This window comes from Mycobacterium sp. pW045 (assembly GCF_041287085.1).
Taxonomy (GTDB): domain Bacteria; phylum Actinomycetota; class Actinomycetes; order Mycobacteriales; family Mycobacteriaceae; genus Mycobacterium; species Mycobacterium algericum_A.
This window is the reverse complement of record NZ_JBGGKU010000010.1, coordinates 111,166-207,037: the sequence shown is the minus strand read 5'-3', so window position 1 is coordinate 207,037 and position 95,872 is coordinate 111,166. Positions and strand designations below refer to the sequence as shown.

Genomic DNA, 95,872 nt, shown 5'->3' with positions numbered 1-95,872 from the left:
GCCACGGCGACGCGAGCAATCCCGACGGCGGCCGCGGCGGCGACGGCGGCCTCATCGGCGCCGGCGGCCAGGGCGGCGCCGGCGGGACGGGCTCCAGCCAGGGACTCCACGGGGCCGCCGGGGCGGCACCGACCGGGCGCGCCGGAGACGGCGGCGCGGGCGGCGACGGCTACGACGCGGCATCCGACCCGAACGCTCTGCCCGGCACCGACGGCGGCAAGGGCGGCGACGGCGGCACCGGCAGCCTGCACGGCGACGGCGGGGCCGGCGGCAACGGCGGTAACGGCGCCACCGGCGCACACGGTGTCGCCGCTACCAACGGCGGCAATGCCGGTGACGGTGGCAACGGCGGCGCCGGCGGCAACGGCGGCAACTCGCTGGGCGACGGCAACGGCGGGGCGGGCGGGGCCGGCGGTTCGGCCGGCGACGGCGGCCGCGGGCTCGACCAATCGCAGCTTCCCCCCAGCGCCACGCTGCCCGGCAGCGGCGGCAACGGCGGGGCCGGTGGGGCAGGCGGGGCGGGCGGCAGCAGCGTCAGCGCCCATGGCCCCGGCACGGGCAACGGCGGTGCCGGCGGCGCGGGCGGGGCCGGCGGCAACGGTGGCGGCAACGGCATCGCCACCCTGGACGTCGCCAACAACGTCCAGTACGGCAGCGGCGGCGACGGCGGGGCCGGCGGCGTGGGCGGCAATGGCGGGCTCGGCGACAACGGCGCCTCCGGCGGCGGCAACGGATTCGACGGCGGCCACGGCGGGGCCGGCGGCTCCGGTGGTGCGGGCGGCTCGTCCTACCAGGGCAACGCCGCTCTGGGCGAGCACGGCCGGTTCGGCACCAACGGCGACGGCGGTGCCGGGGGCAGCGGCGGGACCGGCGGCGGCGGTGGCACCGGCGGCAGCGGGGTGGCCAGTTCGGGTGGCACCGGCGGCAACGGCGGCAACGGTGGGGCGGCCGGCGACGGCGGCGCCCCCGGATCGGGCTCCTTCGCCCAGCCCGGAATCAACCGGGCACCGGTCGGGATCGGCGGTGCCGGCGGGGACGGCGGAGCGGCAGGAGCCGGCGGGACCGGCGGTGTCGGCGATGCCGGGTTCAACGGCGGCAACGGTGGCAACGGCGGCGTAGGCGGTGCCGGGGCGCACGGCGGCGACGCCGCCGGCAGCTTCTACTCACAGGGTTCCAGCGGTGGAGACGGCGGCGACGGCGGAGCGGGCGGCAATGCCGGTTCCGGCGGGGCCGGCGGTTCGGGTGCCCACGCGGGCACCGGCGGCAACGCCGGCGCGGGCGGCAGCGGCGGCGACGGCGGTCACGGCGGCGACACCACGCTGGCCTCCACCAACGTGCACGGCGGGGCGGCCGGTGACGGCGGCGCCGGGGGCGCTGGGGGCAGTGTGGCCGCCGGCGGGGCCGGCGCCGCGGGAGGCGACGGCGGCGACGGCGGCACCGGTGGGGACGGCGGACCGGTCGGCAGCAACGGGGCCAATGGGGCCGGCGGCAGCGGCGGCGCCGGCTCGGGGACCGCCGCCGACGGGAGCGACGGCGGGCCCGACGGCCCGGTCAACGCGACCATCCCGCTGTATCTGCAAAGCGGTGGGATCAGCCCGATCGTCTACATCTCGATCAACGGCGGCCCGCCGGTGCCGGTCCAGCTCGACACCGGTTCCACCGGGTTGACGATCCTGGGCAACAGTCAGGGCCTGGGCGACTCGGTCTTCTCCGGCAGCGCAAGCTACGCCGGCCTGGGCGGCCAGTCCTACAACTACACCACCTACGACACCACGGTCGGGTTCTGCGACAAGGCGGGCACCTGTTTCGAGGAACTGGTCACCGATCCCACCGCGGTCAATATCGTCGACCCGTCGTCGACGGCGCTGATGACGCAGTACTTCAACCAGTACAACATCGTCGGGGTGCTGGGTATCGGGCCGAACAACGGTTTCTCCGGGACCTCGACGATCATCTCGGCGCTGCCGGGTGCCCTGAACCAGGGTGTGCTCATCGACGCCACCCGCGGCGAGGTGGTGTTCGGCCCCAACCAGCTGGACCCGGAGCTGTCGGTGCCCGGTTCACCGTTCGTCGACACCATGGTGTCGATCAACGGCGGTGTGCCGCAGCCGGTTTCCACGTCGATCGACTCCGGTGGCATGTTCGGCAGTGTCCCGCAGTGGCTGGTTCCCAGTGCCGGCATCGGCTCGCGCCTGCCGGCTGGCACCGAGATCTCGGTGTTCACCGCCGACGGCCAGACCCTGCTGTACTCCTACACGACCACCTCGTCCAACAGCCCATGGGTGTGGTCGAACACCTCGATGAACAGCGGCTACTTCCCGTTCTCGGAGAACCCGATCTACATCGACTACCGGCCCAGCGGTTTCGGGTCGACGATCTTCAGCGGTTAATGCGGCGGTCCCAGCTTCGCCTCTCCTCCGTCGAGCCTCGCTGAACCGCCGGTTAGAACAGCTCCTTGGCGAGCAGCTCGCAGGTCAGCTCGCGCCCGGGCGAGGTGGCCGGATCGGTGCCGCGGCGCGCCGACGCCACCGGGTTGATCATCACCTCGTCGACGTCGAAGTGCGCGGCCAGCGCCCTGAGCTGGTCGGCGGCCTCGGCCGGTGCGCCGACGACCGCGCGCCGCAGCCCGCCGTCGACGATGCGCTGCTCGGCATCGGAGACCACCGCGGCCTGCGCGTCCTCGACCAGGTCGACCGCACCCAGCGGCCGGCCGGTCCGCAACCGGGCCATCATCTGAAGGTTCGGCAGCATCAACGCCGTTGCCTCCTCCCGGGTTTCGGCAACCGAGGCGTTCACGGTCAGGAAGGTCGTCGGCTCGGAGCACACCTCGCTGGCGGTGAAGTGCTCCCGGTAGTAGGCCAGCGCCTCCTCGGTGCCGTGACCGGAGAAGTGGTGGGCGAACACGTACGGCAGGCCCTTGGCCGCGGCCAGCCGCGCCGAGTACATGCTCGATCCCAACAGCCACAGCTGCGGCTCGGTCACCGCGGCCGGGGTGGCCTTGAGCAGATAATCGCCGTCGCGCAGTTGCACCTGCACGCCGCGACTGCTCATCATCGCCCGCACCTGATCGAGATAGTCGGGGAAGTTCGCGATTTCGCGTTCATCGTTAGCACCGCGCAGCATGAACGAGGTGACCGGATCCGAACCCGGCGCCCGCCCGATGCCCAGGTCGACCCGCCCCGGCGCGGCGGCCTCGAGTAGCGCGAACTGCTCGGCGACGGCCAGCGGGGCATGGTTGGGCAGCATCACCCCGCCCGAGCCCAGCCGCACCCGCGCGGTCTGCGCGGCCAGGTAGGCCAGCAACACCGGCGGGCTGGTGGCACCGACCGAGGGCATGTTGTGGTGCTCGGCCACCCAATACCGGGTGAAACCGAGCCGGTCGGCGGCCTGCGCCAGCCGCACCGTGGCGGCCAGCGCGTCGGCGGTGGACTGGTCGGTGCGGACGGGGACGAGGTCAAGAACAGATAGGCGCATGTTGATAGTGAACGCGGCGGCTCAACCGGATAGTCCCGCCAGCTCAGCCGCCCGCCCGAAGATGTCGTCGAGCATCGCCGGGGTGAGCCTGCCGGTGAACATGTTCTGCTGGCTGGGGTGATAGCAGCCCAGCAACCGCAGCGTCGGGCTGAGTTCGGCGAGCGCGCCGTGGCCGAATTTCGGTTTAGGTTTGGGCGGCTGATCGGTGGCCACCCGCAGCGCTATCTGCCAGGCGAAGCCGCCGAGCGCGACCATCACCCGCACATGCGGGGCGATCAGCCGCCATTCGGTGTCGATCCACGGCGCACAGGTGTTGCGCTCGGTGGTCGTCGGCGCGTTGTCCGGCGGGGCGCAGCGCACCGGGGCGATGATCCGGATCTTGTTGGCCTGCAAGCCGTCGGCGGCATCGACGCTGGTCGGTTGGTTGACCAGCCCGGCGCGGTGCAATGCGGCGTAGAGCTGGTCGCCGGAGCGGTCGCCGGTGAACATCCGCCCGGTGCGGTTCGCGCCGTTGGCGGCCGGCGCCAGACCGACGATGACGAGCTGCGGTGTCGATGATCCCCAGCCGGGCACCGGGCGCCCCCAATAGGGTTGGTCGGCAAACGATTTCCGCTTGGCGACAGCCACCTCCTCGCGCCAGCTCACCAGCCGCGGGCAGGCCCGGCACACGCTGATCAGCGCATCCAGTTCGGCGATCGTCTCGGTTTGGCCGGCCAGCCGGGCCACCCGGGCGGCATCGGCGGCCTGCGGCGTCTCCGGGGTGGCCGGGTCACCGGGCCAGCCGGTACCCGGATGCACCGGGGAGTCGAAGAGCTGACCGGTGCGCGGGTGGGCGAGCATGACACCATCCTGCCGCCGGCCGATCGCCGGCGAGAAGCGGGTCAGCTAGACAGCTGTTGGGCGGTCGCCCGCAGTTCGCGGCCGGTTCGCCAGGTCGCGCTGCGGCAACGCTCCGTAGGATGACCTGCGTGGATGCCCTGGCCCAGTTGATCGCCGACCTGCCCGACGCAATGGTGGTCACCGACCCCGCGATCACCGCCGGGTACCGCCAGGACAACGCGCTGGACCCGTTGGCCGGCTCGCCGCTGGCGGTGGTGCGCCCGCTACGCACCGAGGACGTGCAGACGGTTATGCGGTGGGCCACCGAGCACCGGGTGCCGGTGGTGACCCGGGGTGCGGGCACCGGTCTGTCCGGCGGCGCGACCGCGATCGACGGCGGGATCGTGCTGAGCACCGAGAAGATGCGCGACATCACCGTCGACCTCGTCACCCGCACCGCGGTCTGCCAGCCCGGCCTGTTCAACGCCGAGGTGAAGAAGGCCGTCGCCGAACACGGGCTGTGGTATCCCCCGGACCCGTCGTCGTTCGAGATCTGCAGCATCGGCGGCAACATCGCCACCAACGCCGGCGGGCTGTGCTGCGTCAAATACGGCGTCACCACCGACTACGTGCTGGGCCTGCAGGTGGTGCTGGCCGACGGCACCGCGGTGCGACTGGGCGGGCCGCGCCTGAAAGACGTCGCCGGGCTGTCACTGACCAAACTGTTCGTCGGCAGCGAGGGCACCCTCGGGGTGATCACCGAGGTGACCCTGCGGCTGCTGCCGGCCCAGCCGAAGTCCGCGGTGGTGGTGGCCACGTTCGAGTCGGTGGCCGCCGCCGCCGACGCGGTCCTCGACGTCTCCGGACGGCTGCGCCCGTCGATGCTGGAGTTCATGGACGCCGCGGCGATCAATGCCGTGGAGGACCAGCTGCGGATGGGGCTGGACCGCGACGCCGCCGCCATGCTGGTGGCCGGCTCCGACGAACGGGGCCACGCCGGCGCGGAGGACATCGAGCTGATGGCCCGGGTGTTCTCCGAACACGGCGCCAAGGAGGTGTTCTCCACCGACGATCCGGTCGAGGCCGAAGGCTTCATCGCGGCCCGGCGGTTCTGCATCCCGGCGGTGGAGGCCAAGGGGCCGCTGCTGCTCGAGGACGTCGGGGTGCCGCTGCCCCGGCTGGCCGAGCTGATCACCGGCATCGAACAGATCGCCGCCGACCGCCGGCTGATGATCTCGGTGATCGCGCACGCCGGCGACGGCAACACCCACCCGCTGATCGTCCACGATCCGAACGACCCCGACCACGTACAGCGCGCCGAGGCCGCCTACGGCGAGATCATGGATCTGGCGCTGTCATTGGGCGGCACCATCACCGGCGAACACGGCGTCGGGCGGCTGAAGCGGCCGTGGCTGGCCCGGCAACTGGGCCCGGACGCGATGGCACTCAATCAGCGGGTCAAGGCGGCACTGGATCCGTTGAACATCCTCAACCCCGGCTCCGGGATCTGATCACTTCCTGTTCAGCCGTGCCAACCACCGCGGCGAGCGTGCGCATTTCCGGGATTTCGCTCGGCGTGTCGACCGGGGACACGCACTTTCGCGGGAGAATTGATTGACATCCTGACTGCTGTGTCGTACCAATGAGACATGACGACAATGATGTCTCGTCCGAAGTTCGTGCCGTGCAATGCCGAGACGTGGCCGAATCCCTACCCGATGTACGCCGCGCTGCGCGAGCACGACCCGGTCCACCACGTGATCCCCGACGGCCACCCCGACCAGGACTACTACGTGCTGTCCCGGCACGCCGACGTCTGGGCGGCCGCCGCCGATCACGAGTCGTTCTCCTCGGCCAAGGGCCTGACGATCAACTACAACGACCTGGAGATGATCGGCCTGACGGACAACCCGCCGATGGTGATGCAGGATCCGCCGCGGCACACCGAGTTCCGCAAACTGGTGGCGCGCGCGTTCACTCCTGCCCACGTCAAGCGGCTGGAGTCGCAGGTCCGCGAGTTCGTCGTCGAGCGCCTCGAACGCCTTCGCGCCGCCGGCGGTACCCAAGACATCGTCGCCGAACTGTTCAAACCGCTGCCGTCGATGGTCGTCGCGCACTTCCTCGGCGTGCCGCAGGCCGACCGCGCCCAGTTCGATCGCTGGACCGATGCGATCGTCGCGGCCACCGTCAGCGAAGACGGGGTCGCCTCGGCCGGTGACGCCGTGATCGAGATGATGACCTACTTCAGCGGGCTGATCGAGCGGCGCCGCACCGAGCAGGAAGAGGACATCATCTCGCATCTGGTCGCCGCGGGCATGGGCGCTCCGGGCGACGACGCCGGGGTCTTCGCGATCCTGGCGTTCGCCTTCACCATGGTCACCGGCGGCAACGACACCACCACCGGAATGCTGGGCGGCTCAGCGCAATTGCTGCATCGCCATCCCGACCAGCGCCGGCTGCTGATCGACGACCCGTCGTTGATCAACGAGGCCGTCGAGGAACTGCTGCGGATGACCTCGCCGGTGCAGGGCCTGGCGCGTACCGCCACCCGCGACGTCGCGATCGGCGACACCACCATCCCGGCCGGGCGCCGGGCGCTGCTGCTGTACGGCTCGGCCAACCGCGACGAGCAACAGTTCGGGCCGACCGCCGGCGAACTCGACGTGCTGCGCAAGCCCCGCCAGATCCTCACCTTCGGCTACGGCGCCCACCACTGCATCGGCAACCAGGCCGCACGCATGCAGGCGCGGGTGGCGCTGGAGGAATTGCTAGCCCGCTGCCCGGAGTTCACCGTCGACGAATCCGGGATCCGTTGGGCTGGAGGCAGTTACGTGCGCCGACCGCTGACGGTGCCGTTCACCACGGGGGCGTGATGGCCGGACGGTCCTGGCTGTCGGATCAGCGCGGTGAACTGGCCGCCGAGAAGATTCTCGACGCGGCCGAGAGGCTGTTCGCCGAGCACGACCCCGGCTCGGTGGGCATGAACGAAATCGCCCGCGCCGCAGGGTGTTCCCGCGCCACACTGTACCGCTACTTCGAGAGCCGTGACGCGCTGCACACCGCCTACGTGCACCGCTGGGCCAACGCGCTCTACCACGAACTCACCGAACGCCTCGACGGCGTCGACGACCCGGCACAGCGGCTGGTCACCGGGATCACCGAGTCGCTGGCGCTGGTGCGCGGCAACCCGGCACTGGCGTCGTGGTTCGCCGAGACCGGGCCGCCGATCGGCACCGCCATGGCCGAACGATCCGACGTCATCACCGTGATGGTCACAACGTTCCTGTCGGGATTGGGCGGCAAGGACGCCGAGACCGAGCAGCGTGCCCGTTGGGTGGTGCGGGTGATGACGTCGCTGCTGAGCTTTCCGGGACGCGACGCCGAGGATGAGCGGGCGATGCTGGCGCAGTTCGTGGTCCCGGTCGTCGTTGCGCCGGACCGGCTCCGATCGGCGCGGGCTAGCTCAGGGAAATAGCAGCGTTGTCCGCCTTTGAGCGACAACCGCGGGGGCGTGCGCGCGCAGGTGCGATTTGTCGCTCAAAGGTGGGCAACTGCCTCCATGAGTCCGCTCCGGAGGTCCGCCGGGAACCCGGCTCAGGACTTCACCGGGTGAACCGGTGCAGCAGCCACGACACCGGGATGGTGACCATCATGGTGAGCACGAACAGGTTCAGCATCGAACCGGTGTAGACCGGGGCCCGCAGCACTTCCACCATCACCACCTCCATGAGCACCAGGTGGACCAGGAAGATCTCATACGAGATCTCCCCCAGCCACACCATCGGCCGGCTGGCCAGCAGCCGCGCGTACCAGCCTTCGTTGCCCAGCGCCAGCGGCGCCACCGCCAGGGTGGCGATCGCGGTGTAGAACACCGCCTTGACCAGCGCCTCCGACAGCCCGGCCGGTGAGGTGGTGGGCTCGCCGGCCAGCGGGGTGGACGCGATCAGATAGCAGATGAGCGCCAACGGGATCGCGACGAAGCCGTAGCAGCGCACCCCCATGGCCTGCAGTACCGCCAACGCCATGCCGCCCAGGAACCACAGCAGGTAGGTCGGCAGCCACAGCCGCGCGCCGTCGGGCAGGAAGTCGGTGGTGTGCACCAGCACCAGCCACGCCGGGCTGATCAACGCCAACGCCGTCAGCGCCGCCAGCAGTCGCACCGGCCGCCACTGTCGCCGGCACAGCCACACCAGCGTGAGGTAGGCCAGCCCGGGCAGCACCGCATAGAAGGCGACCTCCACCGCCAGGCTCCACATCTGGGTCAGGCCCTGGTGCAGATAGCCGAACATGTAGTTGTCGGTGTAGATCTGGGTCAGCGTCAGATTGCGCAGCAGGCCGATCCAGGTGTGGCCGGGGTTCGGGCCGGCGGTGCGGAAGTGATAGATCAGGTAGGCCAGTACCACGGTCACGACGTAGGCGGGCATGATGCGCCGCACCCGGCGCCAGGCGTAGCGCCGCACCGACGGATCGGGGCGATCGAATGCGGTGGCCCGCACCCAGGGCCGGAACAACAGGAAACCGGAGAGCACGAAGAAGATCGGCACACCGATCTCCATCCGGGAACCCAGCAGGCCCGCATAGCCGTGGGTGTATTTGCCGGTGGTGTAGGCCGCATGGGTGCCGACGACCAGGATGGCGGCCACCGCGCGCACACCGGTCAGCGAGGCGACCCGATCGACGTGGGCGACCTGTTCGAGCCCGCCTTGGGCCACCTCCTCTTTCGGCAGCGTCATCCCATCCGTTTCCGGTGCGTCCCCCCGTCGCCGTGGCGGGCGGGTTTGCCGGACGGCCGGTCCCGGCGCAAGTTGATCAACTGACCCTGGATGCGGGTCTGCTCCAGCGCCTTGAGCGTCTTGCCCGACAGCTTGGCGGGCAGTTCCACCAGCGAGTGGTCCACCCGGATGCTGATGTGGCCGAAGTCGCTGCGGTTGAGCCCGCCCTCGTTGGCCAGCGCCCCCACGATCGCGCCCGGATTGACCTTGTGGCGCTTGCCCACCGCGATCCGATAGGTGGCGAATCCCTCCTTGGGCGGACCCTTGCGGTCGCTCTTGCGGTCGGGTCGCTCGGACTTGTCGCGTGACCGGCGTTCTCGCGCAGGCGGTTCCGGCGCCATCAGGAACTCCTCCCCGTCGCGCGACTGCAACGCCAACGCGGCGGCGATGTCGGCCATCGGCACGTTGTGTTCCCGGCTGTACTCCTCGATCAGGCTGCGAAACAGGTCGGTGCCGTCCGCACCGAGGGTGGCGGTGATCGAGTCGGCGAACTTCGCCACCCGCTGGGCGTTGACGTCCTCGACGGTGGGCAGCGTCGCCTCGGTGAGCTTCTGGCGGGTCGCCCGCTCGATCGCCTTGAGCAGGTGACGTTCCCGCGGGCTGACGAACAGCAGCGCGGTCCCTGACCGACCGGCCCGCCCGGTGCGGCCGATGCGGTGCACGTAGGCCTCGGTGTCGTGCGGGATGTCGTAGTTCACCACGTGCGAGATGCGTTCGACGTCCAGGCCGCGGGCGGCGACATCGGTGGCCACCAGGATGTCGATATTGCCGCTCTTGAGCGACGCGATGGTCCGCTCGCGCTGCGCCTGAGCGATGTCACCGTTGATCGCCGCGGCGGCAAACCCGCGGGCGCGCAGCTTTTCGGCGACCTCCTCGGTGGCCTGCTTGGTGCGCACGAACACGATCATCGCCTCGAACGTCTCCACCTCGAGCACCCGCGTCAGCGCGTCCATCTTGCGCGGGCCGGCGACCTCGATGTAGCGCTGCGAGATGTTCTCCGCCGTGGTGGTTTTCGCCTCGACGGTGACCTCGACCGGGTCGTGCAGATAGCGCGTGGTGATCCGGCGGATCGCCGGGGGCATCGTCGCGGAGAACAGCGCCACCTGCTTGTACTCCGGAGTGTCGGCCAGGATGCGCTCGACGTCCTCGGCGAAACCCATCTGCAGCATCTCGTCGGCCTCGTCGAGCACCAGGTAATCCAGGTGCGACAGGTCCAGGCTGCCGCGCTCCAGGTGGTCGATGACCCGGCCCGGGGTGCCGACCACCACCTGGGCGCCGCGTCGCAGCCCGGACAGCTGCACGGTGTAGGACGCGCCGCCGTAGATCGGCAGCACGTTGACGCGCGGCAGGTGCGAGCCGTAGCGCCCGAACGCCTCGGCGACCTGCAGGGCCAGCTCCCGGGTGGGCGCCAGCACCAGCGCCTGGGTGGCCTTGCTGGCGGTGTCGATGCGCGACAGGATCGGGATGGCGAACGCCGCGGTCTTTCCGGTGCCGGTCTGCGCCAGCCCGACCACGTCGGAGCCCGCCAATAGCGCCGGGATGGTGGCGGCCTGAATCGCCGATGGCGTCTCGTAGCCGACGTCGACGACGGCCTGCAGCACCGAAGGGTGTATCTGCAGGTCGGCGAACGTCGTATCAGGTGCGTCTGCGGGCGGGGCCGGCGAGTCCGGGATCGGCTCGGCGGGGGCATCAGGCGAGGTCATGACGCTTAGCAGTCTACGGCCAACCGGGCCGGCCATTCGCCACCCTTGATCCGCAGCCGCCGACGCCGGTCGGCCGCGCCTCCCGGAGTTCTCGGCCGCGCACCGGTACGGTGCCCGATGTGTTTGCCGCAAGACCGTTAGGACTGTTCGCCGGCCTGGGCGCACTGTCCGCGGCGCTGCTGGCCGGCTGCGGTTCGGGCGATTCGACCGTCGCCAAGACCCCGCAGAACACCAGTCCCACCGCCACGGCTGCGCCGCCCGTCACCACGTCGACACCGGCCGGCAGCCCGGCGCCGGCCGACCCGTGCGCAGTCGACCTGGCCGCCCCGGCGATCGCCAAGGCCGTCTCGGAGCTGCCCAAGGACCCGCGCAGCGGCCAGCCCTGGAGCCCGGAACCGCTGGCCGGCAACTACAGCGAGTGCGCCGACCTGTCCGCGGTGATCGTGAAGGCCAACACCAACGCCGAGAAACCGAGCACGCGTGCCGTGCTGTTTCACCGCGGCGTGTTCCTTCCGCAATCGGTACCGGACACCTACGGGTTCAGCGGAATCGACCTCGCGCACTGCACCGCCGACACGGTGGCCCTGAAGAACGCCAGCGGCATCGCCGGGTTGACCGGCCTGGTGAAGTTCCACTGGAACGGCACCGGCGTCGAGATCATCGGCAACACCACCCGATAGGCGGCGGCGCGATCAATCGTCGCGGTGGGAGTACCTCACGAGTTCGTCGGTGTCGTCGGCGTCGTCCCGGTAGTGCCGGTTGCGACGCCTCGGGCGTCTGCCGGTGATCCCGAACTTGGCCAGCACATCCGGCACCGGCTCCCCGTTGCCGGCCCGACGGTAGCGCCGTCCGGTACCGACATGAAATCCGTTGTGCTGCAGCGGTGTTGCATCCTCATCCCGCGGCCGGACGGTTACCGGCGGAATTTCGACGGTCAGCGGCTCGGTGGCCGGGTCGTCATGCCGGACCGGCGGGCGGACGTCGCGCCGGACCGGCCGGGCCGACCGCACAGGCCGGACAGACCAGGCCACCTGGTGTGCGTCGTGCCGGCCGGGGCGGCGCGATGCCGGGCGGATATCCCGCTGACTCGGGACGACGACCGGGATCAGCTCGGTCGGCTCATCGTCGTCGCCGACTTCATCGGCTGCCGCGACGTCGTCGGCTTCGTCGCTGCGGGGGGTGCTGAACGCCGCGAAGTGACGCGGCAGGCTGACGCGCTCCAGGACGGGGACATCCGAATCCCGGCGGCGGTCAGCGGGTTCGTCGAGGTCTTCCACATCGCCAAAATCGTCGCAATCGAGGTCATCGTCGTCGAGATCCGCGACCGGGCGGGGCGTCCGGCGAGCCGGCGCGATGACGAAGCCCACCATGAACAGCGCCGCGACCACGCCGAACAGCACGACGAACGCCGGTAGCAGCGTCGACTCCGACATCGCCGCCGCGAACGGCTCGTGCAGGAAATCAGGCAGGTTCCGGTTACCGGACCCCGGGTGCAGACCACCCGGCATCGGCGGCAGATTGGTGGAGATCCGCGACGTCATGAACGCCGCCATGGCGGCGCTGCCCAGCACCGCCCCGACCTGCCGGGTTGCGTTGTAGACCCCGGAGCCGGCGCCGGCCAGGTGCGGCGGAAGGTTGCGGGTGGCCGTCGCAGCCAGCGGCGACCAGATGAACGCCATTCCGATACCGACGGCCGTGAACGGCAACAGCAGCCGCCAGACCGGGGTGACCGGCGTCATCTCGATCGACAGCCAGGTCAGCGCGATGGCCAGCGTCGAGAAGCCGAACCCGACCATCGTGCGGGGGTGGGCCCGGTCGACGATCGTGCCGACGACGGGGGCCAGTACCCCGCTGGCGATGGCCATCGGTGCGGTCAGCAGCGCCGCACGCGTCGGCGACATGCCGCACACCGCCTGCGCGTAGAACATCACCGGCAGCACCATCGCGGTCGCCGCGAAGCCGATGACGGCTACCCCGATGTTGGCCAGGCCGAAGTCGAGGTCACGAAAGATGTGCAACGGGATCAGCGGCTCGCCTCCGGTGACCACCTGCCAGTACACGAACAGCGCCAGGCAGCCGACGCCCCCCACGATCAGCGCCCAGATCCAGGGCGCCCAGCTCTGTGACTCGCCCTCCTGGAGCGCGAAGACGAGCAGGAACATGCCGATTCCCGACAGCGCCACCCCGATCAGGTCGAATCGATGTCGGTGCACCGGCAGGTCGGGGATGAGCACGTATGCCAGGACCAAGCCGAGCACACCGACCGGCACATTGACGAAGAAGATCCACTCCCAGCCCAGCCCGTCGACCAGCGCCCCGCCCGCCAGCGGCCCGATCAGCGTCGCCACCCCGGCCGTCGCTCCCCACACGCTCATCGCCATGCCGCGGCGGTCGGCGGGAAATGTCCGGGTGATCACCGTCAGGGTCTGCGGCGTCAACAGCGCGGCCCCGATCCCCTGCACCGCGCGCGCCGTGATCAACATGTCGATCCCGCCGGCCAGACCGCACCACAGTGAGGCGCCGGTGAACACCGCCAGCCCGGCCAGGTAGAGATTCTTCGGGCCGAACTGATCGCCGAGCCGACCGGTAACCAGCAGCGGCACCGCGTACCCCAGCAGGTAGGCGCTGGTAACCCAGATCACCGTGTCGTAGCCGACGTCGAGCGCCGCCATGATGCTGGGGTTGGCGACGGCCACGATCGTGGAATCCACCAGGATCACGAAGAACCCGAGCATCATCGCCCACAACGCGTTCCACGGATTGGCCGAATCCCCCCGACCGACCGGTCGCGGAATCGTGAAACGCACACCACCGGGGCGTCTCGATTGGTCGCCGGGGCGAGTCCGGCTGCTCGTAGCGCTCAAGCGCCGCCCCTCCCCTCGCTGCGCTCTGCGGTTCCGGGCTGGAGCCACCCCATGCGACGCTACGGACCGAAGTTGCCTTGAACAACTCGCAGCGCCGGTGCCCTGATTCGCTGGCGAACGGCTAGCGGCCCGTTGCAGCGGGTAAACCCCCACCGGAACGTTAGCCTGAACAACTACGGAGTCGGAATGGGAGGCAACCATGGGCATCTTTCGGCGACGGCGGTCGGCGCAGGAGCCGGCGCCGGCCCCCGGCGGTGAGAAGCCCGGCATGACGGCCCGGGTGTTGTCGCGGGTCATCGAGAGCAGCGAGAGGGTGCAGGGCCCGGCGGTGCGCGCCTACGTCGAGCGGCTGCGCCACCGTGATCCCGGTGTCGGTCCGGCGCAAGTGGTGAAGAAGCTGGAGCGGCGTTACCTGGCCGCGGCGACGGCCACCGGTGCCGCCGTGGGAGCCACGGCGGCGGTCCCGGCGATCGGCACCCTGCTCGCGCTGTCGGCGGTCGCCGTCGAGACCGCCGTCTTCCTGGAGGCCACCGCGTTCTTCGTGCTGTGCGTGGCGGAGGTGCACGGCATTCCCGTCGACAATCGGGAACGGCGGCGCGCCCTGGTGTTGGCGGTGCTGGTCGGCGACCAGGGCAAGGGCGCCATGGCCGACCTGCTCGGCTCGGGCCGCACCAACGGCGCCTGGCTCGCCCAGGGGACGGCGGCGCTGCCGCTGCCGGCGGTGTCGGAGCTCAACTCGCGGTTGCTGCGGTACTTCGTCAAGCGCTTCACCCTGCGGCGGGGCGCGCTGGCGTTCGGCAAGCTGCTGCCGGTCGGGCTGGGCGCGGTGATCGGGGCGATCGGCAACCGCTTCATCGGCAAGAAGATCGTCGGAAACGCCCGCCAGGCGTTCGGTCCGGCCGCCGACCGCTGGCCGGTCACGTTGCACCTGCTGCCGGCCCTGCCCGACGACGACGTAAGCCCTGCGCAACCGTCGGCGTGATCAATCGAACACCGGTGGCGGAATAACGTGAAGGGGCTAGCCTTTATGCAGGCAGGCGGGCACCGGTCGGGCGCCCGACCGGATGATCGGGAATACAGGAATAGAGGCGAGTAACTGTCGTGAGCGGTATGAGTTCACCCTTCGGTCAGAACGAATGGCTAGTCGAGGAGATGTACCGCAAATTCCGCGACGATCCCTCCTCGGTGGACCCGAGCTGGCACGAGTTCCTGGTCGACTACAAGCCCGGCGCTGACGGCTCGCCCATGCCCGCCGAACCGACCCCCGCTGCCCGGCCCGCCCAGTCCGCCCCGAAACCTGCGACCCCCGCCCCGGCCAAGCCCGCGCCGGCGGCCCCAGCCAAGCCCGCGCCGGCCGCCGAGGCGAAGCCCGCACCGGCAGCCAAACCCGCCCAGTCGAAGTCGCCCGCTCCGGCCGCCGACGCCGAGGTCCAGGTGTTGCGCGGGGCCGCCGCCGCGGTGGTCAAGAACATGGCCACCTCGCTGGCGGTGCCCACGGCCACCAGCGTGCGTGCCATTCCGGCCAAGCTGATGATCGACAACCGCATCGTCATCAACAACCAGCTCAAGCGCACCCGTGGCGGCAAGATCTCGTTCACCCACCTGCTGGGGTATGCGCTCGTGCAGGCGGTCAAGCAGTTCCCCAACATGAACCGGCACTTCGCCGAGATCGACGGCAAGCCCAACGCCGTCACTCCGGCACACACCAATCTGGGGCTCGCGATCGACCTGCACGGCAAGGACGGCAAGCGCTCCCTGGTGGTGGCCGGTATCAAGGAGGCGGAGTCGCTGCGTTTCGCGCAGTTCGTCGCCGCCTACGAAGACATCGTGCGCCGCGCCCGTGACGGCAAGCTGACCGCCGAGGACTTCGCCGGCGTGACGATCTCGCTGACCAACCCCGGAACCATCGGCACCGTGCACTCGGTGCCCCGGCTGATGGCCGGCCAAGGGGCGATCATCGGCGTCGGCGCCATGGAGTATCCCGCCGAATTCCAGGGGGCCAGCGAGCAGCGCATCGCCGAACTCGGGGTGGGCAAGCTGATCACGCTGACCTCGACCTATGACCACCGCATCATCCAGGGCGCGGAATCGGGTGACTTCCTGCGCACCGTGCACGAGTTGCTGCTCTCCGACGCGTTCTGGGACGAGATCTTCTTCGAGCTGTCCATCCCCTATGAGCCGGTGCGGTGGCGCACCGACAACCCGGACTCGGTGGTCGACAAGAACGCCCGCGTCGTCGAGTTGATCGCCGCCTACCGCAACCGCGGTCACCTGATGGCCGACGTCGACCCGCTGCGGCTGGACAACACCCGGTTCCGCAGCCACCCCGACCTTGACGTGCTGACCCACGGTCTGACGCTGTGGGATCTGGACCGGGAGTTCAAGGTCGAGGGCCTGCCCGGCGGCGACTTCCGCAAGCTGCGCGAGATCCTCTCGGTGCTGCGCGATGCCTACTGCCGCCACGTCGGCGTGGAGTACACCCACATCCTCGAGCCCGAACAGCAGCAGTGGCTGCAGGAGCGCGTCGAGGTCAAACACATCAAACCGACTGTGGCGCAGCAGAAGTACATCCTGAGCAAGCTGAATGCTGCCGAGGCGTTCGAGAGCTTCCTGCAGACCAAGTACGTCGGGCAGAAGCGGTTCAGCCTGGAGGGCGCCGAGTCGGTGATCCCGATGATGGACGCGGCGATCGACCAGTGCGCCGAGTACGGGCTCGACGAGGTGGTCATCGGTATGCCCCACCGCGGCCGGCTCAACGTGCTGGCCAACATCGTCGGCAAGCCTTATTCGCAGATCTTCACCGAGTTCGAAGGCAACCTCAACCCGGCCGAGGCGCACGGTTCCGGCGACGTCAAGTATCACCTGGGCTCCACCGGCGTATACCTGCAGATGTTCGGCGACAACGATATTCAGGTCTCGCTGACGGCTAACCCATCGCACCTGGAGGCCGTCGACCCGGTACTGGAAGGACTGGTACGGGCCCGTCAGGACCTGCTGGATCGCGGCTCCGCGGACAACGGTGAACGGCCGGCGTTCTCGGTGGTCCCGATGATGCTGCACGGCGACGCCGCATTCGCCGGCCAGGGTGTGGTGGCCGAGACGCTGAACATGGCGATGCTGCCGGGCTACCGGGTCGGCGGCACCATCCACATCATCGTCAACAACCAGATCGGGTTCACCACCGCACCGGACCACTCCCGCTCCAGCGAGTACTGCACCGATGTCGCCAAGATGATCGGGGCGCCGATCTTCCACGTCAACGGCGACGACCCGGAGGCATGCGACTGGGTGGCCCGGCTGGCGGTGGACTTCCGGCAGAAGTTCCACAAGGACGTCGTCATCGACATGCTGTGCTACCGCCGCCGCGGGCACAACGAGGGCGATGACCCTTCGATGACCAACCCCTACATGTACGACGTGATCGGCACCAAGCGCGGCGTGCGCAAGAGCTACACCGAAGACCTGATCGGCCGTGGCGACATCTCGATGAAGGAGGCCGAGGACGCACTGCGCGACTACCACGGCCAGCTGGAGCGGGTGTTCAACGAGATCCGTGAGCTGGAGAAGCACGCCGCGCAGCCCAGCGAGTCGGTCGAGTCCGAACAGCAGGTGCCGCGCGGGCTGAACACCGCGGTGGACAAGGCGATGCTGGCCCGCATCGGCGAGGCGTTCATGTCGATTCCCGAGGGCTTCACCGTGCACCCGCGGGTGTTGCCGGTGCTCGAGCGGCGCAAGGAGATGGCCTACGAGGGCAAGGTCGACTGGGCGTTCGCCGAACTGCTGGCGCTGGGTTCGCTGGTGGCCGAGGGCAAGCTGGTGCGGCTGTCGGGACAGGACACTCGCCGCGGCACCTTCTCGCAGCGGCACTCGGTGATCATCGACCACACCAACGGCGCGGAGTTCAGCCCGTTGCAGCTGCTGGCCACCACCCCCGACGGCACCCCGAGCGGCGGCAAGTTCCTGGTCTACGACTCGCCGCTGTCGGAGTTCGCCGCGGTCGGCTTCGAGTACGGCTACACCGTCGGCAACCCCGAGGCGATGGTGCTGTGGGAGGCGCAGTTCGGCGACTTCGTCAACGGCGCGCAGTCGATCATCGACGAGTTCATCAGCTCCGGCGAGGCCAAGTGGGGCCAGCTGTCCAACGTCGTGCTGCTGCTGCCGCACGGCCATGAGGGCCAGGGCCCCGACCACACCTCCGGGCGCATCGAGCGCTTCCTGCAGCTGTGGGCGGAGGGCTCGATGACCATCGCGATGCCCTCGACTCCGTCGAACTACTTCCATCTGCTGCGCCGGCATGCGCTCGACGGGATCCAGCGGCCGCTGATCGTGTTCACCCCGAAGTCGATGCTGCGCAACAAGGCGGTGGTCAGCGACATCAAGGACTTCACCGACGTCAAGTTCCGCTCGGTGCTCGAAGAGCCCACCTACGGCGACGGCGAGGGCGACCGCAACAAGGTCACCCGGGTGCTGCTGACCAGCGGCAAGCTGTACTACGAGTTGGCGGCCCGCAAGGCCAAGGACGGCCGCGAGGACATCGCGCTGGTGCGTGTCGAGCAGCTGGCCCCGCTGCCCAAGCGGCGCCTGGCCGCCACCTTGGACCGCTACCCCAACGCCGAGCAGTTCTTCTGGGTGCAGGAGGAGCCGGCCAACCAGGGGGCATGGCCCCGGTTCGGCCTGGAGCTGCCGGAGTTGCTGCCCGAGAAGCTCACCGGTATCAAACGGATCTCGCGGCGGGCGATGTCCGCGCCGTCGTCGGGTTCGTCGAAGGTGCACGCCGTCGAGCAGCAGGAGATCATCGACGAGGCGTTCGGCTGAGCGTTCGGTGACCCCCTTCCCCGCGAGCGTGCGGGTCTGTACGTCGAAACGCGGCGTGTCGCGTACAACTCGGCACGCTCGCCGGGGCGCTGAAGGCGGTACCGCCGGTACCGGATAGGCTCTGTTGGGCAACCGACCGCGGGGAGGACACATGCAGGGATTCGCCGGGAAAGTCGCCGTCGTCACCGGCGCCGGCTCGGGGATCGGCCGTGCGCTGGCCGTCGAGCTGGCCCGCGCCGGCGCGCAGCTGGCGATCAGCGATGTCGACACCGAAGGCCTGGCGCAAACCGAGCAACGGTTGGCCGCGCTGGGCGTGCGGGTCAAGGCCGACCGGCTCGACGTCACCGAGCGCGAGGTGTTCATCGGCTACGCCGAGGAGGTCAAAGACCACTTCGGCAAGGTCAACCAGATTTACAACAACGCCGGGATCGCGTTCAGCGGCGACGTCGAGGTCAGCGAGTTCAAGGACATCGAGCGGGTGATGGACGTCGACTTCTGGGGTGTGGTCAACGGCACCAAAGCCTTCCTGCCGCACCTGATCGCCTCCGGCGACGGCCATGTCATCAATATCTCCAGCCTGTTCGGGTTGCTGTCGATGCCCGGCCAGGCCGCCTATAACGCGGCCAAATTCGCTGTCCGCGGCTTCACCGAGGCGCTGCATCAGGAGATGGCCATCGCCAAGCACCCGGTCAAGGTCACCACGGTGCATCCCGGCGGCATCAAGACCGCGATCGCCCGCAACGCCACCACCGTCGAAGGAGTGGACCACGCGGCAATGGCCGACTTCTTCGACCGCCGGCTGGCCTCCACCAGTGCGGAAGAGGCCGCCCGGGTGATCCTCGACGGGGTGAGCAAGAACCGGGCCCGGGTGCTCATCGGCAACGACGCGCGGGCACTCGACCTGCTCGTGCGGCTCACCGGCTCGCGCTACCAGCGGCTGTTCTCGTTCGTCATTCCCCGTTTCGCGCCCCGGTAGGGTTCGCGGCCCGGTCGTTTTTCGCGGCGCTACCGCCCGAGCGGATGCTCCTCCAGGAAGGCATCCACGACCGACTGCGGGTCGGCGCCGTGGGCCACCCGCCAGCGCATATCGGTCAGGGCTTCGGTATCCAGCACACCGGCGACCTGATTGATCGCCAGCAGTTGGGATTCGGTCAGCTCGTTGCGCCGATACAGCGGAACCACATTCTCGGCGCGCACCAACGCCGGCCTGCCATCGGTGAGTAGCACGGTGCCCTCGTCGGGCGTCGACGGATTGGCCGTACTGGTCCATGCCGCGGTGATCTGACGGTCGCGCAGCGCAGCGAACAACGCTGAGCTATCGGGGAATTCGCGCAATCTGGGCAACCTGCACCGCCCCACCGCCGCCGGCGGCCGCACCCCGGCGACAGCGCCGACGACCAGCCCGGAGCAGTGCCGCACCAGCGCGGACAGCTCGGTTCCGCCCCACGCGGCGGCCGTGGCCTTCGTCACGGCCAACGCCGGTTTGTCAGCGGCGGTCATGGCGTAGTCACCGAGCGCAAGCCCCTCCGGCAGCGCACCGGCCAACGCCCAGTAGACCTGCCGGTCGGAGCGCGCCGTGGAGTCGGGGGCGAACACCGCCAGCAGGCGACCGGTGAAACCGGGAACCAGGGTCAACTGCCCGGCGTCGAGCGCCGCGACCGGATCGGCCACCGATTCGATGCGCACCGCGGCTCCGGCACCGCGCAGGGCGCTCGCGTACAGCTGCGCCAAAACCTGCGATTGCGGGTCCGGCGCGGTCCCCACGCCCAGCGGCGCCGGCCCCGGGCGATCAGCACAACCGGCGAGCAGCAGGGCGGTGATCAGTACCAGCGCCAACCGGCGCAGCTGATGTCTCGGCAGCCGCGGCACCGTGCGCTCAGGACGACGAACCGGCGGCCGCTGCGACCGCTGCCGCAACGGCCGGTTCGACACGCGGGTCCAGCGGGCTCGGCACGACCCGCTCCGGTGCCAGGTCGTCGGCGACCACGGAGTAAATCGCCTCCGCGGCAGCCAATTTCATCTCTTCGCTGATGCGTTCGGCACCGGCGTCCAGCGCCCCGCGGAATACGCCGGGGAAGGCCAGCACGTTGTTGATCTGGTTGGGGAAATCACTGCGGCCGGTCGCCACCACCGCCGCATACTTGGCGGCCAGGTCGGGGTGGATCTCCGGGTCGGGGTTGGACAGTGCGAACACCACCCCGCCCGGGTTCATCGACGCGATCAACTCCTCGGGGACCACCCCTCCGGAGGCACCCAGGAACACGTCGGCGCCGACCAGCGCCTCGGCAAGACCACCGGTGCGGCCGCCGGGGTTGGTGCGCTGCGCCAGCTCGGTCTTGACGTCGTTCATGTCGGTACGTTCCGGATGCAGCACGCCCTGCGAATCGAGCACGATCATCTCCGAAATACCCACCGACATCAGGATGTTGGCGCATGCCACGCCCGCGGCGCCGGCACCGGAGACCACCACCCGCAGCGACGAGATGTCGCGTCCGAGCACCTTGGCCGCACCCATCAGCGCCGCCAGTGCCACGATCGCGGTGCCGTGCTGATCGTCGTGCATTACCGGGCAGTCCAGCGCCTCGATCACCCGGCGCTCGATCTCGAAGCACCGCGGCGCGGAGATGTCCTCCAGGTTGACCGCCCCGAACGACGGACGCAGCCGCACCAGCGTGTCGACGATCTCGTCGGGATCCTTGGTGTCCAACACGATGGGAATGGAGTCCAGGCCGGCGAACGTCTTGAACAGCGCGGCCTTGCCCTCCATCACCGGCAGCGACGCCGATGGACCGAGATCACCCAGCCCGAGCACCGAAGTACCGTCGCTGACCACCGCCACCAGCCGGTGCGCCCAGGTGTAGCGGGCGGCCAGGGTGTGGTCCGCGGCGATCGCGCGGCTGACCTGCGCCACCCCGGGCGTGTAAGCGATCGACAGCGCGCGCTGGCTGTCCAGCGGGGCTTTCAAGTCGACCGAGATCTTTCCGCCCATGTGGGCTTCGAAGATCTCTTCGTCTCCAATGACAATCAGCGAGTTGTCCACCGTGTTCGCAAGGTTCTCAGGCATCGAGTCCAGGGTACTGCGCCGGCGAATCTCGACCGGCGACGGCCGGTGCCCGTGGGCGCCGGCCGTGCTCAGATCAGGCCCAGTCCCTTGACGGCCTCGCGCTCTTCGGCCAGCTCAGCGGTGGAGGCGTCGATCCGGCCGCGGGAGAAGTCGTCGATGTCCAGGCCACCCACGATGCTCCAGTCGCCGCCGGAGGTGGTGACCGGGAACGACGAGATCAGGCCCTCGGGCACCCCATAGGAGCCGTCGGAGACCACCGCCATCGACACCCAGTCCCCGTCGGGGCTGCCCAGCAGCCAGTCCCGGGCGGCATCGACGGTGGCCGATGCCGCCGAGGCGGCCGAGGAGGCGCCGCGGGCGTCGATGATCGCCGCGCCGCGCTTGGCGACGGTGGGGATGAAGTCGTTCTCGATCCAGGCCTGGTCGTTGACGACCTCGGCGGCGTTGCGGCCGCCGACCTCGGCGTGGAACAGGTCCGGGTACTGGCTGGCCGAGTGGTTGCCCCAGATCGTCATCTTCTTGACGTCGGTCACCTTGGCGCCGGTCTTGGCCGCCAGCTGCGAGATCGCCCGGTTGTGGTCCAGGCGGGTCAGCGCGGAGAACCGCTCCTTGGGGATGTCGGGGGCGTTGGTCATCGCGATCAGCGCGTTGGTGTTGGCCGGGTTGCCGGTGACACCCACCCGGATGTCGGAGGCCGCGACCGCGTTGAGCGCCTTGCCCTGCGCGGTGAAGATCGCACCGTTGGCCTCGAGCAGGTCGCTGCGCTCCATGCCCGGCCCGCGCGGGCGGGCGCCGACCAGCAGCGCCAGGTTGGCGCCGTCGAAGATCTTGTTGGCATCCGAGCCGATCTGCACGCCGGCCAGCAGCGGGAAGGCACAGTCGTCGAGCTCCATCACCACACCCTCGAGCGCCTTGAGCGCGGGCTCGATCTCCAGCAGCCGCAGTTCGATCGGCCGATCAGGGCCCAGCAACGAGCCACTGGCCAGGCGGAAAAGCAGGCTGTAGCCGATCTGGCCGGCGGCGCCGGTGACGGCAACCTTGAGTGGGGTTGTGCTCACGTCAAGTGCTCCTCGAACGGGTTCGGCATGGTCTGGATTGGTCCGCGTCGAAACTAGCGCACCGGCGCGGGCCCGAAAACTCCGGACCCCGCGGCGACCGCGCTGACCGGTCACTTTGGGTTCGGGCGCGTAACATTTGACCGGCTCATGCGCCGGGAGGGAGGGCTGCCATGACGGCGTTGCGAGGCCCGGTTCCGCGGGTGCTGGTCGACTGCGGCGTCTACGACGAAGGTGACCGGGTTTCCGGCGACTTCACGCCCGCCGGTGCGATGGCCAGGGTGCGCGAGATCGAGGCGAGCGGCCGGGACGGGTTCGTCTGGGTGGGCCTGCACGAACCCGACGAGTCCCAGATGCAGGCGGTGGCGGCCACGTTCGACCTGCACGAGCTGACCGTCGAGGACGCCGTGCACGCCCACCAGCGGCCGAAGCTGGAACGCTACGACGAGACGCTGTTCCTGGTGCTCAAGACCGTCAATTACGTCCCGCACGAATCGGTGGGGCTGCCGCGACAGATCGTCGAAACCGGCGAGATCATGATCTTCGTCGGCAAGAACTTCGTCGTCACCGTCCGGCACGGTGAACACAGCGGACTGTCCGAGGTCCGCAAGCGCATGGACGCCGACCCCGAGCATCTGCGGCTGGGCCCGTACGCGGTGATGCACGCCATCGCCGACTATGTGGTCGACCGCTACGTCGAGGTGACCAACCTGATGGAGACCGACATCGACACCATTGAAGAGGTGGCGTTCGCGCCGGGCACCCGCACCGACGTCGAGCCGATCTACCAGATCAAACGTGAAGTCGTCGAACTGCGGCGCGCGGTGGCACCGTTGTCGGTCCCGTTCCAGCGGATGCAGACCGACTACAAGGATCTGATCTCCAAAGAGGTGCGGCGCTACCTTCGTGACGTCGCCGACCACCAGACCCGCGCCGCCGAACAGATCGCCAGCTACGACGAGATGCTGAGTTCGCTGGTGCAGGCGGCGCTGGCGCGGGTGGGGATGCAGCAGAACACCGATATGCGCAAGATGTCGGCCTGGGCCGGCATCATCGCGGTGCCCACCATGATCGCCGGCATCTACGGGATGAACTTCGACCACATGCCCGCGCTGCACTGGACGTTCAGTTACCCGGCGGTGCTGCTGGGAATGGCCGGCATCAGCACAGTGCTCTATCGCGCGTTCCGCCGCAACGGCTGGCTCTGACCTCCCCGGCGAGCGTGCGTGTTTGCACGCCGACACGCCGCGAAATGCCGTACATCGGCGCACACTCAGCGGGTGCGTGGACCCGCTTATCCCGTACTCCGGTGCGGCCATGCAGCCCAAAAGGACAACGGTGAACGCGCACAACGGGTTCCGGAACGTCACCCCCGGCCGTCAAAGTCACGCCACCGCCTGTCACGAACGTGCGCAGTTGTACGGAAAAACCGGCGTGTCGCCGTACAAACACGCCCGCTCGCGGCAAAAAAAGGGGGACCCGGTACTAGCGGGGCTGGGAGGCGGGGCGGTCCGGGTCGAGCACATCCACCCCGTCGGCGCGCCAGGCCTCGCGCATCGCGTCGGCGCCCTTGAGCCGCACCCAGGCCGCCTCGGTCGCGGTGATCGGGATGGCCGACAAGAACCGCACCGGCTCGCGTGGTGCCGCCAACGCCAACTCGGCGATGTCGCTCTCGCCCAGCAGCATCGCGGTGAACGGCACGCCGCCGGACTGCCGGGTCCACAGCGGACCGCCCAGGTCCATCAGCGCGTCCGCCGCCAGCACCACGCCCTCCACGACCGGCGCGGCGGCCACCATCGCCAGGCTGCGCGCCAGCCCGGCATCAGAACCCGAGATCCGCAGCCGCAGCACGACCTCGGCGCGCGGACCGTGCACCGGGTCGGCCAACACCTGACCGGGGTCGCCCATCGGGTGCCGCGAACAGCCCACCGAGACGTAATGCACCATCCGGTCGGGCCCGGGCCCGAACCGCAGCACCTCGATGGGCTCGACGCCCAAAAACGTCACCCGCGCGGCGCCGGGTCCCGACGCGATGCCCGCGGCCGCGTAGTGCGCTTTCAGGTGCGCCCGCACCCGTTCCAGGTCGTCGCTCACCGTTCGGTCGGCGGGACGGTCAGGTTCAGCCCGGACTCGGCGTCGAACACCACCACTTTGGCCGCGTCCAGGGCCAACTCGACCGGCTGCCCGCCGGCGGCTTTCGACGCGGCGGGAACCCGCGCCACCAGACCGTTTTCGGTCGACGTGCCGGCGGCTTCGTTCGGGGTGAAGTACAGGTACTTGTCGGCGCCCAGCGATTCGACCAGATCGACGCGCGCGGAGAAGGTCACCGCCCGGGCACGCTCGGCGTCGTCGAGCAGTCCGGCGTCGCCGAGATGTTCGGGCCGCACGCCAATGACGACGTCGTGGTGGGATCCGGGATGTCGACCGATGGTGTCGCGGACCTCCGCGGCCAGCGGCACCTCACCGAACGCCAGTCGCGCACCGGTCGAGGTCAGCGCGCCGGGGAAGAAGTTCATCGCCGGCGAGCCGACGAAGCCCGCGACGAACAGGTTGGCGGGCCGCTCGTAGAGCTCATCGGGGGTGCCGATCTGTTGGGCGATCCCGCCGTGCATCACCACCACCCGGTCGCCGAGCGTCATCGCCTCGGTCTGATCGTGGGTGACGTAGACGGTGGTGGTGCCCAGCCGGCGCTGCAGCCGGGCGATCTCGCTGCGCATCTGCACCCGCAGCTTGGCGTCCAGGTTCGACAGCGGCTCGTCCATCAGAAACGCCTTGGGGTGCCGCACGATCGCCCGTCCCATCGCGACCCGCTGGCGCTGCCCACCGGACAGCTGCGACGGCTTGCGATCCAGCAACTCCGTCAGGTCAAGGATTTTCGCGACTTCGGCGACCTTCTCAGCGATCTGCGGCTTCTTCATCTTGGCCAGGGTCAGCGGAAAGGCGATGTTGCCCCGCACCGTCATGTGCGGGTAGAGGGCGTAGGACTGGAACACCATCGCGATGTCGCGGTCCTTGGGGGCGCGCTCATTGACCCGCTCACCACCGATGCGCAGTTCCCCCGACGAGATCTCCTCCAGGCCGGCGATCATGTTCAGCGTGGTGGATTTTCCGCAGCCGGACGGTCCCACCAGGATGATGAACTCGCCGTCGGCGATCCTCAGCGACAGGTCCTTCACCGCCACGGCGCCGTCGGGGTAGCTCTTGGTGATGTGGAGGAGTTCGATCTCTGCCATCGGCCTATCCCTTCACCGCGCCGGAGGTCAGTCCCGCCACGATCCGTCGTTGGAAGATTAGAACAAAGACGATGATCGGCACCGTGATCACCATCGCGCCGGCGGCGATGGAGCCGGTCGGTTCCTCGAATTGCGAACTGCCGGTGAAGTTCGCGATGGCCACCGGCGCGGTGATCGACGCCTTGGTCGCCGTCAGCGACAACGCCAGCAGCAGGTCATTCCAGGCGAAGATGAACACCAGGATCGCCGCGGTGACGATTCCCGGCGCCGCCAGCGGCGCAATCACCTTGCGGAACGCCTGACCCGGGGTGGCGCCGTCCATCTTGGCGGCCTTCTCCAGGTCCCACGGGATCTCGGAGAAGAACGCCGAGAGCGTGTAGATCGCCAGCGGCAGCGCGAAGGTGATGTAGGGGATGATCAGTCCCGGCCAGGTGTCGAACAGCCCGATAGCCCGTTCGATGTTGAAAATCGGTGTCACCAACGATATCTGGGGGAACATCGCGATGAGCAGCGCCGCCCCCACCAGCAGCCGCTTGCCGGAAAAGTCCAGCCGGGCCACCGCGTAGGCGGCCATCGCACCGATCACCACCGCGATCACGGTGGTGATCAGGCCGATGCCGACCGAGTTGATCAACGCCGACCCGAACACATCGCCGGCGAAGATGCCGCGGTAGTTGTCGAGGGTCACCGACGACGGGATCAGCTTGCCGTCCTTCACCGTTGACGTCGGCTTGAGCGACAGCGAGAAGATCCACAGCACCGGCACCAGCGCGTAGGCAACCACGGCCACGTCGATGATCAGCCAAGCCACGCGGCGTCGAACGTCGGTCATTTCTGTTCCGATCCCGGCGCCGCGGCACCGAACACCTTGACGAACAACACCGCGATCAGCGCCACGCAGACGAAGATCAGCACCGAGATCGCGGAGCCCAGGCCGACGTTGAAGCCCTTGAACAGGTTGTTGTAACCCAGGATCGACACCGAGCCGGTGTTGTTGGAGCCGTTGGTGAGCACGTAGATGTTGTCGAAGATCCGGAACGCGTCGAGCGTGCGGAACAACAACGCCACCAGGATGGCCGGTTTCATCATCGGCAGGATGACGCTGACCAGACGCCGCCAGGCCCCGGCGCCGTCGACCTGTGCCGCCTTGAGCAGATCGTCGGGCACCAGCGCCAGCCCGGCCAGCAGCAGCAGCGCCATGAACGGAGTCGTCTTCCACACCTCGGCGAGGATCACGATCCCCAGCGACGGCAGCTGCTGGGTCAGCGGCGCACTACCGGCGGGCAAGAGGTTCGCCAGATAACCGGTGCCCGGTGTCCAGGCGTAGTACCAGCTGTAGGCGGCGGCCACCGTGACAATGCCGTAGGGCACCAGTACCGCGGTGCGCACCATGCCTTTGGCGAACAGGCTGCGGTGCATCACCAGTGCCAGCGCAAGACCCAGGACGAATTCGATGGCCACCGAGACGACGGTGATGCCCAGCGTCACCGCGAACGCCGTCCACCAGTACGAGTCGGTCAGGGTGGTCTGGTAGTTGGCCAGGCCGACGAAGGCGGTGTCGTCGGGGGTGGCCAGGTTGTAGCGCAGCAGGCTCAGCCAGATCGCATACCCGATCGGATAGGCCGTCACGGCCAGCATCAGCACCACCGCCGGGGCGACGAGCAGCAACGCCAGCCGCCGCTGCGACCGCTCGTCGGCGCGGGACGTCATAGCGCACCGCTCACGGGATCAGCCCCTTGCCGTCGATGGCCTTGCGCACCTGCACGGTGAGCTCGTCGGCGGTGCGCTCCGGGTCGATGGCGGTGATCGGCGCCAGCGTCGCCGATATCCGGGTCGACACCGCCTGGTAGACCGGCGTGGCAGGGCGCACCGCCGCTTCGGTGAGCTGGTCGCGAATCAGGTTGTGGTGCGGGTATTTCTCCTGCAGCTGCGGATCGGAGTACAGCGAGGCGCGCACCGGGGGCAGCCCACCGTCAATCGCAAGGTACTTCTGGTTGGCGACGTCGCGCAGGCATCGCACCGCATCGAATGCCTCGGCGCGGTGCCGGGTGGTGCGGGCCACCGCCAGGTTCATCCCGCCGAGCGTGACCTTGGCCGGCCGCCCGGGCGACACCGCCGGATACGGTGCGAACCCGAGCACGTCGCGACTGGCCTCGTAGGCCAGCCGGTACTGGGCGTCGCTGGGGGCGAACATGCCGAGGTCGTTGATGCTGCCGGCCAGATCGGCACGCCGGTCCAGCGGCAGGAACCCGACGCCGCCCTTGACGGCGTTCTCCAGCATCGACGGCAGCACGAACGGCCAGTTGACCTCCAGTGCCGCCTTGCCCTGTTCGAACGCCAGCCGGGCGGTGCCCTCGTCACTCTGGGTGATCGACGGGTCAGCGCCCGGAGCGGTCGCCACCGCGCGCATGATGCGCAGCGCCGCCACGGTGGCGGCCCGATGCTCGGCGGTGTCGGTCAGGGTGACGGTCTTGCCGTCGTCGTCGAGCACCCGGCCGCCGGCGCTTGCCAGCAGCGTGTTGAACCACACCACCAGGCCCTCGTACTGCTTGGCCTGCACCGCGATCCAGCTCGGCTCGCCGGCGGCACGCAATCGGCCCGCCTCGGCAACCATCTCGTCCCAGGTCGACGGCGCGGCGTCCATCAGATCCGGCCGGTACCAAAGCAATTGGGTGTTGGTGATGATCGGGGCGGCATAGAGCCGCTGTTGCCAGCGGGCGGTCGCCAGCGGACCCGGCAGGGTGTCGGCGACGGCGTCGGCCTCGGCCTCACCGGCCGGGTCTTCCGACAGTGGCAACGCCCAGCCGGCCTCGGCGAACTCGGCGGTCCAGACCACATCCAGGCCCATGATGTCCAGCGTGCGGTCGTTGCCGGTGAGCCGGCGGGCCAGCTGCAGGCGCTGGTCGTCGGCGGCACGCGGCAGGCTGAACTGCTCGACGCGGTAGCGCCCACCGGACTGTTCGGTACAGCGCCGCGCCAGCACTTGGAACGTCGCGGTGTCGTTGGCCGGGGTGTACACGCTGACCACCAGGCCGTCGTCGTGCCCGGCCCAACCGCAGGCCGACCCGGAGGCGAGGGTCAGTGCCGCCAGCGCAGCCGCGCCCAGCCGCCGAACGCGACCGCGCCGACTCGCCACGCCACCCGCCTCCTGTTGCCGTTCCGTGCCAGAACGGTAAGGCCGGTCGGCCGCGCTGTGCAACAACGCCGAGTCAGAGCGTCAGCTTCGCCAACAGATCCCGGCCCTGCTCGGCGCTCTGCGGGTCGCAGAGCACGTCGTAGCGACCCGCGACCAGCTGCATGGTCGAGCTGAAATCCCTTGTGCCGCGGGCCATCGCGTAGGGCACTGACGACGTGATCAGACCGAAGAACACACCGGCGATCAGGCCGGTCACCAACGCCTGTGCCGGGTTGTCGCTGAAGATGCCCAGCACCAGGCCGATGAACAGACCCAGCCAGGCCCCGGTCAACACCCCGCCGCCGAGCACCTTGGGCCAGGTGAGCCGGCCGGTGACCCGTTCGACCTGCATCAGGTCGACGCCGACGATCGTCACCTGGTGCACCGGGAACTGTTGGTCGGACAGATAGTCCACCGCGCGCTGCGCCTCGGCGTAGGTGGGGTAAGCCCCGATCGGCCAACCTTTGGGCGGCGTGGGCAACCGGCCCACGTCTCGCCGACCCGCGGCCGCCGCACCGAGCGGATCGGGGGCCTGTCCGGGCTGAAAAGGGCTGGTCATGAGGTTTCTCTCTCCTTGTTCCGGGATAGTTCCGGGGTGGCGGACCGGCACTCCGCGCGGGTCTGGCACCCGACGCATCCGCTAGGTTGAACAGCATGACAGCTCCCGGCGGGGATTCTGGCGAGAATCCACGACCCAATGCCGACCAACCCTGGCCCGAGGCGGGTGCGCCCGGGCCCGAGCAGGGCGGCTGGGCCAACCCCTCGGGTTTCGATGGCTATCCTCCCCCACCGCCGGGTTACCCGCAGGGCCCTCCGCCCGGTTACCCGCCGAGCGGCTTTCCCCCACCCTCGGCCGCCGCCGGCTATCCGCCGCCGCCGACCGGCGGATTTCCGCCGCCGCCACCACCGGGCTACGGCTCGCCGCCCGGCTACGGCCCGCCGGCCGACTATCCGGGCGTCGGCACGCCGCCCGGTTACCCGCCGGGCTACGGCGCCCCGCCCGGCTATCCGCAGCAGGGCTACGGCACGCCGTATCCGGGCGGCTACTTCAATCCGGGCCAGCCGCAGAAGACGAACGTCTTGGCGGTCTGCTCCCTGGTGGTCGCGCTGCTGGGCCTGCTGTTCTGGCCGCTGGCCGTCGTCGGCGCCACGCTGGGCGTGATCGCCCTAGGCCAGATCAAGCGCACCGGTGAGGCCGGCCACGGCATGGCGGTGGCCGGCACCGCGGTCGGCGGCGCCGCGGTGGTCCTCTCGTTCGTCCTCGCGATGGTCGCCCTGCACTGAGCCCGCGCGGACGTAGGCGCCCAGTGGACATTTGACGACGCGACGTCGGCGTGTCGCGTCGTCAGATTGCCCCTCGCGGGCAGATCCGGGCAGATCTAGGCCGACGGCGGCTCGAACGGCGGTGCTTCACGGCGCATCCCGGCCGCCCGGCCCTTGCCGGCCACCACCAGCGCCATCTTGCGGCTGGCCTCGTCGAGCATCTCGTCGCCGAGCATCACCGCGCCGCGTGCCCCGCCGGCCTGCGAGGTGTGCCATGCATAGGCCTCCAGGATCAGCTCGGCATGGTCGTACTCGGCCTGCCGCGGGCTGAAGATCTCGTTGCCCGCCGCGATCTGGTCGGGGTGCAGCACCCATTTGCCGTCAAAACCCAGGGCGGCCGAGCGCCCGGCCACCCGGCGGAACGCCTCGACGTCGCGAACCTTCAGATAGGGCCCGTCGACGGCGGCGATCCCGTGGGCACGCGCGGCGACCAGGATCGTCATCAGCACGTGGTGATAGGCGTCGCCCTCGGTGTAGCCCTCGGGCTGCTCGCCGACCTCCAGCGTGCGGGTGTTGAGGCTGGCCATCAGGTCGGCCGGGCCGAGCACCAGCGCCTGCACCCGGGGCACGGCGGCGATGGCGTTGATATTGGTCAGCCCGCGGGCGTCCTCGATCTGGGCGTCGATGCCGATCTGCCCGGCCGGCAGCCCGTGAACGGTCTCCAACTGGGTCAACAACAGATCCAGGGCCTGTACATGCGAGGCGTCGGACACCTTCGGCAGCACGACGACGTCAAGGCGGGCCCCGGCGGCGCCGACGGCCGAGACCACCTCGATCAGGTCGGCGTGCGTCCACGGCGTCGTCCAGTCGTTGACTCGCACGCCCAGCAGCGGCGCACTCCAGTCCGATGCCGTCAGCGCCTCGGCCACCCGGGCCCGGGCCTGCTCCTTGGCGGCCGGGGCGACGGCATCCTCCAGATCCAGGAAGATCTGGTCGGCGGGCAGGCCCTTGGCCTTGTCGATCATTTTCTGGCTGCTGCCCGGCACCGACAGACAGGTACGGCGGGGGCGATATGCGTTGGTCACCTAACCACTCCTACCCTTTCAACCATGGCGTCGAGCAACAGGGTTTACGCAGCGCGCCTGGCGCGGATGCTGGTGCTGGGCCCGTTCGGCGAATCCGTGGGACGGGTCCGCGACGTCGTCATCAGCATCAGCATCGTGCGTCAACAGCCGCGAGTTCTGGGCCTCGTCGTCGAACTGCCCACCCGCAGACGCATTTTCGTACCCATTCTCCGAGTCGCGGCGATCGAGCCCAATGCCGTCACCCTCAACACCGGAACCGTATCGCTGCGCAAGTTCACCCAGCGACCCGGTGAAGTGCTGGTGCTCGGACAGGTGCTGGACACCAAAGTCCGGGTCAACGACCCCGAACTGCCGGAGCTGGCCGGCGTCGACGTGGCGATCACCGACCTGGCCATCGAGCAGAGCCGCACCCGCGACTGGCTGGTGACGCGGATCGCGGTGCGCCACTCCCGGCGGCTGGGCCGCCGCGCCGCGGTGCACATCGTGGACTGGCACAACGTGCAGGGACTGACCCCGTCCGCGCTGGCCATGCCCGGGCAGGGCGTGGCGCAGTTGCTGCAGCAATTCGAGGGCTGGCGACCGATCGAGGTGGCCGACGCCATCCGCGAGCTGCCGCCCAAGCGGCGCTTCGAGGTGATCAACGCGCTGGACAACGGCCGCCTGGCCGACATCCTGCAGGAACTGCCCGAGGAGCGGCAGGCCGCGGTGCTGGGCCAGCTGGGCACCGAGCGGGCGGCCGACGTCCTGGAGGAGATGGATCCCGACGACGCCGCCGACCTGCTGGGGGCGATGAACCCCAACGACGCGGAGCTGCTGCTGGCCCGGATGGACCCCGACGACTCCGATCCGGTCCGGCGCCTGCTGGAGCACTCTCCCGACACCGCCGGCGGGTTGATGACCTCCAATCCGGTGGTGCTGACCGCCGACACCTCGGTCGCCGAGGCGCTGGCCCGGGTGCGCGACCCCGACCTGACCCCGGCATTGTCGTCGCTGGTGTTCGTGACACGCCCCCCGACCGCCACCCCGACCGGCCACTACCTGGGTTGCGTGCCGCTGCAACGGCTGCTGCGGGTGCCGCCGGCCGACCTCATCGGCGGGATCGTCGATTCCGACCTGCCGGCGCTGAACGCCGAGGTCTCGCTGGCCGAGCTGACCCGCTATTTCGCCGCCTACAACCTGGTCTGCGGGCCGGTGCTCGACGAGCAGAATCACCTGCTGGGGGCGGTGACCGTCGACGACGTGCTGGATCACCTGCTACCGCGTGATTGGCGCGAAACGCCCGAGCCGGACCTGGGGCCCAAATTCGCCGGGAGGCCATCGTGACCGACCGCTCGCCACTGCAGCGGCTCTCCACCCCGCGCACCTCGCGGTTGCCCAGCCTGCGGATGGACCCCGATGCGCTGGGCCGGTTCACCGAGTCGGTGGCACGCTTCTTCGGCACCGGGCGCTACCTGGCCATCCAGACCATGTTGGTGGTCGGCTGGATTCTGCTGAACGTCTACGCGGTCAGCCTGAAGTGGGACCCCTACCCGTTCATCCTGCTCAACCTGGCGTTTTCCACCCAGGCCGCCTACGCCGCGCCGTTGATCCTGCTGGCCCAGAACCGGCAGGAGAACCGCGACCGGGTCAGCCTGGATGAAGACCGCCGGCGCGCCGCGCAGACCAAGGCCGACACCGAGTACCTGGCCCGGGAACTGGCGTCGTTGCGGTTGGCGGTCGGTGAGGTCCCCACCCGCGATTACCTGCACCATGAGCTCGAGCGGATCCGCGAACTGCTCGACGAATTGCGCCCCAAGCCCGACCCCGCCGACGGAGATTCCGCGACCGGCCGCCCGGTTTGACCTCGTGGCGGACCGGCATAACCGACACCAGCGGGACCAGTGTTGGGTATGGTGACCTAGTTCACGAAGCCAAGACGGTTTCATTAAGGCTTGATAACGGCGGACAAGGGGCGGTCGAGTGCCTACAGGGGGCGGCGCAGCCGAGCACCCGTCGCGCGCGGCCAGATGGCGGCGGGCGGCGCGCGCCGCGTTGCGCCCGGCATTCGGCCTGACGTTCATCACCCCGCTGGTGTTCGCCGGTGCCGTGGGGGCGACTCCACGCTCCCCGTCGACGTCGCTGCCGCTGCGCAGTGCCGCGGTAACACCGCTGGCAGCGGCCATCGACACCGCCTCGGGCCGCTCGTCGGGTCCGGCCGTCGTCGCGGTGCCGCGCCCGCAACCGAACCTGCACGTCGCCGCGGGCGCCCCGTCGGCGCCGCCGGCGGCGGTCGTCTACGCGCCGGGCACGTTGGGGATTCCCAAAACAGCGCTGGCGGCCTACCGCAATGCCGAGCACCAGATGGCCGTCGCCGCCCCGGGCTGCGGGGTCAGCTGGAATCTGCTGGCCGGGATCGGCCGCATCGAGTCCCAACACGCCAACGGCGGCGCCACCGATGCGCGCGGCACCGCGCTGCAGCCGATCTATGGGCCGTCACTGGACGGGACGCTGCCCGGAAACGAAGTCATCGTGGCCAGCAGTGGCCCCGGACGGGTGGTCTACGCCCGTGCCATGGGGCCGATGCAGTTCCTGCCCGGGACCTGGGCGCGCTACGCCGCCGACGGCGACGGCGACGGCAAGGCCGACCCGCAGAACGTCTACGACGCGACGCTGGCGGCCGCACGCTACCTGTGCAGCGGCGGGCTCAACTTGCGCGAACACTCCCAGGTGCTGACCGCGATCCTGCGCTACAACAACTCGATGGCCTACGCGGAGAACGTGATGGGCTGGGCGGCGGCCTATGCCACCGGGGTGGCGCCGGTTGATCTGCCTCCGATCATCGGACCTGCGCCGCCGATCGCCGACCTGCACCTGGAGCACCTGGAGCACCCCGAGGGGCTGGGGCCGGAGTCGCTGAGCATGCACGGCTTGTCGCCGGTCCACGAGACCGCCGGATCGTCGCTGATCAACCTCGGGCAGTCGTCGGGCGCCGACGGCCCGATGGCGAACCTGCCCTGGCTCGCGCCCTGGATGAACGCCGCCGAGCAACAGCAGCAGCAGTTGCCACGCCCGTCGGCGGCCTGCCGGATGATCTGCCTGGAGCCGCAGGCTGCTGCACCGGGCGCGTCCGTCCCCCCGGCGCCTGGCGGGCCGCCGGAGGCAATCGCTCCCCCGGCGCCGTTCGGTGCCCCGGCGCCGTTCGGCCCGCCGGATGCGCCGGCACCGGCCTCCGCGCCGATGCCGGCTTACGCTGTCGCGCCGGCTCCCCCGGCAGACCCGGCGGCACTGCCGCCCCAGGCCGCCCCGCCCCCGCCACCGCCGAGCCCGGCGGCGCCGGATGGTCCGCAGCCCGGCGCGCCCGCCTGAGCGACATACCCGCCTGACCGACATCACAGTTCAGGGGCGCGAGCCGCTGGCCTAGACTCGGTGGCGATGTCCAAGACACCAGACGACACCGCAGCCCTGCATGAGGCGATCTACGCCGCTTTGGGCACCGTGTTGGACCCCGACATTCAGCGTCCGATCACCGAGCTCGGCATGGTCAAGAGCATCGAGATCGCCGACGACCACAGCGTGCACGTCACGATCTACCTGACCATCGCCGGCTGTCCGATGAAAGCCGAGATCACCAACATGGTGACCCGCGCGGTCAACGATGTGCCCGGCACCGGCCCGGTCAAGGTGAGCCTGGACGTGTTCAGCGACGAGCAGCGCGCCGAGTTGCGCAAACAGTTGCGCGGCGACGCCAAGGAACCCGTCATCCCGTTCGCCCAACCGGGTTCGCTGACCAAGGTCTATGCGATCGCCTCGGGCAAGGGCGGCGTCGGAAAATCCAGTGTCACAGTCAATCTCGCGGTCGCGCTGGCCGAGCGCGGCCTGTCGGTGGGGGTGCTCGACGCCGACATCTACGGCCATTCGGTGCCGCGGATGATGGGCGTCACGGCGCTGCCCACGCAGGTCGACTCGATGATCATGCCGCCGATCGGCTACGGCGTGAAGGTGATCTCGATCGCGATGTTCACCAAGGGCAACACCCCGGTGGTGTGGCGCGGCCCGATGCTGCACCGCGCGCTGCAGCAGTTCCTCGCCGACGTCTACTGGGGCGACCTGGACGTACTGCTGCTGGACCTGCCGCCGGGCACCGGTGACATCGCGATCTCGGTGGCCCAATTGGTTCCGCCGGCCGAGATCCTGGTGGTGACCACGCCGCAGCAGGCTGCCGCCGAGGTGGCCGAGCGGGCCGGGGCGATCGCGCTGCAGACCCGCCAGCAGGTGGTCGGCGTGGTGGAGAACATGGCCGGGCTGGCCATGCCCGACGGTTCGACCATGCACCTGTTCGGCGAGGGCGGCGGCGAGCAGGTCGCCGAGCGACTGACCCGGGCGATGGGCCGCGACGTTCCGCTGCTGGGCCAGGTGCCGATCGACAGCGAGATGGTGACCGGCGGCGACTCGGGATCACCGGTGGTGCTCTCCCCGGACTCGGTGGCCGGCAAGGAGTTGCGCCGCATCGCCGAGCAGTTGGCCACCCGCGGCCGCGGCCTGGTGGGGATGTCGCTGGGCCTCAACACCGGCAGCACCCAGCGGTGATCGCAAGCGCGGCGAAGCCGCGCGCAGCGGGTCACCGCCATCAGCCCAGCGGTGATCGCGCTAGGTCGCGTCGGAGTCGAACGGGGCCGGCCCGGCAGGCTTGGGCGTCACGGCCGGTGCCGGCGCCACGGTGCGCGGATCTTCGGCCAGTGAACTGACCGCGGTGAACAGCGAGTCGTCCCCGTCGAGCAGATGCTTTGTCAGGGCGGCCCGCGGCGTCATCCCGCGCAGCTTCTGCAATTCGCTCAGCGGCTCGCGCAGCTCTTCGAACTCGGGCCCCATCTCGTCGCGCAGCTGATCGGTGGCGTTGGTGACGTACTCGCGGGCCTGACGCAGCGCGCCGGCGGTCCAGCGGATGGCCCCGGGCAGCCGCTCCGGGCCCAGGATCACCAATCCGAGCACCACGAGAACCAGCATCTCGCCCCAGCCGACATTCGCGAACATCGAGGCGAACTGCTAACCGTCGGGGGTGGGGGTCACCATCAGCGTCACATGGCGACCGTCGCGGACCACCTCGACGGGCGCTTCCTTCCCGATGGTCAGATTGCGCACCGCCACCACGAATTCGTCGGCGTTGGCCACGGTACGGTCGCCGATCTTGACCACCACGTCGTTCTCCAGGATGCCGCCCTTCTCCGCGGGGCCGCCGACCTTGACGTTGGCGATCTGCGCGCCCGACGCGATGGCGTTGCTGACCGACCTCGCACTCACCCCCAGCGTGGGGTGCACGATCTTGCCATCCCTGATCAGTGCTTCTGCCACGATCTTCATCTCGTTGACCGGGATCGCGAATCCCAACCCGCTAGCGCTGTCGGACAACGACTTTCCGGCGGTGTTGATCCCGACCAGCTGCGCGTCCATGTCGATCAGCGCGCCGCCGGAGTTGCCGTGGTTGATCGAGGCGTCGGTCTGGACAGCGTCGATGACCGTGTCGGTGTCGGAGTCCTCACCGGACAGCGGCACCGGCCGGTGCACGGCGCTGATGATGCCGTGGGTCACGGTGCTGCGCAGGCCCAGCGGGGCGCCCGCGGCGATCACCTCGTCGCCGACCCGGATCTTGTCGGAGTCACCGAGGCGGGCCACGGACAAGTTGTCGACGTTGTCGACCTTGAGCACGGCCAGGTCGGTCTTCGGGTCGCGGCCGACCAGGTTGGCCAGCACCTCTTTGCCGTCGTTGAACACCACGGTGGTCTTGAACTTGCTGGGGTTGTTGGCGGCTTCGGAGATCACGTGGTTGTTGGTGACGATGTAGCCCTTGCCGTCGATGACGACGCCGGAGCCCTGCATGCCCTGGTCGTCGCTGACGGACTCGATGGTCACCACAGAATTGGCGATGGCCTCGGCCACCTTGGCGAACCGCCCGGCCGGCTCCTCGGCGTTGCCCTTGGTCGATAGCGTCACCTTGGAAGAGGTGAAGGCCTCGACGACCTGCGCGGTGGTCCGTCCGACCCAGCCGCCGACCATGCCGATCGCCAGCGCGATCGCGGCCAGCGTGGCCAGCGCGCGGTAGGAGACCCGGTCGCCGAACAGCACATCACGCACGCCGAGCCGACCGCCCACCTCGCCGCGCGCCAGTGGCGGCGGCGGGACCACGGCGGGCGCTCCCAGTGCGGCACCCGCGGCCGGGTCGCGCCACGGGTCGTCGGTGTCTTCGAGCTCATCGGGCTTGCCGTTGCGCTGCAGCGCGCCGGCATCGGCGGGATGACGCTGCAACGAGGGACCGGAGCCGAAGGGACGGCCGAACGCCTCCCGGAGCACCGGGTCCGGCGGCAGGTCACGCGGGGTGAATTCGCCCTGTTCACGGTACTTCTTGGGCCGCACCTCGGCCGGGATGAACGACCCGGGCACCCCGTCGGGACGGCCGAAGGCCTTCTGGGAGGCACTGTCCACGGGGGGCCGGTAGACGGGCCGCGGCGCCAGGCGGTTGCCGCCGGCGTTCTCGTTGTTGGAACTCACCTAATTCCTCTTCCGGTCCCGCGTCGGCTTCCAGGCGCCGCAGGCGAAGCGCTTACACGCGCTGACGCCGCGTCGCATCCACCTTACCGACGTTTACGGCGGTCTTGCGGCTTGCCGTCGGTGAAGCGAGCGGGCAGCTGCGTCGTCGGCTCATCGGGGGGATAGTCGGCGGGGCAGTCCGGGATCTGGGACAGCAGGCCCAGCAGAGCTGAGGGGATCCGGATCGGGTGCGAATCGCGCAGCGCCGAGCGGGCGCGGCCCTGGTACTCCACTTCGGCGGCGCAGTCCGGGCATAGCGACAGGTGGTGGGCGGCGCGCAGGTGGGCGTTCATCCGCAGCTCGCCGTCGACGTAGGCGGCGATCGCCTCACTGCAGAGGTGCTCGGTGGAGCCGAACTGGCGCGGGGCGCCGACCGGCGCGTCACTCTGCGAGGCGAACTGCGACGGAAGCCAGGAGAATGCGCGACGGAAGACACCTCCCCGGTCCGTCACCACCGGACTCCTTCCGTCACACGCCCGTACGCCAGGGCGTCCGCAGCGAAGTGCGCTTGATTAAGGATCGCCCTTATAAGAATGTAGCGCGAGTTGACGCGCCAACGCGGCAACCGGGGGCCGGCGGCCAGGCTCAGCCGGCCGCAACACCGCCGAACGCGGCACCCTCGCGCTGGCCGGAGCGGTTGGCGAGGTAGTCGCGCAGCGCCTGGCGGCCGCGGTGGATGCGGCTGCGCACGGTGCCCAACTTCACCCCGAGGGTGGCCCCGACCTCCTCGTAGGACAGCCCTTCGATATCGCACAGCACGACGGCCGCCCGAAACTCCGGCGCCAGCGAGTCCAGCGCCGCCTGCAGGTCGGGGTCCAGCCGCGCGTCGTGGTAGATCTGCTCGGGGTCCGGCTCGTCGGCCGGGACCCGGTCGTAGTCCTCCGGCAGGGCTTCCATCCGGACGCGGCCGCGCCTGCGCACCATGTCCAGGAACAGGTTGGTGGTGATGCGGTGCAGCCAGCCCTCGAACGTGCCGGGCTGGTAGTTGTGCACCGAGCGGAACACCCGGATGAACGTCTCCTGGGTCAGGTCCTCGGCGTCCTGCTGGCTGCCGGACAGCCGGTAGGCCAGCCGATACACCCGGTCGGCGTGCTGGCGCACCAACTCATCCCAGGACGGCATGGCCGCCACATCGCCGGTGGCGTCGAACACCGCGGTCCCCTGCGGCTCCTCAGACGGTTCGACCCACTCGGTGTCGGAGTAGCGGTCCGAGTGGGTGGTCGGGTGCGACATGGCGACCGGGGGCAGCAGGGTGGTTATGGTGACATCCTCCGTATCAGATCCGCCGTCGGGCGACGGCAATGCGGTATCGCGATCAACGTGCGACAGGCCCCCGGTATTCCGGGTGCCTCGAGGTCGGCTGCTACCTCGTTCCATGCCGCTACCGTTGCCTATCGCGGTATGTCGGCTCTGTGCCGGCCCTGAACGTCGACTGTGAACTTGTGTTCGAATGGCCCGCACGGTGCGGGTACCACGCCAGGTAACGGTTCGGACACGGGCGGCATCCCGGGCGTGTCGGGCGGGCGAGCCTGTGCACCGCCGATCGCCGGTGTGACTTACGCTGCGCACATGGCCAGCACCGACGACACTTCCGGGCCGCAGTCGCCGCCACCCAGCCGGGCCGAGGCCCTCCTGGCGCACGCCGAGGGCTCGATGTCCGAGGACGCGGTGCTGACGGCCGCCCGGGACCGGGCCGGCGAGATCGGCGTCGGGTCGATCAGCGCCGCGGTGGGCGCATTGCTGAGCCTGCTGGCCAAGCTCAGCGGCGGCAAGGCCGTCGTCGAGGTCGGGACCGGGGCCGGCGTCAGCGGGCTGTGGCTGTTGTCGGGCATGGGCGAGGACGGTGTCCTGACGACGATCGACATCGAGCCCGAGCACCAGCGCACCGCCAAACAGGCATTCGGCGATGCCGGCATCGGGCCGGGCCGGACCCGGTTCATCAGCGGCCGCGCCCAGGAGGTACTGACCCGGCTCGCCGACGAGTCCTACGACCTGGTTTTCGTCGACGCCGACCCGATCGACCAGCCCGACTATGTGCTGGAGGCGGTGCGGTTGCTGCGGCCGGGCGGGGTGGTGGTGATGCATCGGGCCGCGCTGGGCGGCCGGGCCGGAGACCCGGCGGCCAATGACGCCGAGGTGGTGGCGGTGCGCGAAGCGGCCCGGCTGATCGCCGAGGACGAGCGGCTGACCCCGGCGCTGATTCCGCTAGGCGACGGACTGCTGGCCGCCGTCCGCGACTAGTTCCCCGCTTTTTCCCGCCGAGCAGACACGTAAGCCCCCAATTTGCACCCGAAATGGGTGTTTTCGCGTCTGCTCGCGCCCAGGTCTTGACCGAGGACTGAATGCGCGTTTAGCGTATTGAACATGCGTTCAGCGGACCTGACGGCCAGTGCGAAAATCCGCGACGCGGCGATCGAGCAGTTCGGCCGCCACGGCTTCGGGGTGAGCGTCCGGGCGATCGCCGAGGCCGCCGGGGTGAGCGCCGCCCTGGTCATCCACCACTTCGGCTCCAAGGAGGGGCTGCGCCGGGCCTGCGACGAGTTCGTCGCCGAAGAGATCCGCAGCGGGAAATCCGAGGCGATGCAGTCCGCCGACCCGGCGACCTGGTTCGCCGCGATGGCCGAAATCGAGTCCTACGCATCGCTGATGGCCTACCTGGTGCGCACCATGCAGTCCGGCGGCGAACTGGCGACCACGCTGTGGCGGCGGATGGTCGACAACGCCGAGGGGTACCTGGACGAGGGCGTGCGGGCCGGCACCATCAAACCCAGCCGCGACCCCAAGGCCAGGGCCCGCTACCTGGCGATCACCGGCGGGGGCGCCTTCCTGCTGTACCTGCAGATGCACGAGAACCCGACAGATCTGCGCGCGGTGTTGCGCGACTACTCCCGCGACATGGTGCTGCCGTCGTTGGAAATCTACACCGAAGGCCTCCTGACCGACCGCACCATGTACGACGCCTTCTTGGAGAGGGAAGCCGATGCGACCTGACAACCGTTGGCCGGCAATCGAAGTCCGGGGACTGCAGAAGAGATTCGGACAGCTCACCGCACTCGACGGGCTGGACCTGACGGTGCACAGCGGCGAGGTGCACGGCTTCCTCGGCCCCAACGGCGCCGGCAAGTCCACCACCATCCGCATCCTGCTGGGACTGGTGAGAGCCGACGGCGGAACCGTGCGCCTGCTCGGCGGCGACCCGTGGGTCGACGCGGTCGACCTGCACCGCGAGATCGCTTACGTGCCGGGAGATGTCACGTTGTGGCCATCGCTGTCCGGCGGCGAGATCATCGACCTGCTCGCCCGGATGCGCGGCGGAATAGACGAACGCCGCCGCGACGAGTTGATCGAGCGCTTCGACCTGGACCCGACCAAGAAGGCCCGCACCTACTCGAAAGGCAACCGCCAGAAGGTCTCGCTGATCTCCGCCTTCTCCTCGCGCGCCCGGCTGTTGCTGCTCGACGAGCCCAGCAGCGGCCTAGACCCCTTGATGGAGAACGTATTCCAGCAGTGTGTGGCCGAGGCGAGCCGTCGGGGGGCCACCGTGTTGCTGTCGAGCCACATTCTGGCCGAGACCGAGGCGCTGTGCCAGCGGGTCACGATCATCCGGGCCGGACGCGTCATCGAGAGCGGCTCACTGGATTCGCTGCGCCACCTGCACCGCACCTCAATCCAGGCCGACCTGATGCGCGATCCGGGCGATCTCACCCGCATCCCGGGCGTCGCCGACGTGCGCTACCACGGCACCGTGCTGCACGCGCAGGTCGACAGCGCCAGTCTCGCTGAACTGATCGCTGTGCTCGGCGCCGCCGGGGTGCGCAGCCTCACCAGCCGTCCGCCCACGCTGGAAGAACTCTTCCTGCGGCATTACGACACGGCGCGGGCATGACCACCGCCGCTGCGCCCCAGGCGTCGCCGGCATCCGGGCAATTCCGGCTCGGGCGGGACTCCGCCGGCACACTGGGCATGCTTCGGCTTTATCTGCGCCGCGACCGCATCGTCGCGCCGCTGTGGGTGCTGCTGTTGTCGCTGCCGCTGGCCGGCGTCTACATCGCCAGTGTGGCGGCCGTCTATCCCACCGCGGCCGATCGCGCCGGTCTGGCGGCGACCATCATGGCCAGTCCGGCGCAGCGCGCGGTGTACGGCCCCGTCTACAACGACACCCTCGGTGCGGTGGGCATCTGGAAAGCCGGGATCTTCCACCTGCTCATCGCGATCGCGGTCATCCTGACCGTCATCCGGCACACCCGCGCCGACGAGGAGGCCGGCCGCACGGAGTTGATCGACTCGACCGCGGTGGGCCGATACGCGGGACTGACCGGCGCGCTGTTGCTGGCGTTCGGGGCGTCGGTGCTCACCGGCGCCATCGGGGCGGTGGGCTTGCTCACCACCGACGTGCCGGCGGCGGGATCGTGGGCGTTCGGGGCGGCGCTGGCCTGCTCGGGGCTCGTGTTCGCCGCCGTCGCGGCGGTTGCCGCACAGTTGTCCCCCGGCGCCCGGTTCGCCCGCGGTGTCGCGTTCGGCGTGCTGGCCGCGGCATTCACCTTGCGCGCGATCGGCGACGCCGGATCCGGCAGCCTGTCGTGGCTCTCTCCGCTCGGATGGTCGTTGCAGGTACGTCCCTACGCCGGTGAGCGGTGGTGGGTGCTGCTGCTGCATCTGGCCACCACGGCGGCGCTGACCTGGTCGGCCTACCGCCTCGCGGCCCGCCGGGATGTCGGCGCCGGACTGCTGGCCGATCGGCCGGGCCCGCGCCGGGCCGCGCCGATGCTGGCCGGGGCGTTCGGGTTGGCGTGGCGGCTCGATCGCGGCGCGCTGCTGTTGTGGACGACCGCCCTGCTGCTCTACGGCCTGCTGGTCGGCAGCGTCACCCACGGGATCGGCGACGAGGTCGGCAGTGACGGCGCCCGCGACATCGTCATTCGGCTCGGTGGCACCGAAGCGCTCGAGCAGGCCTTCGTCGCGGTGGCGTTCACCATGCTGGGCATGGTCGCCGCGGCCTTCGCGGTGTCGCTGGTGCTGCGGCTGTATCAGGAGGAGTCCACCGCGCGCGCCGAGACCCTGCTGGCCGGATCGGTGTCCCGGAACCGTTGGCTGGCAAGCCATCTGGAGATCGCGCTGGCCGGGTCGGCGATCGCGATGCTGGCCGCCGGAGTGGTGGCCGGGATCGTCTACGGGACGGCCGCCGGCGACGTCACCGGACAACTGGCCACGGCGGTGGGCAGCGCCGCCGTGCAACTGCCGGCGGTCTGGCTGCCCGCGGCGGTGGCGGTGGCGCTGTTCGGTGTCGCGCCCAGGTTCGCTCCCGCCGCCTGGGCGGTACTGACCGGGTTCGTCGCGGTGTATCTGCTCGGCGGCATCGCCGGATTGCCGCAGTGGGTCCTCGACCTCGAGCCGTTCGGCCATGTCCCGCTGGTCAGTAGCGGGTTCAGCGCCGTGCCGTTGACGGTGCTGCTGGTGATCGACGGCGCACTGGTCACCCTGGGCGCCTTGGCGTTCCGGCGCAGAGACCTCACCATCTGAGGAGGAAATCGTGAAAACTTTTGGCAAGGGACTGCTTTCGGCGTCGTTGGGCCTGCTGGCCTTCGGGCTGTTGTTATTCGTTCCGGCCGGGACGCTGCACTACTGGCAGGCGTGGGTGTTCCTCGCGGTGTTCGCGGTGTCCACCTGGATTCCCAGTATCTATCTGCTGCGGACCAATCCCGCTGCGCTGCAACGACGGATGCGGGCCGGCCCACTGGCCGAGAGCCGACCGCTGCAACGACTGGTGATCACCGCCGTGTTCATCTGCTCCGCGGCCACGTTGGTGCTCAGCGCCCTCGATCACCGCTTCGGATGGTCGGTGGTGCCGACACCGGTGTGCCTGCTCGGTGATGCGCTGGTGGCCATCGGGCTCGGCGTCGCCATGGTGGTGGTCATCCAGAACGGTTATGCGGCGGCCAACGTCACCGTGGAAGCGGGCCAGACGCTGGTCTCCACCGGGCTGTACGGGTGGGTGCGGCACCCGATGTACACCGGCAACGTCCTGCTGATGATCGGGACGCCGTTGGCGCTCGACTCCTACTGGGGGCTGGCCTTTCTGCTGCCCGGATTGGCCCTGCTGGTGCTGCGGATCCGCGACGAGGAACGCCTGCTCACCGCTGAGTTGAGCGGCTACCGCGAGTACACCGAAAAGGTTAACTACCGGCTATTTCCGTACCTCTGGTAGCCAACATTCCACTTTTTAACCCCTTTGGCTTACAGTTCCCTAAGCACAGGCTGTTAAACACGGCCGGTCAACGTGATTTAGGGAGGCTGGTCGAGCCATGCGCACACCCCGGCGAGGCAATGGCGGTATTCGGAGGCGCTCCGTCGGTCGGATGGCCGGCGCGCTGGGCGTCGCGGCGCTGCTCGGGCTCACCCCGGCGACGCCCGCCTCGCCCGCACGGGCTGACTGGGACTGGGGCATCGACCTGATCGCGCCGATGGCAGCCGTCGACACCACCGATCCCGGCCTCGACCTGGGCAGCCTGATGCAACTGGCGCAGACCTGGGTGGACCAACTCGACCCGGCGACCAACGCGTTCTTCTCCACCACGATCGACGCGGTACTGGCACTACCGGGCCCCGGGCAGGCCTTCGATGCGGCCGCGTGGCTGGACCAGTTCTTCTACGCCCCGCTGCACGCCGGGCTGCAGGAGTGGATCACCAGCCCGTTCGGGGCGTTCAGCCTCGACCTGATCAACGCGCCGTTCGTCACACTGTTCGGCCGCGACCTGATCGGCGACGGTATCGACGGCTTCGACGGCGTCAACGACAGCCTGTTCGGTCAGTGGGGCGGGTTCGGCGACGCCGGCGACGGCGGGTTCCTGTTCGGCAACGGCGGAGCCGGTATCGACGGTGTGGGCGGCGCCGGCGGTGACGCCGGGTTCTTCGGTCACGGTGGGGCCGGGGGCCTGGGCGCCACCGGTGCCGCCGGCGGCGACGGTGGCGCCGGCGGGTGGTTCATGGGCATCGGCGGCACCGGAGGGGCCGGCGGCGACGGTGATCTGGGCAGTGACGGCGGCACCGGCGGCACCGGCGGCATCGGCGGCTGGTGGCTGGGCAGCGGCGGCTCCGGTGGCACGGGCGGCGACGGTGGCGCCGGCTGGGCGGACGTCGAGGCGGGCAACGGCGGGGCCGGTGGCGACGGCGGCGCGGGCGGGCTGCTGTTGGGCCGCGGCGGCGACGGCGGCCTGGGCGGCCAGGGCGGCGCCGGTGGTCTCGGCGGACCGGGTGGCTGGCTGGGCGCGTCGGGCATCAGTGCGTCGCCCTACGTCGAGCGCACTCAATGGGTGGAATACGACGGCGGCACCAGCCTGCGGGTCTATCCCACCGATACCGGACGAACCGAGGCCGGCGAGACCGGGACGCTACGCCAAGGCGAGCAGGCCTGGTCGGAGGTGGTGAACCGAAACCCGGACGCCAACACCTCCGGCATGCGCGAACAGTTCTTGTGCCACTGGCAGTTCGCCGAGTTCATCCTCCCCGGCAAGACCAGTTGGAACCTGGAGCCGTGGCGCCCGGTCGTCAGCACGCTGAGCATGTTGGCCAACGGCTGCAACCCAGGCGGCGCCGAGGAACCGTTCTAGGCCCTAGGACAGCGCCCCCCGCCGGCGATCGCTGCTAGATCCAGACGCCCTTGCCGACCGCGACCACGCCGCCGGCGCTGATCGAGAACCGCTCGCGGTCCTTCTCCAGGTCGACACCGATCATCTCACCGGGACCGACCACCACGTTCTTGTCCAGGATCGCGTGCCGTACCACCGCGCCGCGCCCGACCCGCGCCCCGGGCATGATGACGCTGTCCTCCACGATCGCGCCGTCGTCGATCAAGACGTTCGACGACAGCACCGAATTGCGCACCGAGCCGGCCGAGATGACGCTTCCCGCGCCCACCACCGATTCCTGCGCCGTGCCGCCGTTGACGAACTTCGCCGGCGCCAGGTTCTCCGTCGCGCCGCGGATCGGCCAACGGTTGTTGTACAGGTTGAAGATCGGGTGCGCGGACACCAGGTCCATGTGGGCGTCGTAGAACGCGTCCAGGGTTCCCACGTCCCGCCAGTAGCCGCGGTCACGTTCGGTGGCTCCGGGCACCTCGTTGACGGAGAAGTCGTAGACGGCGGCCATCCCGTCGGCGACCAGGCGCGGGATGATGTCGCCGCCCATGTCGTGGTCGGAGTGGTCATCGTCGGCGTCGGCGCGGATCGCGTCGATCAGCACCTTGGTGGTGAAGATGTAGTTGCCCATCGAGGCGTACGTGCTGTCCGGATCGTCGGGCGTGCCGGGCGGATTCGCCGGTTTCTCCACAAAGCTGCGGATCCGCCCGGACTCGTCGGCGTCGATGCAGCCGAACGATGACGCCTCCGCGCGTGGCACCCGGACCCCGGCGACAGTGGCGCCGGCCCCACTGTCGATGTGGAAGCGCACCATCTGTTCGGGGTCCATCCGGTACACGTGGTCCGCCCCGAAAACCACGATGTATTCCGGGTCTTCGTCAAAGATCAGGTTCAGCGACTGATAGATGGCATCGGCGGACCCGGTGTACCAGCGCGGCCCGAGCCGCTGCTGGGCCGGCACCGGGGTGATGTACTCCCCCGCCAGGCCGCTCAGCCGCCAGTTCTGCGAGATATGCCGGTCCAGCGAGTGCGACTTGTACTGCGTCAGAACACAGATCCGCAGGTAACGCGCGTTGACCAGATTCGACAACACGAAGTCGATGAGCCGGTAGGCGCCCCCGAACGGAACCGCCGGCTTGGCCCGGTCCGCGGTCAGCGGGTGCAGCCGCTTGCCTTCCCCCCCGGCCAGGACGATGCCGAGCACGTGCGGCGCTTCCCTCATGCCACCAAACCTATCGGCCGCTTCGGCACCCTGCCAGCTAGACAGCACGATTGGCGGAGCTTCTCACAGGTTGCCGGTCGTTCGCCGCGCGCCCGGCCGCCCGCGCCCGCTACCGTGCGGGGTATGCGGGTGGCGATGCTGACCCGGGAGTATCCCCCGGATATCTACGGTGGCGCGGGCGTGCATGTCACGAACCTGGTCGAAGCGCTGCGGCGGTTGTGCCACGTCGACGTGCACTGCATGGGTGCGCCCCGGCCGGGCGCGACGGCGCATCAGCCGGATCCGGCACTGCGGGATGCGAATCCGACGCTGGGCACGCTCTCGGCAGACCTGACGATGGCCGCCGCCGTCGGCACGGCCGACATCGCTCACTCACACACCTGGTACACCGCTCTGGCCGGCCGACTGGCAGCGCTGCTCTACGACATCCCCCATGTGCTCACCGCGCATTCGCTGGAGCCGCTGCGCCCCTGGAAGGCCGAGCAACTGGGCGGCGGCTACCGGGTGTCGTCCTGGGTGGAGCAGCTGGCGACGACCGCGGCCGACGCCGTGATCGCGGTCAGCTCGGCCATGCGCGACGACCTGCTGCGGGTCTACCCGGAGTTGCGGCCCGACCGCGTCCACGTCATCTACAGCGGCATCGACACCGAGGTGTGGTGTCCGCAGCCGGCCACCACGGAGTCGTCGATGCTGGCCGAACTCGGCGTGGAGCGCGACCGGCCCATGGTGGCGTTCGTCGGACGGATCACCCGGCAGAAGGGGGTCGCTCATCTGGTGGCCGCCGCGCATCGCTTCCATCCGGAGGCGCAGTTGGTGTTGTGCGCCGGCGCGCCCGACACCCCGGAGATCGCCGCCGAGGTGAGCGCCGCCGTGGCGGATCTGTCCGCCACTCGCAGCGGGGTGTTCTGGATCCAGGAGACCCTGCCAGCACGGCAGATCCGCGAGTTACTCTCGGCAGCGACGGTGTTCGTCTGCCCTTCGGTCTACGAACCGCTGGGCATCGTCAACCTCGAGGCGATGGCCTGCGGCACGGCCGTGGTGGCCTCCGACGTCGGCGGCATACCCGAGGTGGTCACTGATGGCGTCACCGGCTCGCTGGTGCACTACGACCCCGCCGACCCGGACGGCTATTGCACCGGCCTGGCCGCGACGGTCAACGCGCTGATCGGCGACCCGGTAACCGCCCGGCGTTACGGCGAGGCCGGCAGGCTCCGCTGCGAGGAGGTTTTCTCGTGGCCGCGCGTCGCCGAGCAGACCCATGCCGTGTATCGGCAACTGGGCGCCGGCTGACAGTCCGCCGGCAGCTCGGACAGCCCGTCAGCTCGTGACGGCTTTGAGTTCGTCGCCCAGTGCAGCGGCCTCGTCCGGAGTCAGTTCGACGACTAGTCGTCCACCACCCTCAAGCGGTACCCGCATCACGATGCCGCGCCCCTCTTTGGTCGCTTCCAGTGGACCGTCACCGGTCCGGGGCTTCATCGCCGCCATCGAGTGCTCCCTCCAGGTACCAGCCCACCGGCCGTGCCCTTGATCTGCGCCGGCTGTGCACCGCGATCGCAGCATCCGGCATCGAACTGCAGTTTCACTACGCCATTCTTCCCTATCAGCGACGCCGCGTGCACAAGACCCGATTCCGGAGTGCATTTTAATGGATCTAGGCGGTCACCGTCGGCACCCAACAGGACTGAAGGTGATCGTCGACCATGCCCGTGGCCTGCATCAATGCATAGGCGGTCGTCGGGCCCACGAATCGGAACCCGCGCCGCTTCAATTCGCGCGCCATCGCCGTGGATTCCGGCGTGACGGCCGGAATTTCCGACAGATCGGCGGGCCGGGGGCGCGCCGGCGGGGCGAATGACCACAACAGCTCCGCCAAATCGGTGGATCCCAGGGCGATGGTGGCCCGCGCGTTGGCGATCGTCGCCTCGATCTTGGCCCGGTTGCGCACGATGCCGGCATCGGCCATCAGCCGGGCTACGTCGGCGTCGGTGTAGCGCGCGACGGTCTCGACATCGAAGTCGGCGAACGCGCGCCGGAAGTTCTCCCGCTTGCGCAGGATCACCAGCCACGACAGGCCGCTCTGGAAGGCCTCCAGGCTGATCCGCTCGAACAGTGCGGTCGCCTCACGCACCGGACGGCCCCACTCCCGGTCGTGGTAATCGCGGTACAGCGCCGATCCATCGGACCAGGCGCACCGCACCAGGCCGTCGTCGGGCGCGCCGGTCAATTCTGCTCCGACGGATCCGCGGCCAGCGCCTGCGCCGCGGCCAGCTGCCCACGCAGCTGGTCGAGTTCTGCGCCGAGGCGCTCCAGCACCCAGTCGACCTCACCGGTGTGGTAGCCGCGCAGCACCTGGGAGAACTTCACCGCCTCGACGTCGGCGCCGGTGACCCCGGAGGCCGGCAGCATGGTCGCCGTGGTCGCCCGGGGCAGCGGCGGCAGCTGCTCCCCCCGCCCGAACAGCACGCTGGCCACCCCGAACAGCAGCAACGCGATCAGGACGAGCACCACGAGATACAGCAACACCAGTGTCACGGGATCGATAGTGCCTCATTCGACCGCACGGGTGTGCTCAGCGCTGACGCAACGTGTTCATCGGCGGCCGGTCCACCAGTGACAGCGGCGTGGTGCGCGGCAGGTAGTCGGTGCCGTCGGCACCGGCGGCGAAGAACTGGGTGAGCCCGACGCCGGAGTCGGGGACCCCGCACCGCGACAACAGGGTGGCGACGACTTGGCGGCTCATCACGGCCAACTCGGCCAGCGGGCGGTTGCGGTGGGCCCGCACTCCCAGGTTGACCTGGGCGATCGCGTCCAGGCCCAACCGGTCATAGGTGTCGATCAACAGGCCGATCTCCACGCCGTAGCCGGGCGCGAACGGCACCGACGCCAGCAGCTCGCGACTGCCGGCGTACTCACCGCCCAGCGGCTGCAACACAGCGCCCAGGTCGGGCCGCAGCGCGGTCAGCAGCGGGCGGGCGACCAACTCGGTGACCCGGCCGCCACCGGTGGCGTCCTCGGTGCCGTTGACCTTCAGCGGCCGCCGGTAGAAGCCCTTGACCAGATGGACGTTGTCGCCGGTGAGCAGCGGCCCGACCAGGTTCGGGACGAACATCGGGTCGGGGTCGATGAGGTCGGAGTCCACGAAAACCACGATGTCGCCGCTGGTCGCGGCCAGCGAACGCCACAGCGCTTCGCCTTTGCCGGGCTGCGGGGGCACCTCGGGGACGGCCTGTTCGCGGCTGACGACGCGAGCGCCCGCGGCGATAGACCGGATCTCGGTGTCGTCGGTGGAGCCGGAATCCAGCACGATCAGTTCGTCGACCAGGTTGTCGAGCAGCGGGGTGATGCTGTCGATGACCGATTCGATGGTCGCCTGCTCGTTCAACGCGGGCAGCACCACCGAGACGGTGCGCCCCGTCTCGGCCTTGGCCGCCACCAACTCGGCGACCGTCCAGTCCGGACGGTTCCAGGTGCGCCCGGCCAGCCGGGTGTCACCCAGCCCCGCGACCAGGTCGGTCATGCTAAACCCCTTACTGTGCGGGTCGGGGCCCGCACGCCCTGGATGGATGCCACCATCTCCAGGACGCGCCGGGTCGGCCCGACCTCGTGCACCCGGAACATCCGGGCGCCGGCGGCCGCCGCAAGCGCGGTGGCCGCCAGCGTTCCCTCCAGTCGTTCGGTCAGACCCACACCGAGAGTCTCCCCGATGAAGTCCTTGTTGGAGAGCGCCATCAGCACCGGCCATCCGGTAGCGACCAGCCTCTCCGTGTGTCGCAACAACGCTAGCCCGTGGAAGGTGTTCTTGCCGAAATCATGGGTGGGGTCGATCAGCACCCGGTCGCGCGGCACCCCGGCCGCCACCGCCCGCTGCGCGGCCGCGGTGACCTCGTCGATCACCGCATCCACCACCCCGTCCACAGTGGTGCCGTAGCTCACCCGGAACGGGCGGGTCCGCGGCGCCGCGCCACCGGTGTGCGAGCAGACCAGGCCGACACCGAACTCCGCGGCGACCGCCGGCACCTGCGGGTCAACTCCCCCCCAGGTGTCGTTGATCAGGTCGGCGCCCGCCACGCAGGCGCGTTTTGCCACCTCCGAGCGCCAGGTGTCGACACTGATCAGCTGGTCGGGGTAGGCGCCGCGCAGCCACTCGATGAAGGGAACCACCCGGGCGGTCTCGGCATCGGCGTCGACGGTCCGCCCCGGCCCGGCCTTGACCCCGCCGATGTCGATGACGTCCGCCCCGTCGGCCACCGCCTGGTGCACCGCCGACTTGGCCGCGTCGTCGTCGAAGGTGGCGCCGGCGTCGTAGAAAGAGTCCGGGGTGCGGTTGATGATCGCCATGATCAGCGCGCGATCGGCCGCCACCGGACGACCGCAGAGGGTGGACTGCACGGTTCTATGGTGCCCGGTCGGTGCCGCGACGCGGTGGTCAGCCCTGACCGGCCGAGACCGGCCTCAGCCCCGCGGCCGCTTCCCGGCGGCCACTTCCCCGGGATAGTCCTCGTAGTAGGGCACATAACCCTCGTCGCGACCAGCCAGCACGTACAGCGGGTCGTCGATGCGGGCGTCACCGGCGCCGTAGCCCTGCTCACGTAACTCCACCTTGCGGCTCTTGAACGTGGTGGTGTGCGCCATCGTTTCCACCAGCCGCACGAACAGCGGAACCGCATACGACGGCAGCCGGTCGTAGACGGTGCGGGCCAACCGGGCCCCGTCGAACGACGCACCGTCACGCAGTTTGATCGCGGCCATCCCGGCACGCCCACCGGTGTCGGGCACCTCGACGCCGTAGACGGCGCATTCCTCGACCGATTCGTCGGCGGACAACGCGGCCTCGACCTGGGTGGTGGCGACGTTCTCGCCCTTCCACCGGAAGGTGTCGCCGAGCCGGTCGACGAACGCGGCGTGGCCCATACCCTGCGGCCGCATCAGGTCGCCGGTGTTGAACCAGCAGTCCCCTTCCCGGAAGGCGTTGCGCACCAGCTTCTTCTCGTTGGCCTCCGGATCGGTGTAGCCGTCGAACGGCGAAAGCCTGTTCACCGGGCTCAGCAGCAGCCCGGGTTGCCCCGACGGCACCCGGCGTACCCAGCCGTCCTCGCCGCGCAGCGGTTGCCCGGTGTCGTGGTCGTACTCCACGTAGGCCAGCGGCAGCGGGTACAACCCGGTGCTGCGCGGCACGTTGAGCACGTTGAGGAACGCACTGTTGCTCTCGCTGGCGGCGTAGAACTCGCAGACCCGCTTGATGCCGAACCGGTCGGTGAACTCGTCCCAGATCTCCGGCCGCAGCCCGTTGCCGGCGATCACCCGCACCTTGTGCGCCCGGTCGGTCGGCTTGGGCGGCTGGTTGAGCAGGTACCGGCAGACTTCGCCGATGTAGACGAACGCGGTGGCGTCCGCGGCGATCACCTCGTCCCAGAAGCGTGAGGCGGAGAACGATTTGCCCAGCGCCAGTGTCGCGCCGGAGTTGAGCACCGAGGACACCGCGACCGTCAGCGCATTGTTGTGGTAGAGCGGCAGGCAGCAGTAGAGCGTGTCGCTGCTGCGCAACCGCAGCCCGATTCCGCCGAAGGTGGCCAGCGCCCGCAGCCACCGGTAGTGCGTCATCACACTGGCCTTGGGATAGCCGGTGGTGCCGGAGGTGAAGATGTAGAACGCGGTGTCCTTGGCCAGCACCGCCTCGACCGATACCGGGTTGTCGGCGGGCGCGGTGGCCGCCAGCCGCTCGAACTCCTCGATCGTGACCGGCTCGGCGGTCGCGCCGCTGTCGTGCACGGCGCTGACCAGATCCGACTCGGCGATCAGCAGTTTGGCTTCCAGCAGGCCGAGGCTGTGGACCAGCACGTCGCCACGCTGGTGGTAGTTGACCATCCCGGCGATCGCACCGCATTTGACGACGGCCAGCATCATCAGCACCGCGTTGGGTGAGTTGCGCAGCATCACTCCGACGACGTCGCCGTGGCCGACGCCGCGAGCGGCCAATACCGCCGCAAAGCGGTTGACGGTCGCGTTGGCCTCGCGGTAGGTCAGCTGCTGCTCACCGAACCGGATGAAGACGCGGTCGGCGTGTTTGGCGGCGCGGTCCTGAAAGACCTTGCCGATCGACGCCTTGGAGGTGGGTCGGGCCAGCAGGCCGGTCCGCATCCCACGCAGCATCGCCGGCATATCGGCGACGAGCACGGGCAGCCGAGTCGCGATGTCGGTCAGCCCGATCCGGGTCCCGGAATTGTGATCGGACACGGTATCCCCTCGGGGTCGGCAGGTGCTGAGACAGCCCAGACGATCGCCGGCACGGCGGAGCCGGGCGCAGCGGGTCTGCTGTGAAGACACAGCTTAGTCGGTACCGGCAGTACCGGGTGCGCAGGCGTCCAGTGCCGTCTCGAGCTCGTCGACCACCAGCAGCCGGTCCATCGCACGCTGGGACACGAACCCGGCGTCGAGCAGCCCGGACATCCAGGCCCACAGCCCCGCGTAGTGGCCGTCCGGATCCAGCAGCACGACCGGTTTGTCGTGCAGACCCAGATACCGGCCGGTCCATGTCTCGAACAGCTCCTCCAACGTGCCGATGCCGCCGGGCAGGGTCAGAAACGCGTCCGCGCGTTGGTCCATGACTTGTTTGCGCTCCCGCATGGTGTCGGTGACGATCAGCTCGTCGGATTCGACGTCGGCCACCTCGCGGTGCAGCAACGCCTTGGGGATCACTCCGACGGTGCGGCCACCGTGCTGCCGGACGGCCACCGCCAGTGCGCCCATCGCCGAGACGTTGCCGCCACCCCACACCAGCGTCCAGCCCCGTTGCGCGATCGCCGCGCCGACTTTGGCGGCCAGCGCCAGCAGCGCCGGGTCGCTCGGGCCGGACGCACAGTAGACACACACCGCCCATTCGCTGCCCCGCACACCCGAAAGGCTAACCGGCGACTGGCGCAGACCGTAAAATCTGCGCGATGCCGATCCGGTGGAACGTCCCCGAGCATTCGGCCGCCCTGCACCGGCTGACCGAAGCGCTCGACGCGGCCGGGGTCCGCGCGGGTGCGGTGGTGCTCGGCCCCGACGGCTGCGGCAAGTCCACGCTGGCCCGGCTGGCCGCCGAGGACCGCGCCCGCCGGCATCCGACCACCCGCGTCCGCTGGGTGATCGGCACCCCCGCCGAGCGCACGGTGCCGTTCGGTGCCCTGAGCCATCTGATCCGGGTCGCCGACATCGGCAAGCCCGCCGCGCTGCTGCGGGCCGCACGCGAGTCGCTGGCCGCCGGCGAGGGGGACGGCGGCGAGCTGCTGCTGGTGGTCGACGACGCGCATCAGCTCGACATCCTCTCGGCGACGCTGGTCTATCAGCTGGCGCTGACCGGCGCGGCCCGGATGATCATCACCGGCTGCGCCGACGCCGCGCCCCTCGCGGCGCCGCCCGTGGCCGCGTTGTGGGGCGATGAGTTGCTGGCCCGCATCGACATCGCGGCACCGGACGAGGCCACCGGCGCGGGTGACGTCGACGCCTTTGTGGCCGAGTTGCCGGCACCCGCACGCGCGGTGCTGGACTATCTGGCCGTCATCGAGCCGCTGCCGCTGGCCGAGCTGACCCAGCTGACCAGTGCCGACGCCGTCGACCAGGCCGTAGAACTCGGTGCGGTCGAGATCCGCGCCCGCGGCGGTCACGGCCCGGACCCGGTGGTCTACACCGCCCACCCGCTGTTCGGCGAGCAGGCGCGCGGAGCACTGGGCGCCCCGGACGGCGAGGCCGCCCGCCGGCTGCGCACCGAGGTGGTCGCGGTGCTGTCGAACCGGCCCTGCGAGCACGTCGGCGAGCAGTTGCGGCTGGCGGCGCTGGCCGCCGACAGTGACGCGCCTCCACCCGTCGGGGAGCTGGTGGGCGCCGCCCAGCAGGCACTGCGACTGGGAGATCTGGAGCTCGGTGAGCGGCTGGCCCGCAGCGCACTCGACCGCTCCGGAGGGCTACCGGCCCGGCTGGCGCTGGCTCACGCGCTGGGCTGGCAGGGCCGCGGGCGCGACGCCGACGCGGTGCTGTCGGCGGTCGACCCGGCCGGGTTGACCGAACCGGAGTTGATGGCCTGGGCGCTGCCGCGGGCCGCCAACCAGTTCTTCATGCTGGACGAGCCCGAACGCGCCGCGGCGTTTTTGGCCGCCACCCGCGGCCGGGTCACCGGCACCACCCCGCGCATCACCCTGGATGCGCTCGGCGCAACCTTCGCGATGAATGCCGGCAACATCGGCCGCGCCGCCGAGGCTGCGGCCGCGGTGTTGGCCGACCCGGCCGCCGACGACATGGCGGTGGCCTGGGCGGGCAGCGCCGCGGCACTGTGCGCGGCGAGGGCCGGCCGGTTCGGCGACGTCGCGGGGTTTGCGCGCCGCGCACTGGACGCCGAACATCCCGGCCTGCTGCGGTTCACCATCGGGCTGGCCGAGATCACCGTGCTGCTGATGACCGACCGGTTCACCGAGGCCCACGAAACGGCCCGCCAGTTCACCGATTTCGCCGAACTGGCCCAGCCCGGCCGGGCGATCGGCGAGGTGCTGGTGGCGCAGGCGCTGATCGCGGCCGGCAAATTCGATGCCGCGGCCGAGCTGCTGGCACCGGCCGCGGCGACCTTGGAGCGGACCGGGTATTCGTGGGGTCCGCTGTCGCTGACCCTGCTGGCTACCGCCCTGGCGCGGCAGTCTGACATCGCCGGGGCGGCAAAAGCGTTGCGCCGGGCAGAATCCCGTCACGGATCCAAGTCAGCACTGTTCGCCCCGGAGTTGGGTGTGGCGCGTGCGTGGCAGCGGGCCGGCATGCGGGACCACCATGGCGCGATCACCGCTGCCCGCGACGCCGCCCGGATGGCCGAACGCAGCGGGCAGTCCGCGGTTGCGCTGCAGGCCTGGCAGGTGGCGGTCCAGCTCGGTGATGCCCGGGCCGTCGACCCGCTGGCCCGGCTGTGCGACGAGGTCGATTGCGCGTTCGGCCGGACCGCGCTGGCGCAGGCCCGCGCGCTGCCCACCGGGGGTTAGGCGCCTTCCCGGTCCTGCGGCGGGAGCTCGGTGTCCAGTGGGCCTTCCAGTGGCAATTTGACGACGTGGCACCGGCGTGTCGCGTCGTCAAATTGCCACTCGGCGAGCCCACCTAGCCGGCGAGGAACCGTCGCAGCAGGTCGGTCACCGCGCTGATCTGGGAGACCGGCACCCGCTCGTCGACGCAATGGGCCAGGTTCGGGTCGCCGGGCCCGTAGTTGACCGCGGGAACACCGCGGGCGGCGAACCGCGAGACGTCGGTCCAGCCGTACTTGGCGCGCACCTGACCGTCGGCGGCGGCCACCAGGGCAGCCGCCGCGGGCGCGGTGAGCCCGGGCAGGGCGCCGGCGGCGACGTCGGTCTGGTCGATCGCGACGTCGAGCCCGTCGAAGACCTCCCGCACATGGGTCAGCGCCTGCTCGGGTGAGCGGTCCGGCGCGAAGCGGAAGTTCACCGTGACACTGGCCGCGTCCGGAATCACGTTGCCGGCCACCCCGCCGTCGATACGCACCGCCGAGAGCCCCTCGCGGTAGACGCAGCCGTCGATGTCGACGCTGCGCGGCCGATAGGCGGCGAGCCGGTCGAGCACCGCCCCCAGTTTGTGGATGGCGTTGTCGCCCAGCCAGGACCGCGCCGAATGCGCCCGGGTGCCGCCGGCGGTGACGACGACCCGCAACGTGCCCTGACAGCCGGCCTCGATAAAGCCGCCGGTGGGCTCACCGAGGATGGCGAGGTCGGCCACCAGCCAATCCGGCAGGTTGCGTTCGATGCGGTTCAGTCCGTTGGCGGCCGCGTCGATCTCCTCACAGTCATAGAAGACGCAGGTCAGGTCGTGTACCGGTTCGGCGATGGTGGCGGCCAGGTGCAGGAAGACGGCGTCGCCGGATTTCATGTCGACGGTGCCGCAGCCGTGCAGGACATCACCTTCCGCCTCGGTGGTGCGGCGGCTGGGCAGATTGCCGGCCGCCGGAACGGTGTCCAGATGCCCGGCCAGCAGCACCCGAGTCGGTCGCCCGAGCCGCGTACGAGCCAGTACCGCGTCGCCGTCGCGGATGATCTCGAAGCCGGAGGTTTGGGCCCGTAGCGCGGCTTCCACCTCGTCGGCGATTCGTGCCTCGTGCCGCGATTCACTGGGGATGTCGACCAGCGCCGCGGTCAGCGCAATCGGGTCGGAGCGCAGGTCCAGCACGGCCCCAGCGTAGCGGGTCGCTTCTCCCCGCGAGCAGACGTGAAAGCCCCCAATTCTCGGGCGCGCAGGGGGCTTTTGCGTCTGGTCGCCGAGGGAAAGTAGCCTGACCGGCGTGACTGGAGCTTCGGGCGTCGGCGTGGCGACGCTGGCCGCAGACGGATCGGTTCTCGACACCTGGTTTCCTGCACCGACGTTGGACGGTGAGGGTGACCCGGGCACCACCCGCTTGGCGGCTGCCGACGTGCCCGCCGACCTGGCTCACCTCGTTGAGCTGGTCGGCGCCGACGAGGACCGCGGCACCGAGACGGTGGCGGTGCGCACCGTGATCGGTGCACTGGCGGACAAGGCCGCCGACGCCTACGACGCCTACCTGCGGCTGCATCTGCTGTCGCACCGACTGGTGGCCCCGCACGGACTCAACGCCGACGGGTTGTTCGGTGTGCTGACCAACGTGGTGTGGACCAATCACGGGCCGTGCGCGGTCGAGGGTTTCGAATCGGTGCGAGCCCGGCTGCGGCGCCGCGGTCCGGTCACCGTCTACGGCGTGGACAAGTTCCCGCGGATGGTCGACTACGTGCTGCCGTCCGGGGTGCGCATCGCCGACGCCGACCGGGTGCGCCTGGGCGCACACCTGGCGCCGGGCACCACGGTGATGCACGAGGGATTCGTCAACTTCAACGCCGGCACGCTGGGCACCTCAATGGTGGAGGGCCGCATCTCGGCGGGTGTGGTGGTCGGTGACGGCTCCGACGTCGGCGGCGGCGCGTCGATCATGGGAACGCTGTCCGGCGGTGGCACCCAGGTGATTTCGATCGGCCAGCGCTGCCTGCTGGGGGCGAACTCCGGGCTGGGCATCCCGCTGGGTGATGACTGCGTGGTCGAGGCCGGACTCTATGTCACCGCCGGCACCAAGGTCGCCATGCCCGACGGCACGACGGTCAAGGCCCGGGAGCTGGCCGGCGGCAATAACCTGTTGTTCCGGCGCAATTCGTCGAGCGGGGCCGTCGAGGTGGTCGCCCGCGACGGTCAGGGCATCGCGCTCAACGAGGACCTGCACGCCAACTAGCGGCCGGGTTCATACGGCGGTCCCAGCTTCCCCTCTCCTCCGTCGAGGCTCGCTGAACCGCCGCGTCAGACCAGCGCCTGCTCCTTCTTCGCGGGCTGGACCGGTTGCGGCCAGGGCTGCGGACGTGGGCGTGGACGCACGATCTGCGGCCACCAGAACCAGCGTCCGAGCAGGGTGGCGATCGACGGTGTCATCAGGGACCGGACGATCAAGGTGTCGAAGAGCAGGCCCAGTCCGATGGTCGTGCCGACCTGGCCGATCACGATCAATGCGCTCACGGCCATGGAGGCCATGGTGAAGGCGAACACCAGACCGGCAGCGGTGACCACGGCACCGGTGCCGACCATGGCGCGGATGAGCCCGGTGTGCAGACCGGCGTGGATCTCTTCCCGGATGCGCGCGACCAGCAGCAGGTTGTAGTCGGCTCCGACGGCGAGCAGGATGATGACCGACATCGGAAGCACCATCCAGTGCAGCGGGATGCCGACGAGGTGTTGCCAGAGCACCACCGACAGACCGAACGCCGAGCCGAGACTGAGCACCACCGTGCCGACGATCACCGTTGCGGCGACCACGGCGCGGGTCAGCACCAGCATGATGACGAAGATCAGCACCAGTGCCGCCGTCCCCACGATCAACAAGTCGAAGTTGGCGCCCTGCTGCATGTCGTGGAACATCGCCGCACTGCCGCCGAGGTAGATCCGGGCGCCTTCGAGCGGCGTTCCCTTGATGGCGTCGGCCGCCGCGACCTTGAGCGGGTCGATGCGCGATGTCCCCTCGGGGGTCAACGGATCACCTTGGTGAATGATGGTGAACCGCACCGCATGTCCATCGGGTGACATGAACAGTTTGATGCCCCGCTTGAAGTCGGCGGTCTCGAAGGCTTCCGGCGGCAGGTAGAACGAGTCGTCGTTCTTGGCGGCATCGAACGCCTCGCCCATCGCCGTGGAATTCTCCTGCATGGCCATGTTCTGGTCCTGCTGTGCCTTCTGCACCTGGTACTGGTTGAGCAACGTCTGCTTCTGGTTTTTCATCGACTGGATCTGCGCCGGCATCACGGCGACCATCTGCGGCATCAGCTCGGCCATGCGTTGCATGTCGGGAACCAGGTCGTCGAAATCGCCGGACATGGTGTCGATACCGTCCAGGCTGTCGAAGACCGATCGCAGCGCCCAGCAGATGGGAATGTCGAAGCAGTGCGGCTCCCAGTAGAAGTAGTTGCGGAACACCCGGAAGAAATCGTCGAAATCGGCCATGTGGTCCCGCATGTCGGAGATGTCGTCGGAGGTCTTCGCCATCTTGTCGGCCATCCGTTGCGACACCGCGGCCAGGTCCGTCTGAATCCTCATCATCTCGGTCATCGAGTCGATGCTGGCCTGCAGGTCATCGGCCTGGCTGAGCAGGTTCTCCAGGTTGGTCTGCATGTAGTCGTTGTTCATCAGCGCGGCGGTACCGCTCTGGCCGATGGTGTAGGGGATCGTCGAGTGCTTGATCGGGTCACCGTCGGGGCGGGTGATGGTCTGCACCTGGGCGATACCGTGCACGTTCTTGAGAGCCTTGGCGATCTTGTCGATCACCAGAAAATCTGCCGGGTTGCGCAGATCCCGGTCGGCTTCGATCATCATCAGGTCCGGGTTCATCTTTGCCTCGGAGAAGTGCCGGGTCGCCGCCGCGTAGCCCACGTTGGCCGCGACGTCGTCCGGCAGGTAGATGCGGTCGTTGTAGTTCGTGTGGTAACCCGGCAGGGCCAGCAGGCCGATCAGCGACGCCGCGACGGCGACCACCAGGATCGCCCCCGGCCAGCGAACCGTCGAGGTACCGACTCGGTGCCATCCGCGGGCCGCGCTGATGCGCTTGGGCTCCAGCACACGGCCGAAGCGGCTGCACACCGAGATGACTGCGGGCCCCAGCGTCAAGGCTGCCGCGACCACGATCACCATCCCGATCGCCAGCGGGATGCCCATCGTCTGGAAGTACGGCAGCCGAGTGAAGTGCAGACACAGCGTCGCCCCGGCGATAGTCAGCCCCGATGCCAGCACCACATGCGCCGTGCCTGCGAACATGCTGTAGTACGCGGATTCTCGGTCCTCACCGGTCTTGCGTGCCTCCTGGTATCGGCCGATCAGGAAGATCGCGTAGTCGGTGGACGCAGCGATGGCCAAGGTAACCAGCAGGTTGGTGGCGAAGGTCGTCAGACCGAACACGTTGTGGTAACCCAGGAATGCCACCACCCCCCGGGCGCCGGACAGCTCAAGTAAGACCATGGCGAGCACGATCAGTGTGGTGATGACGGATCGGTAGACGGTCAACAACATCACCGTGATCACGGCGAAGGTGAGCCGCTCGATGAGCTTCATACTCGCGTCGCCGACGTGGTTCTGGTCGGTGCTGGTGGCCGCGGGACCGGTGACGTAGGCCTTCACCCCGGCGGGAGTGGGGCCCTGGGATGCGATGTGGCGCACCGCATCCACCGACTCGTTCGCCAGCGTCTCACCTTGATCACCGGAGATGTAGACCTGAACGTAGGCGGCCTTGCCGTCCGCGCTCTGGGCGCCCTTGGCAGTCAGCGTGTCGCCCCAGAAGTCTTGCACATGCTGCACATGGGCGGTGTCGGCGCGCAGCTCGCGAACCATGCGATCGTAGAATTCGTGCGCCTCGCCGCCCAACGGCTCGTCGCCTTCGAGCACCACCATCACCGAGCTGCTGGTGTCGTACTCTTCGAACACCTTGCCGACCCGCTTGGTGGCGATCATCGACGGCGCATCGTTGGGGCTCATCGACACCGCACGCAGCTTGCCGACCTCTTCTAGCTGCGGCACAACAATATTCAGGGCGGCGATGAGAGCGATCCACGCCAGGATGATCGGCACTGCGAACCGTCGGATGAGCCGGGGAATCAGCGGACGCTCGGCGTGACGAGGCTGCGCGATGGCCTCGGCCGGCCGGTCGTCCGTCGGCGCGGTCATGCGGCCTTCACAAAGCAGAAGGTCTCGGCATTGAATCCGGTAGCGGTCCGTTCCTGTTTGATCTCGTCGTCGACGGTGACCCGGCAGCTGATGCTGTCACCGTCACTCTGAGCCAGGATGTTGGGCATCACCGAGGGCAACGTGGTCTCCAGTGTCAGCGTCCAGGGCAGCGCCGCGCTCGTGACGCGCTGGGGCTTGCCCTCGAGGTCCATGTAATTGATGACGGCGCTGCTGCCCGAGCCGAAGACTTCATAGGTGACGAACTTCGGGTTGAAGTCCTCGGCGTTATCCGAGGAGATGTCGGTCACCACGACCGGATGCGCACCGAACACCGTCCGCAGCTGGGCGACTGCGATGACACCCGCGCCCACCGCGATCACGATCAAGACGGGCAGCCACACCCGGCCTAGCAGCCTTATCATCGTCACCTTTCCCGACGTCGGCCCGGGGCAGCCCTGCGTCTCTCCGAGTAGCCAAGCTAACTATATAAGTGGATTCAGTCAATCCGTTTTTTTGTTGCGCGCATTACACTTGGCCGGTGTGAGCGCGAGTAACACAACGGGCCGCCCGCTGCGCAAGGACGCCGAGCGCAATCGCAAGCGGGTCCTGGAGGCCGCCCGAGATCTGTTTGCCCGCAAGGGGCTCGAGCCCAACCTCAATGACGTCGCACACCACGCGGGCGTGGGAGTCGGCACCGTGTACCGCAGGTTCGCCACCAAGGAGGAACTATTCGAGGCGATCTTCGCCGACGGTCTCCATCAGCTGGCCGACTTGGCGGAATCGGCTCTGCGCCAACCAGACCCATGGCAAGGGTTCGTATGGTACGTCGAGCAGATGTGTCAGCTCACCGCGACCGACCGCGGATTGCGGGAGATCGCCTTCAGCAAGACCTATGGCGGCGATCGGGTGACCGCCGCCCAGGAGCGGCTTGTCCCGATCCTGAAACGGCTCGTGGAGCGCGCGCGGGCCGACGGCCGGCTGCGTCCCGAACTGTCCGATACCGACATGCCCATCTTCGGGCTGCTGGCCGGCACGGTCAGCGAGTTCGCCGGCCACGTCGACGCCGACCTGTGGCGGCGCTATGTGGCCCTACTCCTCGACGGGATGCGTTACCGCACTGACCAATTGCCGCTATCGGTGGCCGCGCTGGACGACGACGGCGTCGACGCCGCGATGCGGACCTGGGAACCAGCCGGCCCCGGTGCCGACCGTCTCAGCGGTCATCCCGACCGCGATTGAACGTGCCGCCGACGGCTACAGCATCGCGTTGCTGATCTTGTCGCTGTCCTTGCCGATGGTCTTGCAGTAGGCGCTGACCGCCACCCGCGTCGCGGACAACTCCATGTTGGACGGCTCGTTGCCGTTCTTGTCCTTGAGCATCTTGGAGACTTCCGAGCGCTGCTTCTCGTCGTCGTGGCTGTTGAACTCCTGACAGGTGGTGTCGCCGCCCTTGTTGACGACTTTGCTGACCTCCGAGCAGCCACCGAGCAGGAATGCCGCGCCGGCCAGGAGTGCGCCGACGGAAAGAGTCCAATTTTTCACAGCGCCACTCCTTCTGGTTTCGGTTCGCGCAAGCGCGAGCCTACGGCAGCAACGCCTTCTTGAGTACCTTTCCCATTGCGTTGCGCGGCAGCGCATCCACCATCCGCACCTCGCGCGGGCGTTTGTGGGCCGACAGTTGTTGCCCGACGTAGTTGATCAGCTCGTCGGAGGTCGCGGTGTGGTCTGGGGCGGCGACGACGAACGCGACGATGCGCTGGCCCAGATCCTCGTCGGGCAGTCCGACGACGGCCACCTCGGCCACCGCGGGATGACCGAGCAGCGCGGTCTCGATCTCGCCGGCCCCGACCCGGAAGCCGCCGGTCTTGATCAGGTCCACCGATTCGCGGCCGACGATCCGGTGCATCCCTTCGGCGTCGATGACCGCGACATCCCCGGTGCGGTACCAGCCGTCGGCGTCGAAGGCCGCCGCGGTCGCCTCGGGCAGGTTGAGGTAGCCATCGAACAAGGTCGGTCCACGCACCGCCAGTCGCCCGATGGTCGCCCCGTCGTGGGGGACCGGCTCGCCGTCCTCGCCGATGAGCCTGGTCTGCACCCCCTGCAACGGCAACCCCACCCAGCCGGGTCTGCGTTCGCCGTCAACCCGGGTGCTCACCGTGATCAGCGATTCGGTGCTGCCGTAACGCTCGATGGGCTGGTGGCCGGTCCTGGCGACGAGCGCGTCGAACACCGGAACCGGCAGCGCCGCACTGCCCGAGACCAGCAGCCGGGCCGGCCGCAGCGCTTCGGCGGCACCGGCATCGGCCACCACCCGCGACCACACGGTGGGCACCCCGAAATACAGCGTGCCGCCCAGCTCAGTGCAGCTTTGCGCATAGGCCTGCGGCGTCGGCTTGCCGGTGTGCACGAAGCGGTTGCCGACCCGCAGTGAGCCCAGCAGTCCCAGCACCAGGCCGTGCACGTGATACATCGGCAGGCCGTGGACCAACACATCCTCGGGGCTCCACTGCCAAGCCTGGGCCAGCGCGTCCAGGTCCGCTGCCAGCGCCCGCCGACTCAACTGCACACCCTTGGGCGGGCCGGTGGTGCCGGAGGTGTAGATGACCAGCGCGGCGTCGCATGCACCCGCCGGTTCGGGGGGCGGCTGAGCCGATCCGGCGCCGCGCCGTACCGGCACATGCGGCAGGCCGGCGAGTTCGGTGGGCCGCTCCCCCAGCCAGGCTTGCGCGTTCGAGTCACGCAGGATGTGGGCACGTTCGGCGACGCCGACGTCGGCTGGGACCGGGACCACCGGCAACCCGGCGAGCAGACAACCGGCGACTGCGAGCACCGTCGACGCCGTCGGGGTGGCCAGCACCGCCACCCGCCCCGCCCCGCCGAGGTCTTCGAGCGCCGCCGCCGCCGCAGCGCGCAGATCGGCCCGGCTCAGCGTGGTGTTGTCGATGCGTACCGCATCGGCGATATCGTCGACGTGGGTATCCAGCGAGGTCAGCAACACCCAGGGGACGTTACCGGTTGCCTGCCCGGCCGGCGTTGGCCGCTTTGCCGGCCCACCAGCCACCGTTGTAGCTGGTATCAATGAGCTTGTTCCATTAAATTTATGGTGACCGGATCACGAGAGGCACACCGATGCACGACCAGTCCAAACAGCGGCGCGGGGCCAATCGCACCCGGCGGTTGCCGCGCAACCAGCAGCGGGAACGGGTGCTGCGACTGGTCACCAGCGCCACCGGCGCGGTGGATGCCTCCGAGATCGCCACCCAGATGGGCTTACACGTCACCACCGTGCGGTTCCACCTCGACGCACTGTGTGAGGACGGCTCGGTCGCGCGCACCCGGATCAAGCGGGACGGCGTCGGGCGCCCCCGCACCGGCTACGTCGCGGTGCGCGACCGGCTGGATTACCGGGGTCTGGCCGAGATCCTCGCGATGGAACTCGGCGACACCGCCGCCGAGCGCCGGCAGCGCGCCGAACGAGCCGGCCGGCGCTGGGCCGGCAGGATCATGGCCCAGGACGTCTCCGAAGGCTCCGCTGACGGCGTCCGGAACGGCACACCGGCCCTCGACGACCGCACCGGCCGAATCGCCGACACCTTCGAGCGAATGGGGTTCGGCCCGGAGATCACCGCGCCGGCCGCCGTCGGCGACGGCCACCGCGAGTGCGCGATCCGGCTGCACGCCTGCCCGGTCCGCGACCTGGCGCGCTCCCATCCCGAAGTCAGCTGCGCCATGCACCTCGGTCTGCTGCGCGGACTGCTCAGCACCGATGCGGACGGCGGCGAAAACACTGCGCTGCACGCCGAGTTGGATCCGTTCGTCGAGCCGGAGTTGTGCATCGCCAGGGTGATCGGTCGCTGACCGGACCCGGACCGATCCCGCCCACCGGCTGCCATCGGCACGATCAGTCGCGCGATCCCAGCGGCTCGGCGACCTGACGGCGCCCGATGTGCAGCTCGTCGCGGAGCCGCGGCACCATGTGCGGGTAGTGCAGTTCGAATGCCGGCCGCTCCGAACGGATCCGGGGCAGTTCGGTGAAGTTGTGCCGCGGCGGCGGGCAACTGGTCGCCCACTCCAGCGAGTTGCCGTAGCCCCACGGATCGTCGACGGTCACGACCTCGCCGTAGCGCCAACTGCGGAACACGTTCCACAGGAACGGCAGCATCGATGCCGCCAGGATGAATGCCCCGACGGTGGAGACGATGTTGAACGGCTGGAACCCGTCGGTGGACAGGTAATCGGCGTAACGGCGCGGCATCCCCATGTTGCCCAGCCAGTGCTGCACCAGGAACGCGGTGTGGAAGCCGATGAACGTCAGCCAGAAGTGCAGTCTGCCCAGCCGCTCATCGAGCAGTCGTCCGGTCATCTTCGGGAACCAGAAGTAGATCCCGGCGAAAGTCGAGAACACGATGGTGCCGAACAGCACGTAGTGAAAGTGTGCCACCACGAAATAGGTGTCGTGGACGTGGAAATCCAGCGGCGGACTGGCCAGCATCACCCCGGTCAGCCCGCCGGCCAGGAACGTCACCGCGAACCCGAGCGAGAACAGCATCGGTGTCTCGAACGTCATCTGGCCCCGCCACATCGTGCCGATCCAGTTGAAGAACTTGATGCCCGTCGGCACCGCGATCATGAAGCTCATGAACGCGAAGAACGGCAACAGGACTGCGCCGGTGGCGAACATGTGGTGCGCCCACACCGCCGTCGACAGGCCGGCGATGCTCATGGTCGCGTACACCATCTGGCTATAGCCGAACACCGGCTTGCGGGCGAACACCGGGAAGATCTCGGTGACGATGCCGAAGAACGGCAACGCAACGATGTACACCTCGGGGTGGCCGAAGTACCAGAACAGGTGTTGCCATAGCAGCTCGCCGCCGTTGGCGGAGTCGTAGATGTGCCCGCCCAGGTGCCGGTCGACGGCCAGGCCGAGCAGGGCCGCGGTCAGCAGCGGGAAGACGATCAGCACCATGATCGAGGTGATCAGCACGTTCCAGGTGAAGATCGGCATCCGGAACATCGTCATCCCGGGGGCGCGCATGCAGACCACGGTGGTGATCATGTTCACCGCGCTCAGGATGGTGCCCAATCCGGAGACCGCCAGCCCCATGATCCACAGGTCGGCCCCGGCGCCGGGGGCATGGACGACGCCGCTCAGCGGCGCGTAAGCGGTCCAGCCGAAATCCGCGGCACCGCCCGGCGTCAGGAACCCGGCGACGACGATCAGCGCGCCGAACAGATACAGCCAGTAGCTGAAGGCGTTGAGCCGTGGGAAGGCCACGTCCGGCGCCCCGATCTGCAACGGCAGCACCAGGTTGGCGAAGCCGAACACGATCGGGGTGGCATACAGCAGCAACATGATGGTGCCGTGCATGGTGAACAGCTGGTTGTATTGCTCGTTGGACAGAAACTGCAGGCCCGGCGCGGCCAACTCGGTGCGCATCAGCAGGGCCATCAGACCGGCGATCAAAAAGAAGCTGAACGTGGTCACCATGTACAAGATGCCGATCAGCTTGTGGTCGGTGGTGGCGATCACCCGGTAGACCAGCGCCCCGCGGGGCCCGACCCTGGGCGGATACGGGCGCAGCGGCAACAGTTGCTTGCCGGGAATGCTCGTCAGGCTCATGCGGCACCCCGACTGACCACATCTGCCATCGGCACGCCTCCCGCCGAAGTCGTAGCCCCGTCGACAGCGCGTGCCGGCCAGACCAGCGGATATAACGACCTATGGTACGGGAAATCAGCGCGACGCGTCGGCCGCTAACCCTGGCCGCTCACCCGGACGCATAGGCGACCGCGACCTTCCCGGCCAGCCGGGCATTGGCCAGCACCAGCGCGACATTGGTCGCGACCGACGCGCCGCGAGTGCCGCGGTGGAAGTGATCGAGCAGGAAGGGGGTGACGTCTTTGCCGCGTACCCCGGCCGCCTCGGCGGCGGTCAACCCGTCGGCGAGCACCCGGTCGTGCAGCGCGCGATCCAGTTCGGCATCGGCGTCGACCGGATTGGCCAGAATCAGCCCGTAGCCCTCGGTGCGCAACCCGGCGCGGGCACGCAACACCGCGGCGACCTGCGCCGGGGTGTGCACCTGCCAGTCGATCGGGAACCCGGAGTCGGCGAGATAGAAGGCGGGGAACCGGTCGGTGCGGTATCCGATCACGCCCACCCCCAGGGTCTCCAGGCGCTCCAGCGTCGCACCGATGTCCAGGATCGATTTGACGCCCGAACACACCACCAGCACCGGTGTGCGCGACAGCGTCGTCAAATCCGCGGACTCGTCGAAGTTCGCGCGCGCCCCGCGGTGTACCCCGCCCAGTCCGCCGGTGGCGAACACCACGATGCCCGCCGCCGCGGCCAGATGCGCGGTCGAGGCGACCGTGGTCGCGCCGTCGCCACCGGCGGCGGCCAGCATCGCTAAGTCGCGGACGCTGGCCTTGACCGCCCTACCGGCGGTGGCGAGGTGGTGCAGCGCTTCGCCGTCGAGCCCGATCTGCGCTCGGCCACCGAGGACGGCGATGGTGGCCGGTACCGCTCCTGTCGAGCGCACCGCCTGCTCGATCTCACGGGCGACGCGCAGGTTGTCCGGGCGGGGCAGGCCATGCGTGATGATCGTGCTCTCCAGCGCCACCACGGCGCGACCAGCGGCCAGCGCATCGGCGACTTCGGGATGGATGCGCACCGTCTCACCTTATGGCGACCGGCTGCCGCTTCGCGCCCGCCGATCCTGTCGGAGCAGGCTGCTAACGTCCGCGCCAGCACATCAAGACTCCGGAGGTGCCGTGGTCGACCAGCGACGCAGGTGGCTGGGCTACGCCGTGGTCGCGGCGGCCCTGCTGATCGGCACGTCGGCCGCCCCCGCGCCGGCCGACCCGGTGGTGGCCGGCGGCTCGGCCGCACTGGCCAAGCTCGACGCGCTGCCGATCAAGGGCCGTGCCGCCAAGACCGGCTATGACCGCGCGCTGTTCGGGCAAGCCTGGAGCGATGACGTCACGGTGCCGGGCGGACACAACGGCTGCGACACCCGCAACGACATCCTGCGCCGCGACCTGGTCGACATCGAGATCAAGCCGGGCACCAACGATTGCGTGGTGCTCTCCGGGGTTCTCCACGATCCCTACACCGGTACCGCGATCGCCTTTCAGCGCGGCCGTGGCACCTCCCGGGCGGTGCAGATCGACCACGTCGTGGCGTTGTCGGACGCCTGGCAGAAGGGCGCCCAACAGTGGGACGAGCCGACTCGCCGCAACTTCGCCAACGACCCGCTGAACCTGCAGGCCACCAGCGGCCCGATCAACTATCAGAAAGGTGACGGTGACGCCGCAACCTGGTTGCCGCCCAACAAGTCCTACCGCTGCGAGTACGTCTCGCGCATCGTGGAGGTGAAGTCCGGCTACGGGCTGTGGGTCACCCAGGCAGAACATGATGCGATCGCGCGCATCCTGACCGGCGACTGCGGCGCGCCCGCCGACCAGCAAGCCCCACCGGAGAGTGAACCCACGACCGAGCAGCCTCCGGCCGAACCGGTGCCGTTCGTCGGCTCGACCGACGGCCTGCCGGTGTATTTCCCGAACTGCGCCGCCGCCCGGGCCGCCGGCGTCGCGCCGATCCTGGCCGGCCAGCCCGGCTATCGGCCCGGACTGGACGGCGACGGCGACGGCATCGCCTGCGAGTAGCCTGCCGCACCTGTCACCCGGCGGAGAACGGGCGCGCCATCACCTTGGGCGCAAATCCATACCGGGGACCGACTCCCCTGCCGCCGGCCCCGGCACCGGCCAGCGGCATCCCGCCCAGCAGATTTCCCGAACCCTCCACATCCGGGCTGATGGCGGAGACGGTGCTGATCGGAATCGGCGGGACCGCGCCCGCTGGCGGGCCGACCCCGGCCCAGCCGGCCGGCACCGACAGGCGCCCGGCCGCCGCGGCATTGCCCAACGCGGCTGCCACCGGCGCTCCGCCACCGATCGGGGCCGCCAAGCCGGCGGCAGGCAGCGCCGCGGGCAACGCTCCCGCGGCCGCCTTGGCGCCGTCCCCGGCAGCCTTTGCCGCCGAGGCAGCCGGCGCCAGTGCCTTGGACAACGAGACCCCGCTGTTGACCGCACCCGTGGAGAAGTGCGCTATCGCGATGCTGCTTTGCGCCGGGGCGACATAGGACGTCCACGGCGCGAGCAGGTTGGCTATCGGACTTTCGGGGGTGTACTTCAGGCCCACCATGGCGTAGAGATCGCCCAGCATGTCATCTAACGGTGACGTCGACGCACCCGCTGCACCGGCCGCCGACGAGGCCGGTGAGGTCAAGCTCGCCAATGCCAACTGGACCGCGGAAACCAGTTGCGAGGACGGTGAATTGCCGGTGGTGGTCTGGTCCGGACCGCTGAACGGCGCCACCTGCGACGCCGATGCCGACTCACCGGCGTACTGGTACATGGCGGCGGCATCACGCGCCCACATCTCGCCGTAGTCGGCCTCGGTCACCGCGATCGCCGGGGTGTTCTGTCCCAGAACGTTTGTCGACAACAGCGACGACAGCTGGATGCGGTTGGCGTCGACATCGGCAGGATGCACCGTGGCCGCCACGGCAGAGTCGTAGGCCGCGCCGGCCTCCCGGGCCCGCGTTGCGGCCAGCTCGGCCCGCGCCGCGGTGGCATTCATCCACTCCACGTATGGCGCGACCGCTTGCGCCATCGAGGCCGATGACGGCCCAAGCCAATCCTCGCCGGCCAGGCGCGTCACGATCGCCTCGTAACCGGCGGCAGCCGAGGTCAGTTCGGCGGCCAGCCTGCTCCAGGCCGACGCGGCAGCGATCAGCGGCGACGAGCCTGCCCCGGAATAGATTCGCGCCGAGTTGACCTCCGGCGGCAGCGCCCCGAAATCCATTGTCGTGAGCTAACTTGCCGCAGCGGCGTTGACCGCCTCGGTTGCCGCATACGACTCGGAGCTGAGCGCCAATGTCCGCACGAATGCCTCGTGGATAGCGGCGGCTTGAGCACTGACCTCTTGGTATGCCTGTGCGTGAGCGGAGAACAGCGCCGCTGTCAACGCCGACACCTCGTCGGCCGCCGCCGGCGGCAACACCGTGGTCGGTCCGGCGGCTGCCATGTTCTGTGCCGTTACCACCGATCCGATGCCCCGCAGTTCACTGGCAGCGCTGGTCAATGCTTCCGGCTGGGTGTTGACGAACGACATCTGTCACCTCCTGATCATTGTCTGCGCCATGGCACTTCACGAATCTCGCTGATTGTGAGACTAGGAGATTCTTCGAGCGTGCTGTTACCGGCGCTGGGCCACGCAACCACCGCACCGCGGCGTCGTTCGCACGCAGCCGGGCATTCACCTTCGGCCCGCGGGTGTCAGTCAAGCGCCCTGACCACCGCAAACGCCGCCCGAAGACCGAAACGCATCGGCCGTTGATCACCGCTCGGTTTGCGGTGTGAGAAAAAGAATCCCGCCGCGGTTAAACTCTCGTATCGGCCGACGTCGGATTCGGCTACAGCGCAACGCAAGTGGGCCAGGCGGCGACGCCGGAAGAGACCGGTCGGTCAGCCACCGGCCGGATGGCGCGTCAATACGCTGTACCGGAAGCCGTATCGGTTGACGTAGCCGTCGCTGCGGCGAGCGGCACCCCCGCCGCTGATCGGTATCCCCCGCAATATCCCCCGAGGCTGGCTCTCGACGGACGAGGCGGCGGCAGCGGGCGGCGGCAGGGGCTGCAGAGTCGTCTCGGTGACGGCGCCGGACCAACTGGGGGGCACCGACAACCGGCCGACGGCGCCTGCTCGTCCGAAACTCGCTGCGGGCACTCCGCCGGCGCCGGCCGTCACCGGCGGGATCGGCCCACTGGGCGCCGGCGGCGCAGCGGTGGCGCTGGAGGCGGGCGGCAAGATCCCCTTGGCGATGTTCATGATGTTCGTCGGGGTCGAGGCCAGTCGCTGGACGATCTGCACGGTGCTGGTGGAGCTTTTCAGTATCTGCGGCAGGTTCGCTTTGAGGTCCTCCCCTACCGCATACTGCGACGGCGATGTGGCGAGGTGCTGCAGCCATTGCCGGATGGTCTCTACCAGATCGTTCGAGACGTGCTGTTGGGCAGCCGATCCCACGGCTCGTGTCACCGCGTCCCGCTGGCGTTCCTCGCCGCCCGCGGCAGTGGTCTCCGGTGGCGTCTGGAAGGGTGTCACCATCGCGGCGACCCGCGACGCCGCCGCGTAGCCGTACATCGCCACGGCGTCCTGTGCCCACATCTCGGCGTAGCGCGCCTCAGTGGCCGCGATCGCGGGGCTGTGCTGCCCCAGCAGATTCGTCGCCACGAGCAGGGCCAGCAGGCCGCGATTGGCCGCGACCTCGCTCGGGGGGATCGTTGCCGCGTAGGCGATCTCATACGCGCCCGCAGCGGCACGGGTGTAGTCGGCGGCCCGCTCGGCTTCGGTGGCGGTCGCGGCCATCCACGACACGTAGGGGCCTACCGCTGTCAGCATCGCCGTCGCGGACGGCCCCCACCACGAGGCCTCGACGATCCGGGAGATCAGCGATCGGTAGAGCTCGGCCGCCGAATTCAGTTCGTTCCCGACAGCGCTCCACGCGGTCGCCGCCGCCAGCAACGGCGCCGATCCGGCTCCGGAATACATTCGCGCGGAATTGATTTCCGGCGGAAATGCTCCGAAGTCCATCACCACAACCCTTCGCGCATATCGGCGGACCGATCCCCGTCATCCCTCGGCTTTTCATGGGCAACGGAGCTCATCTTTGGCAGAGCCCTGGGTCGCCGTCCACGGCCCGGCGGTTTGAGGCGAGGCTAGACGACGACCGCGCACCTCCCGCCGGCCGGCGACGGCGTTCGCCCGGCGACACCCCGGCGGATGCCCGTTCGCGACCGAGGTCTGCGTCGGCCACGCGGCGAGCCTGTTGTACGGCTTCCAGCTGCGGCAATGCTCGTTGTGGCGGCAGCTCGCGGGCCAGGCTCGTCCGCGGCGACATGCCGGCCCCGAGCGGCTGGACGCAGATAGAATCTCGCAGCCGCTAAACCCGGGTGACCGGAGCGACGCGCTGGTCGGTAGTGCGGCCTAGCGGTCCGGATCGAGCCGGTCGACCGCCGCGGCGATGCGCTCGTCGGGGGCGGTCAGCGCCACCCGGACGTGCTCGGCGCCGGACGGCCCGTAGAACTCGCCGGGCGCGACGAGGATGCCGCGCTCGGCCAGCCATCCGAGGGTCTGTCGGCAGGCTTCGCCGCGGGTGGCCCACAGGTACAGCCCGCCCTGGGAGTGGTCGACGGTGAATCCCGCCGCACGCAGCCCCGGCAGCAACAGCTCACGGCGGCGCGCATACCGGTCGCGCTGCTGGTGTTCGTGCTCGTCGTCGTCGAGGGCGGCAGCCATCGCCGCCTGCACCGGGGTCGGGACCATCATCCCGGCGTGTTTGCGCACCGCGAGCAGTTCGGCCACCACCGCAGCGTCGCCCGCGACGAATCCGGCCCGGTAGCCGGCCAGCGACGACGTTTTCGACAACGAGTGCACCGCCAGCAGGCCGGTGTGGTCGCCGTCGCACACCTGCGGGTGCAGCACCGACCGCGGTGCCGGGTCGTCCCAGCCCAGCCCCAGATAGCACTCGTCGGAGACCAGCAGCACCCCGTTCTGCCGGGCCCAGCCGACCAGGGCGCGCAGCTCACCGGCGGTCAGGATGGCTCCGGTCGGGTTGCTCGGCGAGTTCAGGTACACCAGGGCCGGGGGCGCGCCGTCGAGGTGCTGCGGCGCGTCACTGCGCACCCACGATGCTCCGGCGAGCCGGGCCCCCACCTCGTAGGTGGGATACGCCAATTCGGGTACCACCACCACGTCGTCGCCGCCGAGCGCGAGCAGGGTCGGCAGCCAGGCGATGAGCTCCTTGGTGCCGATCACCGGCAGTACCGCCGACTCCGCGACGCCGGTGATGCCGTAGCGGCGGGCCAGCGCCGCGACCGCCGAGGCCCGCAGGGCCGGTGTGCCGGCGGTGGTCGGATATCCCGGCGCCGAGGAGGCCGCCGCCAACGCGTCGCGAATGACCGGGGCGACCGGGTCGACGGGGGTGCCGACCGACAAGTCGACGATGCCGTCAGGGTGGGCCTTGGCCAGCGCCGTCACATCGGCGAGCGTGTCCCAGGGGAAAGTCGGCAGCGCGGCCGATCTGCCGCCATACACGGGACTCACGGGGCTGCGGCGGGGCGGCGGGGCGGCGGCGGATTCATCGGTTCCTGATAGTAGCCGCGGCGGGACGGCGCGCCGCCGACCAGCACAACCGTAGCTATGCACGCAGTTGCACTGCAACTAGTTGCATAGCTGGCGCCGGCTGCCTATGCTCGCCGTCGTGGCCCTTCCCCACGCGATCCTGGTGTCGCTATCCGAGCAGGCCGGCTCCGGTTATGAACTCGCCAACCGATTCGATCGTTCGATCGGCTACTTCTGGAGCGCCACCCACCAGCAGATCTATCGCACGCTGCGCAGCATGGAAGCCGACGGCTGGGTGGCCGCCACCGAGGTCGCCCAACGCGGCCGCCCGGACAAGAAGGTCTACACCGTCGCCGAGGCCGGCCGTCACGAGTTGGCACGTTGGCTCGCCGCGCCGCTCGCCGGTCGCGGCAGCTCGATCGTGGACAACCGGCTGCGTGAGCTGGCGGTCAAGATCCGCGGCGCCGGCTATGGCGACGCCGCCGCGGTGCGCGAGCAGGCCGTCACGTTGCGCGCCGAGCGTTCCGCGCGCCTCGAGGTCTACCGCGCCCTGGAGAAGAAGCAGTTCCCGGACCCCGGCTCGCTGTCGGGGGCCGCGCTGCACCAGTACCTGGTGTTGCGCGGCGGCATCCGGGCCGAGGAAAGCGCCATCGACTGGCTCGACGAGGTGAAGGCGGCACTGTGACGACGCGATCCAGCAATCCCTACCCGATGCTGTTGTCCCCGTTGGATCTCGGGTTCACCACCCTGGACAACCGGGTGGTGATGGGTTCGATGCACACCGGCCTGGAGGACCGGGCCGCCGACATCGGCAAGCTGGCCGAGTACTTCGCCGAACGCGCCCGCGGCGGCGTGGGATTGATCATCACCGGCGGCTACGCCCCGAACCGGACCGGCTGGCTGCTGCCGTTCGCCTCGGCGATGGTCAGCTCCGCCGATGCCCGCCGACACCGCCGCGTCACCGACGCCGTCCACGACGCGGGCGGCAAGATCCTGCTCCAGGTGCTGCACGCGGGACGCTATGCCTACCATCCGTTTTCGGTCAGCGCCTCGGCGATCAAGGCACCGATCAACCCGTTCCGGCCGCGCGCACTCTCGTCGCGGGGAGTCGACTCGACCATCGACGACTTCGCCCGGGCGGCCGAGCTGGCCCGCGAGGCCGGCTATGACGGTGTCGAGATCATGGGCAGCGAAGGGTATCTGCTGAACCAATTCCTGGCGCCGCGCACCAATAACCGCACCGATGACTACGGCGGGACCGCCGCCAACCGGCGCCGCTTCCCGGTGCAGGTGGTCGCGCGTAGTCGTGCGGCGGTGGGTTCCGACTTCATCATCTGCTACCGGATGTCGCTGGCCGACTACGTCGAGGAGGGGCAGAGCTGGGACGAGGTCCTCGCGCTGGCGACCGAGGTCGAGGACGCCGGGGCCACCATGATCAACTCCGGCTTCGGCTGGCACGAGGCCCGGGTGCCGACCATCGTCACGTCGGTCCCCAACAGCGCGTTCGTCGACATCTCCCACGCGGTGGCCGATCACGTCACGATCCCGGTGGTGGCGTCCAACCGGATCAACATGCCGCAGGCCGGCGAACAGATCCTCGCCGAGACCTCGGTCCAGCTGATATCGATGGCCCGCCCGATGCTGGCCGACCCCGACTGGGTGCGCAAGGCCGCAGCCGGCCGGGCCGACGAGATCAACACCTGCATCGCCTGCAACCAGGCCTGCCTGGACCATGCCTTCATGCACAAGAAGGTCTCGTGCCTGGTCAATCCGCGGGCCGGCCATGAGACCACGCTGGTCCTGCGCCCCGCACGGCGCCGCCGGCGCATCGCGGTCGTCGGCGCCGGGCCGGCCGGGCTGTCGGCGGCGGTGACGACTGCCGAACGCGGCCACGAAGTGACGCTGTTCGAGGCCAACGAGTTCATCGGCGGCCAATTCGACCTGGCCAAGCGGATACCCGGCAAGGAGGAGTTCGCCGGGACGATCCGCTACTACACCACGATGCTCGACAAGTATGCGGTGACCGTGCGATTGGGTAGTCGCGCGAATGTCGAGGAATTGACCGATTTCGACGAGGTGATCCTGGCCACCGGCGTGAAGCCGCGAATCCCGCAGATTCCCGGTATCGAGCATCCGATGGTGCTGTCGTATGCCGACGCGATCAACGGCCGGCCGGTGGGCGAGGCGGTGGCGGTGATCGGCGCCGGCGGAATCGGATTCGACGTCAGCGAATTCCTGGTCGTGCCGAACCCGGAGTCCTCGCCGACACTGAACCTCAAAGAGTGGCGGGCCGAATGGGGCGCCGCCGACCCGTGGGACGCCCGGGGGGCGGTGATGCCACCGGATCCGGCACCGCCGGCCCGGCAGGTGTACCTGTTGGCACGGACGGCGGGCGCACAAGGCCGCAACCTCGGCAAGACCAGCGGATGGGTACACCGGGCATCGCTGAAAGCCAAAGGCGTCCAACAGCTTTCCGGGGTGAACTATGAGCGCATCGATGACGACGGCTTGCACATCAGCTACGGCCGCAAAAGGTCGCGCCCGCGGCTACTGGCGGTTGACAACGTGGTGATCTGCGCCGGGCAGGAATCGGTGCGCGACCTCGAGGGCGGCTTGCGGCAACACGGGATGCGCCCGCACGTCATCGGCGGGGCCGCGCTGGCGACCGAGCTGGACGCCAAGCGGGCGATCAAACAGGGCACCGAGCTGGCCGCGCGCCTGTAGTCCACCCGCCGGCGACCGTGCGTAAATCCGGCTGTCAGCCCGGCGTGTCGGCCGGGGACGCGCACGCTCGCGGGTGGGTGGTGCCCCCAGCTCGCGGGTGGGTGGTGCCCCCAGCTCCCGGGTGGAGGGGCGCGTAGTCGGTGGTGCGCTGGCGGGCCGGGCGGCCGATGCCCTCGGCGATGCCCACCAGTTCGGCGATGGTCTTGGCCGAGCCGTGCTCGGAGCCCGCCATCCGGGAAATGGTCTCCTCCATCAGGGTGCCGCCCAGATCGTTGGCGCCGCCGTTGAGCATCACCTGGGTGCGCTCCACCCCCAGCTTGACCCAGCTGGTCTGGATGTTGGGGATGCGCCCGTGCAGCATGATCCGGGCCAACGCGTGCACCGCACGGTTGTCGCGGTGACTCGGGCCGGGCCGCGCGCCGCCGGCCAGGTACAGCGGCGAGCTCTGATGCACGAACGGCAGCGGCACGAACTCGGTGAATCCGCCGGTGCGGTCCTGAATGTCGCGCAGCACCCGCAAGTGCCCGATCCAATGGCGCGGCGAATCGATGTGGCCGTACATCATCGTCGAACTCGACCGCAACCCGACCTCGTGCGCGGTGGTGACGACCTCGACCCACATCGAGGTCGGCAACTTGCCCTTGGTCAGCACCCAGCGGATCTCGTCGTCGAGAATCTCCGCGGCGGTGCCCGGGATGCTGCCCAAGCCGGCCTCGCGCAGGCTGGTGAGCCACTCCCGAATACTCAAGCCGCTCTTGGACACCCCGTTGGTGATCTCCATCGGCGAGAAGGCGTGCACGTGCATCGACGGCACCCGCTCCTTGACCGCCCGCACCAGATCGGCATAACCGGTGACGGGCAGCTCCGGGTCGATCCCGCCCTGCATGCAGACCTCGGTGGCGCCGGCCAGGTGCGCCTCGTAGGCGCGTTGGCCGACCTCGGCATTCGACAGCGAGAAGGCGTCGGCATCGCCCTTGCGCTGGGCGAACGCGCAGAACCGGCAGCCGACATAACAGATGTTGGTGAAGTTGATATTGCGGTTGACCACATAGGTGACGTCATCGCCGACAACCTCGCGCCGCAATGAATCAGCCAGGGCGGCAACGGCTTCCAGTGCCGGACCGTCCGCGGTGGCCAGCGCCAGATACTCGGCGTCGGTGCAGCCGGCCGGATCGCGTTCGGCTGAGCGCAACGCGGCCAGCACATCGGTGTCGACGCGTTCGGGGGCGCGGGCGGCCAGTTGGTGGATCTGTTCGCGGATCGACTCCCAGTCCCCGAAGGCGCTACCCAGATCACTGCGTGTCTCGGTGGCGCGGCCGTCGACGTCGATGGCGGTGTGCAGGTCCACCCGGCCGGCGGAGACCACCTCGTCGGGTTCCTGCCAGGCCAGCCCGACCGGGTTGACGTCGCGCGCCCACCCGGTGTCCGGGTCAGCCAGCGCCGCGACGTGCGGGCGCACCCTCGGGTCGATCCACGCCGCACCGGCCTGCACGTAATCGGGCTGCGCGGTGAGCCGCTGTACCAGGTCGTAGCCGGCCTGCTCGGTGACGGCGGCCAGCTCGTCCAGCGCCGGCCAGGGCCGCTCTGGGTTGACATGATCGGGGGTCAGCGGCGACACCCCGCCCCAATCGTCGACCCCGGCGCCGATCAGCGCCAGACACTCCTGGGTCGAGACCAGGTTGGGCGGCGCCTGCACCCGCATCTTCGGGCCCAGCACCAGTCTTGCCGCCGCCACGGTGGCCAGGAATTCCTCGAAGCCGGCGTCCGGCGTCGACGCCATCGCGGTGTGCTCTTTGGCCCGGAAGTTCTGCACGATCACTTCTTGGATGTGGCCGAACTCTTTGTGCACCTTGCGGATCGCGTGCACGGTGTCGGCGCGTTCGGCCAGCGTCTCGCCGATGCCGACCAGCAGGCCGGTGGTGAACGGGATCGAGAGGCGGCCCGCATCGGCCAGGGTGCGCAGCCGTACCGCCGGATCCTTGTCGGGGCTGCCGTAGTGTGCCTGACCCTTGGTCTCGAACAGCCGCCGCGAGGTGCTCTCCAGCATCATGCCCATGGACGGTGCCACCGGCTTGAGCCGCGACATCTCCGACCAGCTCATCACCCCGGGATTCAGGTGCGGCAGCAGGCCGGTCTCCTCCAGCACCCGGATCGCCATGGCTCGCACGTAGGCCAGCGTGCTGTCATAGCCCCGCTCGTCGAGCCACTGCCGCGCTTCGGGCCAGCGCTCCTCGGGCCGGTCCCCGAGGGTGAACAGCGCTTCCTTGCACCCCATTTGGGAGCCTCGGCGGGCGATCTCGAGAATCTCGTCGGGCCCCAGATACATCTGCTTGCCCTGCGCCCGCAGCACGCCGGGGACGGTGACGAAAGTGCAGTAATGGCAGGTGTCCCGGCACAGGTGCGTGACCGGGATGAACACCTTGCGCGAGTAGCTGACCGGCAGCCTGCCACCCGGCCCGCGCCGGCCGCCCGAGACCAGGCCGGCGTCGCGGACCCGGGCCGCACTGGCGCACAGGTCAGCCAGATCGGGACCGCGGGCACTCATCGCGATAGCGGTTTCCTCGACGTTGAGGAGCACACCGTCGCGGGCCCGCCGCAGGACTCGCCGCAGCGCCGACGGGTTCGTCATCCGCGCCGCACCCGCACCCGGAATCTCGCGCATGCCATATGCGCCACAGTAGTCGCCGCCCCAACCGGCCCGACGAGCGCAGGGCGCGCCCGCCCGGTCCTCAGGGTTCGCCGGCCGGCCGGCCAGCCGACAGCTGCAGGCGACGCCGCCACAACAGCCACCCCGGCGGGGCGCTGCCCAGCACGATCATCAACAGCACGCCGTAGGCCATCACGCCGCGGTCGGCGAAGATCAGGTCATCGCCCGGCCCGCCGAGGGTCATCAGCGCGATCGTCAGCAACCAGGTCCACAGCGGCAGCGCGGCCAGCCGCAGCGAGGACGTGCAGCGCAGGGCGACCCACAGCAGACCCGCATTGACGAAGCCGCCCACCAGTGCGCTGAGCGGAAACGGAACCGCGCCGATGTGCGCGGGCAGCAGCAGGGCGGTGGAAACGGCGCAGAGCACGCCGTCGACGGCCAGCAGGGCCAGCACCGAGTAGTCGACGGCCCGACGACCCGGCGGATCGGTGTTCATCGCGGGCTCGGTGAGCGTCGCGATCGGGCTCAAGTCGGGATGCTGTCCAGCTGGCTGACCAACGAACCGACCATCCACTGATAGCTGTCCAGCCACCACTGCCAGTGCTCCAAGTTCGGGTCCAGATCGGGATCCATGCCTACGCCCTAACGTGTCGGGTACTTGCTCAGCAGGAGCTTACCGCCTGCCCGGTGCCGGCGAGCCCGAGTCCGGCCAGCAGATCGGTCTCCCATCCCCGGCCATCGCGCGGGCCGGCGCTGCCGGCGGCCAGCACGTAGTGCTCACTGTCCAAGATGGGCTGAGCCACGTTGTTGGACAACGCGAACGCCCGGCCGGTGGGGCCGACGGCCACCTGGGTGGCGTGCGCCGCCATGGCCGCCAGCTTGGCGGCGCGCGATCCGGGGGCCTCGATGACGGCGTCGATCCGGTCGTCGGGGAACTCCCCGACCATGCCTTGCGTGTCGCCTTCATCCGGCAACGTCCAGTGCGGCAGCCGGTCGGGGTCCCGCAGGGCCCGCCGGGCGTCGCGCCAGGCGCTGGCGGCGGTCACCGTCCAGTAGAACTTCGGCGTGGCCCAGGCCCGGCCCGGGCCGGCGTCATCGGCGGCCGCGGCCGCCACCGCCGCGGTGGTGACACGGTGGGCGTGTACATGGTCGGGATGGCCGTAACCGCCGTACGGGTCGTAGCCGACCACGACATGCGGCCGCACCCGCTGGATGACAGCCACCAGCGCCGGCACGGTCTCCGCATCGGCGGCGTCGATGAATCGCTGCTGTCGCCGGGGCGGAGTGCCGGCCATCCCCGAGTCGCGCCAGCGCCCCGCACCGCCGAGAAACTGCGGATCTCCGATCCCGAGTTCCCGTAATGCGGTGGCGAGCTCGCCGATCCGGTAGCCGCCCAGCTGGTCGGCGTGATCCACCCCCAGGTGTGCCCAGCGGTCGCCGATGACCTCACCTTCTTCGCCGAGCGTGCAGGTCACCACATGCACATCGGCGCCGCGCGCGGCGTAGTGGGCGATGGTCGCGCCGGTGGTGAGTGTCTCGTCGTCGGGATGGGCATGCACGAACAGCAACCGTGGGGTCTGATCCGACACAGCCCGAACTCTACCGATCGGTCGAAGGACGCCCGGCTATCAGAAGAGGCTGAGCAGGAAGCTCGCCAGGTAACTCGGAATGTCGAGGTCGGCCAGCAGCAACGCGAGGTTGTCGTGCAGCACCGCCGAGACCACGTCCGGGCTGAAGGAGGCCAGCAGCGCATCCCAGTCGGCTCCGAACGCTGCGCTGCCGGCGTCGAAATCGCCGAACAGGCTGTTGTGCAGGGCGTCCCCGCTGAGATCGATGCCGAGCAGACTGTTCAGCGCGTGCTCGTTCTGGGCGATGATCGAGTTGTTGGCCAAGAAGATGAAGTGGGCGATCTCGCTGGCCGCGCTGCCGTCGTCCAATTGCCCGACCACACCCAACTGTGCCTCCACCAGGGCGTTGTTGAACGCCAATTCGGCGCTCGCAATGCCGGTGAGCAGCGACTGGTAGGCGGCCGGAAGGCCGTTGAGCGCCAGGGCGATGCCGGCGAAGGCGCTGGCAGCCGCGCTGCTGGCGGCTGTCTCGGTTCCGGTGAACGCGCTGACCGACGGGACGCCGAGGACACCGAGGTCGGGGCCGAACGGCACGGTGCCCATCACACTCTGCGCGTCGAATCCCCCGCTTTCGCCGAGCACGGCGTCCAGGGCGCTTTGGTCCAGGTCGCCGGCATTGAACGGCGAGCCGTCCCCGAGTTCACCGTCGCCGTTACCGGTGAGCAGGTCGCCGAGGTTGATCTGCTGTATCTCGTCGGTGCCGCCGCTGCCGGCCGTGTCCGGGCGGACGTGGTTCTCGATGGTTTCGATGATCGAGTTCGTGTCGACGTTCGCCGCGGCCATGTCGATGTCATGAATCTGCACGTCGGGCAGGGAGGGCGTCGTCGACGTCAGTGCTGTGACGAGCCCGCCTACCGCGATGGCTGCAGTCGCTACTGTGGCGCACCGGCGAGCGAGGTGTTCCATATGACCATCCCCTCCACGTGTCGGCGTGCAAGCTGCTTAATAATAACCAAGGATTATCTGTGCGCAAGCCCTCAGTTCGCTCGACTTCGACGGCCGACGCAGCCCCTTCCCACCCCGCTGGCCGCCTGCTTGCAAAGACCCTAACTCCGGACGGCTGATTTCGAACCCCCCGCGGAACCCACTCTCAGCAAACCGCAAGTATCTGCTTCAGCCTGATCTTCAGGCCGGCACCGCCGCGCTCGATGCCGCCAACGCGTCAGGGCCGCTTCACCCAGGTTCCGGCGTCACCGACGATCCCGACCGGCACCGCCCCCGTCAGGCTGACGTTCGCCACGCTCGGACCCACGGCCACGATCGTGGTGTCCTGCAAGATCGGCAGCACCGTCGCCATGCTCCACAGCCGGGGTTCGACGGCCGAGATCACCTCACTGATGGTCTTGCCGCCGTCGAGCGCCGCGTCGATCTCGGTCTGGATGCCGTGGTCGCAGACGCCGGTAATGTTCGACGGGGCCTGCACCAACGCGCCCGATCCGGCGGGGCGCGGCGGGGCCTGCGACGTCGGCGTCGGCGATCCCGTGACCGGTGGCGACGATGGCGCGGGAACCGGAGCGGGGGCCGGGCCGCTGGACGTCGGTACGGTGGTGGACTCCAGCGCGATGCAGCCGTATCGGGATGCCAGCAGCGTCGCCAGATCGCCCCCGGCCTGCTGCCAGCCGACGATGGCATCGACCTGATGGGTCACCAGCGCCTCCCGGTAGAGCTTCACCGGGTCCAGCGGCAATACGGTCGCGGCGATGCCGACGTTGCGCAGTTGGTCCGCGGCGGTGTTGGCGACCGCCACCGAGGTCGGATCGTTGGCCGCCACGCCGATGACCAGTGACAGTTGTTCGCCGTCCTTGCTGATCCGCCCGCGGGTGACCTCGGGCGGATGCGGCGGGGCGGGCTCTGCGCCCGCCGGGGGGACCAGCGCGGACGGCGGCGCATCCTTCTCGACGCGGTAACCAGCCGTCTGCAGCATCGCGAGCGCCGCCGAATCGGACATGGCCGGTGGCGCGGTCGGCACATAGCCAGGGTCGCTCGGAGCGCGGATCTGGGCCTGCGCCAGGGTGACGGTGTTGTCGCTGCCGGCACCCACGGTGGCCAGCAACCCAACATCGAGCAGTCCCAGGAGCGCCCGGCGGACCCGAACATCGGCCAGCTTGGGTTGTCCGGCCCGCAACGCCAACTGCATTACCCGCGGTGTGACCACCCGCGAGGTCTGCACGCCCGGGATCACCGACAGTTGGGCGAAGGCTGCCGAACCGCCGTGCACCTGGGCCACCTGGGTGTCGCCGTTGCGGATGGAGTCCGCCAGCGCGGCCGGCGACCCGGCCCGGCGGAACAGCACCAGGTCCGGCTTGGCCGGCGGGCCCCAGTAGCGGTCGTTTCGGGCGAGCAGGATCGCGTCGCGCTGCGGATCGATGTTCTCCACCCGGAATTGGCCGCCGGTGACCGGCAGCGCCCGGGCCAGCCCGGCCGGGAAGCCGCCGGGCACGTCCTTGACGATGTGCGCGGGCAGGATGTTGCTGAACAGTTCCCGCCACGCCGGGTACGGCTTGGCGAAGGTGACCACCACCTGTTTGCCACCCTCGACGGAGTGCACCCCGGTGATCAGGTCATAACCGGCCGGGTCGACGACGCCCGGCTGGCTCACCATCTGCTGCCACAGGTACCAGAAGTCGTCGGCGGCGATGGGTGCGTTGTCGGTCCACGACGCCTCGGGCCGAATCCGGTAGGTCACCGTGAACGGCGCCTCGGCGGTCACCGCGGCCGACACCAGCAGGGTCGGATCCATCTCCCAGCGTGAACCGGTCGGCGTGCCGGCGTCCGGGATCGGCCGGAAGGCGCTGGGTAACACCAGCGCGCTGATGGCCGCGGTGACCGCTGACAGGTCGGAGCGAAGATGCGGGTTGAAGCCAGCGCCGATCGAGTCGATGCCCATGATGATCTGGCTGATCCGTTTCGGCGGAGGCGCCGTGCTCTTCGGCGTCTCGGTGCTCTGCGGCGCCGGCGGCGGGTTGACGGTGCATGCCGCCGCGAGCTGCGTCAACACCAGTAGCATCACCGAAGCCAGTGCTCCCGCCATCACACGGGGACAGCGGAGCGGCTTCGGCACGGCCACCAGGGTATCCGGGCGGCCCAAATCTATAGGTTCTTGGCCCGGGCGCGGCTGCGTGCCCGCAACGTCGAATCCAGTTCGACCTTGCGCACCCGCACCACCTCGGGAGTGACCTCGACACACTCGTCGACCGCGCAGAACTCCATCGCCTGCTCCAGGTCCAGCTCGATCGGTCGGGCCAACGTCTCCATCACGTCCGCGGTCGACGACCGCATGTTGGTCAGCTTTTTCTCTTTGGTGACGTTGATGTCCAGATCCTCGGCCCGAGGATTGATCCCGACCACCATGCCCTGGTAGGTCTCCTGGCCCGGCTCCACGAAGAACTGGCCGCGGTCGGCCAGCTGAATCAGCGCGAACGGCGTGATCGAGCCGGAACGGTCGCTCACCAGTGAGCCGGTGTGGCGGGCCCGGATCTCGCCGGCCCACGGCTGGTAGCCGTCGAAGACCGCGTTGGCGATACCGGTGCCGCGGGTCTCGGTGAGAAAATCGGTGCGCCAGCCGATCAGGCCGCGGCTGGGGATGATGAACTCCATCCGCACCCAACCGGTGGTGTGGTTGGCCATCTCGGTCATCCGGCCCTTGCGTGCGGCCGCCAGCTGGGTGATGGCGCCGACATACTCCTCGGGGCAGTCGACGGTCAGGTGCTCGAACGGTTCGTGCACCTTGCCGTCGATCTTCTTGGTCACCACCTGCGGCTTGCCGACGGTCAGCTCGAAGCCCTCCCGGCGCATCTGCTCGACCAGGATCGCCAGCGCCAGCTCGCCGCGACCCTGCACCTCCCAGGCGTCGGGGCGCCCGATGTCCACCACCCGCACCGAGACGTTGCCGATCAGCTCGGTGTCCAGCCGGGTCTTGACCATGCGCGCGGTCAGCTTGTGCCCGGAGACCTTGCCCGCCAGCGGGGAGGTGTTGGTGCCGATCGTCACCGAGATCGCCGGCTCGTCGACGGTGATGCGCGGCAAGGCGACCGGGTCGGCTGGGTCCGCCAGGGTGTCGCCGATCATGATCTCGCCGATCCCGGCGACCGCGACGATGTCCCCGGCGCAGGCCTCCTCGGTCGGGGTGCGCTCCACCCCCTCGGTGACCAGCAACTCGGTGATCTTGGCGGTGGTGGTCACCGGCTCACCGTCGACCTCGCGCAGCCAGGCGACCTGCTGGCCCTTGCGGATCCGGCCGTTGGCGACGCGGATCAGCGCGAGCCGTCCCAGGAAGGCCGAGGCGTCGAGGTTGGTGACCAGTGCCTGCAACGGCGCGTCCGGGTCGCCCGACGGCGGCGGCACGTGCTCGAGCAGCACGTCGAACAGTGGGTCGAGGTTCTCCCCGTCGGGGACAGCGCCGTCGGCGGGTGCGGTGGTGCTGGCCACCCCGGCACGCCCCGAGGCGTACAGCGTCGGCAATCCCAGCGCATGTTCGGCGGCGGCCTGCGCCTCGTCGTCCAGATCACTGGCCACATCGAGCAACAGGTCGTGGCTAGCCTCGACCACCTCGGCGATTCGGGCGTCGGGACGGTCGGTCTTGTTGACCACCAGGATCACCGGCAGATGCGCGGTCAGCGCCTTGCGCAGCACAAACCTGGTCTGCGGCAGCGGCCCCTCGGAGGCGTCGACCAGCAGGACCACCCCGTCGACCATGGACAGCCCGCGCTCCACCTCGCCACCGAAGTCGGCGTGGCCCGGCGTGTCGATCACGTTGATTACGGTGACGGTCCCGTCGGCGTGGTGGCGGTGCACGGCCGTGTTCTTGGCCAGGATGGTGATGCCTTTTTCGCGCTCCAGGTCTCCGGAGTCCATCACCCGCTCTTTGGCGTCATCGCCACGTTCGGCCAGGGCGCCGGACTGGCGCAGCATCGCGTCGACCAGCGTGGTCTTGCCGTGGTCTACGTGCGCGACGATGGCGACGTTACGAAAGTTCACCGGGCGATTCTGCCAGCGCAACCTGCCGATCGCGAAAACGTGAAAGCTATCTCACAATGGCTGTCACAGCCCCAGCGGAGACTCGGCGCTGAACCGCTCCAGCTCTTCGAGGTGCAGTTCGGTCAGCGCTTGCAGGCACTGCGCCGCCGCCTCGGTGAGCTGCAGCCGGATCACCCGCTGGTCCTCGTTGTCGCGGACCCGGACGACCAATCCGGCCGCCTCGGCGCGCTGGATCAGCTCCCCGGCGCTGTGGTGGCGCAGCAGCAGGTACTCCGCGATGTCGCCGACCGTCGGCCCGCGCGAGTCGGCGTGCCCCCGGATCGCCAGCAGCAATTGGTGCTGTGCCGGGGTGAGTCCGGCGGCTTGAGCTTGGTCGGCGCTCCACCGCTCGAAGCGCCGCAGTCGGGTCCGGAACGTGAGCAGCCGGGTGTAGACGTCGTCAGGCAGGGCCACGCCGGTAACTTTATGCTGATCGGCCGGCTCGCGCGGGAATCAGCGCAGCCGTGCGGTGATCCGTACCTCGAGCGCGGCCCCCGGGGCTGCCAGTTCGGAAATCCCGACCGCGGTCCACGCCGGGTACGGCTCGCACAGGAAGGCATCCTTGACCGCGCAGAACTCCTCGAAGTGCGCGGCGAGGCCGACGTGGTAGGTGGTCATCTCCGTCACGTCGGCGAAGGTGAGCCCCACCTCGGCCAGCAGACCGCGCAGATTCTCAAAAGCCAGGGTGAACTGCTCGGTCAGATTTTCGGGCACGGTCAGGTCGGGACGAAAACCGATCATGCCCGAGCAGCGCAGGTACTCGCCGTCGATGACCGCAGGCGCGAAGTGATAGGCCTCGTACATCGGTCGCATCCACGCCGGAATCACGGTGCGGCCCATGGATCTCCTCGCGCCGTCCTGCCATGCCCCTAGGGGGCGGCCGGAACCGGGTTCTGAACCAGCTGGTCCGGGCAGTAGGAGTGTGCCGCGATCCCGACGAACATGCTCCCGTGCTCGGTCGTCAGTCCGGGATTGCGCTCCTTGAGACCGTCGAGCACCTCCGGGCTCGGTTTGCCCTGCGCGATGAACTTGCACACCATTTTCGCGGTGACGATGGCCTGGTCAGGGCGGTTGTAGGTGATGCCGGCCGCCTGCAAGGCCGCCAGGAAGTCGGTGTCGACATCGGCCGGATCGGCCTTCGCGGGCCCGGCCGCCACCAGCATCAGCAGCGCGCCCAGCGGCGCGGCGAGGGCTTTCACCAGCCCCGCCTCGGCGCCCGGGAGCCCATCGGCTGATTCTTCTTCGCATAATCGCGGCTGCGGTAGACGATGTAAGGCCGGAACAGATAGCCGATCGGCGCGCTGAACGCGTGCACCAGGCGGGTGAACGGCCACAGCGCGAACAGGGTAAACGCGATCAGCACGTGCACCTGGAAGTAGATCGGTGCCTGCAACATCAGGTCTCCTCGCGGATCAAGGGTGAAGATCGACCGGAACCAGACCGACACCGTCTGCCGGTAGTCGTGCTCCTCACCGTAGGCGGTGGTGCCCAACAGCGTGCAACACATGCCGACCACCAGCGCACACACCAGCACCGCATACATCAGCTTGTCGTTGACGCTGGTCGCCTTGAACACCGACCGTTCGGTGCGGCGGCGATAGATCAACAACCCGACGCCGACCAGGGTGGCGATACCGGCCGGCAGGCCGAGGATCAACGCCTGCAGGTGATAGAACCGGTCGCTCATTCCCAGCGCGCGCGTCCAGGACTCCGGGACGAACAGTCCCACGATGTGGCCCATGATCACCACGAAGCTGCCGAAATGGAACATCGGGCTGCCGATGCGCAGCAGCTTGGACTCATACAGCTGCGACGAGCGGGTGGTCCAGCCGAACTTGTCGTATTTGTACCGCCACCAGGTGGCCACGCCCGCGATGGCCAGCACGAAGTAGGGCATGATGTCCCACCACAGCTCCGCGGTGCTGACGATCGCTATATGCGTCATCGGGTCGGCACCTTCGGCATCCCCAGCGAAACGGCCGCCGAGTACGGCTGCAGCCCAACGGCTTCGGCCGGCGGGCCGGACGTCATCAGCTCGCTCACGTTCCGTACCTCCTGATCGGTTGCCGCCGGCAGCGTGTGGCAGATCGCGGCGATGGTGTGGGCATACGGTGACCCGGCGTCGGTCAGCGACTTGTGCAGCACGTCGATCGGCACCCGGTGCGCCAGCAGCAGGCGGCGTCCGCCCTGCGGATCGACCTGCGCGGCGAACTCCAGCACCACCGGCAGGTGATCGGGCGCCTCGCCCGCGGGCGGCTCGGCGCCGGCCTCGCGGTAGGCGGTGGCGAACGCCAGCATCTGCATGCCCCGGTTGCGGGTGTCCCCACCGGTCCAGTAGGTCAGGAACATCGTCGAACGCCGCCGCATGTCGAAGGTTTCGACGTAGTCGACGGCGGCGGCCATCGGGTCGGACGCCCGCAGCGCGGCCACGGTGCGCGCCAACAGTCCCGCCGGTGCCGCATCGGCGTGGGCAAGCAGTGCTTCGACGGTGTCGAGCCGCTGCTGCAGCTGTTCGTCGGGGTAGGTCAGCAGCAACGACGCCGCCTGCCACACCGCCCGGTCGGCCGGCCCGCCGGGTTGGCGCCGCAGCGACCGGATGAACCCCTTCACTGGTGCTCCGGGAACATCTCGGGCACCGCCCGGTCGCCACCGCCCCAGTTGAGCAGGTTGGTCCGGCCCCGCGGCCGCTGGGCGTGGCCGCCGTTTTCGACCATGTGAAACGACGACCCCGACTCGCCGTCGGCGCTCACGAACGGGTCATCCTCGTACCCGTTGGGGCCGCCGGTGATGGAGCATCCCATGTGCTCGAGCTCGTGGGCCTTCTGGCTGTAAGCGGTCGGAATCACGTACCGCTCTTCATATTTGGCGATCGCGAGCAGTCGGTACATGTTGTACATCTCCTCTTCGGTCATGCCGACCGAGGCGGGGATGTGAGGCTGGGTGTCACGACCCAGGCTGATGTCGCGCATGTAGGAGCGCATCGCCGCCAGCCGTCGCAGCACGTCTTCGATGACGGCGGTGTCACCGGCGGTGAACAGTTCGGCGAGGTAGGCCATCGGGATGCGCAGCGCCTCCAGCGCCCCGAACAGGTTGCCCAGGTCTTCGCCGTCGTGCCCGTCGCGGCTGACGGCGTCGACGACCGGCGACAGCGGCGGGACGTACCAGACCATCGGCATGGTCCGGTATTCCGGGTGCAGCGGCAGCGCCACCTTGTAGGTGTTGATCAGCGCATAGATCGGCGACCGTTGGGCGGCCTCGATCCAGGTGTCGGAGATCCCCTCGGCGCGTGCGCCGGCGATCACCTCGGGGTCGGTCGGGTCCAGAAATACGCCGCACTGGGCTTCATAGAGGTCGGTGTCTTTCTCCACCGACGCCGCTTCAAGCACCTTGTCGGCGTCGTAGAGCACCAGCCCGATGTAGCGCAGCCGCCCGACGCAGGTCTCCGAGCAGATTGTCGGCAGCCCGACCTCGATGCGGGGATAGCAGAAGTGACACTTCTCTGCCTTGCCGGTCTTGTGGTTGAAGTACACCTTTTTGTACGGACAGCCCGACACGCACAGCCGCCAGCCGCGGCAACGGTCCTGGTCGACCAGCACGATACCGTCTTCTTCGCGCTTGTAGATCGCCCCGGTCGGGCACGACGCCACACACGACGGATTCAGGCAGTGCTCGCAGATCCGGGGCAGGTAGAACATGAAGGTTTCTTCGAGCTCGCTTTTGACCTGGTCGCTGACCTTGGCCAGGATCGGGTCGTTGACCAGGTGCTCCGGCGAACCGGCGAGGTTGTCATCCCAGTTGGGTCCCCACTCGATGTTCATCGGGTCGCCGGTGATCGAGCTCCGGGGCGCGGCCACCGGGATGGTGTCGCCCAGCGGCGCCGTGGTGAGGTTCTCGTAGTCGTAGGTCCACGGCTCGTAGTAGTCCTTCAAGCCGGGCAGGTTGGGGTTGGCGAAGATGTTCAGCAGTTTGTGGACGCGCCCGCCCGCCAGCAGCCGCAGCCGGCCCTTCTTGTCCAGCGTCCAACCGCCCTTCCAGCGGTTCTGATCTTCGTAGGTGCGCGGATACCCACCGCCGGGGCGGGTTTCGACGTTGTTGAACCACACGTACTCGGTGCCCTCGCGGTTGGTCCAGGCCTGTTTGCAGGTCACCGAGCAGGTGTGGCACCCGATACATTTGTCCAGGTTCATCACCATGGCCATCTGCGCCATTACTTTCATGCTCAGTACCTCACGTCCTGGTTGCGGCGACGCCTCACCACGGTCACCTCGTCGCGCTGGTTGCCGGTCGGGCCCAGGTAGTTGTTCGCGAATGCGTGCTGGCCGTAGCCGCCGGCGAGGTGACTGGGCTTGACCCGGATCCGGGTCAGCGAGTTGTGGGTGCCGCCGCGCTTGTTGTTGGTCTCCGCGCGCGGGGTGTCGACGGTGCGTTCCTGCACGTGGTAGACGAACACCACCCCGTCCGGCATCCGCTGGCTCACGATCGCCCGGCCGACGAAGATGCCGTTGACGTTGACCGCCTCGATCCAATCGTTGTCTTTCACACCGATTTTCGCGGCATCCCCCGGGCTCATCCACATGGTCGGCCCGCCGCGCGACAGCGACAGCATGTAGAGGTTGTCCTGGTAGGTGGAGTGGAACGACCACTTCGAGTGCGGGGTCAGATACCGCACGGTGATGCCGATGCCGTCGCCGACCTCACCGAGTTCGGGGGCGTCGAACAGCCGCGCCATGTCCAATGGCGGGCGATACACCGGCAGGTGCTCGCCGAGCTCTTCGATCCAGTCGTGAGCCAGGTAAAAGTGCATCCGTCCGGTCAGGGTGTGGAAAGGCTTGAGGCACTCGACGTTGATCGTGAAAGGCGCGTAACGCCGGCCACCGGTCTCGCTGCCGGACCATTCCGGGCTGGTGATCACCGGCACCGGACGGGCCTGGGTGTCGGCGTAGGTGATCCGCTTCTCCTCGCTGCCCTCGGACAGGTGCGCCAGCCGCTGACCGGTGCGCTTCTCCAGCTCACGGAAGCCCTCCGTGGCGATCCGGCCGTTGGTGGTGCCCGACAACGCCAGCACGGTGTCAGCCATCCGCGTCGCGGTGGTCAGCGCCGGCCGCCCTTCTCCGGCACCGGATTTCATCACCCCGAACCGACTGGCCAGGTCTTCGACCTCTTCGTGCGGGAACACGGTGTAGCCCTTGGTGGTCAGACCCAAGGTCTCGACCAGCGGGCCCAACGTCTGCCACTTGTCGTGGATCGCGGCGTAATCCCGTTCCACCACGGTGACTTTGGGCATCGTCTTGCCCGGAACGGGCGTTTCGCCGGTGCGCAGCCAATCGCGTTCGGTCCCGTCGGGATAGGCCATCGCGTCGGCGGTGTCGTGCAGCATCGCGGTCAGCACCACGTCGTTGCGGACACCCAGGTGCTTTTTGGCCAGCCCGCTGAAGGTCCGGGCGATCGCGCCGAATGCGTCGTAGTCGCTGCGGGTCTCCCACGGCGGGTCGATCGCCGCGGCGAACGAGTGCACGTAGGGGTGCATGTCGGTGGACGACAAGTCGGCCTTCTCATACCAGGTCGCGGCCGGCAGCACGACATCGGACATCAGCGTGGTCGAGGTCATCCGGAAGTCGATCGACATCAGCAGGTCGAGCTTGCCTTCGGGAATATCGTTGTCCCAGCGGACGTCCTGCGGTTTCACACCGTCGGCCGGCGGCTCACCGAGCACGCTGGCGTCGGTGCCCAACAGGTGCTTGAGGAAGTACTCCCCGCCCTTGCCGGACGCGCCGATCAGGTTGGCCCGCCACACCGTCAGCACCCGGGGCCAGTTCACCGGGTTGTCGGGGTCGGTCACCGACAGCTTCAGCTCACCGGCGGCGAGCTGCTCGGCGACGTATTCTCCGGCGTCGCGGCCGGCGGCCTCGGCCTCGTCGGCGACCTGCAGGCTGGACTTGTCGAACTGCGGGTAGAACGGGCTCCAGCCCATCGCGGTGGCCGAGGCCAGGATGTCCATGGTGTGTTTGCCGTCGAAGCGGCCGCGGCCCACCGGGGTGGTCAGCTTGTCCGCCCCGTAGCCGTCGTAGCGCCACTGGTCGGTGTGGGCATACCAGTAGGAGGTGCCGGGTACCTGGCGCGGCGGCCGCGACCAGTCGTTGCCCGCGGCCATGGTCTGCCAGCCGGTGAGTGGCCGCACCTTCTCCTGACCGACATAGTGCGCCCAGCCGCCGCCGTTGCGGCCCATCGATCCGGTGAGCATCAGCAGCGCCAGCACCGCCCGATACGTGGCGTCGCCGTGGAACCACTGGCAGATCCCGCTGCCCATGATGATCATCGACCGCCCGCCGGATTCCTCTGCATTGCGGGCGAATTCGCGCGCGATCCGAATCGCCTGGGAGGCCGAGACCCCGGTGATCGGCTCCTGCCAGGCCGGGGTGTTGACCTGCGTGCCATCGTCGTATCCGGTAGGCCATTCGCCGGGCAGCCCGGGCCGGCCCACCGAGTAGTTGGCCAGCATCAGATCGAAGACGGTGCAGACCAGGTGCTCGCCGACCTGACGGACCGGCACCCCCCGCTCCACGACGGTGCCGTGGCCGTCCACCGCGTCGAAGCCGGGCAGCGACACCAACGCGGCCCGCCGGTGGCCGTTGCCGTTGCGCTCCGTGGTGTCCAGCACGGTCAGGGCCGGCCGCACCTCACCGAGATCCAGGTTCCACTTGCCGATCCCATCGTCGCCCCAGCGGAAGCCCAAGGAGCCGTTCGGCACCACAACGCTGTCGGTGCTTTCATCCAGCACGGCCGGCTTGAACGCGGCATTCTCCGATGCTGCCGCCGCCCCATCCAGATCGGCGGCGGTCAGGTTCTTGCCCGGCACCAGCCGGCCGTCGCGCTCCTCCAGCTTGATCAGGAACGGCAGGTCGGTGTAGCGGCGCACGTAGTCGGTGAAGAACGGCACCTCTTGCTTGACGTAGCACTCGGAGAGGATGACGTGGCCCATCGACATGGCCAGCGCGCCATCGGTGCCGGCAGCGCATGGCATCCACTCGTCGGCGAACTTGGTGTTGTCGGCGTAGTCGGGGCTGACGCTGACCACCTTGGTGCCGCGGTAGCGCACCTCGGCCATCCAGTGCGCGTCGGGGGTGCGGGTGATCGGGACGTTGGAGCCCCACATCATCAGGTAGGCCGCATCCCACCAGTCGCCGGATTCCGGCACGTCGGTCTGGTCGCCGAACACCTGGGGGGAGGCGACCGGCAAGTCGGCGTACCAGTCGTAGAACGACGTCATCACCCCGCCGAGCAGCTGGATGAACCGCGAGCCGGCGGCGAACGACACCATCGACATCGCCGGAATCGGCGAGAACCCGGCGATCCGGTCCGGGCCGTAGCTCTTGATGGTGTGCACGTGGGCGGCCGCGATCATCTCGGTGGCTTCGGCCCAGCTGACCCGGACCAGCCCGCCCATGCCGCGGGCCTGTTGGTAGCGACGGCGCCGCTCCGGGTCGGCCTGAATGTCGGCCCAGGCCAGCACCGGATCACCGAGGCGGGCCTTGGCCTCCCGGAACATCTGCACCAGCGGGCCGCGGGCATACGGGTAGCGGATCCGGGTCGGCGAGTAGGAGTACCAGGAGAAGGAGGCGCCGCGCGGGCAGCCGCGGGGCTCGTATTCGGGTCGATCCGGGCCCACCGAGGGATAGTCCGTCGCCTGATTCTCCCAGGTGATGATCCCGTCCTTGACGAAGATCTTCCACGAGCACGATCCGGTGCAGTTGACCCCGTGGGTGGAGCGGACCACCTTGTCGTGGCTCCAGCGGTCCCGGTAGAAGATGTCGGCCTCGCGGCCGCCCCGGCGGGTGACCGTGCGCAGGTCGGCGGAGACCTCCCCCGGCGTGAAGAATCGGCCGCTGCGTTCCAGCAGTTCTTCAAGCGGGCCGCCGATGCGGGGAGTGGGCGGCTTTGCGAGTGTCATCGGATACTCCTTTAACGGGTCGCCGCACTCGAGCGGTTCAGGTGGCAGGACGGGCTGCGACAGCACACCGTCTCAGGCCGAAACCCCAGCGTAGTGGGATATATCGCCTAACGACCGAATTCATCGACAGAATTAACAGAGCTGTTTCACCTACAGTGCCCGAGCCAGGTCGGCGAGCCAAGCTCTGTCGGCGGGTACCCAGTCAACATCAGGCAACTCCACAGCGGTCACCCAGCGAAGCGCCTGGTGGTCGTCGGGCCGGGGCTCGCCGCGCGCCAGGCTGACCCGGTAGGCACGCAACGTCAGGCCGTGGTCCAGCAAGACATCGGCGCCGACGCGTTCGCCCACCGTCAGCGCCGAGGCCTCCAGACCGAGCTCTTCGGCGAGCTCACGGGCCAGCGCGGCCGGCTCGCTCTCGCCGGGCATGACCTTGCCGCCGGGCAGTTCCCAAAGACCGGCCAGCTCCGGCGGGCGACGTCGCTGCGCGATCAACACCGCAGACCCGACGATCACGGCTCCGGCGACGACGATCTGGGTAGGCATGGCGTGTGAGGCTATACCGTCCTACCGTCGGGTATGGCCGTGTTAACAGATGACCAGGTGGATGCCGCGCTAGCCGACCTCGACGGCTGGGAGCGGGCCGACGGTGCGCTGCGCCGCTCGATCAAGTTCGACTCGTTTTTGGCCGGCATCGAAGCGGTACGGCGGGTCGCCGAACGCGCCGAGGCGGCCGATCACCACCCCGATATCGACATCCGCTGGCGGACGGTGACGTTCGCACTGGTGACGCACTCCGAGGGCGGCATCACCGGCAAGGACGTGGCGATGGCGGGCGAAATCAGCCGGATTCTGGCGAGCTGACGCGGGTGGTGGCCATCCAGGCGAGGGTGGCCAGCACGCCGACGATGTAGACCAGGCCGGCCCACGCCAGATACCACGGCCGGCCGTCCTGCCAGATGCTCGGCTGCGCGAAACTGAGCAGCCACGGCACCCCGATCAGGGTCGCCGCCAGCCAGCCCCAGCCCAGCACCCGCGCGCCCCGGCGATCCGAGTATGGGCCGTGCAGCAGCCAGATCGTCAGCGGCAGCAGCCACACCCAGTGGTGAGTCCAGGAGATCGGCGATGCCAACAGCCCGAAGAGCGCGACCACCAGCAACAGGCCGAGCGGGTCGGGCCGGACGGGGTTGCTGTCCAGCGCCCGCCATGCCAGCACCGCCAGCACGGCCGTGACGGCGATCGCGACCAGCACCACCGGGCCGTAGCCCGCGTCGTGGCCGAGGATCCGGGAGATCCCGCCGCGCCAGGACTGGTTGAACGACGTTCCGATCGGCCCCACCCGGTGCGCGTCCCCGAGCAACTCGGTGAAGTAGCGGCGGGCCTGGTCACCGGTGGCCCAGACCGAGAGCGCGACCGTGCCGGCGAAGACCACCGCCGAGAACACCGCGGCGGCCCAGCGCCGCGACCCGGCCAGGTAGACGCCGGCGATCGCCGGGGTCAGCTTGACCCCGGCGGCCAGTCCGACGCACAGCCCCGACACCCACCACCGGCTGCTGTAGACCGCGTAGAGCACCGCCAGCACCAGGATCACATTGATCTGGCCGTAGTCGAATGTGCTGCGCAACGGTTCGGTCCAGATCCCGACCGCGGTCCACAGCATTGCAACCCGGCGGCCCGTGGTGGCCGATTCCCCGAGTAGTCGCTGGCACAGTCGCACCACGCCGTACACCGCAGCCATGGTCCCGATCTGCCACAGGAAGGCGACCAATCCGAACGGCAGAAAATGCAGCGGGTAGAACACCACCGCGGCGAACGGCGGATAAGTGAACGGCAGCGGGAAGTCGGGCGTCTGGTCGGCGTAGACGTAGTCATACAGTTCGCCGGGCCGGCCCAGTGCCGCCGCGCCGCTGATGTAGACGTGCAGGTCGACGAAGTTGGCGCCGCGCGGGGTGAGGTAGGTCCACGCGATTCGCGCCACGATACTGACCGCCAGCAGCAGCGGGGCCGCGGCGGTCAATCGGTTCGCCCAGGAACGCGCGGCGGGGGGATCGAGGGTGGTGTCTACCGCCACGACTTTATCGAACAGCGGTCCGATCACCGTCGCGGCTCGGGTCCGTAACGGTCCCATAAATGACACTCGTGTCACTTGAGCCTCATCGGCAACACGCTAGCGTCAAATTTCGTAGAGGCCACCGCCGAGGAATTGGGGAACCCATGCCGCGCTTCCGGACACTTTTCGACACGACCGCCACGGCGACCGTCGCGGTCGGCTCCTCAGCCGCGCTGCTCTTCGGCGGCCTCCCCGGCTTCGGCGCCATCGCGGCCGCCGACCCGGCGGTCCCGGCCCTGCCCCTGCCGGCCGCAGGGTTTCCCGGCCTTCCCGCGATCGAACAGCTGAGCCCGGTGATCCAGCAGGCTGCGGCCGACCCGGCCGGGGCGTCTCAGTTGCTGATGGCCGCGGCCGCGGCGTTCGCCGGGAACTCCTCGGCCCCCGCCGGGTCCCGGCAGGTGGCCGACTCGGTGGCGCAGTTCGTGCAGTCGCCGCCCGAAGCGCCGGCCATGCTGCCGGGCCAGCACGTGCCGACGGCCGGATCGGCGCCGGGCCTGGTGGCCCACCTGCCCAGCGGCGTCGATCCCGCCAAATCGGTGGGACCGGTTCCCCAGGCCGCGCCGAGCGCGCCGGAAGCCGTGCCGGCTCCTGCCGAAGCGGTCCCCGCGCCCGCGGAAAGCGCAGCAGCCGCCGCCGGCGCTGTGACGGCACCACCGG

83 protein-coding genes (1 of these 83 cut by a window edge) are annotated in these 95,872 nt (G+C 69.3%); 30 read left to right on the top strand and 53 right to left on the bottom strand.

The annotated features are described in order from the left end of the window. Nucleotides 1–2,390: PecA family PE domain-processing aspartic protease (locus ACAG20_RS17065; protein ID WP_370493405.1), on the top strand; the 2,390-nt coding region annotated here is incomplete at its 5' end. Nucleotides 2,391–2,442: 52 nt separating this feature from the next. Here the strand turns inward: ACAG20_RS17065 and ACAG20_RS17060 are convergent. Together ACAG20_RS17060 and ACAG20_RS17055 are read right to left on the bottom strand one after the other, a co-directional pair. After that, the gene (locus ACAG20_RS17060; protein ID WP_370493404.1) at nucleotides 2,443–3,474 is read right to left on the bottom strand and encodes an LLM class flavin-dependent oxidoreductase; all 1,032 of its coding nucleotides are present in this window, start codon (nucleotides 3,472–3,474) and stop codon (nucleotides 2,443–2,445) included. A gap of 21 nt (nucleotides 3,475–3,495) precedes the next feature. Next, entirely contained in the window at nucleotides 3,496–4,314 is an 819-nt protein-coding gene (locus ACAG20_RS17055) for a uracil-DNA glycosylase (protein ID WP_112687726.1), read from the bottom strand. Nucleotides 4,315–4,484: 170 nt separating this feature from the next. Between ACAG20_RS17055 and ACAG20_RS17050 the strand changes: the two genes are divergently transcribed. The 3 genes from ACAG20_RS17050 (at nucleotide 4,485) to ACAG20_RS17040 (ending at nucleotide 7,768) form a co-directional block, all read left to right on the top strand. Further along, nucleotides 4,485–5,804, top strand: a complete 1,320-nt coding sequence (locus ACAG20_RS17050; RefSeq protein WP_370493416.1) for an FAD-binding oxidoreductase — start codon at nucleotides 4,485–4,487, stop codon at nucleotides 5,802–5,804. Between the two features lie 138 nt (nucleotides 5,805–5,942). After that, the gene (locus ACAG20_RS17045; RefSeq protein ID WP_370493403.1) at nucleotides 5,943–7,166 is read left to right on the top strand and encodes a cytochrome P450; all 1,224 of its coding nucleotides are present in this window, start codon (nucleotides 5,943–5,945) and stop codon (nucleotides 7,164–7,166) included. Further along, entirely contained in the window at nucleotides 7,166–7,768 is a 603-nt protein-coding gene (locus tag ACAG20_RS17040; RefSeq protein ID WP_112687720.1) for a TetR/AcrR family transcriptional regulator, read from the top strand. The genes ACAG20_RS17045 and ACAG20_RS17040 overlap by 1 nt, the downstream gene beginning before the upstream one ends. A gap of 127 nt (nucleotides 7,769–7,895) precedes the next feature. Here the strand turns inward: ACAG20_RS17040 and ACAG20_RS17035 are convergent, their stop codons facing one another. Further along, a complete protein-coding gene (locus ACAG20_RS17035; protein WP_112687718.1) occupies nucleotides 7,896–9,026 on the bottom strand; it encodes an acyltransferase in 1,131 nt (376 codons plus the stop codon). Beyond that, complete coding sequence (locus ACAG20_RS17030; protein WP_370493402.1) at nucleotides 9,023–10,768, bottom strand: DEAD/DEAH box helicase; 1,746 nt, start codon at nucleotides 10,766–10,768, stop codon at nucleotides 9,023–9,025. The genes ACAG20_RS17035 and ACAG20_RS17030 overlap by 4 nt, the downstream gene beginning before the upstream one ends. A 119-nt stretch (nucleotides 10,769–10,887) precedes the next feature. On the opposite strand from ACAG20_RS17030, the gene ACAG20_RS17025 reads away from it, so the two are divergent. After that, entirely contained in the window at nucleotides 10,888–11,448 is a 561-nt protein-coding gene (locus ACAG20_RS17025; protein WP_112687732.1) for an LppP/LprE family lipoprotein, read from the top strand. Nucleotides 11,449–11,460: 12 nt separating this feature from the next. Here ACAG20_RS17025 and ACAG20_RS17020 read toward each other — a convergent pair whose 3' ends face one another. Then, on the bottom strand, nucleotides 11,461–13,506 hold the full coding sequence (locus ACAG20_RS17020) for an MFS transporter (protein ID WP_370493415.1): 2,046 nt from the start codon (nucleotides 13,504–13,506) through the stop codon (nucleotides 11,461–11,463). Nucleotides 13,507–13,831: 325 nt separating this feature from the next. Here ACAG20_RS17020 and ACAG20_RS17015 point away from each other — a divergent pair, with 325 nt between their 5' ends. The 3 genes from ACAG20_RS17015 to ACAG20_RS17005 all read left to right on the top strand — a co-directional run bounded on the left by ACAG20_RS17015 (nucleotide 13,832) and on the right by ACAG20_RS17005 (nucleotide 19,423). Beyond that, nucleotides 13,832–14,614, top strand: coding sequence for a hypothetical protein (locus ACAG20_RS17015; protein WP_112687714.1), 783 nt, complete (start codon nucleotides 13,832–13,834; stop codon nucleotides 14,612–14,614). Between the two features lie 119 nt (nucleotides 14,615–14,733). Next, entirely contained in the window at nucleotides 14,734–18,447 is a 3,714-nt protein-coding gene (locus tag ACAG20_RS17010) for a multifunctional oxoglutarate decarboxylase/oxoglutarate dehydrogenase thiamine pyrophosphate-binding subunit/dihydrolipoyllysine-residue succinyltransferase subunit (RefSeq protein ID WP_370493401.1), read from the top strand. Between the two features lie 151 nt (nucleotides 18,448–18,598). Further along, nucleotides 18,599–19,423 (top strand): SDR family NAD(P)-dependent oxidoreductase, encoded by an 825-nt coding sequence (locus ACAG20_RS17005; protein WP_370493400.1) that lies wholly within the window; start codon nucleotides 18,599–18,601, stop codon nucleotides 19,421–19,423. Nucleotides 19,424–19,452: 29 nt separating this feature from the next. On the opposite strand, the gene ACAG20_RS17000 is transcribed toward ACAG20_RS17005, so the two are convergent. From ACAG20_RS17000 to ACAG20_RS16990, 3 genes are all read right to left on the bottom strand, one after another. After that, complete coding sequence (locus tag ACAG20_RS17000) at nucleotides 19,453–20,292, bottom strand: glycine betaine ABC transporter substrate-binding protein (protein WP_370493414.1); 840 nt, start codon at nucleotides 20,290–20,292, stop codon at nucleotides 19,453–19,455. Between the two features lie 31 nt (nucleotides 20,293–20,323). Further along, nucleotides 20,324–21,511, bottom strand: coding sequence for an NADP-dependent malic enzyme (locus ACAG20_RS16995; protein WP_112686893.1), 1,188 nt, complete (start codon nucleotides 21,509–21,511; stop codon nucleotides 20,324–20,326). Nucleotides 21,512–21,579: 68 nt separating this feature from the next. Further along, the gene (locus tag ACAG20_RS16990; RefSeq protein ID WP_370493399.1) at nucleotides 21,580–22,569 is read right to left on the bottom strand and encodes a malate dehydrogenase; all 990 of its coding nucleotides are present in this window, start codon (nucleotides 22,567–22,569) and stop codon (nucleotides 21,580–21,582) included. Nucleotides 22,570–22,739: 170 nt separating this feature from the next. Here ACAG20_RS16990 and corA point away from each other — a divergent pair, with 170 nt between their 5' ends. Then, complete coding sequence (gene corA / locus ACAG20_RS16985) at nucleotides 22,740–23,774, top strand: magnesium/cobalt transporter CorA (RefSeq protein ID WP_112686889.1); 1,035 nt, start codon at nucleotides 22,740–22,742, stop codon at nucleotides 23,772–23,774. A 277-nt stretch (nucleotides 23,775–24,051) separates the two neighbouring features. Here the strand turns inward: corA and ACAG20_RS16980 are convergent, their stop codons facing one another. The 6 genes from ACAG20_RS16980 to ACAG20_RS16955 form a co-directional block, all read right to left on the bottom strand. Then, entirely contained in the window at nucleotides 24,052–24,660 is a 609-nt protein-coding gene (locus ACAG20_RS16980; protein WP_370493398.1) for a suppressor of fused domain protein, read from the bottom strand. Continuing rightward, nucleotides 24,657–25,799: an ABC transporter ATP-binding protein gene (locus ACAG20_RS16975; RefSeq protein WP_370493397.1), complete on the bottom strand. Its 1,143-nt coding sequence runs from the start codon at nucleotides 25,797–25,799 to the stop codon at nucleotides 24,657–24,659. Before ACAG20_RS16975 ends, ACAG20_RS16980 begins: the two co-directional genes overlap by 4 nt. Nucleotides 25,800–25,803: 4 nt before the next feature. Beyond that, nucleotides 25,804–26,631, bottom strand: a complete 828-nt coding sequence (locus ACAG20_RS16970; protein ID WP_370493396.1) for a carbohydrate ABC transporter permease — start codon at nucleotides 26,629–26,631, stop codon at nucleotides 25,804–25,806. After that, a complete protein-coding gene (locus ACAG20_RS16965; RefSeq protein WP_112686881.1) occupies nucleotides 26,628–27,509 on the bottom strand; it encodes a carbohydrate ABC transporter permease in 882 nt (293 codons plus the stop codon). Before ACAG20_RS16965 ends, ACAG20_RS16970 begins: the two co-directional genes overlap by 4 nt. Before the next feature lie 10 nt (nucleotides 27,510–27,519). Then, nucleotides 27,520–28,935 (bottom strand): ABC transporter substrate-binding protein, encoded by a 1,416-nt coding sequence (locus ACAG20_RS16960; protein WP_370493395.1) that lies wholly within the window; start codon nucleotides 28,933–28,935, stop codon nucleotides 27,520–27,522. 73 nt (nucleotides 28,936–29,008) lie between these two features. Then, nucleotides 29,009–29,533, bottom strand: coding sequence for a general stress protein (locus ACAG20_RS16955; RefSeq protein ID WP_370493394.1), 525 nt, complete (start codon nucleotides 29,531–29,533; stop codon nucleotides 29,009–29,011). Nucleotides 29,534–29,628: 95 nt separating this feature from the next. Here ACAG20_RS16955 and ACAG20_RS16950 point away from each other — a divergent pair, with 95 nt between their 5' ends. Further along, nucleotides 29,629–30,258 carry a DUF4190 domain-containing protein gene (locus ACAG20_RS16950; protein ID WP_370493393.1) on the top strand — a complete coding sequence of 210 codons (630 nt, stop codon included), beginning with the start codon at nucleotides 29,629–29,631 and terminating at the stop codon, nucleotides 30,256–30,258. A 95-nt stretch (nucleotides 30,259–30,353) separates the two neighbouring features. Here the strand turns inward: ACAG20_RS16950 and ACAG20_RS16945 are convergent, their stop codons facing one another. Then, nucleotides 30,354–31,322 (bottom strand): CoA ester lyase, encoded by a 969-nt coding sequence (locus tag ACAG20_RS16945; RefSeq protein WP_083038452.1) that lies wholly within the window; start codon nucleotides 31,320–31,322, stop codon nucleotides 30,354–30,356. 24 nt (nucleotides 31,323–31,346) lie between these two features. Between ACAG20_RS16945 and ACAG20_RS16940 the strand changes: the two genes are divergently transcribed. The 4 genes from ACAG20_RS16940 to ACAG20_RS16925 all read left to right on the top strand — a co-directional run bounded on the left by ACAG20_RS16940 (nucleotide 31,347) and on the right by ACAG20_RS16925 (nucleotide 35,888). After that, the gene (locus ACAG20_RS16940; RefSeq protein WP_370493392.1) at nucleotides 31,347–32,645 is read left to right on the top strand and encodes a magnesium transporter MgtE N-terminal domain-containing protein; all 1,299 of its coding nucleotides are present in this window, start codon (nucleotides 31,347–31,349) and stop codon (nucleotides 32,643–32,645) included. Next, a complete protein-coding gene (locus ACAG20_RS16935; protein ID WP_370493391.1) occupies nucleotides 32,642–33,163 on the top strand; it encodes a DUF1003 domain-containing protein in 522 nt (173 codons plus the stop codon). The genes ACAG20_RS16940 and ACAG20_RS16935 overlap by 4 nt, the downstream gene beginning before the upstream one ends. Before the next feature lie 118 nt (nucleotides 33,164–33,281). Beyond that, a complete protein-coding gene (locus ACAG20_RS16930; protein WP_370493390.1) occupies nucleotides 33,282–34,667 on the top strand; it encodes a lytic transglycosylase domain-containing protein in 1,386 nt (461 codons plus the stop codon). A gap of 66 nt (nucleotides 34,668–34,733) precedes the next feature. Beyond that, on the top strand, nucleotides 34,734–35,888 hold the full coding sequence (locus ACAG20_RS16925; protein ID WP_013828140.1) for an Mrp/NBP35 family ATP-binding protein: 1,155 nt from the start codon (nucleotides 34,734–34,736) through the stop codon (nucleotides 35,886–35,888). A gap of 60 nt (nucleotides 35,889–35,948) precedes the next feature. On the opposite strand, the gene tatB is transcribed toward ACAG20_RS16925, so the two are convergent. The 4 genes from tatB to sigE all read right to left on the bottom strand — a co-directional run bounded on the left by tatB (nucleotide 35,949) and on the right by sigE (nucleotide 39,260). After that, complete coding sequence (gene tatB / locus ACAG20_RS16920) at nucleotides 35,949–36,332, bottom strand: Sec-independent protein translocase protein TatB (RefSeq protein ID WP_112689474.1); 384 nt, start codon at nucleotides 36,330–36,332, stop codon at nucleotides 35,949–35,951. A 12-nt stretch (nucleotides 36,333–36,344) separates the two neighbouring features. Next, complete coding sequence (locus ACAG20_RS16915; protein WP_370493389.1) at nucleotides 36,345–37,844, bottom strand: S1C family serine protease; 1,500 nt, start codon at nucleotides 37,842–37,844, stop codon at nucleotides 36,345–36,347. Nucleotides 37,845–37,927: 83 nt separating this feature from the next. After that, on the bottom strand, nucleotides 37,928–38,335 hold the full coding sequence (rseA, locus tag ACAG20_RS16910; RefSeq protein WP_112688789.1) for an anti-sigma E factor RseA: 408 nt from the start codon (nucleotides 38,333–38,335) through the stop codon (nucleotides 37,928–37,930). A gap of 133 nt (nucleotides 38,336–38,468) precedes the next feature. Continuing rightward, nucleotides 38,469–39,260 carry an RNA polymerase sigma factor SigE gene (sigE, locus tag ACAG20_RS16905; RefSeq protein WP_370493388.1) on the bottom strand — a complete coding sequence of 264 codons (792 nt, stop codon included), beginning with the start codon at nucleotides 39,258–39,260 and terminating at the stop codon, nucleotides 38,469–38,471. Between the two features lie 192 nt (nucleotides 39,261–39,452). Here sigE and ACAG20_RS16900 point away from each other — a divergent pair, with 192 nt between their 5' ends. The 6 genes from ACAG20_RS16900 to ACAG20_RS16875 all read left to right on the top strand — a co-directional run bounded on the left by ACAG20_RS16900 (nucleotide 39,453) and on the right by ACAG20_RS16875 (nucleotide 45,490). Then, entirely contained in the window at nucleotides 39,453–40,124 is a 672-nt protein-coding gene (locus ACAG20_RS16900; RefSeq protein WP_083038446.1) for an O-methyltransferase, read from the top strand. Between the two features lie 123 nt (nucleotides 40,125–40,247). Next, a complete protein-coding gene (locus ACAG20_RS16895; RefSeq protein WP_112688781.1) occupies nucleotides 40,248–40,874 on the top strand; it encodes a TetR/AcrR family transcriptional regulator in 627 nt (208 codons plus the stop codon). Further along, nucleotides 40,864–41,769: an ABC transporter ATP-binding protein gene (locus ACAG20_RS16890; RefSeq protein ID WP_112688783.1), complete on the top strand. Its 906-nt coding sequence runs from the start codon at nucleotides 40,864–40,866 to the stop codon at nucleotides 41,767–41,769. The genes ACAG20_RS16895 and ACAG20_RS16890 overlap by 11 nt, the downstream gene beginning before the upstream one ends. Then, nucleotides 41,766–43,403 (top strand): ABC transporter permease, encoded by a 1,638-nt coding sequence (locus tag ACAG20_RS16885; RefSeq protein WP_370493387.1) that lies wholly within the window; start codon nucleotides 41,766–41,768, stop codon nucleotides 43,401–43,403. The genes ACAG20_RS16890 and ACAG20_RS16885 overlap by 4 nt, the downstream gene beginning before the upstream one ends. A gap of 10 nt (nucleotides 43,404–43,413) precedes the next feature. Beyond that, on the top strand, nucleotides 43,414–44,088 hold the full coding sequence (locus tag ACAG20_RS16880; protein WP_370493386.1) for an isoprenylcysteine carboxylmethyltransferase family protein: 675 nt from the start codon (nucleotides 43,414–43,416) through the stop codon (nucleotides 44,086–44,088). A 151-nt stretch (nucleotides 44,089–44,239) separates the two neighbouring features. Next, complete coding sequence (locus ACAG20_RS16875; protein ID WP_370493384.1) at nucleotides 44,240–45,490, top strand: DUF2599 domain-containing protein; 1,251 nt, start codon at nucleotides 44,240–44,242, stop codon at nucleotides 45,488–45,490. Nucleotides 45,491–45,524: 34 nt separating this feature from the next. Here the strand turns inward: ACAG20_RS16875 and glgC are convergent, their stop codons facing one another. Then, on the bottom strand, nucleotides 45,525–46,739 hold the full coding sequence (gene glgC, locus ACAG20_RS16870) for a glucose-1-phosphate adenylyltransferase (RefSeq protein ID WP_112688575.1): 1,215 nt from the start codon (nucleotides 46,737–46,739) through the stop codon (nucleotides 45,525–45,527). 123 nt (nucleotides 46,740–46,862) lie between these two features. Between glgC and glgA the strand changes: the two genes are divergently transcribed. Then, on the top strand, nucleotides 46,863–48,029 hold the full coding sequence (gene glgA / locus ACAG20_RS16865) for a glycogen synthase (RefSeq protein WP_112688573.1): 1,167 nt from the start codon (nucleotides 46,863–46,865) through the stop codon (nucleotides 48,027–48,029). A gap of 27 nt (nucleotides 48,030–48,056) precedes the next feature. Here glgA and ACAG20_RS16860 read toward each other — a convergent pair whose 3' ends face one another. The 7 genes from ACAG20_RS16860 to ACAG20_RS16830 form a co-directional block, all read right to left on the bottom strand. Next, a complete protein-coding gene (locus ACAG20_RS16860) occupies nucleotides 48,057–48,224 on the bottom strand; it encodes a DUF3117 domain-containing protein (protein ID WP_003885506.1) in 168 nt (55 codons plus the stop codon). A gap of 166 nt (nucleotides 48,225–48,390) precedes the next feature. Continuing rightward, on the bottom strand, nucleotides 48,391–48,963 hold the full coding sequence (locus ACAG20_RS16855; RefSeq protein WP_013828127.1) for a DNA-3-methyladenine glycosylase I: 573 nt from the start codon (nucleotides 48,961–48,963) through the stop codon (nucleotides 48,391–48,393). Continuing rightward, nucleotides 48,960–49,271, bottom strand: coding sequence for a DivIVA domain-containing protein (locus ACAG20_RS16850; protein ID WP_112688571.1), 312 nt, complete (start codon nucleotides 49,269–49,271; stop codon nucleotides 48,960–48,962). The genes ACAG20_RS16855 and ACAG20_RS16850 overlap by 4 nt, the downstream gene beginning before the upstream one ends. A 37-nt stretch (nucleotides 49,272–49,308) precedes the next feature. Beyond that, nucleotides 49,309–50,256, bottom strand: coding sequence for a glucosyl-3-phosphoglycerate synthase (locus ACAG20_RS16845; RefSeq protein ID WP_083038438.1), 948 nt, complete (start codon nucleotides 50,254–50,256; stop codon nucleotides 49,309–49,311). Continuing rightward, on the bottom strand, nucleotides 50,253–51,128 hold the full coding sequence (gene folP / locus ACAG20_RS16840) for a dihydropteroate synthase (protein WP_112688569.1): 876 nt from the start codon (nucleotides 51,126–51,128) through the stop codon (nucleotides 50,253–50,255). The genes ACAG20_RS16845 and folP overlap by 4 nt, the downstream gene beginning before the upstream one ends. A 63-nt stretch (nucleotides 51,129–51,191) precedes the next feature. Beyond that, nucleotides 51,192–52,973, bottom strand: coding sequence for a long-chain-acyl-CoA synthetase FadD6 (fadD6, locus tag ACAG20_RS16835; RefSeq protein ID WP_370493383.1), 1,782 nt, complete (start codon nucleotides 52,971–52,973; stop codon nucleotides 51,192–51,194). Between the two features lie 93 nt (nucleotides 52,974–53,066). Beyond that, nucleotides 53,067–53,630, bottom strand: a complete 564-nt coding sequence (locus ACAG20_RS16830) for a TIGR00730 family Rossman fold protein (protein ID WP_112688565.1) — start codon at nucleotides 53,628–53,630, stop codon at nucleotides 53,067–53,069. A gap of 47 nt (nucleotides 53,631–53,677) precedes the next feature. Between ACAG20_RS16830 and ACAG20_RS16825 the strand changes: the two genes are divergently transcribed. Continuing rightward, nucleotides 53,678–55,738 (top strand): AAA family ATPase, encoded by a 2,061-nt coding sequence (locus ACAG20_RS16825; RefSeq protein WP_370493382.1) that lies wholly within the window; start codon nucleotides 53,678–53,680, stop codon nucleotides 55,736–55,738. Between the two features lie 112 nt (nucleotides 55,739–55,850). Here the strand turns inward: ACAG20_RS16825 and dapE are convergent, their stop codons facing one another. Next, nucleotides 55,851–56,927: a succinyl-diaminopimelate desuccinylase gene (gene dapE, locus ACAG20_RS16820; RefSeq protein WP_370493381.1), complete on the bottom strand. Its 1,077-nt coding sequence runs from the start codon at nucleotides 56,925–56,927 to the stop codon at nucleotides 55,851–55,853. A 103-nt stretch (nucleotides 56,928–57,030) separates the two neighbouring features. On the opposite strand from dapE, the gene dapD reads away from it, so the two are divergent. Next, the gene (gene dapD / locus ACAG20_RS16815; protein ID WP_370493413.1) at nucleotides 57,031–57,993 is read left to right on the top strand and encodes a 2,3,4,5-tetrahydropyridine-2,6-dicarboxylate N-succinyltransferase; all 963 of its coding nucleotides are present in this window, start codon (nucleotides 57,031–57,033) and stop codon (nucleotides 57,991–57,993) included. A 65-nt stretch (nucleotides 57,994–58,058) separates the two neighbouring features. Here the strand turns inward: dapD and ACAG20_RS16810 are convergent, their stop codons facing one another. Both ACAG20_RS16810 and ACAG20_RS16805 read right to left on the bottom strand, forming a co-directional pair. Next, nucleotides 58,059–60,959 carry an RND family transporter gene (locus tag ACAG20_RS16810; RefSeq protein ID WP_370493380.1) on the bottom strand — a complete coding sequence of 967 codons (2,901 nt, stop codon included), beginning with the start codon at nucleotides 60,957–60,959 and terminating at the stop codon, nucleotides 58,059–58,061. Then, on the bottom strand, nucleotides 60,956–61,381 hold the full coding sequence (locus tag ACAG20_RS16805) for an MmpS family transport accessory protein (RefSeq protein WP_112684666.1): 426 nt from the start codon (nucleotides 61,379–61,381) through the stop codon (nucleotides 60,956–60,958). The genes ACAG20_RS16810 and ACAG20_RS16805 overlap by 4 nt, the downstream gene beginning before the upstream one ends. Before the next feature lie 109 nt (nucleotides 61,382–61,490). Between ACAG20_RS16805 and ACAG20_RS16800 the strand changes: the two genes are divergently transcribed. Beyond that, a complete protein-coding gene (locus tag ACAG20_RS16800) occupies nucleotides 61,491–62,198 on the top strand; it encodes a TetR/AcrR family transcriptional regulator (RefSeq protein ID WP_370493379.1) in 708 nt (235 codons plus the stop codon). Between the two features lie 15 nt (nucleotides 62,199–62,213). On the opposite strand, the gene ACAG20_RS16795 is transcribed toward ACAG20_RS16800, so the two are convergent. After that, the gene (locus tag ACAG20_RS16795; RefSeq protein ID WP_112684670.1) at nucleotides 62,214–62,501 is read right to left on the bottom strand and encodes a hypothetical protein; all 288 of its coding nucleotides are present in this window, start codon (nucleotides 62,499–62,501) and stop codon (nucleotides 62,214–62,216) included. A 40-nt stretch (nucleotides 62,502–62,541) separates the two neighbouring features. After that, on the bottom strand, nucleotides 62,542–63,957 hold the full coding sequence (locus ACAG20_RS16790; protein ID WP_370493378.1) for an acyl-CoA synthetase: 1,416 nt from the start codon (nucleotides 63,955–63,957) through the stop codon (nucleotides 62,542–62,544). Nucleotides 63,958–64,088: 131 nt separating this feature from the next. Here ACAG20_RS16790 and ACAG20_RS16785 point away from each other — a divergent pair, with 131 nt between their 5' ends. Then, on the top strand, nucleotides 64,089–64,817 hold the full coding sequence (locus tag ACAG20_RS16785) for a helix-turn-helix transcriptional regulator (RefSeq protein ID WP_370493377.1): 729 nt from the start codon (nucleotides 64,089–64,091) through the stop codon (nucleotides 64,815–64,817). A 43-nt stretch (nucleotides 64,818–64,860) separates the two neighbouring features. On the opposite strand, the gene ctaD is transcribed toward ACAG20_RS16785, so the two are convergent. Both ctaD and ACAG20_RS16775 read right to left on the bottom strand, forming a co-directional pair. After that, nucleotides 64,861–66,582, bottom strand: a complete 1,722-nt coding sequence (gene ctaD, locus ACAG20_RS16780) for a cytochrome c oxidase subunit I (RefSeq protein WP_370493376.1) — start codon at nucleotides 66,580–66,582, stop codon at nucleotides 64,861–64,863. A 148-nt stretch (nucleotides 66,583–66,730) separates the two neighbouring features. Next, nucleotides 66,731–67,633, bottom strand: a complete 903-nt coding sequence (locus tag ACAG20_RS16775; protein WP_370493375.1) for a pseudouridine-5'-phosphate glycosidase — start codon at nucleotides 67,631–67,633, stop codon at nucleotides 66,731–66,733. Between the two features lie 100 nt (nucleotides 67,634–67,733). On the opposite strand from ACAG20_RS16775, the gene ACAG20_RS16770 reads away from it, so the two are divergent. Then, nucleotides 67,734–68,627: a DUF1524 domain-containing protein gene (locus ACAG20_RS16770; RefSeq protein ID WP_370493374.1), complete on the top strand. Its 894-nt coding sequence runs from the start codon at nucleotides 67,734–67,736 to the stop codon at nucleotides 68,625–68,627. Nucleotides 68,628–68,640: 13 nt separating this feature from the next. Here the strand turns inward: ACAG20_RS16770 and ACAG20_RS16765 are convergent, their stop codons facing one another. The 4 genes from ACAG20_RS16765 to dapC form a co-directional block, all read right to left on the bottom strand. Continuing rightward, entirely contained in the window at nucleotides 68,641–69,828 is a 1,188-nt protein-coding gene (locus ACAG20_RS16765; protein ID WP_370493373.1) for a PPE family protein, read from the bottom strand. A gap of 9 nt (nucleotides 69,829–69,837) precedes the next feature. Beyond that, on the bottom strand, nucleotides 69,838–70,137 hold the full coding sequence (locus ACAG20_RS16760) for a PE family protein (protein WP_112684690.1): 300 nt from the start codon (nucleotides 70,135–70,137) through the stop codon (nucleotides 69,838–69,840). A gap of 353 nt (nucleotides 70,138–70,490) precedes the next feature. Continuing rightward, nucleotides 70,491–71,615, bottom strand: a complete 1,125-nt coding sequence (locus ACAG20_RS16755; protein WP_370493372.1) for a PPE family protein — start codon at nucleotides 71,613–71,615, stop codon at nucleotides 70,491–70,493. A 393-nt stretch (nucleotides 71,616–72,008) separates the two neighbouring features. Next, on the bottom strand, nucleotides 72,009–73,118 hold the full coding sequence (gene dapC / locus ACAG20_RS16750) for a succinyldiaminopimelate transaminase (RefSeq protein WP_370493412.1): 1,110 nt from the start codon (nucleotides 73,116–73,118) through the stop codon (nucleotides 72,009–72,011). 166 nt (nucleotides 73,119–73,284) lie between these two features. Between dapC and ACAG20_RS16745 the strand changes: the two genes are divergently transcribed. Beyond that, nucleotides 73,285–73,830, top strand: a complete 546-nt coding sequence (locus tag ACAG20_RS16745; RefSeq protein WP_112684723.1) for a PadR family transcriptional regulator — start codon at nucleotides 73,285–73,287, stop codon at nucleotides 73,828–73,830. Nucleotides 73,831–73,856: 26 nt separating this feature from the next. Next, entirely contained in the window at nucleotides 73,857–75,869 is a 2,013-nt protein-coding gene (locus tag ACAG20_RS16740) for an FAD-dependent oxidoreductase (RefSeq protein WP_370493411.1), read from the top strand. Between the two features lie 34 nt (nucleotides 75,870–75,903). Here the strand turns inward: ACAG20_RS16740 and ACAG20_RS16735 are convergent, their stop codons facing one another. From ACAG20_RS16735 to ACAG20_RS16670, 14 genes are all read right to left on the bottom strand, one after another. Next, on the bottom strand, nucleotides 75,904–78,531 hold the full coding sequence (locus ACAG20_RS16735; RefSeq protein ID WP_370493371.1) for a bifunctional FO biosynthesis protein CofGH: 2,628 nt from the start codon (nucleotides 78,529–78,531) through the stop codon (nucleotides 75,904–75,906). Nucleotides 78,532–78,598: 67 nt separating this feature from the next. Continuing rightward, nucleotides 78,599–79,012, bottom strand: a complete 414-nt coding sequence (locus tag ACAG20_RS16730) for a hypothetical protein (RefSeq protein ID WP_205868829.1) — start codon at nucleotides 79,010–79,012, stop codon at nucleotides 78,599–78,601. Between the two features lie 166 nt (nucleotides 79,013–79,178). After that, nucleotides 79,179–80,105 (bottom strand): N-acetyl-1-D-myo-inositol-2-amino-2-deoxy-alpha-D-glucopyranoside deacetylase, encoded by a 927-nt coding sequence (gene mshB, locus ACAG20_RS16725; RefSeq protein WP_112684698.1) that lies wholly within the window; start codon nucleotides 80,103–80,105, stop codon nucleotides 79,179–79,181. A gap of 39 nt (nucleotides 80,106–80,144) precedes the next feature. After that, nucleotides 80,145–80,948, bottom strand: a complete 804-nt coding sequence (locus ACAG20_RS16720; RefSeq protein ID WP_112684700.1) for a hypothetical protein — start codon at nucleotides 80,946–80,948, stop codon at nucleotides 80,145–80,147. A 358-nt stretch (nucleotides 80,949–81,306) separates the two neighbouring features. Further along, nucleotides 81,307–83,175: an ABC transporter family substrate-binding protein gene (locus ACAG20_RS16715; protein WP_370493410.1), complete on the bottom strand. Its 1,869-nt coding sequence runs from the start codon at nucleotides 83,173–83,175 to the stop codon at nucleotides 81,307–81,309. Nucleotides 83,176–83,234: 59 nt separating this feature from the next. Next, nucleotides 83,235–85,121, bottom strand: coding sequence for a translational GTPase TypA (typA, locus tag ACAG20_RS16710; protein ID WP_112684703.1), 1,887 nt, complete (start codon nucleotides 85,119–85,121; stop codon nucleotides 83,235–83,237). A gap of 63 nt (nucleotides 85,122–85,184) precedes the next feature. Continuing rightward, a complete protein-coding gene (locus ACAG20_RS16705; RefSeq protein WP_112684705.1) occupies nucleotides 85,185–85,574 on the bottom strand; it encodes a MarR family winged helix-turn-helix transcriptional regulator in 390 nt (129 codons plus the stop codon). 39 nt (nucleotides 85,575–85,613) lie between these two features. Further along, on the bottom strand, nucleotides 85,614–86,000 hold the full coding sequence (locus tag ACAG20_RS16700) for a RidA family protein (protein WP_370493370.1): 387 nt from the start codon (nucleotides 85,998–86,000) through the stop codon (nucleotides 85,614–85,616). 29 nt (nucleotides 86,001–86,029) lie between these two features. Then, nucleotides 86,030–86,359: a DUF732 domain-containing protein gene (locus ACAG20_RS16695; protein ID WP_112684709.1), complete on the bottom strand. Its 330-nt coding sequence runs from the start codon at nucleotides 86,357–86,359 to the stop codon at nucleotides 86,030–86,032. Beyond that, complete coding sequence (gene narI / locus ACAG20_RS16690; RefSeq protein ID WP_370493369.1) at nucleotides 86,356–87,105, bottom strand: respiratory nitrate reductase subunit gamma; 750 nt, start codon at nucleotides 87,103–87,105, stop codon at nucleotides 86,356–86,358. The genes ACAG20_RS16695 and narI overlap by 4 nt, the downstream gene beginning before the upstream one ends. After that, nucleotides 87,102–87,770, bottom strand: coding sequence for a nitrate reductase molybdenum cofactor assembly chaperone (narJ, locus tag ACAG20_RS16685; RefSeq protein WP_370493368.1), 669 nt, complete (start codon nucleotides 87,768–87,770; stop codon nucleotides 87,102–87,104). Before narJ ends, narI begins: the two co-directional genes overlap by 4 nt. After that, nucleotides 87,767–89,377, bottom strand: a complete 1,611-nt coding sequence (narH, locus tag ACAG20_RS16680) for a nitrate reductase subunit beta (RefSeq protein WP_112684715.1) — start codon at nucleotides 89,375–89,377, stop codon at nucleotides 87,767–87,769. Before narH ends, narJ begins: the two co-directional genes overlap by 4 nt. Nucleotides 89,378–89,379: 2 nt before the next feature. Beyond that, nucleotides 89,380–93,108, bottom strand: coding sequence for a nitrate reductase subunit alpha (locus tag ACAG20_RS16675; protein WP_370493367.1), 3,729 nt, complete (start codon nucleotides 93,106–93,108; stop codon nucleotides 89,380–89,382). Nucleotides 93,109–93,258: 150 nt separating this feature from the next. After that, nucleotides 93,259–93,651 carry a (deoxy)nucleoside triphosphate pyrophosphohydrolase gene (locus ACAG20_RS16670; protein WP_370493366.1) on the bottom strand — a complete coding sequence of 131 codons (393 nt, stop codon included), beginning with the start codon at nucleotides 93,649–93,651 and terminating at the stop codon, nucleotides 93,259–93,261. Between the two features lie 33 nt (nucleotides 93,652–93,684). Between ACAG20_RS16670 and ACAG20_RS16665 the strand changes: the two genes are divergently transcribed. Beyond that, complete coding sequence (locus ACAG20_RS16665) at nucleotides 93,685–93,969, top strand: 4a-hydroxytetrahydrobiopterin dehydratase (RefSeq protein WP_370493365.1); 285 nt, start codon at nucleotides 93,685–93,687, stop codon at nucleotides 93,967–93,969. Here ACAG20_RS16665 and ACAG20_RS16660 read toward each other — a convergent pair. Next, a complete protein-coding gene (locus ACAG20_RS16660; protein ID WP_370493364.1) occupies nucleotides 93,947–95,233 on the bottom strand; it encodes a mannosyltransferase in 1,287 nt (428 codons plus the stop codon). The two genes, ACAG20_RS16665 and ACAG20_RS16660, sit on opposite strands and share 23 nt — an antisense overlap. A gap of 86 nt (nucleotides 95,234–95,319) precedes the next feature. Here ACAG20_RS16660 and ACAG20_RS16655 point away from each other — a divergent pair, with 86 nt between their 5' ends. Further along, nucleotides 95,320–95,872, top strand: the 5' portion of a protein-coding gene (locus ACAG20_RS16655; RefSeq protein ID WP_370493363.1) for a hypothetical protein. Its footprint extends 482 nt past the window's final position; 553 of the gene's 1,035 nt are visible here — the first part of the coding sequence; its start codon is at nucleotides 95,320–95,322; its stop codon lies beyond the right edge, outside the window.

Excerpts from the sequence above, each read along its gene's own strand:
- ACAG20_RS17060 (WP_370493404.1), bottom strand. The coding sequence starts at position 3,474 with ATGCGCCTATCTGTTCTTGACCTCGTCCCCGTCCGCACCGACCAGTCC.
- ACAG20_RS17055 (WP_112687726.1), bottom strand. The coding sequence starts at position 4,314 with ATGCTCGCCCACCCGCGCACCGGTCAGCTCTTCGACTCCCCGGTGCAT.
- ACAG20_RS17050 (WP_370493416.1), top strand. The coding sequence starts at position 4,485 with ATGGTGGTCACCGACCCCGCGATCACCGCCGGGTACCGCCAGGACAAC.
- ACAG20_RS17045 (WP_370493403.1), top strand. The coding sequence starts at position 5,943 with ATGACGACAATGATGTCTCGTCCGAAGTTCGTGCCGTGCAATGCCGAG.
- ACAG20_RS17040 (WP_112687720.1), top strand. The coding sequence starts at position 7,166 with ATGGCCGGACGGTCCTGGCTGTCGGATCAGCGCGGTGAACTGGCCGCC.
- ACAG20_RS17035 (WP_112687718.1), bottom strand. The coding sequence starts at position 9,026 with ATGACGCTGCCGAAAGAGGAGGTGGCCCAAGGCGGGCTCGAACAGGTC.
- ACAG20_RS17030 (WP_370493402.1), bottom strand. The coding sequence starts at position 10,768 with ATGACCTCGCCTGATGCCCCCGCCGAGCCGATCCCGGACTCGCCGGCC.
- ACAG20_RS17020 (WP_370493415.1), bottom strand. The coding sequence starts at position 13,506 with ATGATGCTCGGGTTCTTCGTGATCCTGGTGGATTCCACGATCGTGGCC.
- ACAG20_RS17015 (WP_112687714.1), top strand. The coding sequence starts at position 13,832 with ATGGGCATCTTTCGGCGACGGCGGTCGGCGCAGGAGCCGGCGCCGGCC.
- ACAG20_RS17005 (WP_370493400.1), top strand. The coding sequence starts at position 18,599 with ATGCAGGGATTCGCCGGGAAAGTCGCCGTCGTCACCGGCGCCGGCTCG.
- ACAG20_RS16995 (WP_112686893.1), bottom strand. The coding sequence starts at position 21,511 with ATGCCTGAGAACCTTGCGAACACGGTGGACAACTCGCTGATTGTCATT.
- corA (WP_112686889.1), top strand. The coding sequence starts at position 22,740 with ATGACGGCGTTGCGAGGCCCGGTTCCGCGGGTGCTGGTCGACTGCGGC.
- ACAG20_RS16975 (WP_370493397.1), bottom strand. The coding sequence starts at position 25,799 with ATGGCAGAGATCGAACTCCTCCACATCACCAAGAGCTACCCCGACGGC.
- ACAG20_RS16970 (WP_370493396.1), bottom strand. The coding sequence starts at position 26,631 with ATGACCGACGTTCGACGCCGCGTGGCTTGGCTGATCATCGACGTGGCC.
- ACAG20_RS16965 (WP_112686881.1), bottom strand. The coding sequence starts at position 27,509 with ATGACGTCCCGCGCCGACGAGCGGTCGCAGCGGCGGCTGGCGTTGCTG.
- ACAG20_RS16955 (WP_370493394.1), bottom strand. The coding sequence starts at position 29,533 with ATGACCAGCCCTTTTCAGCCCGGACAGGCCCCCGATCCGCTCGGTGCG.
- ACAG20_RS16950 (WP_370493393.1), top strand. The coding sequence starts at position 29,629 with ATGACAGCTCCCGGCGGGGATTCTGGCGAGAATCCACGACCCAATGCC.
- ACAG20_RS16940 (WP_370493392.1), top strand. The coding sequence starts at position 31,347 with ATGGCGTCGAGCAACAGGGTTTACGCAGCGCGCCTGGCGCGGATGCTG.
- ACAG20_RS16925 (WP_013828140.1), top strand. The coding sequence starts at position 34,734 with ATGTCCAAGACACCAGACGACACCGCAGCCCTGCATGAGGCGATCTAC.
- tatB (WP_112689474.1), bottom strand. The coding sequence starts at position 36,332 with ATGTTCGCGAATGTCGGCTGGGGCGAGATGCTGGTTCTCGTGGTGCTC.
- sigE (WP_370493388.1), bottom strand. The coding sequence starts at position 39,260 with ATGGAACGAGGTAGCAGCCGACCTCGAGGCACCCGGAATACCGGGGGC.
- ACAG20_RS16900 (WP_083038446.1), top strand. The coding sequence starts at position 39,453 with ATGGCCAGCACCGACGACACTTCCGGGCCGCAGTCGCCGCCACCCAGC.
- ACAG20_RS16895 (WP_112688781.1), top strand. The coding sequence starts at position 40,248 with ATGCGTTCAGCGGACCTGACGGCCAGTGCGAAAATCCGCGACGCGGCG.
- ACAG20_RS16890 (WP_112688783.1), top strand. The coding sequence starts at position 40,864 with ATGCGACCTGACAACCGTTGGCCGGCAATCGAAGTCCGGGGACTGCAG.
- ACAG20_RS16885 (WP_370493387.1), top strand. The coding sequence starts at position 41,766 with ATGACCACCGCCGCTGCGCCCCAGGCGTCGCCGGCATCCGGGCAATTC.
- ACAG20_RS16875 (WP_370493384.1), top strand. The coding sequence starts at position 44,240 with ATGGCCGGCGCGCTGGGCGTCGCGGCGCTGCTCGGGCTCACCCCGGCG.
- glgC (WP_112688575.1), bottom strand. The coding sequence starts at position 46,739 with ATGAGGGAAGCGCCGCACGTGCTCGGCATCGTCCTGGCCGGGGGGGAA.
- glgA (WP_112688573.1), top strand. The coding sequence starts at position 46,863 with ATGCGGGTGGCGATGCTGACCCGGGAGTATCCCCCGGATATCTACGGT.
- ACAG20_RS16860 (WP_003885506.1), bottom strand. The coding sequence starts at position 48,224 with ATGGCGGCGATGAAGCCCCGGACCGGTGACGGTCCACTGGAAGCGACC.
- ACAG20_RS16845 (WP_083038438.1), bottom strand. The coding sequence starts at position 50,256 with ATGACCGACCTGGTCGCGGGGCTGGGTGACACCCGGCTGGCCGGGCGC.
- ACAG20_RS16825 (WP_370493382.1), top strand. The coding sequence starts at position 53,678 with ATGCCGATCCGGTGGAACGTCCCCGAGCATTCGGCCGCCCTGCACCGG.
- ACAG20_RS16810 (WP_370493380.1), bottom strand. The coding sequence starts at position 60,959 with ATGACCGCGCCGACGGACGACCGGCCGGCCGAGGCCATCGCGCAGCCT.
- ACAG20_RS16805 (WP_112684666.1), bottom strand. The coding sequence starts at position 61,381 with ATGATAAGGCTGCTAGGCCGGGTGTGGCTGCCCGTCTTGATCGTGATC.
- ACAG20_RS16785 (WP_370493377.1), top strand. The coding sequence starts at position 64,089 with ATGCACGACCAGTCCAAACAGCGGCGCGGGGCCAATCGCACCCGGCGG.
- ctaD (WP_370493376.1), bottom strand. The coding sequence starts at position 66,582 with ATGAGCCTGACGAGCATTCCCGGCAAGCAACTGTTGCCGCTGCGCCCG.
- ACAG20_RS16765 (WP_370493373.1), bottom strand. The coding sequence starts at position 69,828 with ATGGATTTCGGGGCGCTGCCGCCGGAGGTCAACTCGGCGCGAATCTAT.
- ACAG20_RS16760 (WP_112684690.1), bottom strand. The coding sequence starts at position 70,137 with ATGTCGTTCGTCAACACCCAGCCGGAAGCATTGACCAGCGCTGCCAGT.
- ACAG20_RS16755 (WP_370493372.1), bottom strand. The coding sequence starts at position 71,615 with ATGGACTTCGGAGCATTTCCGCCGGAAATCAATTCCGCGCGAATGTAT.
- ACAG20_RS16740 (WP_370493411.1), top strand. The coding sequence starts at position 73,857 with ATGCTGTTGTCCCCGTTGGATCTCGGGTTCACCACCCTGGACAACCGG.
- ACAG20_RS16735 (WP_370493371.1), bottom strand. The coding sequence starts at position 78,531 with ATGCGCGAGATTCCGGGTGCGGGTGCGGCGCGGATGACGAACCCGTCG.
- ACAG20_RS16730 (WP_205868829.1), bottom strand. The coding sequence starts at position 79,012 with ATGAACACCGATCCGCCGGGTCGTCGGGCCGTCGACTACTCGGTGCTG.
- ACAG20_RS16715 (WP_370493410.1), bottom strand. The coding sequence starts at position 83,175 with ATGGCGGGAGCACTGGCTTCGGTGATGCTACTGGTGTTGACGCAGCTC.
- ACAG20_RS16700 (WP_370493370.1), bottom strand. The coding sequence starts at position 86,000 with ATGGGCCGCACCGTGATTCCGGCGTGGATGCGACCGATGTACGAGGCC.
- narI (WP_370493369.1), bottom strand. The coding sequence starts at position 87,105 with ATGACGCATATAGCGATCGTCAGCACCGCGGAGCTGTGGTGGGACATC.
- narH (WP_112684715.1), bottom strand. The coding sequence starts at position 89,377 with ATGAAAGTAATGGCGCAGATGGCCATGGTGATGAACCTGGACAAATGT.
- ACAG20_RS16675 (WP_370493367.1), bottom strand. The coding sequence starts at position 93,108 with ATGACACTCGCAAAGCCGCCCACTCCCCGCATCGGCGGCCCGCTTGAA.
- ACAG20_RS16670 (WP_370493366.1), bottom strand. The coding sequence starts at position 93,651 with ATGCCTACCCAGATCGTCGTCGCCGGAGCCGTGATCGTCGGGTCTGCG.
- ACAG20_RS16665 (WP_370493365.1), top strand. The coding sequence starts at position 93,685 with ATGGCCGTGTTAACAGATGACCAGGTGGATGCCGCGCTAGCCGACCTC.
- ACAG20_RS16660 (WP_370493364.1), bottom strand. The coding sequence starts at position 95,233 with ATGGGACCGTTACGGACCCGAGCCGCGACGGTGATCGGACCGCTGTTC.